General features: G+C 63.2%; 115 protein-coding genes and 1 tRNA gene (1 of these 116 only partly in view). 78 read left to right on the top strand and 38 right to left on the bottom strand.

The genetic code is table 11. The features are described from left to right. Positions 1-431 precede the first annotated feature (431 nt). Positions 432-896, bottom strand: a complete 465-nt coding sequence (locus tag RIN79_RS08205; protein WP_309084159.1) for a hypothetical protein — start codon at positions 894-896, stop codon at positions 432-434. 24 nt (positions 897-920) lie between these two features. Continuing rightward, positions 921-1,304 (bottom strand): DUF6152 family protein, encoded by a 384-nt coding sequence (locus RIN79_RS08210; RefSeq protein ID WP_309084160.1) that lies wholly within the window; start codon positions 1,302-1,304, stop codon positions 921-923. A gap of 376 nt (positions 1,305-1,680) precedes the next feature. On the opposite strand from RIN79_RS08210, the gene RIN79_RS08215 reads away from it, so the two are divergent. Next, positions 1,681-2,715 carry an aspartate-semialdehyde dehydrogenase gene (locus RIN79_RS08215; protein ID WP_309084161.1) on the top strand — a complete coding sequence of 345 codons (1,035 nt, stop codon included), beginning with the start codon at positions 1,681-1,683 and terminating at the stop codon, positions 2,713-2,715. A 26-nt stretch (positions 2,716-2,741) separates the two neighbouring features. On the opposite strand, the gene RIN79_RS08220 is transcribed toward RIN79_RS08215, so the two are convergent. Beyond that, positions 2,742-3,137: a VOC family protein gene (locus tag RIN79_RS08220; protein ID WP_309084162.1), complete on the bottom strand. Its 396-nt coding sequence runs from the start codon at positions 3,135-3,137 to the stop codon at positions 2,742-2,744. A gap of 140 nt (positions 3,138-3,277) precedes the next feature. Between RIN79_RS08220 and pncA the strand changes: the two genes are divergently transcribed. Further along, entirely contained in the window at positions 3,278-3,877 is a 600-nt protein-coding gene (gene pncA / locus RIN79_RS08225) for a bifunctional nicotinamidase/pyrazinamidase (RefSeq protein ID WP_309084163.1), read from the top strand. On the opposite strand, the gene RIN79_RS08230 is transcribed toward pncA, so the two are convergent. Continuing rightward, positions 3,878-4,555, bottom strand: a complete 678-nt coding sequence (locus RIN79_RS08230) for a YggS family pyridoxal phosphate-dependent enzyme (protein WP_309084164.1) — start codon at positions 4,553-4,555, stop codon at positions 3,878-3,880. Between the two features lie 125 nt (positions 4,556-4,680). Here RIN79_RS08230 and leuS point away from each other — a divergent pair, with 125 nt between their 5' ends. The 4 genes from leuS (at position 4,681) to RIN79_RS08250 (ending at position 10,112) form a co-directional block, all read left to right on the top strand. Next, positions 4,681-7,296, top strand: coding sequence for a leucine--tRNA ligase (gene leuS / locus RIN79_RS08235; RefSeq protein ID WP_309084165.1), 2,616 nt, complete (start codon positions 4,681-4,683; stop codon positions 7,294-7,296). Positions 7,297-7,309: 13 nt separating this feature from the next. Continuing rightward, on the top strand, positions 7,310-7,849 hold the full coding sequence (lptE, locus tag RIN79_RS08240) for an LPS assembly lipoprotein LptE (protein WP_309084166.1): 540 nt from the start codon (positions 7,310-7,312) through the stop codon (positions 7,847-7,849). 123 nt (positions 7,850-7,972) lie between these two features. Then, positions 7,973-8,896 (top strand): 1-acyl-sn-glycerol-3-phosphate acyltransferase, encoded by a 924-nt coding sequence (locus RIN79_RS08245; RefSeq protein WP_309084167.1) that lies wholly within the window; start codon positions 7,973-7,975, stop codon positions 8,894-8,896. A gap of 85 nt (positions 8,897-8,981) precedes the next feature. Next, positions 8,982-10,112, top strand: coding sequence for an AAA family ATPase (locus RIN79_RS08250; RefSeq protein ID WP_309084168.1), 1,131 nt, complete (start codon positions 8,982-8,984; stop codon positions 10,110-10,112). Here the strand turns inward: RIN79_RS08250 and fsa are convergent, their stop codons facing one another. Continuing rightward, positions 10,113-10,766 (bottom strand): fructose-6-phosphate aldolase, encoded by a 654-nt coding sequence (fsa, locus tag RIN79_RS08255; RefSeq protein WP_309084169.1) that lies wholly within the window; start codon positions 10,764-10,766, stop codon positions 10,113-10,115. An 84-nt stretch (positions 10,767-10,850) separates the two neighbouring features. Between fsa and RIN79_RS08260 the strand changes: the two genes are divergently transcribed. From RIN79_RS08260 to RIN79_RS08290, 7 genes are all read left to right on the top strand, one after another. Continuing rightward, entirely contained in the window at positions 10,851-13,043 is a 2,193-nt protein-coding gene (locus tag RIN79_RS08260; protein WP_309084170.1) for a primosomal protein N', read from the top strand. 100 nt (positions 13,044-13,143) lie between these two features. Then, positions 13,144-13,503, top strand: coding sequence for a DUF4345 domain-containing protein (locus RIN79_RS08265; protein ID WP_309084171.1), 360 nt, complete (start codon positions 13,144-13,146; stop codon positions 13,501-13,503). A gap of 267 nt (positions 13,504-13,770) precedes the next feature. After that, entirely contained in the window at positions 13,771-14,313 is a 543-nt protein-coding gene (locus RIN79_RS08270) for a F0F1 ATP synthase subunit delta (RefSeq protein ID WP_375165896.1), read from the top strand. Next, a complete protein-coding gene (atpA, locus tag RIN79_RS08275) occupies positions 14,313-15,842 on the top strand; it encodes a F0F1 ATP synthase subunit alpha (RefSeq protein ID WP_309084173.1) in 1,530 nt (509 codons plus the stop codon). Before RIN79_RS08270 ends, atpA begins: the two co-directional genes overlap by 1 nt. A gap of 13 nt (positions 15,843-15,855) precedes the next feature. Continuing rightward, positions 15,856-16,731 (top strand): F0F1 ATP synthase subunit gamma, encoded by an 876-nt coding sequence (locus RIN79_RS08280; RefSeq protein WP_309084174.1) that lies wholly within the window; start codon positions 15,856-15,858, stop codon positions 16,729-16,731. 20 nt (positions 16,732-16,751) lie between these two features. After that, the gene (gene atpD / locus RIN79_RS08285) at positions 16,752-18,311 is read left to right on the top strand and encodes a F0F1 ATP synthase subunit beta (protein ID WP_309084175.1); all 1,560 of its coding nucleotides are present in this window, start codon (positions 16,752-16,754) and stop codon (positions 18,309-18,311) included. 96 nt (positions 18,312-18,407) lie between these two features. Next, positions 18,408-18,815: a F0F1 ATP synthase subunit epsilon gene (locus RIN79_RS08290; protein WP_309084176.1), complete on the top strand. Its 408-nt coding sequence runs from the start codon at positions 18,408-18,410 to the stop codon at positions 18,813-18,815. Between the two features lie 197 nt (positions 18,816-19,012). Here the strand turns inward: RIN79_RS08290 and RIN79_RS08295 are convergent, their stop codons facing one another. From RIN79_RS08295 to RIN79_RS08310, 4 genes are all read right to left on the bottom strand, one after another. Continuing rightward, the gene (locus RIN79_RS08295) at positions 19,013-19,318 is read right to left on the bottom strand and encodes a hypothetical protein (protein ID WP_309084177.1); all 306 of its coding nucleotides are present in this window, start codon (positions 19,316-19,318) and stop codon (positions 19,013-19,015) included. Between the two features lie 75 nt (positions 19,319-19,393). Continuing rightward, positions 19,394-20,227, bottom strand: coding sequence for a hypothetical protein (locus RIN79_RS08300; protein ID WP_309084178.1), 834 nt, complete (start codon positions 20,225-20,227; stop codon positions 19,394-19,396). Beyond that, positions 20,224-21,546 (bottom strand): hypothetical protein, encoded by a 1,323-nt coding sequence (locus RIN79_RS08305; RefSeq protein ID WP_309084179.1) that lies wholly within the window; start codon positions 21,544-21,546, stop codon positions 20,224-20,226. The genes RIN79_RS08300 and RIN79_RS08305 overlap by 4 nt, the downstream gene beginning before the upstream one ends. A 48-nt stretch (positions 21,547-21,594) precedes the next feature. Next, positions 21,595-21,885, bottom strand: a complete 291-nt coding sequence (locus RIN79_RS08310) for a hypothetical protein (RefSeq protein ID WP_309084310.1) — start codon at positions 21,883-21,885, stop codon at positions 21,595-21,597. Positions 21,886-22,088: 203 nt separating this feature from the next. Here RIN79_RS08310 and RIN79_RS08315 point away from each other — a divergent pair, with 203 nt between their 5' ends. The 5 genes from RIN79_RS08315 (at position 22,089) to msrA (ending at position 26,800) form a co-directional block, all read left to right on the top strand. Next, on the top strand, positions 22,089-22,550 hold the full coding sequence (locus RIN79_RS08315) for a GNAT family N-acetyltransferase (protein WP_309084180.1): 462 nt from the start codon (positions 22,089-22,091) through the stop codon (positions 22,548-22,550). A gap of 328 nt (positions 22,551-22,878) precedes the next feature. Continuing rightward, positions 22,879-23,286: a succinate dehydrogenase, cytochrome b556 subunit gene (gene sdhC / locus RIN79_RS08320; RefSeq protein WP_309084181.1), complete on the top strand. Its 408-nt coding sequence runs from the start codon at positions 22,879-22,881 to the stop codon at positions 23,284-23,286. Positions 23,287-23,392: 106 nt separating this feature from the next. Continuing rightward, a complete protein-coding gene (gene sdhA / locus RIN79_RS08325) occupies positions 23,393-25,228 on the top strand; it encodes a succinate dehydrogenase flavoprotein subunit (protein WP_309084182.1) in 1,836 nt (611 codons plus the stop codon). A 59-nt stretch (positions 25,229-25,287) separates the two neighbouring features. Further along, positions 25,288-26,070: a succinate dehydrogenase iron-sulfur subunit gene (locus tag RIN79_RS08330; protein ID WP_309084183.1), complete on the top strand. Its 783-nt coding sequence runs from the start codon at positions 25,288-25,290 to the stop codon at positions 26,068-26,070. A gap of 91 nt (positions 26,071-26,161) precedes the next feature. Beyond that, positions 26,162-26,800 (top strand): peptide-methionine (S)-S-oxide reductase MsrA, encoded by a 639-nt coding sequence (msrA, locus tag RIN79_RS08335; RefSeq protein ID WP_309084184.1) that lies wholly within the window; start codon positions 26,162-26,164, stop codon positions 26,798-26,800. Between the two features lie 3 nt (positions 26,801-26,803). Here msrA and RIN79_RS08340 read toward each other — a convergent pair whose 3' ends face one another. The 3 genes from RIN79_RS08340 to RIN79_RS08350 all read right to left on the bottom strand — a co-directional run bounded on the left by RIN79_RS08340 (position 26,804) and on the right by RIN79_RS08350 (position 29,785). Next, a complete protein-coding gene (locus tag RIN79_RS08340; RefSeq protein ID WP_309084185.1) occupies positions 26,804-27,928 on the bottom strand; it encodes a Glu/Leu/Phe/Val dehydrogenase dimerization domain-containing protein in 1,125 nt (374 codons plus the stop codon). Between the two features lie 138 nt (positions 27,929-28,066). Further along, positions 28,067-28,507 (bottom strand): OsmC family protein, encoded by a 441-nt coding sequence (locus tag RIN79_RS08345; protein WP_309084186.1) that lies wholly within the window; start codon positions 28,505-28,507, stop codon positions 28,067-28,069. Positions 28,508-28,537: 30 nt separating this feature from the next. Next, a complete protein-coding gene (locus RIN79_RS08350; protein ID WP_309084187.1) occupies positions 28,538-29,785 on the bottom strand; it encodes a ubiquinone biosynthesis hydroxylase in 1,248 nt (415 codons plus the stop codon). A gap of 88 nt (positions 29,786-29,873) precedes the next feature. Here RIN79_RS08350 and tesB point away from each other — a divergent pair, with 88 nt between their 5' ends. From tesB to RIN79_RS08410, 12 genes are all read left to right on the top strand, one after another. Then, the gene (tesB, locus tag RIN79_RS08355; RefSeq protein ID WP_309084188.1) at positions 29,874-30,740 is read left to right on the top strand and encodes an acyl-CoA thioesterase II; all 867 of its coding nucleotides are present in this window, start codon (positions 29,874-29,876) and stop codon (positions 30,738-30,740) included. 221 nt (positions 30,741-30,961) lie between these two features. Next, complete coding sequence (locus RIN79_RS08360; protein WP_309084189.1) at positions 30,962-31,300, top strand: P-II family nitrogen regulator; 339 nt, start codon at positions 30,962-30,964, stop codon at positions 31,298-31,300. 31 nt (positions 31,301-31,331) lie between these two features. After that, positions 31,332-32,705, top strand: coding sequence for an ammonium transporter (locus tag RIN79_RS08365; protein ID WP_309084190.1), 1,374 nt, complete (start codon positions 31,332-31,334; stop codon positions 32,703-32,705). 250 nt (positions 32,706-32,955) lie between these two features. Beyond that, complete coding sequence (locus RIN79_RS08370; protein WP_309084191.1) at positions 32,956-35,520, top strand: DNA translocase FtsK; 2,565 nt, start codon at positions 32,956-32,958, stop codon at positions 35,518-35,520. 173 nt (positions 35,521-35,693) lie between these two features. Further along, positions 35,694-36,659, top strand: coding sequence for a DUF72 domain-containing protein (locus tag RIN79_RS08375; RefSeq protein ID WP_309084192.1), 966 nt, complete (start codon positions 35,694-35,696; stop codon positions 36,657-36,659). A 95-nt stretch (positions 36,660-36,754) separates the two neighbouring features. Beyond that, on the top strand, positions 36,755-36,994 hold the full coding sequence (locus RIN79_RS08380; RefSeq protein WP_309084193.1) for a hypothetical protein: 240 nt from the start codon (positions 36,755-36,757) through the stop codon (positions 36,992-36,994). Between the two features lie 186 nt (positions 36,995-37,180). After that, positions 37,181-38,500 (top strand): hypothetical protein, encoded by a 1,320-nt coding sequence (locus RIN79_RS08385; RefSeq protein WP_309084194.1) that lies wholly within the window; start codon positions 37,181-37,183, stop codon positions 38,498-38,500. Positions 38,501-38,606: 106 nt separating this feature from the next. Further along, positions 38,607-39,911 (top strand): ABC transporter substrate-binding protein, encoded by a 1,305-nt coding sequence (locus RIN79_RS08390; RefSeq protein ID WP_309084195.1) that lies wholly within the window; start codon positions 38,607-38,609, stop codon positions 39,909-39,911. Positions 39,912-39,954: 43 nt separating this feature from the next. Continuing rightward, positions 39,955-40,836, top strand: a complete 882-nt coding sequence (locus RIN79_RS08395; protein WP_309084196.1) for a branched-chain amino acid ABC transporter permease — start codon at positions 39,955-39,957, stop codon at positions 40,834-40,836. Further along, positions 40,833-41,789, top strand: coding sequence for a branched-chain amino acid ABC transporter permease (locus tag RIN79_RS08400; RefSeq protein ID WP_375165894.1), 957 nt, complete (start codon positions 40,833-40,835; stop codon positions 41,787-41,789). The genes RIN79_RS08395 and RIN79_RS08400 overlap by 4 nt, the downstream gene beginning before the upstream one ends. After that, the gene (locus RIN79_RS08405) at positions 41,777-42,520 is read left to right on the top strand and encodes an ABC transporter ATP-binding protein (RefSeq protein ID WP_309084197.1); all 744 of its coding nucleotides are present in this window, start codon (positions 41,777-41,779) and stop codon (positions 42,518-42,520) included. The genes RIN79_RS08400 and RIN79_RS08405 overlap by 13 nt, the downstream gene beginning before the upstream one ends. Positions 42,521-42,523: 3 nt before the next feature. After that, entirely contained in the window at positions 42,524-43,231 is a 708-nt protein-coding gene (locus tag RIN79_RS08410; RefSeq protein ID WP_309084198.1) for an ABC transporter ATP-binding protein, read from the top strand. Positions 43,232-43,249: 18 nt separating this feature from the next. Here the strand turns inward: RIN79_RS08410 and soxR are convergent, their stop codons facing one another. After that, on the bottom strand, positions 43,250-43,708 hold the full coding sequence (gene soxR / locus RIN79_RS08415) for a redox-sensitive transcriptional activator SoxR (protein WP_309084199.1): 459 nt from the start codon (positions 43,706-43,708) through the stop codon (positions 43,250-43,252). Positions 43,709-44,097: 389 nt separating this feature from the next. Between soxR and RIN79_RS08420 the strand changes: the two genes are divergently transcribed. From RIN79_RS08420 to RIN79_RS08435, 4 genes are all read left to right on the top strand, one after another. Next, positions 44,098-44,925, top strand: coding sequence for a ferredoxin--NADP reductase (locus RIN79_RS08420; RefSeq protein ID WP_309084200.1), 828 nt, complete (start codon positions 44,098-44,100; stop codon positions 44,923-44,925). Positions 44,926-45,143: 218 nt separating this feature from the next. After that, complete coding sequence (locus tag RIN79_RS08425) at positions 45,144-45,302, top strand: YqaE/Pmp3 family membrane protein (protein ID WP_309084201.1); 159 nt, start codon at positions 45,144-45,146, stop codon at positions 45,300-45,302. Next, on the top strand, positions 45,302-45,700 hold the full coding sequence (locus RIN79_RS08430) for a DUF4112 domain-containing protein (protein WP_309084202.1): 399 nt from the start codon (positions 45,302-45,304) through the stop codon (positions 45,698-45,700). Before RIN79_RS08425 ends, RIN79_RS08430 begins: the two co-directional genes overlap by 1 nt. Positions 45,701-45,775: 75 nt before the next feature. Continuing rightward, complete coding sequence (locus RIN79_RS08435) at positions 45,776-46,942, top strand: diphosphate--fructose-6-phosphate 1-phosphotransferase (protein ID WP_309084203.1); 1,167 nt, start codon at positions 45,776-45,778, stop codon at positions 46,940-46,942. Positions 46,943-46,988: 46 nt separating this feature from the next. On the opposite strand, the gene RIN79_RS08440 is transcribed toward RIN79_RS08435, so the two are convergent. The 8 genes from RIN79_RS08440 to hemE all read right to left on the bottom strand — a co-directional run bounded on the left by RIN79_RS08440 (position 46,989) and on the right by hemE (position 55,979). Continuing rightward, positions 46,989-47,858 carry a ParB/RepB/Spo0J family partition protein gene (locus RIN79_RS08440; RefSeq protein ID WP_309084204.1) on the bottom strand — a complete coding sequence of 290 codons (870 nt, stop codon included), beginning with the start codon at positions 47,856-47,858 and terminating at the stop codon, positions 46,989-46,991. A 22-nt stretch (positions 47,859-47,880) separates the two neighbouring features. After that, positions 47,881-48,675, bottom strand: coding sequence for a ParA family protein (locus RIN79_RS08445; RefSeq protein WP_309084205.1), 795 nt, complete (start codon positions 48,673-48,675; stop codon positions 47,881-47,883). Between the two features lie 30 nt (positions 48,676-48,705). Next, positions 48,706-49,338 (bottom strand): 16S rRNA (guanine(527)-N(7))-methyltransferase RsmG, encoded by a 633-nt coding sequence (rsmG, locus tag RIN79_RS08450; RefSeq protein ID WP_309084206.1) that lies wholly within the window; start codon positions 49,336-49,338, stop codon positions 48,706-48,708. Then, positions 49,335-51,203 (bottom strand): tRNA uridine-5-carboxymethylaminomethyl(34) synthesis enzyme MnmG, encoded by a 1,869-nt coding sequence (gene mnmG, locus RIN79_RS08455; protein ID WP_309084207.1) that lies wholly within the window; start codon positions 51,201-51,203, stop codon positions 49,335-49,337. Before mnmG ends, rsmG begins: the two co-directional genes overlap by 4 nt. Before the next feature lie 133 nt (positions 51,204-51,336). After that, positions 51,337-52,656 (bottom strand): tRNA uridine-5-carboxymethylaminomethyl(34) synthesis GTPase MnmE, encoded by a 1,320-nt coding sequence (mnmE, locus tag RIN79_RS08460; RefSeq protein ID WP_309084208.1) that lies wholly within the window; start codon positions 52,654-52,656, stop codon positions 51,337-51,339. A 283-nt stretch (positions 52,657-52,939) separates the two neighbouring features. Beyond that, complete coding sequence (gene rho / locus RIN79_RS08465; RefSeq protein ID WP_309084209.1) at positions 52,940-54,205, bottom strand: transcription termination factor Rho; 1,266 nt, start codon at positions 54,203-54,205, stop codon at positions 52,940-52,942. Between the two features lie 215 nt (positions 54,206-54,420). Further along, positions 54,421-54,954 (bottom strand): protoporphyrinogen oxidase HemJ, encoded by a 534-nt coding sequence (hemJ, locus tag RIN79_RS08470; RefSeq protein WP_309084210.1) that lies wholly within the window; start codon positions 54,952-54,954, stop codon positions 54,421-54,423. Next, the gene (gene hemE / locus RIN79_RS08475) at positions 54,951-55,979 is read right to left on the bottom strand and encodes a uroporphyrinogen decarboxylase (protein ID WP_309084211.1); all 1,029 of its coding nucleotides are present in this window, start codon (positions 55,977-55,979) and stop codon (positions 54,951-54,953) included. The genes hemJ and hemE overlap by 4 nt, the downstream gene beginning before the upstream one ends. Before the next feature lie 384 nt (positions 55,980-56,363). Between hemE and RIN79_RS08480 the strand changes: the two genes are divergently transcribed. The 5 genes from RIN79_RS08480 (at position 56,364) to dnaQ (ending at position 60,020) form a co-directional block, all read left to right on the top strand. Continuing rightward, a complete protein-coding gene (locus tag RIN79_RS08480) occupies positions 56,364-57,182 on the top strand; it encodes a pyruvate, water dikinase regulatory protein (protein ID WP_309084212.1) in 819 nt (272 codons plus the stop codon). Between the two features lie 5 nt (positions 57,183-57,187). Beyond that, positions 57,188-57,802 carry a Maf-like protein gene (locus RIN79_RS08485; RefSeq protein ID WP_375165895.1) on the top strand — a complete coding sequence of 205 codons (615 nt, stop codon included), beginning with the start codon at positions 57,188-57,190 and terminating at the stop codon, positions 57,800-57,802. Continuing rightward, positions 57,795-58,634: a shikimate dehydrogenase gene (locus RIN79_RS08490; protein ID WP_309084313.1), complete on the top strand. Its 840-nt coding sequence runs from the start codon at positions 57,795-57,797 to the stop codon at positions 58,632-58,634. Before RIN79_RS08485 ends, RIN79_RS08490 begins: the two co-directional genes overlap by 8 nt. Next, on the top strand, positions 58,631-59,215 hold the full coding sequence (coaE, locus tag RIN79_RS08495; protein ID WP_309084213.1) for a dephospho-CoA kinase: 585 nt from the start codon (positions 58,631-58,633) through the stop codon (positions 59,213-59,215). Before RIN79_RS08490 ends, coaE begins: the two co-directional genes overlap by 4 nt. 73 nt (positions 59,216-59,288) lie before the next feature. Beyond that, on the top strand, positions 59,289-60,020 hold the full coding sequence (gene dnaQ, locus RIN79_RS08500; protein ID WP_309084214.1) for a DNA polymerase III subunit epsilon: 732 nt from the start codon (positions 59,289-59,291) through the stop codon (positions 60,018-60,020). A gap of 70 nt (positions 60,021-60,090) precedes the next feature. On the opposite strand, the gene secB is transcribed toward dnaQ, so the two are convergent. Together secB and RIN79_RS08510 are read right to left on the bottom strand one after the other, a co-directional pair. Then, positions 60,091-60,600 (bottom strand): protein-export chaperone SecB, encoded by a 510-nt coding sequence (gene secB, locus RIN79_RS08505; protein ID WP_309084215.1) that lies wholly within the window; start codon positions 60,598-60,600, stop codon positions 60,091-60,093. Between the two features lie 98 nt (positions 60,601-60,698). Further along, positions 60,699-61,184 (bottom strand): FxsA family protein, encoded by a 486-nt coding sequence (locus RIN79_RS08510; protein ID WP_309084216.1) that lies wholly within the window; start codon positions 61,182-61,184, stop codon positions 60,699-60,701. 176 nt (positions 61,185-61,360) lie between these two features. Between RIN79_RS08510 and RIN79_RS08515 the strand changes: the two genes are divergently transcribed. Genes RIN79_RS08515 through RIN79_RS08530 form a run of 4 tightly spaced genes read left to right on the top strand, consistent with a single transcriptional unit; the run spans position 61,361 to position 64,127 of the window. Then, on the top strand, positions 61,361-62,074 hold the full coding sequence (locus RIN79_RS08515) for a Tim44/TimA family putative adaptor protein (RefSeq protein ID WP_309084217.1): 714 nt from the start codon (positions 61,361-61,363) through the stop codon (positions 62,072-62,074). Positions 62,075-62,122: 48 nt separating this feature from the next. Next, positions 62,123-63,232 carry a murein transglycosylase A gene (locus tag RIN79_RS08520; RefSeq protein ID WP_309084218.1) on the top strand — a complete coding sequence of 370 codons (1,110 nt, stop codon included), beginning with the start codon at positions 62,123-62,125 and terminating at the stop codon, positions 63,230-63,232. Further along, positions 63,199-63,768: a Smr/MutS family protein gene (locus RIN79_RS08525; RefSeq protein ID WP_375165897.1), complete on the top strand. Its 570-nt coding sequence runs from the start codon at positions 63,199-63,201 to the stop codon at positions 63,766-63,768. The genes RIN79_RS08520 and RIN79_RS08525 overlap by 34 nt, the downstream gene beginning before the upstream one ends. Further along, a complete protein-coding gene (locus RIN79_RS08530; protein ID WP_309084220.1) occupies positions 63,765-64,127 on the top strand; it encodes a helix-turn-helix domain-containing protein in 363 nt (120 codons plus the stop codon). Before RIN79_RS08525 ends, RIN79_RS08530 begins: the two co-directional genes overlap by 4 nt. A 46-nt stretch (positions 64,128-64,173) precedes the next feature. Here RIN79_RS08530 and RIN79_RS08535 read toward each other — a convergent pair whose 3' ends face one another. From RIN79_RS08535 to hslV, 4 genes are all read right to left on the bottom strand, one after another. Further along, positions 64,174-65,142 (bottom strand): DUF1402 family protein, encoded by a 969-nt coding sequence (locus RIN79_RS08535; RefSeq protein WP_375165898.1) that lies wholly within the window; start codon positions 65,140-65,142, stop codon positions 64,174-64,176. A gap of 110 nt (positions 65,143-65,252) precedes the next feature. Then, positions 65,253-66,563, bottom strand: coding sequence for an ATP-dependent protease ATPase subunit HslU (gene hslU, locus RIN79_RS08540; protein ID WP_309084222.1), 1,311 nt, complete (start codon positions 66,561-66,563; stop codon positions 65,253-65,255). Beyond that, the gene (locus RIN79_RS08545) at positions 66,560-67,099 is read right to left on the bottom strand and encodes a GNAT family N-acetyltransferase (RefSeq protein ID WP_309084223.1); all 540 of its coding nucleotides are present in this window, start codon (positions 67,097-67,099) and stop codon (positions 66,560-66,562) included. Before RIN79_RS08545 ends, hslU begins: the two co-directional genes overlap by 4 nt. Beyond that, positions 67,089-67,637: an ATP-dependent protease subunit HslV gene (gene hslV / locus RIN79_RS08550; protein ID WP_309084224.1), complete on the bottom strand. Its 549-nt coding sequence runs from the start codon at positions 67,635-67,637 to the stop codon at positions 67,089-67,091. The genes RIN79_RS08545 and hslV overlap by 11 nt, the downstream gene beginning before the upstream one ends. A gap of 163 nt (positions 67,638-67,800) precedes the next feature. Here hslV and hisB point away from each other — a divergent pair, with 163 nt between their 5' ends. Genes hisB through coaA form a run of 8 tightly spaced genes read left to right on the top strand, consistent with a single transcriptional unit; the run spans position 67,801 to position 72,719 of the window. Continuing rightward, the gene (gene hisB / locus RIN79_RS08555; RefSeq protein ID WP_309084225.1) at positions 67,801-68,409 is read left to right on the top strand and encodes an imidazoleglycerol-phosphate dehydratase HisB; all 609 of its coding nucleotides are present in this window, start codon (positions 67,801-67,803) and stop codon (positions 68,407-68,409) included. A 4-nt stretch (positions 68,410-68,413) separates the two neighbouring features. After that, positions 68,414-68,899: a DUF2628 domain-containing protein gene (locus tag RIN79_RS08560; RefSeq protein WP_309084226.1), complete on the top strand. Its 486-nt coding sequence runs from the start codon at positions 68,414-68,416 to the stop codon at positions 68,897-68,899. Positions 68,900-68,901: 2 nt separating this feature from the next. After that, complete coding sequence (hisH, locus tag RIN79_RS08565) at positions 68,902-69,552, top strand: imidazole glycerol phosphate synthase subunit HisH (protein ID WP_309084314.1); 651 nt, start codon at positions 68,902-68,904, stop codon at positions 69,550-69,552. Beyond that, on the top strand, positions 69,549-70,280 hold the full coding sequence (gene hisA / locus RIN79_RS08570; protein WP_309084227.1) for a 1-(5-phosphoribosyl)-5-[(5-phosphoribosylamino)methylideneamino]imidazole-4-carboxamide isomerase: 732 nt from the start codon (positions 69,549-69,551) through the stop codon (positions 70,278-70,280). Before hisH ends, hisA begins: the two co-directional genes overlap by 4 nt. Before the next feature lie 32 nt (positions 70,281-70,312). After that, positions 70,313-70,597 carry a hypothetical protein gene (locus RIN79_RS08575; protein ID WP_309084228.1) on the top strand — a complete coding sequence of 95 codons (285 nt, stop codon included), beginning with the start codon at positions 70,313-70,315 and terminating at the stop codon, positions 70,595-70,597. Further along, on the top strand, positions 70,594-71,421 hold the full coding sequence (gene hisF, locus RIN79_RS08580; protein WP_309084229.1) for an imidazole glycerol phosphate synthase subunit HisF: 828 nt from the start codon (positions 70,594-70,596) through the stop codon (positions 71,419-71,421). The genes RIN79_RS08575 and hisF overlap by 4 nt, the downstream gene beginning before the upstream one ends. Then, entirely contained in the window at positions 71,393-71,731 is a 339-nt protein-coding gene (locus RIN79_RS08585) for a phosphoribosyl-ATP diphosphatase (RefSeq protein WP_309084230.1), read from the top strand. Before hisF ends, RIN79_RS08585 begins: the two co-directional genes overlap by 29 nt. A 28-nt stretch (positions 71,732-71,759) precedes the next feature. Next, a complete protein-coding gene (gene coaA / locus RIN79_RS08590) occupies positions 71,760-72,719 on the top strand; it encodes a type I pantothenate kinase (RefSeq protein WP_309084231.1) in 960 nt (319 codons plus the stop codon). Here the strand turns inward: coaA and RIN79_RS08595 are convergent. The 9 genes from RIN79_RS08595 to RIN79_RS08635 form a co-directional block, all read right to left on the bottom strand. Next, positions 72,706-73,329, bottom strand: a complete 624-nt coding sequence (locus RIN79_RS08595) for an alpha-ketoglutarate-dependent dioxygenase AlkB (protein ID WP_309084232.1) — start codon at positions 73,327-73,329, stop codon at positions 72,706-72,708. The genes coaA and RIN79_RS08595 overlap by 14 nt on opposite strands. Positions 73,330-73,414: 85 nt before the next feature. After that, positions 73,415-73,846, bottom strand: coding sequence for an alternative ribosome rescue aminoacyl-tRNA hydrolase ArfB (arfB, locus tag RIN79_RS08600; RefSeq protein ID WP_309084233.1), 432 nt, complete (start codon positions 73,844-73,846; stop codon positions 73,415-73,417). A gap of 80 nt (positions 73,847-73,926) precedes the next feature. Next, positions 73,927-75,537, bottom strand: a complete 1,611-nt coding sequence (locus RIN79_RS08605; protein ID WP_309084234.1) for a phosphoenolpyruvate carboxykinase — start codon at positions 75,535-75,537, stop codon at positions 73,927-73,929. Between the two features lie 220 nt (positions 75,538-75,757). Next, positions 75,758-76,768 (bottom strand): LLM class flavin-dependent oxidoreductase, encoded by a 1,011-nt coding sequence (locus RIN79_RS08610; RefSeq protein ID WP_309084235.1) that lies wholly within the window; start codon positions 76,766-76,768, stop codon positions 75,758-75,760. Between the two features lie 162 nt (positions 76,769-76,930). Next, positions 76,931-78,100 (bottom strand): acetyl-CoA acetyltransferase, encoded by a 1,170-nt coding sequence (locus tag RIN79_RS08615; RefSeq protein ID WP_309084236.1) that lies wholly within the window; start codon positions 78,098-78,100, stop codon positions 76,931-76,933. Between the two features lie 54 nt (positions 78,101-78,154). Then, the gene (locus tag RIN79_RS08620; protein ID WP_309084237.1) at positions 78,155-78,628 is read right to left on the bottom strand and encodes a DUF2269 family protein; all 474 of its coding nucleotides are present in this window, start codon (positions 78,626-78,628) and stop codon (positions 78,155-78,157) included. Continuing rightward, the gene (locus RIN79_RS08625) at positions 78,628-79,917 is read right to left on the bottom strand and encodes an SDR family oxidoreductase (protein ID WP_309084238.1); all 1,290 of its coding nucleotides are present in this window, start codon (positions 79,915-79,917) and stop codon (positions 78,628-78,630) included. Before RIN79_RS08625 ends, RIN79_RS08620 begins: the two co-directional genes overlap by 1 nt. Continuing rightward, positions 79,914-81,440, bottom strand: coding sequence for an FAD-dependent oxidoreductase (locus RIN79_RS08630; RefSeq protein WP_309084239.1), 1,527 nt, complete (start codon positions 81,438-81,440; stop codon positions 79,914-79,916). Before RIN79_RS08630 ends, RIN79_RS08625 begins: the two co-directional genes overlap by 4 nt. Next, positions 81,437-81,931: a hypothetical protein gene (locus RIN79_RS08635; RefSeq protein ID WP_309084240.1), complete on the bottom strand. Its 495-nt coding sequence runs from the start codon at positions 81,929-81,931 to the stop codon at positions 81,437-81,439. The genes RIN79_RS08630 and RIN79_RS08635 overlap by 4 nt, the downstream gene beginning before the upstream one ends. A gap of 327 nt (positions 81,932-82,258) precedes the next feature. Here RIN79_RS08635 and RIN79_RS08640 point away from each other — a divergent pair, with 327 nt between their 5' ends. The 5 genes from RIN79_RS08640 to RIN79_RS08660 are packed head-to-tail and all read left to right on the top strand — an operon-like array spanning position 82,259 to position 87,560. Then, entirely contained in the window at positions 82,259-83,131 is an 873-nt protein-coding gene (locus tag RIN79_RS08640) for a tripartite tricarboxylate transporter substrate-binding protein (protein ID WP_309084241.1), read from the top strand. Then, positions 83,121-83,636, top strand: a complete 516-nt coding sequence (locus tag RIN79_RS08645) for a tripartite tricarboxylate transporter TctB family protein (RefSeq protein ID WP_309084242.1) — start codon at positions 83,121-83,123, stop codon at positions 83,634-83,636. Before RIN79_RS08640 ends, RIN79_RS08645 begins: the two co-directional genes overlap by 11 nt. Continuing rightward, positions 83,637-85,124: a tripartite tricarboxylate transporter permease gene (locus RIN79_RS08650; protein ID WP_309084243.1), complete on the top strand. Its 1,488-nt coding sequence runs from the start codon at positions 83,637-83,639 to the stop codon at positions 85,122-85,124. Positions 85,125-85,144: 20 nt separating this feature from the next. Next, positions 85,145-86,668: an MmgE/PrpD family protein gene (locus RIN79_RS08655; RefSeq protein ID WP_309084244.1), complete on the top strand. Its 1,524-nt coding sequence runs from the start codon at positions 85,145-85,147 to the stop codon at positions 86,666-86,668. A 4-nt stretch (positions 86,669-86,672) separates the two neighbouring features. Next, positions 86,673-87,560, top strand: coding sequence for an isocitrate lyase/phosphoenolpyruvate mutase family protein (locus RIN79_RS08660; protein WP_309084245.1), 888 nt, complete (start codon positions 86,673-86,675; stop codon positions 87,558-87,560). Positions 87,561-87,651: 91 nt separating this feature from the next. Here the strand turns inward: RIN79_RS08660 and RIN79_RS08665 are convergent. Further along, positions 87,652-87,728, bottom strand: a tRNA-Arg gene (locus tag RIN79_RS08665). A 193-nt stretch (positions 87,729-87,921) separates the two neighbouring features. Between RIN79_RS08665 and RIN79_RS08670 the strand changes: the two genes are divergently transcribed. The 15 genes from RIN79_RS08670 (at position 87,922) to RIN79_RS08740 (ending at position 103,292) form a co-directional block, all read left to right on the top strand. Continuing rightward, positions 87,922-88,296 carry a hypothetical protein gene (locus RIN79_RS08670; RefSeq protein WP_309084246.1) on the top strand — a complete coding sequence of 125 codons (375 nt, stop codon included), beginning with the start codon at positions 87,922-87,924 and terminating at the stop codon, positions 88,294-88,296. A gap of 248 nt (positions 88,297-88,544) precedes the next feature. Continuing rightward, positions 88,545-88,931, top strand: coding sequence for a hypothetical protein (locus RIN79_RS08675; RefSeq protein WP_309084247.1), 387 nt, complete (start codon positions 88,545-88,547; stop codon positions 88,929-88,931). 192 nt (positions 88,932-89,123) lie between these two features. Further along, a complete protein-coding gene (locus RIN79_RS08680) occupies positions 89,124-91,130 on the top strand; it encodes a hydantoinase/oxoprolinase family protein (RefSeq protein ID WP_309084248.1) in 2,007 nt (668 codons plus the stop codon). A gap of 64 nt (positions 91,131-91,194) precedes the next feature. After that, positions 91,195-93,387, top strand: a complete 2,193-nt coding sequence (locus RIN79_RS08685; RefSeq protein WP_309084249.1) for a malate synthase G — start codon at positions 91,195-91,197, stop codon at positions 93,385-93,387. Between the two features lie 73 nt (positions 93,388-93,460). Then, positions 93,461-93,826, top strand: coding sequence for a GNAT family N-acetyltransferase (locus RIN79_RS08690; protein WP_309084250.1), 366 nt, complete (start codon positions 93,461-93,463; stop codon positions 93,824-93,826). 9 nt (positions 93,827-93,835) lie between these two features. Further along, entirely contained in the window at positions 93,836-94,522 is a 687-nt protein-coding gene (tsaB, locus tag RIN79_RS08695; RefSeq protein ID WP_309084251.1) for a tRNA (adenosine(37)-N6)-threonylcarbamoyltransferase complex dimerization subunit type 1 TsaB, read from the top strand. Further along, positions 94,522-95,016 carry a ribosomal protein S18-alanine N-acetyltransferase gene (gene rimI, locus RIN79_RS08700; RefSeq protein WP_309084315.1) on the top strand — a complete coding sequence of 165 codons (495 nt, stop codon included), beginning with the start codon at positions 94,522-94,524 and terminating at the stop codon, positions 95,014-95,016. The genes tsaB and rimI overlap by 1 nt, the downstream gene beginning before the upstream one ends. Before the next feature lie 20 nt (positions 95,017-95,036). Continuing rightward, positions 95,037-95,831, top strand: a complete 795-nt coding sequence (locus RIN79_RS08705) for a lysophospholipid acyltransferase family protein (protein ID WP_309084252.1) — start codon at positions 95,037-95,039, stop codon at positions 95,829-95,831. Between the two features lie 50 nt (positions 95,832-95,881). Then, positions 95,882-97,333, top strand: coding sequence for a tRNA (N6-isopentenyl adenosine(37)-C2)-methylthiotransferase MiaB (miaB, locus tag RIN79_RS08710; RefSeq protein WP_309084253.1), 1,452 nt, complete (start codon positions 95,882-95,884; stop codon positions 97,331-97,333). Between the two features lie 23 nt (positions 97,334-97,356). Beyond that, the gene (locus tag RIN79_RS08715) at positions 97,357-98,376 is read left to right on the top strand and encodes a PhoH family protein (RefSeq protein ID WP_375165899.1); all 1,020 of its coding nucleotides are present in this window, start codon (positions 97,357-97,359) and stop codon (positions 98,374-98,376) included. Further along, complete coding sequence (gene ybeY, locus RIN79_RS08720; RefSeq protein WP_309084254.1) at positions 98,369-98,857, top strand: rRNA maturation RNase YbeY; 489 nt, start codon at positions 98,369-98,371, stop codon at positions 98,855-98,857. Before RIN79_RS08715 ends, ybeY begins: the two co-directional genes overlap by 8 nt. A 25-nt stretch (positions 98,858-98,882) precedes the next feature. Continuing rightward, a complete protein-coding gene (locus RIN79_RS08725) occupies positions 98,883-99,947 on the top strand; it encodes a hemolysin family protein (protein ID WP_309084255.1) in 1,065 nt (354 codons plus the stop codon). A gap of 847 nt (positions 99,948-100,794) precedes the next feature. Then, positions 100,795-101,214: a helix-turn-helix domain-containing protein gene (locus RIN79_RS08730; RefSeq protein WP_309084256.1), complete on the top strand. Its 420-nt coding sequence runs from the start codon at positions 100,795-100,797 to the stop codon at positions 101,212-101,214. 91 nt (positions 101,215-101,305) lie between these two features. Next, positions 101,306-102,583: a methionine adenosyltransferase gene (gene metK / locus RIN79_RS08735; RefSeq protein ID WP_309084257.1), complete on the top strand. Its 1,278-nt coding sequence runs from the start codon at positions 101,306-101,308 to the stop codon at positions 102,581-102,583. 7 nt (positions 102,584-102,590) lie between these two features. Next, a complete protein-coding gene (locus RIN79_RS08740; protein ID WP_309084258.1) occupies positions 102,591-103,292 on the top strand; it encodes a tRNA (guanosine(46)-N(7))-methyltransferase TrmB in 702 nt (233 codons plus the stop codon). 7 nt (positions 103,293-103,299) lie between these two features. Here the strand turns inward: RIN79_RS08740 and RIN79_RS08745 are convergent, their stop codons facing one another. Then, on the bottom strand, positions 103,300-103,464 hold the full coding sequence (locus RIN79_RS08745; RefSeq protein ID WP_309084259.1) for a hypothetical protein: 165 nt from the start codon (positions 103,462-103,464) through the stop codon (positions 103,300-103,302). A gap of 242 nt (positions 103,465-103,706) precedes the next feature. On the opposite strand from RIN79_RS08745, the gene rimP reads away from it, so the two are divergent. The 7 genes from rimP to RIN79_RS08780 all read left to right on the top strand — a co-directional run. Continuing rightward, the gene (gene rimP / locus RIN79_RS08750; protein WP_309084260.1) at positions 103,707-104,318 is read left to right on the top strand and encodes a ribosome maturation factor RimP; all 612 of its coding nucleotides are present in this window, start codon (positions 103,707-103,709) and stop codon (positions 104,316-104,318) included. Positions 104,319-104,372: 54 nt separating this feature from the next. Continuing rightward, the gene (nusA, locus tag RIN79_RS08755) at positions 104,373-105,971 is read left to right on the top strand and encodes a transcription termination factor NusA (protein WP_309084261.1); all 1,599 of its coding nucleotides are present in this window, start codon (positions 104,373-104,375) and stop codon (positions 105,969-105,971) included. A gap of 42 nt (positions 105,972-106,013) precedes the next feature. After that, the gene (locus RIN79_RS08760; protein ID WP_309084262.1) at positions 106,014-106,649 is read left to right on the top strand and encodes an RNA-binding protein; all 636 of its coding nucleotides are present in this window, start codon (positions 106,014-106,016) and stop codon (positions 106,647-106,649) included. Continuing rightward, the gene (gene infB, locus RIN79_RS08765) at positions 106,646-109,213 is read left to right on the top strand and encodes a translation initiation factor IF-2 (protein WP_309084263.1); all 2,568 of its coding nucleotides are present in this window, start codon (positions 106,646-106,648) and stop codon (positions 109,211-109,213) included. Before RIN79_RS08760 ends, infB begins: the two co-directional genes overlap by 4 nt. Before the next feature lie 134 nt (positions 109,214-109,347). Beyond that, on the top strand, positions 109,348-109,755 hold the full coding sequence (rbfA, locus tag RIN79_RS08770; protein ID WP_309084264.1) for a 30S ribosome-binding factor RbfA: 408 nt from the start codon (positions 109,348-109,350) through the stop codon (positions 109,753-109,755). A gap of 43 nt (positions 109,756-109,798) precedes the next feature. Further along, positions 109,799-110,737, top strand: coding sequence for a tRNA pseudouridine(55) synthase TruB (truB, locus tag RIN79_RS08775; RefSeq protein ID WP_309084265.1), 939 nt, complete (start codon positions 109,799-109,801; stop codon positions 110,735-110,737). A gap of 93 nt (positions 110,738-110,830) precedes the next feature. Next, positions 110,831-111,891 carry the 5' portion of an HWE histidine kinase domain-containing protein gene (locus tag RIN79_RS08780; protein ID WP_309084266.1) on the top strand. Its footprint extends 664 nt past the window's final position, so 1,061 of the gene's 1,725 nt are visible here — the first part of the coding sequence; the start codon lies at positions 110,831-110,833; its stop codon lies off the right edge, out of view.

Genomic DNA, 111,891 nt, shown 5'->3' on the forward strand with positions numbered 1-111,891 from the left:
TCCCATCGCTCTTGCGGGAACCGGATGCGCACCGGGTGTTCGGGAGAGCGGCGGCAACCTCCCCCTCCAGGGATCGGTACCTGGAGGCATGCTGAGGGCCCGCGACAGGCCGGCGGTGCCGGGGCGCTGGGTGACAGACGGCGCTTCGGAAAAACGGATGCTGGGTGAGAGCCGGCATCGCGGAAACCGCGGAGAAGCCGCTAGGGCTTTTCCTTCGGCCCGGCAAAGACCACCCCCTTCATTGGGTGCAGCCGGGACGGAGAAGAAGCCCGAGTGACCGGCCAATGTCGGGACAGCGGCCGGCGGGGCGCGTGAGACGCGCCACGATTAACTAACAGAGAGGCACGGATCACGCGCCCCGCTTCCCACCTTCTTCAATGGCCAGACGGCAAAAGCCGGGCGTGGCGACGATGACGCGCGCCTAACGTGACCTAGAGGAAACCGATGAACCGCCCGCAGACGAGCACGCCGAGCCAGAGGACCAGCGAAACCATGGCAAAAGCCCGCGCGCCGACCGTTTCCGAAGGCGTCCCGTCGGGTGGGGAGGCGAAGAGCCGCAAGGCCAGCATGTTGAGGCCGGCGAAAAGGATCAACAGCATCTTCAGGCGGAAGGCCGGATTGACGAAATACTCGCTCGCCCGGATCGAAAACAGGAGCAGGCCCGTGGCAAGCGCGCCACCGAAGGCTGCAAGCGCCAACCGCCGCATGAGTTTCAAGAACGGCTGGCGCTCCTGCGCGGCGAGGAAGCCGAGGATCCTCAGATCCATCAGGATCACGCCCGTGAGCAGCGCGCCGATGGAAAGCACATGCGCAGCATTCACGAGCGGATAGGCGTAGAACGAGGCCCTCAGCGCGCGGGCGGGCGCCAACTGCTCGATGGCTTCGAGGAATTCCAATCAGGCCACCTTGGAAGTCACCGCCTAGTTGCCCGGAACGCGGCCCGGATAGACGTCATAGGTGTTCCCGTTGACGATGATGCGCACCGCCTTCATGCGCCGCTCGGTCTCGTCGCGCGAGCGGTTGCCGATGGCCGTCACCTCGTCACCGGCCCATGCCGTCTCCTCAGTGAAGCCGGCCCTGACGGTCTGCGAAGGGGGCGCGAGCTCGACGCGCCAGACCTCGCCGTCCACATCCACGTCGAGCGTGGCATGCGGGTTTCCTACATAGACCTCGGTGATGGTCCCTTCGAGCTCGAAAAATCCGTCCTCGGTCCAGGACCAGCCGTGATGGGCGAGCGCGGGACCGGCTGTTCCAAGTCCGAGCAACAGCGGCAATGCGAGCAGGCGGATCGGCATTCTTTCCATGGGATGCTCCTCGATGGCCGTCGAATTAAGGTAAGGTGCCCTTGCCGGGGGTCAATTCACGTTCGGGAGAGCGGCGCGCCCGCCGGCCTGGCCGGCAGATTGACTTCGCACCGATTCGGCGTAAAAGCGGCGCGGAGACGGAGACTGCCTGGTCATGCGCGCTTCCCCTGCGCAGAATATTGCCAGCCTGATCGTCGCTGCCGGAACCGGCGGCGCGGTCTTCCGCTTCATCAAGACGACGGCCAAAACGACCGCCAAAACGGTCTGACCTTCCTTGGCCCGCTCGCTCTCTCCCCGAGACAGGCCGGGGAGGAGAAGCCCGCAGGGCCGGCGGGCTTGATCCAAAGCCAGGCGGAGAGGACAGGAGCTGTTTCACATGGGTTTCAAGATCGCTGTCGTGGGCGCAACCGGCAATGTCGGCCGGGAGATGCTGAATATCCTGGAGGAGCGAGGCTTCCCCGCCGACGAGGTGGTGCCGCTCGCCTCGCGCCGCTCGGTCGGCACCGAAGTATCCTACGGCGACAGGACGCTGAAGGTGAAGGCGCTCGACAATTACGACTTCTCCGACACCGATATCTGCCTGATGTCGGCCGGCGGCGCGGTATCGAAGGAGCATTCGCCGCGCATCGGCCGGGAGGGCTGCGTCGTCATCGACAACTCCTCGGCCTGGCGCTACGACCAGGACGTGCCGCTGATCGTGCCGGAGGTGAACCCGGACGCGATCGACGGCTTCACCAGGAAGAACATCATCGCCAACCCCAACTGCTCGACGGCGCAGCTCGTCGTGGCCCTGAAGCCGCTGCATGACGTGGCGCGGATCAGGCGCGTGGTCGTCGCCACCTATCAGTCGGTCTCCGGCGCGGGGAAGGAGGGCATGGACGAGCTTTTCGAGCAGACCCGCGCCGTCTTCGTCGCCGATCCGATCTCGACCAAGAAATTCACCAAGCGCATCGCCTTCAACTGCATTCCGCATATCGACGTCTTCATGGAGGACGGCTTCACCAAGGAAGAGTGGAAGATGATGGCGGAGACGAAGAAGATCCTCGATCCGAAGATCAAGCTCACCGCCACCTGCGTGCGGGTGCCCGTTTTCATCGGCCATTCGGAGGCGGTCAATATCGAGTTCGAGACGCCGATGACGGCTGAACAGGCGCGCGACATCCTGCGCGAGGCGCCGGGCTGCCTCGTGGTCGATAAGCACGAAGACGGCGGCTACGTCACGCCCTATGAGAGTGCCGGCGAAGATGCCACCTATATCAGCCGCATTCGCGAGGATGCGACCGTCGAAAACGGGCTTTCCATGTGGGTCGTCTCGGACAATCTGCGCAAGGGTGCCGCATTGAACGCGGTGCAGATTGCCGAGCTTCTGCTCGCCCGCGAGCTCATCCAGCCGAAGAAGCAGGCTGCCTGAGGACGGTGAACCGGGCCAGCGTCCGCTCACCAGGTGACGCGGACGCTCTCCGTCGAACGGCTATGCGGCCCGTGATGGACGGCCTCGACATTGTTCCCGTCGGGATCGAAGGCAAAGGCCGCGTAGTAGCCCGGATGGTAATGCCGCTCGCCCGGCCCGCCATTGTCGCGCCCGCCGGCGGCAAGCACCGCGGCATGGAACCGGTCCACGGTCTCGCGATCCTTGGCCTGAAAGGCGACGTGCACCCGGCTCGGTGCCCCGCCGACATCCACCCACAGTTCGTCGGCGAAGAAATAGCCGTCGCCCTCGACGAGAGGAATTCCGATAGCCCCCAGGGCGGCCTTGTAGAAACGTTTGGACGCCTCGAGGTCGCGTACGCGCAGATGCAGGTGATCGATCAGCCGGCCGCGATGGATTTCCATTGCCATGCTCCCTTGCACAATTCCGGCGGATTTAAGCGCGAGCAATGGCCGGCGTCTACCCGGCGGATGTGAGGCGATGCGGCCTTGCCAAACCGCCGCCTTCGGGTGAAGCTCCTGCCGCAAAGGAGATGGAGGAGGCCATGGTCGAAGGAGCGCTCATCGTCGTCGACGTCCAGAACGATTTCTGCCCGGGCGGCGCGCTGGCCGTGGATCAGGGCGACGAGGTCGTGCCCCTCATCAACGGCCTCATCAAGCGCTTCGAGCACGTGATCCTGACCCAGGACTGGCATCCGGCCGGCCATTCGAGCTTCGCCTCCTCGCATCCCGGCAAGCAGCCCTTCGAGACGATCATGATGCCCTATGGCAAGCAGAAGCTCTGGCCGGACCACTGCGTGCAGGGCACGCGCGGGGCCGAGTTTCATCCTGAGCTTGAATGGACAAAGGCCGAGCTCGTCATTCGCAAGGGCTTTCGCAAGGCGATCGACAGCTATTCGGCCTTTTTCGAGAACGATCACGAAACGCCCACCGGCCTTTCCGGCTATCTGCGCGAACGCGGCATTAGCAAGGTGAGCTTCGCGGGCCTTGCGACGGACTTCTGCGTGGCTTTCTCGGCCCTCGATGCGCGCCGGCAGGGCTTTGAAGCATCGGTGATCCTGCAGGCCTGTCGCGGCATCGATATCGCCGGCTCCATGGCGGCGATGACGGAGAGGATGAACGACGCGGGCGTGGCGCTGGTCTGATCAGCGGGGCGGATAGGGCCTTTCGCCGAAGATGGCGGAGCCGACGCGCACGCTGGTCGCCCCGAAGGCGATGGCGGTCTCGAAATCTCCGGACATCCCCATGGAGAGCTTCTCGACCCCTGCCTCGCGCGCGAGCTTTTCCAACAGCGCGAAATGGGGGCCGGGATTCTCGTCGACAGGCGGAATGCACATCAGCCCCTCGACCTCGATCCCATGCACCTCCCGGCAGCGGGTCACGAAGTCCACCGTCTCGCGCGGGTCGATGCCCGCCTTCTGCGGCTCCAGTCCGGTGTTCACCTGGACGTAGAGGCGCGGGTGGCGGCCCTGCTTCGCCATTTCCGCTGAAAGCGCTGCGGCGATCTTTTCCCGGTCCACCGTCTCGATGACGTCGAACAGCTTAACCGCCTCTTTCGCCTTGTTTGACTGCAGCGGCCCGATCAGATGCAGCTCTATGTCGGGGAATGCCTCCTTCAGCGCGGGCCATTTGCCCTGCGCTTCCTGCACGCGGTTCTCGCCGAAAACGCGCTGGCCCGCCTCGATCACAGGCCGGATTTCCTCGGCAACAAAAGTTTTAGAGACGGCGACCAGCGCCACATCCTGCTCCGGGCGGCCCGCCTCTCGCGCAGCCTGGGCGATCCTGTCCTTGACCAGGCGAAGGTTCTCGGCGGCGTCGGTCATGGCTTCTGCGCAATCCTCCGGCACGCTTTCATCGCGGCGAATCAGGGCCCACGGAGTTGACGGTCGTCACAAACCATGGTGAAGGTCCGCCGAAAATTCCCGTCCTTTTAGGCGAAAATCCGGGCATGGCAACCGAACGCTACAATCCCCGCGCATCAGAGCCCCGCTGGCAGAAGGCGTGGGAGGAGGCACGCCTTTTCGAAACCAGGAATGACGACGGGCGGCCGACCTACTATGTGCTCGAGATGTTCCCCTATCCGTCGGGGCGCATTCATATCGGCCACACGCGGAACTACACGATGGGCGACGTGGTCGCCCGCTACAAGCGCGCCAAGGGCTTCAGCGTGCTTCATCCGATGGGATGGGACGCCTTCGGCCTGCCCGCCGAGAACGCGGCGATACAGAACAAGGTCCACCCGAAGGCCTGGACCTACGAGAACATCGCCACCATGCGGTCGCAGCTCAAGATGATGGGCCTCTCGATCGACTGGGCCCGCGAGTTCGCCACCTGCGACGTGGATTATTACCACCGCCAGCAGATGCTCTTCATCGACTTCTATGAGAAGGGGCTGGTGACGCGGAAGACCTCCAAGGTCAACTGGGATCCGGTGGATCAGACCGTGCTCGCCAACGAGCAGGTGATCGACGGGCGCGGCTGGCGCTCCGGTGCGCTGGTCGAGCAGCGCGAGCTGGCGCAGTGGTTCTTCAAAATCACGGACTATGCCGAGGACCTCCTGCAGGCCATAGACAGCCTGGAGAATTGGCCCGACAAGGTGCGCACCATGCAGCGCAACTGGATCGGCCGCTCCGAGGGCCTGTCGATCCGTTGGGCGTTGGTTGAAAGCACTGCGCCGGCGGGTGAAAGTCGTCTGGAGGTCTATACAACTCGACCTGACACGATCTTTGGCGCCTCCTTCATGGCCGTCGCGCCCGACCATCCGCTGGCCAGGAAGGCAGCGGAAGGAAATGCCAAGCTCGCCGCCTTCATCGAGGAATGCCGGCGCATCGGCACATCTGCCGCAGTGCTGGAGACTGCCGAGAAGAAGGGCTTCGATACGGGGATTCGAGTAAAGCACCCGTTCGATCCTTCGTGGACGCTGCCCGTCTATGTGGCAAACTTCGTGCTGATGGAATACGGCACGGGCGCGATCTTCGGCTGCCCCTCGGGCGATCAGCGCGACCTCGACTTCGCCAACAAATACGGCCTGCCGGTGATCCCCGTCGTGATGCCGGAAGGGGCTGACGCGGCCACCTTCCAGATCACCGAGGAATCCTATTCGGATGACGGCGTGATGATCAATTCGCGCTTCCTGGACGGCCTGACCAACAAGCAGGCGTTCGAGGAAGTGGCGAACCGGCTGGAGCAGGAGATGCTGGACGGCCGCCCGGTAGCTGAGCGCAAGGTGAATTTCCGCCTGCGTGACTGGGGCGTCTCGCGCCAGCGCTACTGGGGCTGTCCCATCCCGATGATCCATTGCGATGCATGCGGGATCGTGCCGGTGCCGAAGCAGGACCTGCCGGTGGTCCTGCCCGAGGACGTGGATTTCGACAAGCCGGGGAACCCGCTCGACCGGCACCCGACCTGGCGCAATGTGAAGTGCCCGAAATGCGGCGCCGACGCGCGGCGCGAGACGGACACCATGGACACGTTCGTGGATTCGTCCTGGTATTTCGCGCGCTTCACCTCGCCGCATTCCGACGATCCGGTCGAGCGCGGTGCGGCCAATCGCTGGCTGCCGGTGGATCAGTATATCGGCGGCGTCGAGCATGCGATCCTGCACCTGCTCTATTCGCGCTTCTTCATCCGCGGCATGCGCGACACCGGTCATCTGGATCTGGCCGAGCCGTTCAAGGGCCTGTTCACCCAGGGCATGGTCGTGCACGAGACCTATCGCTCGGAGGACGGCCGCTGGCTCCAGCCGAGCGAAGTCAGGATCGAGAGCGCCGGCGGCGAGCGCAGAGCCTATGAGATCGCGACCGGCAAGGAGGTCGCGATCGGTCCGCTGGAAAAGATGTCGAAGTCGAAGAAGAACACGGTGAGTCCGGAAGAGATCACCGAATCCTTCGGCGCCGACACGGCGCGCTGGTTCATGCTGTCCGATTCGCCGCCCGAGCGCGATGTCGAGTGGACCGACGACGGTGCGGCCGGAGCACACCGATTCGTGCAGCGGGTATGGCGGCTGGTGACGGAAGTCGCGCCCGCGATCGAGGGCGTGGCTCCGAAAGCTTCCGGCGAGGGAAATGCGGCCGCTATCTCAAAACCTGCGCATAAGGCGCTGAAAGCCGTAGGTGAGGACATCGAGCGGCTTGCCTTCAACCGCGCCATTGCCCGCATCCACGAGCTGGTCAACGAGCTGCAGGGACCTTTCGCCGCACTGGCTTCTGCCGATGCGGCTACCCGCGCGGCAGCCCGCGAAGCGACCGAGATCCTCATCCACCTGATCGCGCCCTACATGCCGCACCTGGCCGAGGAATGCTGGGCGCGCATTGGCGGCAACGGCCTCGTGGCCGCGAGCCGGTGGCCGGATTACGATCCGGAGCTGGTGGTGGATAACCTGATCGTGCTGCCGGTGCAGATCAACGGCAAGAAGCGCGGGGATTTGACAATTGCCCGCGAGGCGGATCAAGCTGCAGTGGAAAAGGCGGTTCTTGAACTCGACTTCGTGCAGAAGGCGCTGAACGGCGCCCTCCCGCGCAAGGTGATCGTGGTCCCGCAGAGAATCGTCAATGTGGTCGCCTGATAGAGGAGGTATCATGGCTTTGATGGTGCGTGCCTCCACGGCGATTGCAGCCGCCTTGATGTTGGCGGGCGTCTCAGGCTGCACCGTGCAGCCGCTGCTCGCGACCCATGTGGAAACCTTCGGCCGGGCAAGCACCCCCTCTCTCTCCTCGATCTTCGTGAACCCCGTCGCGACGCGGTATGCGCAGGAGGTCCGCAACGAGCTCATCTTTCTCCTGAACGGCGGTGCCGGACAGCCGGCGGCCCCCCGTTACAAGCTCGACCTTTCCGTAGCGCTCAGCGTCACCTCCGCCGCCGAGATCCAGATAGCCCGGGAGAACGAGCCCACCGCCGGCACGGTGACGCTCACCGGCATCTACCGTCTGACGGATGCGGCGACCGGCCAGCCCGTCGCCCAGGGGCGGCGGCAGGTCATGTCGGCTTTCGACCGGCCGCTGCAGGAATTCGCCGTGCTGCGCGCCCAGCGTGATGCGGAGGACCGGGCGGCGCGCGAACTTGCAGAACAGCTGCGGCTGGCCGTCGCCCAGGACATGGCGCGCCTCAATCTTCGATAGGAGTTCTGAGATGACGTGCTGCAACCGGCAAGAGGAACAAAGCTCGGCGCAGGATATTGAGTAGGCCTGTCATTGCGCCGTCACAGATTTTCGGTGAAACAGCTCCAACGGAGTGCTTCGTCCATGGCCTTTCATACGACGCTGATGTCGGTCGCCGGAGTGGTCGGAAGCCGCATTCTCAAGCGCCCGGCCGTGGCAACGGAGGCTCCCTCCCATATCGTCGACCAGCTGATCGCCGAGCGCACCGTCCATCTCTCGCAGCATCCGCTCTGGCCCATAGCCCGTCCGCTGCTCTACCGCTATTTCCATTACCATCAGGCAGTCGCCATGGCCGACGAGATCGCCCAGCTTTCAGGCTGGGACTCGATGGCCTATATCAGTGCGCTGCTGTCCCTCAACATCACGGCAAGGGGTAAGGAGCGTATCCCGCAGAAGGGCGCTTTCATCCTGGCGCCAACCCACCCGACGGGTATTGCCGACGGAGTCGCCATCTTCGATCTGATGAAGGATGTCCGTCCGGACATGGCGATCTTCGCCAATCTGGACGCGCTGCGGGTCAATCCCCGCTTCCGCGACATCGTCATCCCCGTCGAGTGGCGGGCGAACGAGAAGTCCCATGCCAAAAGCCGCGACACGCTGGAGATGACGGCGAAGGCGTTCGCCGGGGAAAAGGCGATCATCCTCTTCCCGTCTGGCCGCATCGCCTATTGGAATGAGGACAGGCTGACCGAGCGGCCGTGGCAGCCTTCGGTCGTGGCGCTCGCGCGGCGCTACGAGGTGCCGGTCATCCCGGTGAACATGACGGCGCGCAATTCTGGCCTGTTCTACCTCTTGTCGAAATACTCGACGGAGCTGCGCGACATGACGCTATTCCACGAGCTTTTGAACAAGAAGGGCCGCAGCTTCCATATGACCATCGGGAAGCCGATCGCGCCGGAAAAGCTGAGCCGCGGCGAACCGGCGGAGGTCGCCACCTTGCTCCAGCATCATACGGTGACAACCCTTGCCGCCGATCCGGACGCGGAATTTCCGGAGGCCTCTCAGTAGGCGGGGATCGGCAGGCCGCCGCTCCTCTCGGCAAGTGGAGGAGCCCTCGACGGTTCAGTTCCTCGCTTCCGATTTGGCGACTGGCATGCGTCTCGTTTCCTTCTCCGCCCAGGGCTACCGTTCGCTCCGCTCCGCGTTTCTCGATGTCGGGCAGATCGGGCTTTTCGTCGGGGAAAACGGGGTCGGCAAGTCCAATCTCTACCGCGTCCTGCAACTCCTGAAGGCGGCCGCCGACGGATCGCTCGCGATCGAAATCGCGCGGGAAGGGGGGATGCAGGCAGCTCTCTGGGCCGGCAGCAGACGTAGCGGCAGCCCGGTGCGCATCATCTTCGAGGCGCTGCTCGAGGACGAGGATACGGCGATGCGCGCAAGCTACCGCGTGGAAGCCGGTCTGCCGCCTCCCGCATCCGCCGGCTTTTCCTTCGAGCCGCATGTCAAGGAGGAGATAGTGGCGATCGAGACCGGCCGCAGGAGCATCGACATGATGCAGCGGAAGGGTCCTGCGGTATTCGCCCGCGAGGGCGATGGGCGGAGGATGGAGCACCCGGTCCGTATGCTGAATTCCGAAACGGCGCTCGCAGCGCTTGGCGCCTCCGGGCGCTATCCGGAAGTCGGCAGCATCCGCGCCGCATTGCTCTCCTGGCGCTTCTATCACGGATTCCGCGCCGACAGGGACTCGCCCGTCCGCAAGCCCGCGCTGGCCGTCACGTCGCCGCTGCTCGACGAGGACGGCAGCAATCTCGCCGCCGTCTTCGCCACGTTGAAGCACATCCGAGGCGATACGCGCGAGCTCGACCGTTGCGTTGCGGCCGCTCTCGGCGGCGCGCGCCTGGAGACACCAGCCCCTGGAGAGGCGGCGAGCTTTGCTCTCGTGCTGCCGGAGTTGCCGCAGCGCCCGATGCGGCCGGAGGAATTGTCCGACGGGCAGATCCGCTTCCTGGCGCTCGCGGGCGCGCTGCTCTCGTATCACCTCCCTCGGCTCGTGGCGCTGAATGAGCCGGAGACGAGCCTTCATCCCTCCATGCTGCCGGCGCTAGCCGACATGATCGCCGATGCCGCCGAAAGGACGCAGGTCTGGGTCGTCACTCACTCCCGCGAGCTGGCGGACCTCATCTGCGACCGCACCGGCGCCCGCGCCATCACGATTGCCAAGAAGGATGGGGCGACCCTCGTTGGGGCACCGGGTTCCGACGAGGAAGAGGACCACGACGCCTAGTCAGCCGATCTTCTGCCCCGTCTTCGCCCAATCGGCGAGGAAGGATTCGAGACCCTTGTCCGTGAGCGGATGCTTTACGAGCGCCTTAAGAACCGAGGGCGGGACCGTGGCCACGTCGGCGCCGATCATGGCCGCCTGCTTGACGTGGTTGATGGTGCGGATTGAGGCGGCGAGGACCTCCGTCTCGAAATCGTAATTGTCGTAGATGGTGCGGATCTCGGCGATCAGCTCCATCCCGTCGATGCCCATGTCGTCCAGCCGCCCGATGAAGGGGGAGATGAAGGTGGCACCGGCCTTCGCCGCCAGCAATGCCTGGTTGGCGGAAAAGCACAGGGTCACGTTGACCATCCGGCCGCTCCCGGTGAGCGCCTTGCAGGCCTTGAGGCCATCCATCGTCAGCGGCACTTTTATGGCGATATTGTCGGCGATCTTCGAGAGGATGTCGGCTTCCCGCATCATCTCCTTGAACTCGATCGCGGTGACTTCCGCCGAAACCGGGCCATCGACGATCTCGCAAATTTCCTTGGTGACTTCGAGGATCGGCCGGCCCGCTTTCGCGATGAGCGACGGGTTGGTCGTCACCCCGTCCAGAAGCCCCGTCTCGCTCAGCTCGCGGATCTCGTTCACATCGGCGGTATCGACGAAAAACTTCATGGCTCTCTCCTTGTCCTTTCGGCGTTCCCAGCGCTCCCATGCTCGGCCTTGCTCTAATCCAAGAAACCGGCAAGGTCACGCGTGATGAACAGAGAATCGACCTCAAGGCGCGTGATTCCCGTCATGGTTCCCATGCCGGTGGAACGGCCCTATTCCTATGCGGTGCCCGAGGGCGTGCGCGTGGAGCCGGGGGCGATCCTGCGCGTACCTCTCGGGCCCCGGGAGGTGGCCGGCGTCGCCTGGGACGGTGACGGCGAGCCGGTGGAGCCGGCGAAGCTCAGGGAAATCTCGCAGGTCTTCGAATGCCCGCCGCTGCCGGCGGAAATGCGCCGCTTCATCGAATGGGTGGCGGCATATACGCTCTCTCCCCCCGGCATCGTGGCGCGCATGGCGCTGCGGGCGCCTGCAGCCTTCGATCCCGAGCCGCCGGTGGAGGGATTGCGGCTCACGGCGAACCGTCCGGACCGCGTGACGGCAGCGCGCGAGCGCGTGCTGCGCTATGCTGCCGATGGCCAAGCCTGGACCCGGTCCGGCCTAGCTCACGCGGCGGGCGTATCCTCGACCGTCATCGACGGGCTGGTGGCGCAGGGCGTGTTTGAGCGGGTGGACATTCCTCCGCCGCCGATCGTGGCGGCTCCCGATACGAGCTTCGGCCGCCCGGAACTGACGCCGGACCAGCAGCTCGCCGCCGAGCGGCTGCGCGAGAAGGCGGGCGCGGAGACCTTCAGCGTGACGCTGATCGACGGCGTCACCGGCTCCGGCAAGACGGAGGTTTATTTCGAGGCCGTCGCCGCCGCTCTCGACATGGGTAAGCAGGTGCTGATCCTGTTGCCCGAGATCGCACTCACCCAGGCATTTCTCGAACGCTTTCACGACCGCTTCGGCGCCAAGCCTGCCGAATGGCACTCGGACCTCGCGCCCCGGAAGCGCGAGCGCGTCTGGCGGCAGGTGGCGGAGGGTCAGGTGCGCGTCGTCGCCGGCGCGCGCTCTGCGCTCTTCCTGCCCTTTTGCGAGCTCGGCCTCGTGGTCGTCGACGAGGAGCATGACCCGGCCTACAAGCAGGAGGACCGCGTCTTCTACAATGCGCGCGACATGAGCGTGGTGCGCGGCCGTCTGGGCAATTTCCCGGTCGTGCTTGCCTCGGCGACGCCCTCGCTCGAGAGCCGCGTGAATGCCGACCAGGGCCGCTACGAGCGCATCTTGCTTCCAGCCCGCTTCGCCGACGCGGCGCTCCCCGAACTCAGTGCTATCGACATGCGCAGGTCCCCTCCCGCCCGGGGCGGCTTTCTTTCGCCCGTGCTGATCGAAGCAATCGGTCGAACGATCGGGCGCAAAGAGCAGGCGCTGCTCTTCCTCAACCGGCGCGGCTATGCACCGCTCACCCTTTGCCGGGTGTGCGGCCATCGCTTCCAATGCCCGAACTGCTCCAGCTGGCTGGTGGAGCACCGCTTCCGCCGGCAGCTCGTCTGCCACCATTGCGGTCACAGCGAAGGACGGCCGGAGGCGTGTCCGGAATGCGGAGCGCTCGATCATCTCGTGCCCTGTGGCCCCGGGGTTGAGCGCATCGCGGAGGAGCTCACCCGGCATTTTCCGGACGCGCGTACGATCGTGCTGTCGTCCGATCTCCTTGGCGGGGTGAAGCGGCTGAGGCTCGAGCTTGAAGCGATTGCCAATGGCGAAGCCGATATCGTGGTGGGCACGCAGCTCGTGGCCAAGGGCCACAACTTCCCCTCCATGACGCTGGTCGGTGTCGTGGACGCCGATCTGGGCCTCGCCAATGGCGATCCGCGCGCCGCCGAGCGCACCTTCCAGCTCCTTTCCCAGGTCACCGGCCGGGCCGGGCGGTCGGGCAAGAAAAGCACGGGGCTATTGCAAACCTATCAGCCGGAGCACCTGGTGATGCGCGCGCTCATCTCGGGCGATGCCGAGACCTTTTACGAGCGCGAGATAGAGGAACGCCTGCGCGCCGCGCTGCCGCCCTTCGGCCGGCTCGCCGCGCTCATCGTCAGCGCCGCAACCCGCCAGGAAGCCGAGGCGCATGCGCGGGCGCTACGTCGCGCCGCCCCCGCCGCGCCCGCCGCGGGAAACATTGAGATTCTCGGCCCCGCCGAGGCGCCGCTCGCGATGGTGGCGGGAAGGCACCGGTTCCGCCTGCTCGTGCAAGGCTCGCGCCGAGCCGATCTGCAGGCGTATATCCGCCGCCTGTTGGAAGCTGCCGAAAGGCCGCGCGGCTCGGTGCGCGTGCAGGTCGACATCGACCCGCAGAGCTTTTTGTGAAGAAAGCTTTGCGGGCGCAGCCGTCACTATGGAACTGAGCTCCACTCCCGAATCGGCTATAGGAGCGGTCTGTGCCGCGCCGGAGCAGGAGGGGTGCAACATGGAAATCGCGTTTCCCTGGCCTTATAGTCCGGGCGAATGGTTGGCCTGGATCGGCGCCGCGCTCACGGCGCTCTTCGGGCTCGTCAACCTCCTCGCGCCCCGGCTGGGCGGGATCGAAGGCGCCGGCTCCCGCGCGCTGTCCGGCGGCTTCCATGTCGGAATAGGCCTCTCGGCCATTCTGTTCGCTCAGCCCCTGATCTATCTGGCCTTGGGGATCGCCTGGGCACTCGCGGCGGTGGGGCAGATGCTTTCAGTCCTGTTCGACCGGGGCGGGACGGTCACCAAGTTGCTCGGCTTTGCGGCCGCGCTCCTGATGGCCGCGCTGCCGCTCTCCTTTGCTTTCGGCTTTGTTCCCTGACGCGTGGAGCGACTGGAATCCTCTGAGACCACATTCTGCGGGCATGCGACAAAAGGGGCGCAAAAGCTTGGCGCCCCGCGTGTTGCGAGTCCGGAAAGCCTGTGGTAGACGGCAATCGGCTTTCTGCCCGGGGGGACGGCGCCGCATGTCCGCCCGGATCGAAAATTCAACAAGGTCTGAGATTTAACCCGAGTCATCGGCCCTTCGCCAAATCTCGCGACCCAAGCGCATGAGAAGAGACCTGATCCCGTGGCACAATCTGGCTCGATGATCTCCGGTGTGGCAGGACGTTATGCGGGCTCGTTGTTCGAACTCGCTCGGGAACAGGGCGCGGTTTCGGCGGTTGAGGAAGACCTTGGCCGGTTCGAGGAACTGCTTCGGGAAAGCGGGGATCTGCAGCGCCTGATCAGAAGTCCGGTTTTTTCCGCCGACGAGCAGCTGAAAGCCATTTCGGCCGTGCTCGAGCGTGCAGAAATCGGCGGCCTGGTCGGAAACTTCCTGCGCGTGGTCGCCAATAACCGGCGGCTGTTCGCGGTGCCGCAGATGATCCGCGCCTACCGCCAGATCGCCGCCGAAGCGCGCGGCGAGACGGCGGCGGAAGTCACTTCGGCGCACGCGCTTTCGCCGGAACAGGAGCGCGAGCTGAAGGCCACGCTGAAAGAGGTCATGGGCAAGGATGTCGCAATCCGGGTCGTCGTCGATCCCTCTCTCCTCGGCGGCATGATCGTCAAGGTCGGCTCGCGCCAGATCGACACGTCGCTCAAGACTAAACTCAATTCGCTCAAGCTTGCACTGAAAGAGGTCGGCTGATGGATATCCGGGCAGCGGAAATTTCCGCAATTCTCAAGGAGCAGATCAAGAATTTCGGCAGGGAAGCCGAAGTCTCCGAGGTCGGCCAGGTTCTTTCGGTCGGCGACGGCATCGCTCGCGTCTACGGTCTGGACAATGTCCAGGCCGGTGAGATGGTCGAGTTTCCCGGCGGCATCCGCGGCATGGCGCTGAATCTCGAGGTCGACAATGTCGGCATCGTGATCTTCGGCAACGACCGCGACATCAAGGAAGGCGACACGGTCAAGCGCACCGGCGCCATCGTGGACGTGCCGGTCGGTCCGGGCCTGCTCGGACGCGTGGTGGACGCGCTCGGCAATCCGATTGACGGCAAGGGCCCGATTGCTGCTGCCGAGCGCCGCCGCGTCGACGTCAAGGCGCCCGGCATCATCCCGCGCAAATCCGTGCACGAGCCGATGTCCACGGGCCTCAAGGCCATCGATGCACTGATCCCGATCGGCCGCGGCCAGCGCGAGCTCATCATCGGCGACCGCCAGACCGGCAAGACCGCCATCATCCTCGACACCTTCCTCAACCAGAAGCCGCTCAATGCGGGCGACGACGAGAGCCAGAAGCTCTATTGCGTCTATGTGGCCGTGGGCCAGAAGCGGTCCACCGTAGCGCAGTTCGTGAAGGCGCTGGAGGAGCGCGGCGCACTCGAATACTCCATCATCGTTGCCGCCACCGCCTCGGACCCCGCGCCGATGCAGTTCCTGGCGCCCTTCGCCGGCTGCGCGATGGGCGAGTATTTCCGCGACAACGGCAAGCACGCCGTGATCGCGTATGACGACCTGTCGAAGCAGGCCGTCGCCTACCGCCAGATGTCGCTGCTGCTGCGCCGCCCGCCCGGCCGCGAGGCCTATCCTGGCGACGTGTTCTATCTCCACTCGCGCCTCTTGGAGCGCGCGGCGAAGATGAACGATGAGAATGGCGCCGGCTCGCTCACCGCACTCCCCGTCATCGAGACGCAGGCCAACGACGTGTCGGCCTACATCCCGACCAACGTGATCTCGATCACCGATGGGCAGATCTTCCTGGAGACGAACCTGTTCTTCCAGGGCATCCGCCCGGCGGTGAATGTGGGCCTGTCCGTGTCGCGAGTGGGTTCGGCCGCGCAGATCAAGGCGATGAAGCAGGTCGCGGGCTCCATTAAGGGCGAGCTGGCGCAATATCGCGAGATGGCCGCCTTCGCCCAGTTCGGCTCGGACCTCGACGCTGCCACGCAGCGCTTGCTCAACCGCGGCGCGCGCCTGACGGAGCTCCTGAAGCAGCCTCAGTTCTCGCCGCTCAAGACGGAAGAGCAGGTGGTCGTGATCTTCGCCGGCGTGAACGGCTATCTTGACCGGCTGGCCCTCAGGGATGTGAGCCGGTTCGAGCAGGCGCTGCTCACGCATATGCGCACGGACGGCAAAGAGATCCTCGACACCATCCGCAGGGAAAGGGCACTGTCGGACGATCTTCGCGCCAGGCTCAAGGCCGAGATCGACAGCTTCGCCAAGAACTTTTCCTGAGGCTTAGGCGCCCATGCCCTCGCTGAAAGACCTTCGCAACCGGATCGCCTCGGTCAAGGCGACGCAGAAGATCACCAAGGCGATGCAGATGGTCGCCGCGGCCAAGCTGCGCCGCGCCCAGGAGGCGGCCGAGGCCGCGCGTCCCTATGCCGAGCGCATGGGCGCGGTGCTTGCCAATGTGGCAGGCCCCATCTCCGGCAGCGACGCGCCGGCCCTGATGGCGGGCACCGGGAAGGACGACGTCCATCTGATCGTCGTCTGCACCGCGGACCGAGGCCTTGCCGGCGGGTTCAACAGCCAGATCGCCAGGCTCGCGCGCGAGCACATCCGCAGGCTTCAGGCCGACGGCAAGCAGGTGAAGATCCTGACCGTCGGCAAGAAGGGTTACGACATGCTGCGCCGGGATTTCGGCCAGCTTGTCATCGACCGTATCGAACTGCGCGACGTGAAGCAGATCGGCTTCTCGAATGCCGATACCATCGCACGCAAGGTGATCGGGCTATTCGAGGATGGCCAGTTCGACGTCTGCACCCTCATCTTCTCCCAGTTCAGGTCGGTGATCAGCCAAGTGCCGACGGCACAGCAGATCATTCCCGCCGCGGTTCCGCAAGCGCAGCAGGGCGATAGCGCTGCCGCCGTTTATGAATACGAGCCGGACCCGGCCTCCATCCTTGCCGACCTCATCCCGCGCAATATCGCCGTGCAGATCTTCCGGGCACTGCTCGAAAACGCCGCCGGCGAGATGGGCGCCAAGATGACCGCCATGGACAATGCGACACGCAATGCGGGGGAGATGATCAACAAGCTGTCGATCACCTATAACCGGCAGCGGCAAGCGCAGATCACCAAGGAACTGATCGAAATCATTTCGGGCGCGGAAGCGCTCTGACGGACCAAGAGGTAAGAACAATGGCTAAAGCAGCGACCCCCAGAAGGGCCCCCGCCATGGCGGCCGAAAGCGCGGCAGAAATAGCGCCTGTCGTGAAGCCGGCGCGGCGTGCTTCCACCCGGGCAGCCGCGGGCCAGGCGCCGACTGCCGCCGCGTTCGCCACCGGGGCGGTCGGCAGCGTGCGTCAGGTGATCGGCGCCGTCGTCGACGTGCAGTTCCAAGACCATCTGCCGGCGATCCTCAATGCGCTCGAGACGGACAATCAGGGCAACCGGCTGGTGCTCGAAGTGGCGCAGCACTTGGGGGAAAACACTGTCCGCTGCATAGCCATGGACTCCACCGAAGGTCTGGTGCGCGGCCAGCAGGTACGCGATACCGGCGCGCCCATTTCCGTGCCCGTCGGCCCGCAGATGCTCGGCCGCATCATCAACGTCATCGGCGAGCCGGTGGACGAGGCGGGGCCGGTCGAGGGGGTCGAGCTTCGCTCGATTCACCAGCCCGCGCCTGCCTATGTCGAACAGTCTACGGAGGCCGAAATCCTCGTCACGGGCATCAAGGTGCTCGACCTGCTGGCCCCCTATGCCAAGGGCGGCAAGATCGGCCTCTTCGGCGGCGCCGGCGTGGGCAAGACCGTGCTCATCCAGGAACTGATCAACAACGTGGCCAAGGCCCATGGCGGCTACTCGGTGTTCGCCGGCGTCGGCGAGCGCACGCGCGAGGGCAATGACCTCTATCACGAGTTCATCGAATCGGGCGTCAACAAGAAGGGCGGCGGTGAGGGATCCAAGGCCGCACTCGTCTACGGCCAGATGAACGAGCCGCCCGGCGCGCGCGCCCGCGTCGGCCTGACGGGCCTCACCGTCGCGGAATATTTCCGCGACCAGGGCCAGGACGTGCTCTTCTTTGTCGATAACATCTTCCGCTTCACCCAGGCGGGTTCCGAGGTGTCGGCGCTTCTCGGCCGCATTCCCTCGGCCGTGGGCTACCAGCCGACGCTCGCCACCGACATGGGCGCCCTGCAGGAGCGCATCACCACGACCACCACGGGCTCGATCACCTCGGTGCAGGCCATCTATGTGCCCGCCGACGACCTGACCGACCCGGCGCCGGCCACGTCCTTCGCCCACCTCGACGCCACGACCGTGCTGTCGCGCGCCATCTCGGAAAAGGGCATCTACCCTGCGGTCGACCCCCTCGACTCGACCTCGCGCATGCTCGACCCGATGATCGTCGGCGAGGAGCACTACCAGGTTGCGCGCGACGTGCAGCAGACGCTGCAGCGCTACAAGTCGCTGCAGGACATCATCGCCATCCTGGGCATGGACGAGCTTTCCGAAGAGGATAAGCTGACGGTGGCGCGCGCCCGCAAGATCGAGCGCTTCCTGTCGCAGCCCTTCTTCGTGGCGGAGGTCTTCACCGGCTCGCCGGGCAAGCTTGTCGATCTCGCCGACACGATCAAGGGCTTCAAGGGGCTCGTGGCCGGCGACTACGATCACCTTCCGGAAGCAGCGTTCTACATGGTCGGCACCATCGAAGACGCGGTGGAGAAGGCCGAGCGGCTGGCGGCGGAAGCGGCCTGAAGCGAACAGCGAATAGGGAGTAGCGAATAGAGGATGAGCGGAACGGCGGAGCGACTACTTTTTCGCTGTTCGCCATCCGCTATTCGCTGACAATCCATGGCAAAAACCTTCACGTTCGAACTTGTCTCCCCTGAGCGGCTTCTCGTCTCGGAAGAGGTCGAGCAGGTCGTCATCCCCGGCACGGAAGGCGAGATGACCGTCATGGCCGACCACGCTCCGGTGATGACGAGCGTCAAACCCGGCGTCATTACGGTGGTGCGGGCCGGCGGCGCCAGCGAGCGGTTTGTCGTCTTCGGCGGCTTTGCCGACATCACTCCCGAGGGCTGCAGGCTGCTTGCCGAATCGGCAACACGGGTTGCCGACCTTAGCCGGGAGGAACTCACGCGCCGCATCGAGCACGCGCGCAGGGAACTTGAGGGCATCCGGGACGAGGCGGCGCGCACCAAGGCCGAGGAGTTTCTCGGCCAGCTCACCACGCTGGAAGGCGCCATCCTGCCGGCCTGACATCCGGCGGGACGGATGAAAAGAGCCGGCGGCGACGCCGGCTTTTTGTGTGCGAATGCGCGTCGATTTCCGCTGCAGCCAACCCTCAGAAATGCCGGTGACCGTTTGCCCGCCGCGCGTCAGATGGAGGCTGCCTTTCTGGCCGCCATCATCAAGTTGCCGGGCCATGTCGATGCCGGCAGCCTCTGGCGCATGGTTCAAGCCCTTCGCACGAGCTCGTGGAACTGCTCGCGCCGCCCGGGCACATCCTCGCTGACCACCAGTGCGAGCTGCCGTTCATCGAAGATGCGGAACCATTCATCCCAGTCGATGATCTGAATGCCGCCCACCGGATCCGCCCCTGTGTCTGTGTCCTGATAAGCCTGCTGACCGAAAGCCAAGCAGAGCACCGGTTCGGTGTGCGCCATACCAAGCACCGGGTCGCTGATTGCCGGCTGCCCCGTGCGGGCGGCGGCCCAGTCGCGGATTTCGTCGTGATCGGTCAGCATCTTTGTATCGGCCATAGGGGAAGCTCCTTGAAACGCCTTCCCCAACGCGTGGCGCAAGACCCGGTTCCGGGCCGCGCTTCCGGTCGTGCGCTACTGGCTGGCGACGTTCTCTGCCGCGGTCACGAGCTTGTAGCGTTTCATTTCCTCGGCCGTGAGATAATAGAGCGCGCGCGGAGGCGTATCGAGCGCGTGCAGCCACATGGCCGGGTCGACGCCCATCTCCTCGAGATGGCGGGAGATGCGTGCCGTCGTCATCTGCGCGTCCGCCATGGCTTGCGCCGGCTGCGTCAGCGCATCGGCGGCGGTGTAGAACTGGTGCAGGCCGACGGCCGCCTGCTCGCCGACCAGGCGCACGGCGCCGCCGGCCATCATCAACGGGCAGGAGGACGCGCAGATCGCGCCATCCTCCACCATAGTGGCGATCCCGCGCTCCCTGAGCATGCGCGCCATGAGAATGGCGTCGTCCAGCGCGCCGCCGGGCGAGTTCAGGCTGACGCGCTTCACATATTCGCCGCGCGCTTCAAGCTCCGCCTTGAGCCGGCCTGCTGAACCGAGACCGATGCTGCCGGTCGCTCGCAACAAGCCGCCGGGCTCGAGCGTGAAGGAGATCGGCTGTCGCAGCATCGCCTCGTCGGACGTGACGAATCGGCGCGGATCGTTGGACTGCCTCCGATCGCCGCCGGCTTCCACCGCAGGCGGCAGGATACGCAGCGTGTGCTGCAGCGTCTCGGGTTGGAGGGCAGGCAAGAACCCACCATTGGCTTCCGACAGCTGGCGGAGGTCAAATGCCACCAGACCGGCCGCGCCGATCAGAACTCCGATGAAGGCAGCGCGCATCAGCGCGCCGTCATCAAACCGCGCGAGATAGCGGGTCCAGCTTCCTTTTGGGGACCGGGATGGAGTGGGGCCGCTGGTTTCGTTCATGGCTCGTGCCGCTTGCGATCGGCAAGGGGAGTGACATTTTCCGCCCGCTCCACCGCCGCCGACATTCCTTCGTCCGCGGGCAGGTGCGGCCCTTCGACCGAGGGTGACGGCGCCGCCTCCTCGCGCGGGGCACGCCGGGCAAGTTCCTCGCGCAGATCGATGGCGCGCAGCAGCTCGGACGCTGTCATGCGGTCCGCATCGGTCATCGCCTCCTCATTCCGCCGGATCGAGCCATGGACCACCGAAAGAACTCCCACGAACACGGCCGGGAGCAGATCGATCGAGATGGCGCCGGCCCAGCTCGGCAGGAAATCTGCCGCGTAGCGCAGCACCGCCTCGGCCGAGGAGAGGGGCACGAAGCGCCGCTCCGGCACCTTTGGCTGCGCAAGGATTTCTGCTGCGGCATCCGATAGGGCTTTCGACTGTGCGGCAACCGATTCCCGCACCGTCGCCATCACTTGGTCCTGTCGGCCGGCAAGATCAGGCGAAGCGCCGTCCGCCACCGGCGCGATGAAGCCAGCCGTGAGATCCGCGGCGGCCCGGGCCACCGAAGGTGCGATCGACGTCTGCTCCAGGGCTGCGACTACGCCGGCAAGTGCCACCGACTCCCGGGCAAAGGCATCCGAGCGCGGCTCGATGGCGCCGCGCGCCGAAACCAGCGCACGCATCGCAGCAAGCCTCTCCTGCCCCTGCGTGAACAGTCCCGAGACGGTCTCGCGGGACCCCTGGATCGTCTGCTCCAGTTCGCGCATCTGTGCCGACATCTGCGTCAGGAGCTGCACCACGCTGCCCGAACCGGACGTGCCGGTGAGCGCGCCGGAACTGCGCTCGTCATCGGCAAGCCGCGCGAAGCGCTCCGCCGCGCGCTGGATGTCCGGCAGCAGCGAGAGAGCGCCGAGCGCGTTGGAATGGGCCTGGTCGAGATCCGCCGTATAATCCTCCAACGATTCAGCCAGGTGCTGCTCTACGGCTGCGGAACCGGCGAGGGCGGCGGCATTTAACCAGGAGGACATGGCGATGATCATCACCGAGCCGATGCCCATGATGCCCAGCAATGCCAGTCTCGAGCCGCTATCCCGCATCTCCGGCACGAAACGCATGAGATAGGTCCAAAAGCCATAGATGCCGACGGACACCGCGGCCGAGTAGATGATCGCAGCGAAGAAGACGAGCGTAGTCGAGCCGTCGAGCAGGTCGCGCACGCCGAGATAGGTATAAACGCCGCTCGCCAGCGCCAATGTGGCGAGCACGAAGCGCGACATCGTCTCCAGCGCCGTCACCTGTTCGCGCAGCTGTTTTGCGGCCCGTGCCTCGCTCATTGGAATATTACCCCCGCGCTCTGGTTTCACCCGCCCGACCGGAGCGCGTCACCGGCAGGTTGCGGTCGGCACCGGCACGACATTGTCCGGCAGCCCATACATATGGCTGCGTCCGCGCAGCAAAGCGCCGTAGCGGCACGTACCGCCTTCGCGCAGATAAAGCCGCCCACCATCCTGCTCCAGGTACATCACTTTCGGCCTGGCACCGCCCCCGGCCAGCTGGCCCATGCCGACGAGGATGCGCTTCAAGCCCGCGGAGCTATGGACCACCAAATTGCCGAAGCTGTCGCCATGGACGCGCTCACAAGCCGCCGCCGGCACCGCCCCTGCCAGAAGCATCGCGGTCAATACCGGGAAACCTTGTCGGCGGGAAAAATGTCTGCAAAAAGGCATGCGGGAGGCTCCTTCCTTGCCGCGGGCTCCTCACGCGCCACATTATCGGTTTCCCAACCTTTGTCACGCCGCTCGCCACGGCCGCTCCAGCGATTGACAGGACAGGTTGAATTCGCCGATTTCTGTGCGCGACAGGAGGATGGAACGCCATGAGCGAAAATCACGTCATCGACATCGCGCCGCTGCGGCTCAAGGACGCGCATGTGCTGGCGCCGCTTTTGGCCGATTATACGCAGTCGCTGAAACGTGGCGCGCCTCGCCGCCCCGATGATTTCTATGCCGAAACGCTGCTGCAGGACCGGGTGGTCGAGGTGGTAGGAGCCCGAGTCGACGGCGCACTGGTGGGGTTTGCCATCTTCTATGACCTGCCGGACCCGATCTCCGGCTTGCGGTACGGCCTCGTCGAGCATGTCTATGTGCATCACGACCATCGCGGCAAAGGCATAGCCCGCGCTCTGATCGATGTGATCGGCGATCAGGCGGAGGAGCGCGGCTGGACACGCCTCGTGCTCCATGCGCCACGCCATCCGGCGGAGGGGAGGAAGCTCTACGAACAGCTTGCCGTGCCCGCAGATTGGACCATCCATGTGATCCCCTTCGACCGCCGGTAAGCCCAAGCGCCTGGTCCGTCTCATGAGGAAGATCAGCGGAATTCGACTCCCTCGTCATTCACTCCCTCGCCGCAAGATCGTTAGCCGCGCGCATGCACAGGGCAGCAGGTTGGCGCTTCGAAAGGGCTCGTTGGTCGCACTAGAGCCTGTACAGAACTCCAGCCCTCCAGCCGAGGGGCGGCGCGAAGCTTCAATCGATTCAGACACCTGCAGTCGTTCGGCGGGCTTTGACGCACCGCAAAAAGCGCATTAGAAAGCGACCAGCCGACGGCTTGAGGCATGGGGGTCTTCCGCCCTGCTGCATCCGCCGGCAGCAAATGGGGAAGCCATGAGCAAGTCCGCAGCCACCCGACCAAGGCCCCTCTCGCCGCATCTGCAGATCTACCGCTTCACGCCCACCATGGCGATGTCGATCCTGCACCGCATCACCGGGATCGCGCTCTTTTTCGGCACGCTCCTTTTCGTGCTCTGGCTTCTCGCCGCGGCTGGATCCAAGACGCAGTTCGACTTCATCAACGGGCTGTTCGGGTCGATTCTGGGCCGGCTGATCCTCTTCGGCTATTCCTGGGCGCTCATCCATCATGCGCTGGGCGGCATCCGCCATCTCCTCTGGGATACCGGCCACGGCTTGGAGAAGCATACGTCCAGAACCATGGCGATCATGACCCTGATCGGCTCCGTCGTCCTCACCATCGCGTTGTGGGGTGCGGCTTGGGCGCTACGCGGGGGCTTCTGAGATATGCGCAAAGCGCTGCACGACATCGGCCATTTTAGCACGGCTCGCAACCACGCGATCGCGGCTCCATGCCAGGTCCAGAGTTGCCTACGGAGAGTGAACCGGAATGGCTGATGCTTCCCAGACAATCGCCGGGCGGGCCTACTCCTATGTCGACCACGCCTTCGATGTGGTGGTGGTCGGAGCCGGCGGCGCCGGATTGCGCGCCACGCTCGGCATGGCGGAACAGGGGTTGAGGACGGCCTGCATTACGAAAGTTTTCCCGACGCGCTCGCACACGGTGGCGGCGCAGGGCGGCATTGCCGCTTCGCTCCAGAATATGGGCCCCGACAACTGGCAGTGGCACCTCTATGACACAGTCAAAGGGTCCGATTGGCTGGGTGACGTCGACGCGATGGAGTATCTGGCGCGCGAAGCCCCGGCAGCCGTCTATGAGCTGGAGCACTATGGCGTGCCCTTCTCGCGCACGGAAGAAGGCAAGATCTATCAGCGCCCCTTCGGCGGCCATATGCAGAATTTCGGCGCCGGGCCGCCCGTGCAGCGGACCTGTGCCGCCGCCGACCGCACGGGCCACGCTATCCTGCATACTCTTTACGGCCAGTCCGTGAAGCACAACGCTCAGTTCTTCGTCGAGTATTTCGCGCTCGACCTCATCATGTCGGATGACGGCGTGTGCACCGGCGTCGTCGCCTGGAACCTAGAGGACGGCACGATCCACCGTTTCGCCGCCAAGATGGTGGTGCTGGCGACCGGCGGCTATGGCCGCGCCTATTTCTCATGCACCTCCGCGCATACATGCACGGGCGACGGCAACGGCATGATCGCACGGGCCGGCTTGCCGCTTCAGGATATGGAATTCGTGCAGTTCCACCCGACCGGCATCTACGGTGCGGGCTGCCTGATCACCGAGGGCGTACGTGGCGAGGGCGGATATCTGGTCAACTCCGAAGGCGAGCGCTTCATGGAGCGCTATGCCCCTTCGGCGAAGGACCTTGCCTCGCGCGACGTGGTCTCCCGCTGCATGATGCTGGAAATCCGCGAGGGGCGCGGGGTCGGCAAAAACAAGGACCACATTTATCTTCACCTTGACCATCTCGACCCGGCGGTGATCCACGAGCGCCTGCCCGGCATCGCCGAATCGGCGCGGATCTTCGCCGGCGTCGACGTCACACGCGAGCCGATCCCGGTTCTGCCGACGGTCCACTACAATATGGGCGGCATTCCCACCAATTACTGGGGCGAGGTGCTGAATCCGACGCCAGGCGATCCGGACGCCGTGGCGCCGGGCCTCATGGCCGTGGGCGAGGCGGCATGCGCGTCAGTGCACGGAGCGAACCGGCTGGGCTCGAACTCTCTGATCGACCTCGTGGTGTTCGGCCGCGCCGCGGCGATCCGCGCCGGGCAGGTGGTCGACCGCAGCTCCAAGGTGCCGGCGGTCAATGAAGCTGCGTGCGAAAAGATCATGGACCGCTTCGACCGCCTGCGCCACGCCAATGGCGGCACACCGACAGCGGTGCTGCGCGAAAAGATGCAGCGCGCCATGCAGGAAGACGCCGCGGTGTTCCGCACCCAGGAATCGCTGGAACAAGGTTGCCGCCGGATTTCGCAGGTCTGGGCCGAACTACGGGACATCAAAGTCACCGACCGTTCGGTGATCTGGAACTCGGACCTGATGGAAACGCTTGAGCTTGAGAATCTCATGGCGAACGCGGTGGTCACGGTTTATTCGGCCGAGGCGCGCAAGGAGAGCCGCGGCGCCCATGCGCGCGAGGACTTCACCGAGCGCGACGACGTCAATTGGCGCAAGCACACGCTTTCATGGGTGGACCCTGCCGGAAATGTGCGGCTTGGCTACCGTCCGGTGCATACGGAGCCCATGCTCAGACCCGAGGATGGGGGCATCGACCCGGCGAAGATCGCGCCCAAGGCGCGGGTGTATTAGGCGGTGGAATCCGTCATGTCGGAGCTGAGGCTGGTTGTCCGAAAAGGATCGGCGGAACAATGGTTGAATTTACCCTTCCCAAAAACTCCAAGGTCAAACCTGGCAAGGTCTGGCCGAAGCCGGAGGGCGCCACCAATCTGCGCGAATACCGCGTTTATCGCTGGTCGCCGGACGATACCGAGAATCCCCGCGTCGACACTTATTACGTCAACCTCGACGATTGCGGGCCGATGGTGCTGGACGGGCTGATCTGGATCAAGAACAAGATCGATCCGACGCTCACCTTCCGCCGCTCCTGCCGCGAGGGTATCTGCGGCTCCTGCGCCATGAATATCGACGGCGCGAACACGCTCGCCTGCACGAAGGGCATGGCCGACGTTCGGGGCGATGCGGTTAGGATCTATCCCCTCCCGCATATGCCCGTCATAAAGGACCTGGTGCCGGACCTCTCGATCCCCTACGCTCAGCTCTCCTCGATCGAGCCATGGCTGCAGACCGTCACGCCGGAGCCGGCAACCGAGTGGCGGCAGAGCCACGAAGATCGGGCAAAGCTTGATGGCCTCTACGAATGCATCCTCTGCTTCTGCTGCCAGACCTCCTGCCCCAGCTACTGGTGGAACGGCGAGCGCTACCTGGGCCCGGCCGTGCTGCTGCAGGCCTATCGTTGGCTGATCGATTCGCGCGACGAGGCCACCGGCGAGCGGCTGGACATGCTGGAGGATCCGTTCCGGCTTTACCGCTGCCACACGATCATGAACTGCACCCAGACCTGCCCTAAGGGGCTCAACCCGGCCAAGGCGATCGCCGAAATCAAGAAGATGATGGTCGAACGTCGGGCCTGAGGGGCCGGCAGGCGCCTTCACACAAGTGTGTTCGCACCGGAATTGTAATACCCGCGGCGCATGTTAGGCTTTCCCGATGCGGAGGTCCAATATGCTGCGCCGTCTCGCTGCCATTGCTGGCCTTCTTGCAGCAGGCCTCACGGCGCCGCCGTCTCTTGCCGCGACGAAAACGGCGATCTTCGCCGGCGGCTGCTTCTGGTGCGTCGAAGCGGATTTTGACAAGGTCCCGGGCGTCATCTCGACCACCTCCGGCTATACGGGGGGCGATACTCCGAACCCGACCTATGATGACTATTCCTCAGGTGGCCACCGCGAAGCGGTGAAGATCGATTACGACGACAGCCGCGTCACCTACGAGCACCTCCTCGATGTCTTCTTCCATTCCGTTGACCCGACGGATGCGGGGGGCCAGTTCTGCGACCGCGGCGAAAGCTACTCGACGGCCATCTATGTGTTGAGCGAGGCTCAACTCCAAACAGCGAAGAAGGCGAAAAAGGCGGCCGAGGAGGAGCTCGGCAGGCCCGTGGTGACGCCGGTCCTGCGCGCCTCGACCTTCTGGCCCGCCGAGGACTATCACCAGAACTACTACCAGAGCGAGGAGCGAACCTTCACGCGGTTCGGCTACGTGACCAGGGCCGAGGCGTACAAGGGCTACCGCGAGGGCTGCGGGAGGGACGCCCGCCTGAGGGAGGTCTGGGGCGAGGCCGCCCTTCGCGGCATCGCCAAATAAGGTCTATATCTTCGCCGCCTCCTGGATACGCTCCATCGCGATCTCCGCGGCGATGTCGTTCGTCGGCCGACCCTCTGCCTGCGAGCGCATGAAGATGTCGCTCAGGGTCTCCGGAATCTTCCCGATTTTTTCCAACACTGCCTCGCGCCAGTAGCCGTCGGGGGAGAGTTCCGCAGCCACATTGATGAGGCCTCCAGCGTTAATGACGTAATCAGGCGCGTAAAGGATTCCGCGCTCCATGAGCAGCTGCGCGTCTTCATGGCTGGCGAGCTGGTTGTTGGCGGAGCCCGCGACAATGCGGGCCTTCAGCGATGGAATGGTCTGCCGCGAAATCACGCTGCCCAAAGCACACGGGGCGAAAACATCAGCCTCCGCGGCGATGATTTCCTCGGGTTTGATGGCGACCGCCGCAAACGTTTGGCTTGCCTTTTCCACCCGGGCGGCATCGATGTCGGAGACCAGGAGTGCAGCCCCTTCCCCATGCAGCTTCTCGCAGAGCGACCAGCCGACGGAGCCGAGGCCCTGAACCGCCACCCGGACGCCTGCGAGGCTCTCCTTACCGTGCCGATGTCTCAGCGCGGCCTTGATACCAAGAAAGACGCCTTCGGCGGTGAACGGCGAGGGGTTGCCGCTGCCGCCCTTGGTCGTGCCGACCACGTTCGGCGTGCGGGCGCGCAGGAAGTCCGCGTCGGCGAGCCTCATTCCCACATCCTCGGCGGTGATGTACTGGCCTTCCAGACTGGCCAGCATCTCGGCATAGGCTGTCAGCAGGGCCGGAGACTTTTCCGTCTTGGGGTCGGCGATGATCACCGCCTTTCCGCCGCCCAGAGGCAGGCCGGCCACGGCGGATTTGTAGGTCATCCCGCGCGACAGCCGGAGCGCGTCCGTCAGCGCCGCCTCGAAACTTTCATGCGGCCATATCCGCGTGCCGCCCAGAGCCGGACCAAGCGTCGTATTGTGGATGGCGACGATTGCGGTCAGGCCGCGCTTCTCGTCTCGGCCGCACCAGACCCATTCGTGATTGGCGAAGGCCGGAAGGGCGGCGGCTTCGGCGGTGATATCGGAGATCGCCAGACTGCCCGCGCCTGCCGTTCTCCTGAGAGTCCTCGGTTCCTGAACCTGCAGCATGGCATTCCTCCCGAATGTCTCATCTGCATGGAATCTAGGCCCGCCAGCGAGTTTTTGATTGCTAAGTGAAGCTGTTCCGCGAACGCACGTTGCGTTCGCGGAGCGTTGTCTGTTCAAAAAGTGCGGCCGTAGCCCCCGCTAGGCGAATCGGGCGTCAAGCGTTATGGCGATCGCACTAAGCGCTCTGGAAACAGGGCAGTTTTCCTTCGCCTTGTTTGCGAATTCCCTGAACTTCTCCTCATCCAGGCCCGGCACCTTGCCGACGACGGAGAGCGCGCTGCCGCGGATCTCAAAGCCGCCGCCCTGCTTCGGCTGCAAGTCGATCTCGGCCTTCACGTCGAGGGATTCGGCCGGTGTGCCGCTTTCCGCCAGCGCGTGCGCGAGCGCCATGGAAAAGCAGGACGCGTGTGCGGCCGCAATCAGCTCCTCCGGATTGGTGCCGGCCCGGCCGGTCTCATCCTCAAAGCGCGCCTTGAAGGAGAGCGGAAGGTCTCCGAGAGCTCCGCTCTGCGTGCCCGTGAGCCTGCCCGAGCCGCTGGTGAGAGAACCTTTCCAGGTTACATTGGCGTGGCGCTTCATCCCTGTCTCCTTCGTTGCCGATCAACCAATTCAGATTGCCTCGCCTTGCAGCAGGCGCGGTGTGCCCCCCGTCAGGCCCGAGGCTTGCCTGACGAAAAAGTCCTTGATGCCAGGCACCCGGTCCACGAGGCCAAGGCCTATGTCCCGGATCGCCCTCACCGGCGCGAAGTCATTTGAGAAGAGGCGGTTGAGGGCGTCCGTCGTCACGCCCATTTGCACCGTGTCAAAGCGGCGCCAGCGCTCATAGCGCTGCAGCACATCGAGCGCGCCGATATCCTCCCCCAGCCGGTCCGCTTCCACCAGGACCTGGGCGAGCGCCGCTGCGTCCTTGAAGCCAAGATTGAGCCCCTGGCCGGCGATCGGATGAATCCCGTGAGCGGCATCGCCCGCAAGCGCGAAGCGCGGGCGCACGAAGTCGCGCGCCAGCGTCAGGCCCAGTGGCCAGGCGCGGCGCGGGCCCTCGACGCGGATGTCACCGAGCTTTAAGCCAAACCTCTGCTCCAACTCCAGCTCGAAGACGAAATCGTCCTCCGCCACAAGTCGCTCGGCATCCTCCGTGCGCTCGGTCCAGACGATGGAGGAGCGATTGCCCTTGAGCGGCAGCGTGGCGAAAGGTCCGGCCGGCAGGAAATGCTCTTCCGCCCGGCCGTTATGCGGACGCTCATGCGCCACGGTGCAGACAATGCCCGACTGGCCGTATTCCCAGCGCACCGTGCGGATGCCGGCCATGTCGCGCAGGCGCGACTTGACTCCGTCGGCGGCGATCAGCACGCGCGTGCGGCAGGAAGTTCCGTTCGCCAGCCGAACCGTGACCGCCGCCGGCTCCACCTCGAAACCCTCGACGGCCAAACCTTGCATGATATCGATGCCGAGTTCCCCGGCGCGACGGCGCAGCGCGCCGGTCAGTTCGCGGTTCATGACCATGTGTGCGAAGGGCTCGCCCGGCGCCGCCTCGCCGCCGAAGGTGAGGAAGACCGGGCGCACGGGATCGGAGGTGCGCGAATCGGTGATCACCATTTCCGTAATGGGCTGCGCTTCCGCGGCGATCTCGTCCCAGCAACCGAGCTGGCGCAACATGCGGGCAGCCGCGGCCGCAATCGCCGAGGCGCGGCCGTCGCGCTGCCACACGCCTTCGGGTGCCGCATCCACGACCAGCACCTTCAGGCCCGGCCGGGCATGGCGAATCGAGACGGCGATGGCCAGGCCCACATAGCCGGCGCCGGCAATCATCACGTCGAAGGGTCCGCTTAAACGTGCATCCGCCGTCGTCGCGCTCATATTTGCGTTCTCCGCCTTTTCCCGCCGCCTTGACTTCCCGCGCCGCCTTCGGTTTGTCAGCCCTACCGCAATTCTGCCGGAGAGCGACATGTCGTCGGCGATGCAGGAGCTTCTCGACATACTTAACCTTGAGGAGCTCGAACTCAACCTCTATCGCGGCCGGAGCCCGAAGGTGGGCTGGCAGCGTGTCTTCGGCGGGCAGGTCATCGGCCAGGCGCTCGTCGCCGCCCAGCGTACGGTTTCCAGCGAAAGGCATGTGCATTCCCTGCACTGCTACTTCATGCGCCCGGGGGACCCTGCCATTCCGATCGTATATGAGGTGGATCGCATCCGCGACGGCGGCAGCTTTACGACTAGACGCGTCGTCGCCATCCAGCACGGCCACGCCATTTTCGCCCTTTCTGCTTCCTTCCAGGTGGATGAGGACGGGCTTGAGCACGAGCTGCCGATCCCGGACGGTATTCCCGCCCCGGAAAGCTTGCGAAGCCAGGCGGACTACATAGCATTGCTGAGTTCGGATGTGCCGGAAAACATCCGCCGCTATTGGCAACGTGAGCGGCCGGTCGAAATCCGTCCCGTCAATATCGAGCACTATACGACGAACAACAAGCTGCCGCCCTTCCAGCAGGTCTGGATGCGCACCACCGGCCCCGTTCCGGATGACAAGGCGCTGCAGGCGGCAGTGCTTGCCTATCTCTCCGACATGACGCTGATCGACACGGCCACTTTTCCTCACGGAAGATCCCTGTTCGATCCCGGCCTGCAGATGGCAAGCCTCGACCACGCCATGTGGTTCCACCGGCCGGACCCGCTCGACGACTGGCTGCTTTATACCCAGGACAGCCCCTTCTCCGGCGGTTCGAGGGGGCTGGCGCGTGGCAGTATCTATGCACGGAACGGCAAGCTTATCGCCTCGGTAGCGCAGGAAGGCTTGCTGCGCCTGCGCGAAAAGTAAGCAGATCGGGCTAGTTGCACAATTATTGTGCATCTCCTCGCCGGCCGGCTGAAACTGCAGCCAAAGCGGCCGCAGCATTTTCCAAACTTTCCAAATAGTTAACGCTGCTGTCCGGCAAGTGGCACGGCGCTTGATTCGCCCTTGGCGTCGCTGGCGCCCTCGGGCGGGGACCCCAGTGACATCCAACGCGGCTGGTTCCGCAAGAGCAGGGGTGAGGCCTGATGAAATTTGTGATGGCAATCATAAAGCCGTTCAAGCTTGAGGCGGTGCGCGAAGCGCTCACCGAACTCGGCATTCAGGGGCTGACCGTCACCGAGGTGAAAGGCTACGGGCGGCAGAAGGGGCACACGGAAATCTATCGCGGCGCCGAATATGCGGTGAGCTTCCTGCCCAAGGTCAAGATCGAGGTGGCCGTCGATTCCGAGTTGGCCGACAAGGTCGTCGAAGCGATCGCCAATGCCGCCAAGACCGGCCAGATCGGGGACGGCAAAATCTTCGTCTACAGCATCGAAAAGGCCGTGCGTATCCGCACCGGCGAAACAGACGCCGATGCGCTTTAGGCGCAATCCGGATATGCCAGGGGAGAATAGAATGAGATTTCCGAGTATCGATTTGGCGAAGCGCGTATCCGGGGCGGGCGCGCTCGCATTGGCTGCTTTCGCGACTCTGCCTGCCCTGGCGCAGGAAGCGGCCGAGGGGGCGGCGGATGCGGCAGCCGCGGCCGCGCCCGTCATGGACAAGGGCGATGTGGCCTGGATGATGACGGCGAGCCTCCTGGTGCTGTTCATGACCATGCCGGGCCTGGCGCTCTTCTACGGCGGGCTCGTGCGCGCCAAGAACGCGCTTTCCGTCCTCATGCAGTGCACCATGATCGCCGCCGTGGTTATGGTTGTGTGGGTGCTCTGGGGCTATTCCATAGCTTTCGGCGGCGGCACGAGCCCGTTCTGGGGCGGCTTTGGCAAGCTCTTCCTGTCCGGCGTGACGCCCGACTCGACGGCCGCGACCTTCACCGACGGGGTCGTGATCCCCGAATATGTCTTTATCGTCTTCCAGATGACATTTGCCGTCATCACGCCGGCCCTCATCGTCGGCGCCTTCGCCGAGCGGATCAAATTCTCGGCGGTGGTGCTCTTCACCATACTGTGGGTGACTTTCGTCTATTTCCCGATCGCACATATGGTGTGGGACGCCAGCGGCTACCTCTTCAATCTCGGCGCGCTGGATTTCGCGGGCGGCACGGTCGTCCATATCAATGCCGGCATCGCCGCGCTGGTAGGCTGCATCCTGGTCGGCCGGCGCAACGGCCTTGGCAAGGAACTGCTCGCCCCTCATTCCATGACGTTGACGATGGTTGGCGGGTCGATCCTGTGGGTCGGCTGGTTCGGCTTCAATGCGGGGTCGAACCTTGAAGCCACCGGCGGAGCCGCCCTCGCCATGATCAACACCTTCACCGCGACCGCCGGCGCGATCATCGGCTGGAGCGTGGTCGAGGCATTCCATCGCGGCAAGGCGTCAATGCTGGGCGCGGTCTCCGGCCTGGTGGCGGGCCTGGTGGCGGTGACCCCCGCCTGCGGCTATATCGGCCCGGTGGGCGCGATCGTCCTCGGCTTCATCGCCAGCGTGATCTGCTATTTCTTCGTCGCGGTCGTGAAGAACAGGTTCGGCTATGACGACACGCTCGACGTGTTCGGCATTCATGGGATCGGCGGCATCGTCGGCGCGCTCGGCACCGCCATCTTCGCCGCGCCGTGGCTTGGCGGCATCCAGGGCGAGGACTTTTCCATCGCTTCCCAGCTCTGGATCCAGTTCGTCGCCGTCGCCATCACGATCGTCTGGTGCGGCATCGTCTCTGCCATCCTCTATAAACTTGTCGACGTCATCGTCGGCCTGCGTCCGACCGCTGAGGCGGAGACGCAGGGCCTCGACCTCGCGTCGCATGGCGAGGCAGCCTACCACTACTCCTGATCCGCGGCACCTCTCCCGAGATGCCCATTGGGCCCGGCGCAAGCTGGGCCCTTTTTTGCGTAGGGACTAGCGGAAGGAGCGACAGGAAGCGCTGTCCGACAATGCGCTCTTGTTCCTCTTGGCCTACTCTCCCTGCTACCCTTCTGCCCTTCCTCCATGGTTAATGCAGCCTTTACCATCCCTCGGCTAGGTTGAAGCTGGCGTCGGGCATTGCCCGGCATCGGTGGTATGAGTGCACGGGGACATGCGTATGGGTTCGGGTTCTTCGGCGGCATTTGCCATTTATGATGATGGCTTCAGCCTGCGAAATTTCCTGCGGCGGCAGGCCCGGCGCGGCGTGGGAGTCGCCGTCCTGGCATTCGTCGCTTTCGGATTGGCAAGCCTTGCCACCTGGAACGTAGCCGACCCGAGCTTCAGCTACGCGACCGACAATCCCGTTACCAATGCCATGGGTTATCCGGGCGCCGTCTATTCCGACATCGCGATGCAGTTCTTCGGGCTTGCTTCCGTCGCAGGCCTGGTGCCCGCCGTCTTCTGGGGCCTTTTTCTCGCCGCCGGCCGCGGCATCGAGCATCCCGGACGCCGCGTAGCCGCCTGGTTCGCCGGGGCGATTCTCTCGGCCGGGGTTGCGGGCTGCCTCACGCCGCCCGACACCTGGCCGCTCCCCATGGGACTCGGCGGCGTCTTCGGCGACATGGTCCTCTCCATTCCCGGCTTCTTCACCGGCGGCTACCCCACGGGGTTGTTCGGGATCGCCGTCGCAGCAGTCCTGATCCTGCCGGCCACCTGGCTAACGCTCTATGGAGCAGGCGCTCTCGGCCGGACCGGCACGTCCTCGGCCGTGGTCGAGAAGGAGGAGGAAGTAGATACTCCCTTCGAGGTTTCCTATGCGGAGAGTGACGAGGAGGAAGGCGGCCTGGTCGCCTTCGGCGTCATCGCCCATTGGTGGCTTTATCTGAAGGCTTTTTTCCGCCGGCGCTTCGCCCTGCATGGTACTGATCTGCCGGAGGAGTTTGATGCGCCGGGCCCCGCGCCCGTGCTGGTTGCTGCCCGCGCGGCTGAGCAGAATATGCGGATCGAGCCTGGCTTCGGCGGGGACGGGCTTGAGTTTACGTCGTTCGAGGAGGTACCCGCCCCGCGCCTTCGCCCCGCATACCCCGCCCAGGCGGCTGCGCAGCAGCAAGGGGCAGCGCAGTTGGGTGCGCGCGTGGAAAATCCTGCCGCACGGCCAGTTCCCGGAGCGCGTGTGCGCCGGGAAGCTCAGCCGTCGCTGATCGAAACCAACGAGTTCAAGCTGCCTGCCCTGCATCTCCTCGCCGAGCCGAAGGCGACGAGCAAGGATCCTAGCCTTTCCAAGGACGCGCTGGAGCAGAATGCGCGGCTGCTGGAGGGCGTGCTCGACGATTTCGGCGTCAAGGGCGAGATCATTCATGTGCGACCCGGCCCTGTTGTCACGCTGTACGAACTGGAGCCGGCGCCCGGCATCAAATCCTCGCGCGTCATCAGCCTGGCCGACGATATCGCCCGCTCGATGAGCGCCATTGCCGCGCGCGTGGCGGTGGTGCCCGGGCGCAATGCGATCGGCATCGAGCTGCCCAATGCCAAGCGCGAGACGGTCTACCTGCGAGAGCTCCTGGCGAGCCGCGAATTCGAGACGACGAAGACGCGGCTGGCGCTCGCGCTCGGCAAGACGATCAATGGCGAGGCGGTGATCGCCGATCTTGCCAAGATGCCGCATCTTCTCGTCGCCGGCACTACGGGCTCGGGCAAGTCGGTGGCCATCAACACGATGATCCTCTCGCTGCTTTACCGCATGACGCCGGAGGAATGCCGCCTGATCATGATCGACCCGAAAATGCTTGAGCTTTCCATCTATGACGGCATCCCGCATCTGCTCACGCCCGTGGTGACCGATCCGAAGAAGGCCGTAGTCGCGCTCAAATGGACCGTGCGCGAGATGGAAGAGCGCTACCGAAAGATGTCGAAGGTCGGCGTGCGCAACATCGAGGGCTTCAACCAGCGCGTAAAGGCCGCCAAGGAAAAGGGCGAGACGATCACCCGCACGGTGCAGACGGGCTTTGACCGCGAGACCGGCGAAGCCATCTACGAGACGGAGGCTCTCGATCTGGAGCCGATGCCTTGCATCGTCGTGATAATCGACGAGATGGCCGACCTAATGATGGTTGCCGGCAAGGATATCGAGGGGGCGGTGCAGCGGTTGGCGCAAATGGCCCGTGCGGCGGGCATCCATGTGATCATGGCCACGCAGCGCCCCTCGGTCGACGTCATCACCGGAACGATCAAGGCGAACTTCCCAACGCGTATTTCCTTCCAGGTCACGTCCAAGATCGACAGCCGGACCATTCTGGGCGAGCAGGGCGCCGAACAGCTGCTCGGAATGGGTGACATGCTCTACATGGCCGGTGGTGGGCGAATCCAGCGCGTGCACGGACCCTTCGTCTCCGATTCGGAAGTGGAGCACATCGTCTCCCACCTGAAGTCGCAGGGCACGCCCGACTATCTCGAAGCCGTCACCGAGGATGACGATGAGGAGGAGGAGTCCTCGTCGGGCGGCTCGGGGAGCGGCGGCTCGGCAGGCAATTTCGACGATTCGGACGATCCGTACGACCAGGCGGTGGCGGTCGTCCTGCGCGACGGCAAGGCCTCGACCAGCTACATCCAGCGGCGCCTCGGCATCGGCTACAACCGTGCCGCATCGATCATCGAGCGGATGGAAAAGGAAGGTATCGTCGGCCCCGCAAACCATGCCGGCAAGCGCGAGATCCTGGTCCCTACCGAGCAGGAGGATGTCTAGGCCAGCTAGTAGCGCCTGATCGGAACGGCCGCGCGGCGATGTGTCCGAGCGTTGCCCTCTCCCGGGTGAGCAGCCGCGTCGCAACGCCCCGGAACAATGCGGCCGCGCTTCCGTTCCTCCGACTTGAGGCAAAGGACGGACAGCTCTCCTGAGTTGTCCGCTATGGCAAACAGATGTCGAGCGCAGGAACGATCCGCATCGGCATATCGGGTTGGACCTATAAGCCCTGGCGCGGCGTGTTCTATCCTGGCGGCCTGCCGCACAAGCGCGAACTCGCCTATGCGGCGGAGCACTTCCGATCCGTGGAGATCAATGGGACGTTTTACGGCCTCCAGCGGCCGGAATGTTTTGCCCGCTGGCGCGAGGAGACTCCCGAAGGATTCGTCTTCGCCATCAAGGGCTCGCGCTACATAACGCACATGAAGAAGCTCGTCGATGTTAGGACGCCGCTCGCCAATTTCCTGGCGTCGGGGCCGCTGCGGCTCGGTCCGAAACTCGGGCCGATCCTGTGGCAGTTTCCCCCGCAAATGAAGTTCGATGCAGCCCGGTTCGAGGCATTCTTCAAGCTGCTTCCGCGCAATACGCAGGAAGGGGCGGCGCTGGCGCGGCAGCATGATGAGCGGCTGGACGGCCGCGACTGGACCGAAGCGGACGCGCGCCGTCCGATGCGCCATGCCGTCGAGATCCGGCACGAAAGTTTCTGCACGGCCGAATTCATCGAGCTCTTGCGGCGCTACGAGATCGCTCTCGTTTGCGCCGACACCCCAGAATGGCCGCTTCTCATGGATTTGACAGCCGATTTCGTCTATTGCCGCCTGCACGGGTCCGAGCAGCTCTATTCGAGCGGCTACGACGACGCCGCGCTCGACCGCTGGGCGGAGCGCGTGCGAACCTGGGCCAACGGCGGCGAGCCTGACGACGCGCAGCGCGTGCTGGAGCCCACGAAACCGCGCGCAGCCGGCCGCGACGTCTATGTCTATTTCGACAATGACGCGAAGGTCCACGCACCCTTCAATGCAGCTTCGCTTGCCCTGCGGCTGGGCATCGGTGAGGCGCTGCATCGGGAAGACCAAGAAAGGGCGCCAACGCGCCGCCGCGTTCGGCAGCCCCCGCACCCGGAGAAGCTCGCGCAAACGTGAGCCCGTCTCGCCTTCACAGGTTTTTCGCGCGGGAATATGGTCTTCGGCGTCGGTACTACACGCGGTGGTCGCGTCCCGACATGGAGGACACTTCAATGTTCCGTTCGATGATCGTGGCATTTGCGCTGCTCGCCCTTCCGGCGGCGGCATTGGCCAATCAGTGCCCCCAGATGATGGCGGAGATTGATGCCGCCCTGCCAAGTGCAAACCTCTCCGAAGCCGACCGCGCGAAGGTCGTGGAACTTCGGGCCAAGGGCGAGCAGGAGCACCAGGCCGGCAATCACGACGCCTCCGAAGCAGCGTTGGAGGAAGCGAAGTCCCTGCTCGGCATCTAAGCCTTCGGGGCGCGCCATCTCCGCTCGGCATGGAGGCGGCGCGCCTTTTCAAGAGCTAGCTTCTCGGCCAGATTGGCGCCCATGCGCCCTTCTGCCTCTCGACTGGTTTTTTTCCTCGTTGCCGGTTCTTTTTCTGTCGCCGCCCTCTGTAGGCCGGCCTTTGCGCATGCTTCGGAGCGTGGGCATGTGCTTCTCCTGCCCACTCAATATTACGCCCTTGGCGGTGCGCTTGCGGTCGCGGCCACTTTCCTGATCCTGACCTTCCTGCCCCCAGAGCCGCTTGCGCGCGCCGGGCGGCGCCGATTGTCCGTCGGCAGCTTGCCGGGCGACGGGCGGGCGGCGGTAAGCTTCCTCTCCTTCCTGTTCTTCGCCGCGCTTCTTTACGCCGGCATCGAGGGGAGCCGCGATCCGCTCGGCAACCCGCTTCCGCTCACCATATGGACGCTTCTCTGGGTGGGTTTGACACTCCTCCAGGGCATCATTGGCAATCTCTGGGCCTGGCTCAATCCATGGTATGGGCCATGGCGGATCTTCGCGTGGCTGAGCGGCCGCAGGAGTGGGTGGCTGCACCTGCCGCCTACGCTGGGCTATCGCGCGGCTCTGCCGCTCTTCGCAGCATTCGCTTGGTTCGAGCTCGTCTACATCGCGCCGGATGATCCGCAACGATTGGCTGCGGCGGCGTTCGCCTATTGGCTCTTCACTTTCGGTGGCATCTGCCTGTTCGGCTACAGGGCATGGACAGGGCGCATCGAGTTTCTCTCGGTCTTCTTTCGAATGCTTTCGCAGCTGTCGGTCTTCCGGGCGTGGCGGTCGCCTCAAGGTTTGCGACTTTCCCTCGGCTTTCCGGGAGGAAAATTAGCTCATATCCAGCCGCTGCCCTTGAGCGGCGTCGCCCTTCTTCTCCTCGCGCTCAGCTCCGTCTCGTTCGACGGGCTGATGCGCAGCTTTTTCTGGCTCGGCGTCATCGGCATCAACCCCCTTGAGTTTCCGGGCCGCTCTGTCGTGATCGCCGAAAATACGGTCGGCCTGCTTCTCGTCTTCCTCCTCTTCTGCGCTCTGTTTCTACTCGCTGTAGTTATAGGCGAGCGGCTTGCGGGAGGGCGCGACTGGCGGCAGGCGGCAGGGCTGCTTGTCTGGTCAATCACCCCTATCGCGCTCGCCTATCACTTCTCGCATTATCTGACGGCGCTTCTAGTAAACGGACAATATGCCCTGGTCAGTCTCTCCGACCCTTTTTTCAACGGTTGGAACCTGTTCGGCACAGGAACAATGCATGCCCATACAGGCGTGGCGCTCGGTGCGGAGCGGGCCTGGCTCATCTGGAATGCGCAGGCCGCCGCAATTATCGGCGGGCATGTCTTGGCCGTGACTATTGCCCATATCACCGCCTTCCATCTGCACGGCTCGGGCCGGCGCGCGGCACTCAGCCAGATCCCAATGGCGGCGCTAATGATCGGATACACCGTGTTCGGCCTGTGGCTGCTTTCCGCACCCACGGCTGGCTAGCCCCGCGGGTCGCTTGTTGCAACTGCGAAGGTTTGATGGTTTGCTCTCCCCCACGCTAGGCGCGCCGCCGGGCGCCTCGCCAGAGCATCCTATGGAAAGGAACGGCATGACTGAATTTGGCAACGTCCAGATTGCCTCGAAGCGCGGCATCACCCGCCGAGCAGCCCTTCAAGGCCTCGGCGTGGTGGCGGGTGCAGCGGCCGCACCCGGTTTCGTACGCTACGCGCAGGCACAGTCTTCCGAGCCGATCCGCATCGGATTTCAGTGCCACCGCACCGGCATCGGCGCCGCCTATGGCCGCTGGTATGAGCGCGTGACCAGTGCCACGGCGAAGCTCATCAATGAAGCCGGCGGCATCAACGGCCGACCCCTGGAGATCATCATCGAGGATGACGGAACCGACCCGGCGCGCGGCGCAGAGGTGGTTCAGAAATTCGCCAATCAGCACAGAGTGGACCTGATCTACGGCACCTTGTTCTCCCATGTGGTCGTCGGTTCGGCCCCCGCCGCCGGGGAGCTGAAGATCCCCTATTATGTGGTGAGCGAAGGCTACCACGTGGCTTCCGGCAAAATGAACCGCTATTGCGTGCAGCCCGGCATCACCGATGTGAAGGCACAGGTGCGCTCCGTCGCTCCTTGGATTGCGCAGAATCTCGGCAAAAAGGTCACGCTTGTTTTCCCCGACTACGCGTTCGGCCACGATCACCGCGACTTCTTCGGTCCGGCACTGCAGGCACAGGGCGGCGAAGTGGTCGCCCTGGTTCCGATCCCGCCAACCGAGACCTCCTTCACCCGCTATCTCCCGCAGATCCCACGCGACACGGATGTGATCTACCACGTCATGGTCGGACCAGCCGTGCTCACCTTCGTGAAGGAGCTCGGCGAGTTCTTCGGCTCGGGCGGGCCGCAGCTCTTCGGCTTCATCGACTCGCTCGAGGCCGTAGACATCAACAGCCCTGGGCTGGAATTCTTGGAGGGCAGCCACTTCTGGGAGGGCATGTCGCGTTACGCTCAGCCCAACATGCCCGAATATGAGGCCGTGTACCGCCGGACCGTCGGCATTGACGAGAACGGCGCGAGCGTGAACGACCCCAACGACGTTTCCACGGCTGCTCACATGTTCGGCTGCTGGGAGACGCTCTATGTCATCAAGGCCGCAATGGAAGCCGTCGACTATCGAGGTCCGCAGGACCGCGCCAAGATGATCGAGGCGACCGAGGCGATGACCGAGATTGACGCCGGCCCCGAACACCCGCAGGGGCGAAAGACTTTCAACGGCAAGATCCACCAAGTATTCGGCGAGCAGAACATCAGCCAGGTGAAGGACGGGAAGCTGCAGGTTGTGCACCGTACTTCCCTCGAGGACGGGCTCTACGAGCCGGAAGCCGACTACACCACGATGCCCTTCTGAGGCTCCGCGCCGCGTTTCCAGTTCCTGTGCAGAACGGTACGACATGGCTTTCGGTCCCTACCTCCTGCTTGCCACCCTTGAAGGCCTGGTGACCGCAGCCGTTCTGGCGCTGATGGCGCTAGGTCTATCGCTAGTCTTCGGCGTTATGCGTGTCGTGAATGTCGCCCACGGCGAATTCTACATGCTAGGCGCTGTACTTGCCTGGTGGGTTGCAAGCTTCTTCGGTGGTCATCCGGCATTGGGTTTTCTGGCCGCGCTGGTCCTGAGCCCGATCATGGTAGCGACAATAGCGTTCCTGGCCGAGCGTCTCGTCCTGCGGCGGCTCAACTACGAGCCCGAAGCCACGATCGTGGCGACGATCGGCCTCCTCTATATCATCCAGCAGCTGGCCCTTACTTTCTATGGGCCCGACGCACGGCCGGTGCAGGCGCCCTTCGACATGCGCATTGCGCTGCCCTGGTTCGGCTATTCGGGCTATAAGCTTGCCGTCATCGCCGCGTCGATCCTCCTTATTCTCGTAGCGTGGATCCTGCTGACGCGAACAAGGCTCGGCCTCATCATGCGCGCAACCCAGTATGACCGGGAGACGGCGCAAACCTTCGCCATTCCAATCGACCGTGTCCATGCAGGCGTCTTTGCGCTGGGTGCAGGTCTAGCCGCTCTGGCGGCCGTGCTCATCGTGCCCATCCAGCAGGCGCACTACCTTATGGGACACGATCCCCTGCTTCTGTCCTTCATCGTGGTCATCATAGGCGGATTGGGCTCGCTGCGGGGGACGGTGGTGGCGGCTCTCCTTATCGGCCTTTCCGATGGCATCATATCCATGTTCTTCTCGCCGACGCTCGCCAAGATGCTTGCCACGCTTCTCGTCGCTCTGGTTCTCGTATTTCGCCCGCAGGGGCTGTTCGGGGTAGCCGCCCGATGATGGCGGGCGCGAAAAGCTTTTGGCTGCATGTGGCAGTCGTCCTCGTCCTTTTCGCTCTTAATTTCCTGCTGCCGGAGTATCACCGGGGCGTTTTTTCCAGGGCCATGGTGCTCGCCGTCTTCGCAATGGGTTACAACCTGGCGTTCGGCTATACCGGGCTCCTGAGCCTCGGGCACGCCATGTTCTTTGCCGCCGGCCTTTATGGTGCCGGGCTGCCCATTTATCACCTGGAATGGAGCGCATGGCCGGCTTTGGGCACAGCGCTTCTTGCCGGCGCGGCGCTGGCGCTGGCGGTGGGTTTCCTGGCGCTCAGGACCGCCGGCGTCGCTTTCATGATCGTCACCCTGATGTTTGCGCAGGTCTTCTACCTCGCCACCCTTTACTTCGGCGCCTATACGCGCGGCGAGGAGGGCCTGGTTTTGCCACAGGCTGCCCGCGCGCTCCCCTTGCTCGGCTGGAACTTAGTGCTCACGGACCCTCCGACGCGGTACATGATCGCGCTGACGCTCCTCGCATCCGTACTCGCTATCACTTTCCTGCTCGTGCGCTCGCCCTATGGCCGCTCGCTGATCGCGATTCGAGAGAACGAGGAGCGCATGCGCATGTTGGGCTATAACGTCTTTGCCAACAAACTCGGAGCCGTCGTGGTGTCGGGCGTGATTTGCGCGACGGCCGGCGCGGCCTACGGCCTGCTCTTCGGCTATATCGGATCCGGCTTCGCCTCGATCCAGTACTCCATACTCCCGCTTCTATGGGTGCTTTTGGGCGGGGCCGCCACCACACTCGGTCCGATCATCGGCACGCTCTTCATGTTCTATGCCGTGGACCTCGCCTCCTCCTATACCAGCGCCTACATGCTGGTTGTCGGGCTCGCCCTCATCCTGCTCATCCTTTTCTTCCCCAAGGGCATCGTCGGCACCATACGCGAAAGGTGGCTGCCATGGCTGCCGTGACGCCGCCCCTCCTCGTGACACGAAACTTGAGCCGTTTCTTCGGCGGGCTCAAGGCCGTCGATAGGGTGGACTTCGCCCTTCCTGAGGGTCAGGTCCGCGCCATTATCGGCCCCAACGGAGCCGGCAAGACCACATTTGTCAGCCTCGTCTGCGGGCGTATCCTGCCAAGCTCGGGCAGCATCCTCTTCGATGGTCGCGAGATTTCGCACGAGCCGGCGCACCGCCGCGTGCGCGCCGGCATAGCCTATACCTTCCAGATCACCAGCATCTTTCCCAATCTTACGGTCTTCGACAATGTCGCGCTTGCGGCCCAGCGTCATCTGCTCGATCAGAAGCGTGTCCGCCCCACGGAAAAGACTCTGCAGGACGCCTGCACGAAGGCGCTCGATCAGGTGGGGCTCGCTCAACGGGCAAGTCATCGCGCCGGAAACCTCGCTTACGGCCACCAGCGGCTCGTGGAAATCGCCATGGGACTGGCGCTAAGGCCCCGGCTGCTGATCCTCGACGAACCGACGCAGGGGCTTTCGGACGAAGAGATTGAAGCCTTCATCCGCCTCGTGCGCGAAATCAGACGCGAGGCCACGATTCTCCTGATCGAGCACAATATGGACGTGGTGATGGCGCTTGCCGAATGCATTACCGTCATGGACCAGGGCCGAATCCTGGCCGAAGGGCCTCCGGCGGCGATCCGCGCTGACGCCGCCGTCCAGCAGGCATATCTGGGGGGCTGAAGCATGGGAGCGGTGCTGACGCTCGACGGGATCGACAGCTTCTATGGTGCCGTCCAGGTACTGCATGGACTCTCGCTGGACTTGCGAGAAGGCGAGGTCCATTGCCTCCTCGGGCGGAACGGGGCCGGCAAGACCACGGCGCTGAAGGCAATCATGGGCTTAGTGCCCGTCCGTTCGGGTACCATAGTCAAGAACGGTACGGAGTTGACCAGACTGCCGCCGCACCAAGTGCCTAAAACGGGCATTGCCTACGTTCCCCAGGGCCGCCGCCTTTTCGCTGAGCTGACCGTTGCAGAAAACTTGGAGATCGGGCTTATGGCCCGGGGCAAGGGCGTGGCGGCGCGCGAGCGGGTGCTCGAGCTGTTCCCGACGCTTCGGGAACGACTGAGGCAGCGCTCCGGCACACTTTCCGGCGGCGAACAACAGATGCTCGCCATGGCGCGCGCGCTCTGCCTCGAGCCTGACGTGCTGCTGCTCGACGAGCCGACGGAGGGACTGATGCCTTCCATGGTTGCCCGCATCCGCGGGGCCGTGGCGGCTCTTCGTGCGGAAGGCGTTTCCACCCTGTTGGTGGAGCAGCGGGTTGACGCGGTTCTTCCCGTGGCGGATCGCGTCTCCTTTATAGAAAATGGCCGCAACGTGGATACGGTCAGCGTCGAGGATCTGCGCGAGAATCCGGAGATGATCCGTCGCTATGTGGGTGTGAGCTGAAATGGGGCGGTATCTGCCTTAGCCCGGGTCGAGCAGGCGAGCCCCGGGCCCCTGTTCTCCCAGCTTGTCGTAGGGGTTCCGCAGTGGACAGGTCTCGACCGAAAGACATCCGCAGCCGATACACTCGTCAAGGTGATCTCGCAGTTGCACCAGCTTCTGGATGCGCGCGTCGAGATCCGCCCGCCAATACTCGGACAATTTGCGCCAGTCCGCCGCGTTTGGCGTCCGTCCCTCCGGCAGGGTAGCCAGCGCCTCCCGGATTGTCGCCAGCGGGATGCCGAGCCGCTGCGCCACCTTTATGACAGCCACGCGCCGCAAGGCGTCCCGGGAGTAGCGCCTCTGGTTCCCGCCCGTTCTGTTGGAGGAGATCAGGCCTTTCGCCTCGTAAAAATGCAGCGCCGAAACGGCAACGCCGCTGCGCCGGGCCAGCTCTCCGACGCTGAGTTCTCGCGCCAGGGGTCGAGCTTTGTCCTGCATACAATTCCCTCGAATCTGAAGCTTGATCGAGATTGAGCATCGCGCGAAAGATGCTCGAGAGGAAGAGAAATGAGGGGTATGGCTTCGGCAGCAGCGATGGGCAGTGCCCACCGCCCTTGCGCAGGGCTGGCAACCTGATTATCTCCGGTGCGGCGAAGGCCTGTGCTCGTAACGACGACGAAGGTACCGGACGCTGTTGCCGCAATGTCCTACAACGGGAGGCGAAACCGCGCGGCTATTCTCACCTTCTCGCCGATTACGGAATGCGAAAGCTTTTTCTTAGCGGCATTTTGAAATAGGTCTGAGCGATCAAACCTGCCGCATCCGTAGTATGGTGATTTGGCCGGAAACCCCAGCACAAGCAAGGCCGCTAATAAGGAAGAGACAGAATGAACAGCGCTGCCGTGGGCAAGATCGAGGCCGCCGAGAAACTGGAGTTCCCTATTCCCGCCGGCGTTCATGCCGAGCGCGTGGTTTCGGTGAAGCACTATACGGACCGGCTCTTTTCCTTCCGCCTCACACGGCCGCAGACATTTCGGTTCCGCTCGGGCGAGTTCGTCATGATCGGCCTTCCCAATGCCGAGAAGCCGGTCTTCCGCGCCTATTCCATTGCAAGCCCCGCATGGGACGAGGAACTGGAGTTCTTCTCGATCAAGGTTCCCGACGGCCCGCTCACACAACACCTGCAGAAGATCAAGCCGGGCGATATCGTGCTGATGCGACAGAAATCTACCGGTACTCTGGTCAACGACGCGCTGACGCCGGCGAAGCGGCTTTACATGATCTCTACCGGGACAGGCATTGCGCCATTTGCCAGCCTCATCCGCGATCCCGAAACCTACGACAAGTTCGAGCAGATTATCCTCACGCATACATGCCGTGACGTCGCCGAGCTCGCCTATGGCGAGGAACTTGTGGCGGCCACCCGCGAGGACCCGCTGATCGGCGAATTGACCGAGGGCCGGCTTTTCCATCTCACCTCCACGACGCGTGAGCCCTCGCCGCGGATGGGGCGCATTACAGCACTCATTGAGAACGGCACGCTCTTCAAGTGGCTTGGCACGGAGCCGTTTAGTCCGGCGGAAGACCGCGTCATGATCTGTGGCTCCATGGCTATGCTGAAGGATGTCAAAGCGCTGGTGGAGAAGGCTGGGCTCAGGGAAGGCTCGAATGCCGAGCCCGCGGATTTCGTTGTGGAGCGTGCTTTCGTAGGCTAGGAGGCGGCGTCTCCCGTAAAGCTGCAGCGTGCCACGGGTCGCTTCTGGGGGAGCCTGGAGCCTGCCGCGTTTGCTCAAAGCATTTATAGCAGCATAGCGCATCGCAGTACGGGTCCTGTAGTCCGTCCGTACTTGACCAATCTGGCCTGGTCTTTGCCTTAATAGGTGGAGCAAACCCGCGAGCAATGCGTTTGGAGTCCGGAACCCGGAGAAGTTCAATGGACGTCATTCGCATCCTGCTCGCCATCCTCATCCCCCCGCTCGGCGTGTTCCTGCAAGTGGGCATCGGCCTGCAGTTCTGGATAAACCTCCTGCTGACCTTCCTGGGCTACATTCCGGGGATAATTCACGCCATTTGGGTGATAACGAGGCGCTAATGGCGACTGTAACCAGCGCAGCGCCAGTGGATGAGAGCCATTGGCTGACGGAGCAGCAGATCGCCGAGCTTGACCAGCTCGCGCGGCTCCTCGATTCGCGGTGGCGCATTCCCGGCACGTCGATCCGCTTTGGCGCAGATGCCCTAGCCGGTCTGATCCCCGGTGTGGGCGACGTGGCGAGCGGCGCAGTCTCGGCCTATCTTTTATACCGCGCCTCGCGTTTTGGGGTGCCGCGCTCCGTCATGGCGGTCATGATCGGCAACATTCTCCTTGATACGGCCGTGGGGTCTATACCCCTAGCCGGGTCGATCTTCGACGTCTTCTTCAAGGCGAACAATCGCAACATCGGCCATCTACGGCGCCATCTGGAACGCAAGTCGCGACGCCGTCCGGCCTGAACTCGTCTGCTAGCTTCTCTGTTGTCACCGAGCCAGATGTGCAATGAATAGGTCAGAACGGACAGGACATGCATCATGGCCGAGACATTTGTGATCGCACAGGGCGGCGGGCCGACAGCCGTGATCAACCAGACGCTTGCCGGCGCCGCCCTGGAGGTGAGGCGCCGGTTTCCAGCCGCAAAGGTGCTCGGCGCCCTCCACGGAGTTCGCGGCGTGCGTGAAGGGCGCTTCGTCACTCTCTCTGAGCTTTCGGACGAGCAAATCCGCGCGATCGCCGCCACGCCCAGTGCTGCTCTGGGAAGCACGCGCGATAAACCCGACGAGGCCTATTGCGAGGCGATTCTGAAAGGACTCGACGCGGTTCACGCGGATGCGTTCATCTATATCGGCGGAAACGACACGGCCGGTACGCAAAGCATTCTCGCCGAAGCTTCGGGAGGGCGCATCGCCTGCGTACATGCTCCGAAGACGATCGACAACGATCTGATGGAGAATGACCATACGCCAGGGTTCATATCAGCGGCCGAGTTCGTAGCGGGGGCCTTCCTGAGCATCGACCTGGATTTCCGGGCCCTGCCCGGCATCTATGTGGGGATCGTTATGGGTCGGCATGCGGGGTTCTTGACTGCGGCCGCGGCGGCTTGGTCTCTTGACGAGGAGAGCGGGCCGCACCTGGTCTATGTGCCGGAACGATACTTTGAGCGGACGCGGTTTGTTGAGGAGGTGCGCTCAACTCTCGACCGCCATGGACGCTGCATCGTCGCCATGTCCGAGGGGGTGGCCGGGCCCGACGGGCGGTCGCTTGTTGAAAGCCTCGTTCCGCCGGAGCTTCAGGAGCGCGACCAGCATGGCAATATCCGTCTATCGGGAACGGATCTCGGCCAGGCGGTGGAGCGTATGCTGGCAGCTGATCTGCCGGGGAAACGTGCACGGGTGGATACGTTCGGTTACCTGCCGCGCGGCAACATCGCCACCATCAGCGAAACGGATGCTCGCGAGGCCTTCGAGGCCGGCGCCTTTGCCATTGAGGCTGCGGAGCAGGGAGGCGGCTCCGTGGCGCTGCAATTCGACGGCGAGAAAACGGTCTGCAAGCTGGTTCCGCTGTCTGCGGTGGCGGGCAGGACCCGTCACATGCCTGAAAACTTCCTGCTCCCGGACAACAACCGGGTGTCAGTCACCGGTCTTGATTATCTGGCGCGGCTTCTGCCGCGCAAATATTCGGCTGCCAAGCCCTTCGTGTGAATAACAAAGCCGTGGAATAGGTGGGTCTTCGAGCGGCGGCGCAGGATCAGCGCTGAAGCAGCCTGCATAGTTCGTCCAGCTGCTCTAGCGAACGGTAGGCGATCCGCACTTCCCCGCCCTTTTGCTTGTGGTTGATCGCCACTTTGAGGCCGATACGGTCGCTCAGGAGCTTTTCCAGAGAGAGCGTATCCGCGTCCTTCTCTTTTCGCTCCCGCACACTCGCATCCGGTTCGGCCTCCGGCGCGCTCGCAAGCGCTTCGGCTTGGCGCACCGAAAGACCATGTTCGATGATGCGCTGGGCGAGCGCCGCCGGATCGGCAGCGGTCACCAGCGTCCGTGCGTGCCCCGCCGTCAATGAGCCGTCTACGATCAAGTCGGTGACGGCCGGCGGGAGTTTTAGAAGGCGCAGTGTGTTTGCCACATGACTGCGGCTTTTGCCGATAACCTGGGCCAGATCGGCCTGGGTGTAGTTGTGTTCATCCATCAGTTGCTGATAGCCGCGCGCCTCCTCCACCGGGTTGAGATCCGCGCGCTGCACATTCTCGATGATTGCGAGCTCCAGCGCGGCCTTATCGTCGACACTGCGGACAATGACCGGGATCTGCGTCAGGCCGGCCCGCTGCGCCGCCCGCCAGCGGCGTTCGCCGGCGATGATCTCGTATCGCCCTGCAGCCCCTGCCGGGCGCACGACAACCGGCTGCACAACCCCATGCTCACGGATGGAATGGGTCAGCTCCGCAAGGTCAGTTTCGGCGAAATTACGCCGTGGGTTGCGCGGGTTTGGTGAAACAAACTCTATAGGAACGACGCTGTCCGCCCGCACAGCCTCCTGTTCGCGTATGGCAGGCTTGTCGATTTCGCCGATCAGGGCGGCCAGTCCGCGGCCAAGGCGCTTACGGGACAGGTCTTCGTTCATTGTGCCACCAGCTCGTTGATTTCTATGCGGCTCGCAGCCGCCGCTCCCTTCGAATCACCTCCGACGCCAACTGCAGATAGGCTTGGCTGCCGGAGCATTTGAGGTCATAGAGGATGGCCGGCTTGCCATAGGACGGCGCTTCGGAGATCCGCACATTACGCGGGATCACCGTTTCGTAGACCGTATCACCCATATGTGCCCGGACATCCTCGACAACCTGGTTCGCCAGGTTGTTGCGACGATCGAACATGGTGAGGACGATACCTTGTATGGTTAGCGCAGGGTTAATCGACCCGCGGATCTGGTCAACGGTAGCTAGAAGCTGGCTCAAGCCTTCCAGGGCGAAGAACTCGCATTGCAGGGGGACTAGCACAGAATCGGCGGCGGCCATCGCATTCAGCGTCAGGAGATTGAGCGACGGCGGACAGTCGATCAGGACATAGGAGAACGCTTTTAGGGAAGGCGCTTCGCGTAGAGCCCGGCGAAGTTTAAGCACTCGGTCAGCTTCGCCCGAAATCTCCATTTCGATGCCCAGCAAATCGAGCGTGGACGGCACGATTGACAGGCCGGGCACTGCCGTTTCCATAGCCGCACCGTCAATATCAGATCGGCCCGTGAGCACGTCATAGGAAGAAACTTGCCGGGCGCGCCGGTCGATCCCAAGCCCGGTACTGGCATTACCCTGTGGGTCCAGATCAATGACCAGTACGCGCTCCCCAATCGCGGCGAGGGCGGTGGCCAAGTTAATCGCGGTCGTAGTCTTTCCGACACCACCTTTTTGATTTGCAACGGTAATGATGCGTGAAGGCTTGTTCATAGCCCTGCTCAACCCAACGCCGGGACGAAATTAGCGGCGATGGAGATTGCTGATTTCGAGAATCACGCCCTCGCCGCCGACGCTATCCTTATGTTCTAACAGATCGAATCGCCAAGCGGCACCACTTTCTTCCACTTCCCGCAGGTAACCCCTGCCTTTGTGCAGCAGAGCCCTTGTTCCTCCGCTCATCCATGGCGCGATGAGCTTCAAGAGCTTCGGCAAAGGAGCCAGCGCTCGGGCAGTGATCACTTCGGGAGCCGCGATCCGGCCGTAACACGCCTCAATCCGTTTTACATGGACGGTAGCCGGAGCCGCCGAGGAGGCCAGGACGTTCTGCAGGAAGGCGGCCTTCTTATGGCTGCTCTCGACCAGATCGACATGGGCTTTCTCTCTATCGATGAGAAGGATTGCTACCACCGCTCCCGGAAATCCTCCGCCCGAGCCCAGGTCCAGCCACCGTTCCGCCGCCGGGGCCAGGGGAAGCAGCTGAGCGCTGTCCAGAATGTGGCGCTCCCAAAGATGAGGCAATGTGGACGGCGCCGCCAGGTTGATGCGAGCATTCCACCGCTTGAAGGTTTCTTCGAAAGTCAGCAGATGCCGGAATGTTTCACGTGAAACCGGCCCTGCGGCAGCGCGCAGCGCGGAAAGCTTGTCGGAGCTCAAGCAGCGCTCCGGGAGGCTTCCCCGTGACGGATGGCAACCAGTACCAAGGCCAAGGCGGCTGGAGTCATTCCATCTATCCGCTGCGCCTCCGCAAGGGTGCGCGGCTTGCGACGGCACAGTTTGTCCTTGAGTTCATTGGAAAGCCCCGCAATCCGATCAAACTCGATCGATTCAGGAATTGCCCTGCTTTCGTCCTTCCGGATACGCTCGGCATCGGACGTTTGACGCTCCAGATAAACGGCATACCGGGCCTCCGTTTCCAGCCGCTCGGCAGTCTTGCGATCGACTCCGCCGAGCTCCGGCCAGATGGCCGCTAGCCGCTCCACGGTGACCTCTGGATAGGAGAGAAGATCATAGGCACTGCGCCGGACACCATCCTGATTAAGATTGATGCCGTGGCGCTCGGCCTCTTTAGGCGAGAGGCTGCGTGCCATTGCCAGTTCCCGCACCGCGTCAAGCTTTCGCTCATTCTCCAAAAACCTGGCTTCGCGATTCGCCGATGCAATGCCCCACTGGATCGCGAGTGGCGTCAGGCGGGCGTCTGCGTTATCCGCACGGAGAGAAAGACGGAACTCCGCTCGCGAGGTAAACATGCGGTACGGCTCCGTCACCCCGCGCGTGACAAGATCATCGATCATCACACCAATATAGGCTTGCGTCCTGCTGAGACTGAGGCGGTCCGCTCCTGATGCGGCGCGCGCTGCGTTTATCCCCGCCACGACACCTTGCGCGGCAGCCTCCTCATAGCCTGTCGTGCCATTGATTTGCCCGGCGAGAAAAAGCCCCGTCACGCGACGGGTTTCCAGCGACGGGTGCAGCTCGCGCGGGTCAATATGGTCATATTCGATGGCGTAACCTGGTTGCAGCACCCGCGCCTTCTCCAGCCCCGGGACAGTTTTCAGGAAAGCATGCTGCACCTCTTCCGGCAAAGAGGTGGAGATGCCGTTCGGATAGACCGTGTCATCCTCAAGCCCCTCGGGCTCAAGGAAGATCTGATGGCCCTCGCGCTCACCGAATTTGACGATCTTATCCTCTATGGAAGGACAGTAACGCGGTCCAACGCCCTCGATCTGCCCGGAATACATGGCGGACCGGCCGAGGTTTTCCTGGATGATCCGATGTGTCTCCGGCGTGGTGCGTGTGATCCCGCATGAGATCTGCGGATTCCGGATTCTCTCCGTAAGCAAGGAGAACGGCACCGGATCCTCGTCCGCCCCCTGCCGTGCGAGACCGTTCCAATCGATCGTGCGCCCGTCAAGGCGCGGCGGCGTTCCTGTCTTCAGGCGACCGAGCGTAAAGCCGACCGATTCCATGGAGCCGGAGAGACGCCTCGCCGCTGATTCGTTCATGCGCCCGGCTGGAATCTTCTTGTCGCCGATATGGATTAGTCCCCGCAGGAACGTGCCGGTAGTCAAGACCACGGCGCCGCAGTCGATACGCCGCTCACCGGAGATGATCACATGGGTTAACCGCCCCGCCTCGATCCCCAGCTCATGCGCCTCCGCTTCGATCACGTGGAGATTTTCCTGGCTCGCGATCGCCGCCTGCATGGCTTCGCGGTAGAGGCGGCGGTCCGCCTGCGTTCGCGGCCCGCGCACCGCCGGACCCTTGCGGCGGTTGAGCAAGCGAAACTGAATGCCGGCTGCATCGGCAACCCGGCCCATTAGTCCATCCAGCGCGTCGACCTCGCGCACCAGCTGGCCTTTGCCGATGCCGCCGATCGCCGGGTTGCAAGACATGACCCCGATCGTGTCGCGACGCAGCGTCACGAGCGCGGTGACGGCACCGGCCCGGGCAGAAGCGGAGGCAGCTTCACACCCGGCGTGCCCGCCCCCAACAACGACTACATCAAACCTTTCGCGCATCGCCACATCTCGCATTTGCTAAGCTCATCACATGCGCACGTCCTCTATCCCAGTCAAGGTTTCGGTTCGCGTGAAACGGAACGGGACGTGGTGTTTCACGTGAATCACCCGGACGCGGATTGTTTCACGTGAGTCATTTTCCGATGCAGAAGGACGAGAAGATCGCATCGAGAAGGTGTTCGACATCCACCTCCCCAGATATGCACCCTAGGGCCACGCCCGCCGCCCGCAAGCCTTCAGCTCGGATCTCCAACCCGGCGCCTTCTAGAGACAAGGCTGCGTGGAGGGCGTCGCTAGCTTCCTGGAGAAGCGCGACATGCCGGGCGCGAAAGGGCAGGATGCTTCCGGCAGTGTTCGTGTAAGCCTCACAGGCTAGTTGAATTCGGCGGATCAGTTCATCAAGTCCTTCGCCTGTCCGCGCCGAAACCAGGACGTCATAGCGGATTGGGAGTTGATCCCGAGCTATCAAGTCGCATTTGTTTCCCACCTTTATGACGGACTTGTCTGGTGGTGCCCGAACCAGCACCGGAGCGGAAGCATCTTCCAGCACCATCACCAGATCGGCTTCTCGTGCCCGCTGCAGGGAACGTTCGATTCCAATCGCCTCCACCTTGCCAGCAGCCCGCCTGACCCCGGCGGTGTCAGCCAGCACAACCTTCATGCCGGCAATATCCAGATTGACCTCGAGAACGTCACGTGTAGTTCCAGGCTCGTCCGTCACAATGGCCACATCACGCCGTGCTAAGGCATTCAGGAGGCTGGATTTACCGGAGTTGGGCGCACCTAGTATCACGACCCGGAAGCCCTCGCGGATGATCTCTGCGTGCCGGTATCCCGCTGCATGCTCCGCGATCTCCCTTTGCAGGGTTCGTACGTCATCCCAGACTGCTGCCGCTACTGAACCAGGCACGTCTGCTTCGTCGGAAAAATCGAGTTCCGCCTCGATCATTGCACGCGCATGGATCAGCCGCGCCCGCCAGGATCCGTAGAGCTGCCTGTGCGACTCGGTGGAGTTGTCAATCGCAAAGCGCCTTTGGGCTTCCGTCTCGGCGGCTATGAGGTCCGACAGCGCCTCCGCCGCGGTAAGATCTATCTTGCCGTTGAGGAAAGCGCGTTTGGTGAATTCGCCGGCTTCGGCCAGCTTAAGTCCTCGCACGGAAAGCGCGTCGATCACGGCCGCGACAACGGCCCTGCCTCCGTGCAAATGCAACTCGGCGCAATCCTCTCCCGTAAAGCTGGTCGGGGCAGGGAAAAAGAGGCACAAGCCTCGGTCGAGGACCATTTCATCTGAGGCGCGGAACGTTGCCAACTTGGCGTGGCGTGCCTCCGGGACCTCGCCCATCATGGCCATTAGCACGTCCCTTGTAGCGGGGCCAGAGATACGGACCACGGCAATACCCGACGGAAGCGCTCCGCTCGACAAGGCAAAAATGGTATCGGAGGCGATCGTCATTCGTCAGTACGTGCGTTGGAGCATCCTACTGCCTGGGTTCAGGCCTTCCAAGCTCATGGCCGGTATAGCTCAGCGCCACCATGCCGACGGCGAGGGAGACGCACAGCTGCAGAGACCAGCCCCTGCTGTAAGAATATTCCGGAGGCGAATCGAGCGCAGAGCCGGCTGCATGTCGACAGAGGCACCTCTGAGCTGAAGGGCAGCGATTTGACATCTCCTTCAACTAGCGCATGCAGCACCGTGACGCATTATAAATGCAGGTGGAGCGGTCGTCCGCAACTCCTCAGGTATTCATCGAATCAAAAAATTCGGCGTTGCCCTTGGTCTGCTTAAGCTTGTCGATGAGAAATTCGATGGCGTCGGTTGTACCCATCGGAGCAAGGATCCGGCGCAGCACGAAAATCTTCTGAAGATCTTGCCGCGGGACCAGCAGGTCTTCCTTGCGGGTGCCTGATTTCAGGATATCCATCGCAGGATAGATGCGCTTATCCGCGACTTTCCGGTCGAGCACGATTTCCGAATTGCCCGTTCCCTTGAACTCCTCGAAAATCACCTCGTCCATGCGGCTGCCAGTGTCGATAAGCGCGGTCGCTATAATGGTCAGCGATCCGCCCTCCTCAATGTTGCGCGCCGCACCGAAGAAGCGCTTCGGGCGCTGCAACGCATTTGCGTCGACGCCACCGGTCAGCACCTTACCCGATGAAGGAACTACGGTGTTGTAGGCGCGGCCGAGGCGGGTGATGGAATCAAGCAGGATGACCACGTCGCGCCCATGCTCCACCAGGCGCTTCGCCTTTTCGATCACCATCTCTGCGACCTGCACGTGCCGCGATGCAGGCTCGTCGAAGGTCGAGGAGACGACCTCGCCCTTGACCGACCGCTGCATGTCCGTAACTTCCTCCGGCCGCTCGTCGATCAGCAGCACGATCAGGTAGCATTCGGGGTGGTTGGAGGTGATGGAGTGCGCGATGTTCTGCAGTAGGACGGTCTTGCCTGTGCGTGGAGGCGCTACGATGAGGCCGCGCTGGCCTTTCCCGAGCGGCGCAACAAGGTCGATCACACGGGCCGAGAGATCCTTCGTCGTGGGATTCTCGATCTCCATCTTCAGCCGCTCGTCAGGATAAAGCGGCGTCAGATTGTCAAAATGGATCTTGTGTCGGATCTTCTCCGGATCTTCGAAATTGATTGTATTGACCTTGAGCAGAGCAAAATACCGCTCGCCCTCCTTCGGGCTGCGAATGGGCCCCTCGACCGTATCTCCGGTCTTCAGAGAAAAACGCCGGATCTGCGAAGGTGAAATATAGATGTCGTCGGGGCCCGGCAAGTAATTCGCCGTCGCCGAGCGGAGAAACCCGAAGCCATCTTGAAGTACCTCGACGACACCATCGCCAATAATCTCGATATCCTGCATCGAGAGCTTCTTGAGGATTGCAAACATCAGCTCCTGTTTGCGCATGATGCTTGCATTCTCGACTTCGAGCGACTCGGCAAATGCGATAAGATCAGTCGGCGTTTTGCTCTTGAGTTCTTGAAGTTTCATTTCCTGCATAGGAGCGGACTCTAGGTGTAGCATGGGAATACCAAGGGAAAAGGCTGGGGCTCGTGAGGCACCGCAGCATCCGGAACTTCCGAGAGACTTGGGCCGGATGTGGAGGGAAGGAAGACCCTTTTATCGCTCCACCGGAGAAAGAGCAAGAAGGGTTTTTCTGCTCCCTCTCCTGCACGCATCCGCAGCTGCGTAACGTACCGCACCAGTCCTCGGGCTTAAAAGGGTTTCACGACCACCAGGATGACGATGATGATCATCAGCAGCGTCGGCACTTCGTTGACGATGCGCCAGTGACGTGCCGGCTTCGTATTGCGGTCGCTCGCAAACAGTCGTTGCGCACCGGATAGGTAGCCGTGAAGAGCCGACAGCAGAATGACAAGGGCAATCTTGGCATGGAGCCAGCCGCCGGCGAAAGCAAAGCCTTTCCAGGCCAACCAAAGGCCGAGCACCCAGGTGGCCATCATAGCGGGATTGATGATGAGGCGCAGAAGCCGCGCCTCCATCACCTTGAAGGTTTCGCTTTGCACCGAACCCGACTCAGCCTCCGAATGATAGACGAACAGTCGAGGCAGGTAGAGCATGCCCGCCATCCAGGAGATCACCGCCACTACGTGGAAGGCTTTGATCCAGAGATAGAGCCAGTCGGGAGCCGCGAGAAAGAGCAGCGCCGTCAGCCCAGCAAATATGATGAGGGCGAGAATTGCGCGTCGTGCAGCGGCCCCCCCGCTGGTCGGCGCTTCCGCGGTCATAGGGTTGCCTCCCGCACCTGTTTTACCATTGCTTCCACGTGCTCGATCGGCACGTTCGGTGTGATTCCATGCCCGAGATTGAAGATGAGCGGGCCGTGCCCCAAGCTGGACAGGATTTTATCCACGCCTTGCGAAAGTGCTCGCCCCCCGGCGAGAAGCCGCATGGGGTCGAGATTTCCCTGTAGCGGGCCGTCTTGCTGCAGCCTGCGAGCCTCCTCCATCGGCACGGTCCAGTCGAGGCCAAGCGCGGTGACGCCGGTGTTCCGCCGATATTTTTGGTACATCAGTCCGGCGCCTTTTGGAAAACCGATGATCGGCACACTTGGATGCCTTTCACGCACACGACGAACCATCTCGCGGACCGGTCTCATGCACCAATCCTCAAAGCCGGCCTCATCGAGGACGCCCGACCAGGAGTCGAAAATCTGCAAGGCGTCGGCACCGGCGTCGACCTGACGGATGAGGTATTCGGCGGATGAAGCAGCAACCGCGTCCAGAAGACGAGCAAAGGCCTTTGGGTTCTTGTACCCAAACAATCGGGCCGGAGCTTGGTCCGGCGTTCCCCGTCCGGCGATCATATAAGTGGCAACAGTCCAAGGCGCACCACAGAACCCAATGAGCGCCGTGTCTTGGGGCAGCTCGCGCCTGAGACGCCGCACCGTCTCGTAGACCGGCTCCAAATGCGCGTGCAGGCGACTAGCATCAAGGTTGTCGATCCCATTCTCGTCTATCGGTGTCATCATGGGACCCGCGCCTTCCTCGAACCGCAGATCCCGGCCAAGCGCATGCGGTATGACGAGGATATCGGAGAAGAGAATGGCGGCGTCGAAAGCGAAGCGGCGCATCGGCTGCAACGTGACCTCAACCGCGAGTTCCGGATTGTAGCAGAGGTCGAGGAAACTCCCCGCCTTCTTCCGCACCTCTTTGTACTCCGGCAGATAGCGCCCTGCCTGGCGCATCATCCAAATGGGTGGGGGAAAGACTGTCTGGCCTCCCAGCACCTTCAGGAGTTTTCGCTCCGCCACCTCAGGCTCCGATTCAAAAAAAGAGATTCTAAAGAGAATTCTGATTCTATGACTCTGTTTGGAGTGTGGATTAAATTCTGTCCACGACCCGCCGTTCCTTCAGGCTGGCCATTTTGCCACGGGCCCACTCTCTACAATGGGGAAAACAGCGCGAGAAAACGTAAAAGTTGCTTTAACCTCAATGCCTTGGGCGGGTTAAATCGTGAGGTCGACCGGCGGATGCGTGTGGAAAGGTTCAGGCATCAACATTGTTCTGCACATCCAGCCGATGTCTTCCAGCGCCCAGGCCGATGTGGATGACAGCCCCTGTTTTCCCGAGCTGAAACCTCGCCAAGGGAAAATGGCCGCGCTATCAACACTTCTCCACAGAGGCGGGGTCTTGTTGTGCATAAGCCGCAGAGCTTTTTCCATCTGCATCTGGTTTCCGACGCGACGGGCGAAACGCTGCTCGCCGCCGGCAGGGCTGCTGCTGCGCAATACAAGAACGCGCGCGCCATCGAGCACATCTACCCGCTGGTGCGGACGGAAAAGCAACTAGACAAGGTCTTCGCCGATATCGAAGCGGAACCAGGTATCGTTCTCTATACGATCGTGGATCAAAAGCTTGCGCGGAAGATTGATGAGCGTTGCACGGCAATGGGCCTTCCCAGCGTTTCGGTTCTGGAACCGGTGCTGACCGTGTTCCAATCCTATCTGGGCACGCCGGCAGGGCGAAGGGTCGGCGCGCAGCATGTGCTGGACGCAGATTATTTTCGCCGTATCGACGCACTCAACTTCACGATGGAGCACGACGATGGTCAGCTCCCCCAGGATATCGAACAGGCAGAGATAATCCTGGTTGGAATCTCACGAACCTCAAAGACGCCAACCAGCATCTACCTCGCCAATCGCGGAGTTAAAACCGCCAATGTGCCGATCGTCCTTGACGTATCTCTGCCCGAAGCTTTGTTGCGCGCAAAGGCTCCGCTGATTGTGGGCCTCATCGCTTCGGCTGAACGAATTTCGCAGGTCCGGCAGAACCGGATGCTGGGCACTTCTCCCGGTGATTTCGACGCCTATGTCGACCGCGCTACGATCGCTCGGGAACTCGCATATGCCCGCCAGCTATGCGCGAGGCACAATTGGCCGATCATCGACGTAACACGACGTTCGATCGAAGAAACGGCCGCTGCCATATTGGCGTTGCGGCAAAAACCTTGGTGATGGAAATGAGGACCACCATGCCGGCGGAAACAATCGTGCTTGCTTCCACCAGTTCTTTCCGCCGGCAGCTTCTCGAAAATGCCGGTGTCGCGGTGAAGGCTGTAGCGCCGGAGATCGACGAACGCGCCGTAGAGGCGCCGCTGGAGGACACGGGCGTGACCCCAGAAGAGGTGGCGCTTATCCTGGCTGAAGCGAAGGCCGCAGAGGTCTCTGAGCGGTTTCCGAATTTCTGGGTGATCGGAGGAGACCAGACGCTTTCTCTCGATGACCGAATTTTTCACAAACCTGAGGATATGGAAGGCGCGCGGCACCACCTCCTGGCGCTGTCAGGGAAGACGCATCTTCTGAATAGCGCGGTCGTGCTGGCCAAGGGCGGCAGGGTCGTCTGGCAGCACCTTGCTGCCGCGCGGATGACAATGCGGCCGCTCGATCCGGCATTTATCGGCCGGCACCTCTCGCGGGTGGGAGATAGGGCGCTGGCCAGCGTTGGCGCCTATCAGATCGAAGGCGAGGGTGTTCAGCTTTTCGAAAAGATCGAGGGCGACTATTTCACCATTGTCGGCCTGCCGCTATTGCCGCTTCTGGCGAAGCTGCGTGAGCTTGGGGCAATCGATGGCTGATCCTCGCCCGCGTGCCTTCGTTTGCGGCCATCCGATCAGCCATTCCCGATCGCCACTCATCCACAATTTCTGGCTGCGCGAGTATGGGATCCAGGGCGGCTACGAGCGATGCGATGTGCCGCCGGAGGACTTCGCGAGATTCCTGCAGGAGTTCCCAACAATCTATGTTGGCGGCAACGTCACGATCCCGCACAAGGAAAGCGCCTGGCGCTTGGTCGAGCACCGGGACGATACGGCAGGAATTATCGGCGCCGTGAATACGCTTTGGGTCGAGGATGGCCGTCTTCATGGCAGCAATACCGATGCCTATGGTTTTGCGGCCAATCTCGACGCGGTGGTGCCTGGGTGGGAGAGGAGTGCCGTGGCCACCCTTATTGGTGCCGGCGGCGCGGCACTGGCAGTGGTTCACGCACTGCAAAGCCGCGGCGTGCGCGACATCCGCATTGTCAACCGAACGCTCTCGCGCGCGCAATCCTTGGCTCATCGTTTTCGCGGCGGCACCAGCGCGCATGGCTTGGAGGCGCTGCCGGAAATTCTCTCGGATACCTCCCTTCTCATCAACACCACGCCTCTTGGAATGCACGGAGCTGCCGAGGCTGCGATCGACCTTGGACCGTTACCTGCGTCTGCCATCGTGAATGATATCGTCTATGTTCCACTGCAGACCGCGCTCTTGGCGGACGCCGCAAAGCGGGAGCTTCGTACGGTGGACGGGCTCGGCATGCTGCTGCACCAGGCCGTCCCTGGCTTCGAGCGCTGGTTCGGCGTGCGGCCCGAGGTGACACCCCGTCTGCGAGAAATCCTGGTTGCCGATATCGAGGGCCGGAGATGATAGTGATCGGCCTCACAGGCTCGATCGGAATGGGCAAGTCGACGACCGCCCGCATGTTCGTGGAAGAAGGCGTACCGGTGCACGATTCGGATGCCACGGTGCACAAGCTCTATGCCGGCGAGGCCGCGCCCATGGTGGAAGCCCTCTTCCCCGGCACCACAATCAATGGAAGGGTGGATCGCGAGCAGCTCGCAAAGGCGGTTGTCGCGAATGCGGAAGCGCTGAGAAAGCTAGAAAATCTGATACACCCGCTGGTCCGCAGGGACGCGGACCGATTTGTGGAGGAACACAGGCGGAAGGGAACGCCGCTAGTTGTTCTTGATGTCCCGCTGCTCTTTGAGACGGGCGGCACCGACCGCGTCGACAAGGTTGTGGTTGTGTCCGCCCCGGCGGAGGTGCAGCGCCGGCGCGTGCTTGCCCGGCCGGGCATGACCGAGGAGAAATTCGAACAGATTCTTGCCCGACAGGTGCCGGATGTGGAAAAGCGCAAGCAGGCGGATTTCGTGATCGACTCCAGCAAGGGCATGGATGCCGCACGACGGGCAGTCCGCGTGATAATCGATCAGCTGACACAAGGCTGACAGCTTTTCCGCGGCCTCGCCTTGCCTTGGCCACGTCGTTTGGCTCATCTTCGTGAGCCTGGGAGTTGATTCGGTGCGTGAGATCATTTTCGACACGGAGACGACAGGTCTTGACCCGCGCGAGGATCGGGTCATAGAGCTTGGCTGCGTCGAATTGCTGAACCGTTTTCCCACGGGGCGCGCAATCCATTATTTCATCAACCCGCAGGGCCGCTCGGTGCATCCGGACGCACAGGCCGTGCACGGCATTTCTGACGCGGATTTGGCCGACAAGCCGGTCTTCGGTGACATACTCAAGGGATTCCTCGACTTCATCGAAGGCGCCAAGCTGGTCGCCCACAACGCCAACTTCGACGTCGGCTTTATCAATGCCGAGTTGCAGAGGCTGGGGCAGCCCTATGTTGACCCGACGCGCGTCGTTGACACGCTTGCCATTGCCCGGCGGAAACACCCTATGGGGCCGAATTCCCTCGACGCGCTTTGCCGCCGCTACGGCATCGACAATTCGCACCGCACCAAGCACGGCGCGCTGCTCGATGCCGAGCTCTTGGCCGAGGTGTATATCGAGCTGGTCGGCGGCAGGCAGGCTACCTTCGGGCTGGAGGCCACCGTCCAGGACGCCCGCGAGACAGTCCGCGACAACACCGCGATACTAGTCCTGCCGCCCCGTCCGCGCGCGCTCCCAACGCGCCTTTGCGATTCAGAGCTGAAGGCTCACGAAACCATGGTCGCAAGTCTCGGCGAAAACGCGCTATGGCGCAAGCTTTCCGGCGCTGCGTCCGCCGGGAAGGCGGAGATCGCCTGAATCCTAGGGTTCAGCAAGAAAAAGCCGGACGCAAGGCCCGGCCAGTTCTCATGCGGCAATTGCACCCTTCTCAGGAGACCTGAATCTTTCGCCGGGTCTCTTCCTCGGCGAGGCGCTGCTGGAACATGCGCGCAAAATCGATCGGATCGATCATCAGCGGTGGGAATCCGCCGTTGCGGGTGGCGTCCGCGACGATCTGCCGTGCGAAGGGGAAGAGAAGACGCGGGCACTCAATGAACAGCAGGGGAAGCATGTGCTCCTGCGCAAAGCCCTGAATGCGGAACACGCCGCCATAGACGAGCTCCACGTTGAAGAGGACACCGCCATCCGCTTCTGCCCGCGCGTTAAGCGTAAGAAGCACATCGTAATCAGTGCCACCCAGAGGGTTTGCGTTCACATTCACATTGATGTTGATGGCCGGCGCCTTGTCACGCGGGCGCAGCGACTGAGGCGCCCCGGGGCTCTCGAAAGAGAGGTCCTTTATATACTGGGTCAGTACGTTGAGGCTCGCCGGCACCGAATTGCCGTTTTTTGTTTCGGCAGGTTTCGCGTCGTCTTTTTCTCTGGGCTTTTCGGCCATACGCCTATCCTCAAGGGCGCCTGAAGGCGCGGGGAAAATTGAGCGGCTTGGCTACCACGGTGACTGCGGCCTGACAAGGTTTCCAGGCCGGGTTAGCTTCAATCCTGCCGCCGGATGGGCGCTCGCCACGGCGAGCCCTTCTCATCCTCGGTTGAATAGTCGCCTATGTCGAGGTCTATCGTCTTTCCCTGCGGGCTCGCGCGATCGCGCCTTTGCATCCTCCCTAGAACGATGATTCGGCTGCGGACAAATCGCCAGAGGGCATCGCGTAGGGGAGGGATGAATAGCAACAGCCCAAGCGCATCGGTCACGAAGCCCGGCGTAAGCAGCAGCAGGCCGGCAACGAGGATCATGACGCCATGCACCAGTTCGCGGCCAGGCAGTCGGTGTGCCTCAAGGTCGCGCCGCATGCGGGAGAGAACTGCAAATCCCTGGATGCGCAGCAGGATGGAGCCTGCCACCGCGGTTGCAAGCACCAGCCCAAGCGTCGCAAAAGGTCCGATATACCCGCCTACCCAGATGAACACGACGATTTCGAGCAGCGGGATGGCGAGCAAAAGAAACGGGATGATGGTGAAACGCACGGCTCTGGACTAACCTCTTGCCTTCAAACTTCTGTAAGAGACACATAGGGTCGTGCGTCAGCGATTTGAATGATTGCCTCGCGCGTTCTATATGCATTGTTTGCGGCGCCGCCATGCTTTCATTCCGGGGGCGGCTTGCTCGGCAGGCACAAGAAGCGGCTTCTCTGGCGGACGATATGGAATTTTTCGATTTCGGCACGATTTTCTTTCTGGTCGCAGCGGTTGTGATCTTCTTCCAGCTGCGCAACGTGCTCGGCCGGCGGACCGGCAATGAACGGCCGCCCTTCGATCCATATACGGCGAGCCGCACACGCCCCGCGGAACCGGGCAAAACAGCGAAGAATGATACGGTCGTATCGCTGCCCCGGCGCAAAACGCCGGCCGAGTCTCTGGAGGAACGTTACAAGGTCATCGACAGCGTCGCCCAGCCGGGAACGGAACTCAACAGAGGGCTGCGCGCCATCAAGGACGCGGATCCGTCATTTGACCCGAAGAGCTTTGTCGACGGCGCGAAGCTCGCCTATGAAATGATCGTCATGGCCTATGCCGATGGCGACCGTCGCACTTTGAAGAATCTGCTTTCCCGCGAGGTGTATGAAGGGTTTGTCTCGGCTATCGATGAGCGCGAGAAACGGTCCGAAAAGATCGAATCGTCCTTTGTAGGCATCGACAAGGCGGCGATCGTCGGGGCCGAGATGAAGGGCCATGAGGCCCATGTCACCTTGCGTATCGTCAGCGAGCTGATCTCGGCCACCCGTGATAGCGCCGGCAGTGTCATAGATGGCGATCCGGAAACTGTGGCCGAGGTGAAGGACGTGTGGACCTTTGCCCGCGATACGCGTTCCCGGGATCCCAACTGGAAATTGGTGGCAACCGAAGCTGAAGAATAGCTCAGCCGTGGAACGGCGGGTGCCGCAGATAGAGACGGAGGGGCTCCGGTGAGCCTTTCTAAGGTTTTTCTGCTCACCCGTTTCGAGGATATGCCGGGTTGGACAGAAGATGCCGGCCTCCCCGAAGCGCTTTTAGCCTTTGCGCGCTGTGGAGCGCATGCCGAGCAGAGGACGTATAGAACCGGCGGCCTTGGAGTGGCCTTCGATTCCTTCGCCGCGGCGTATGCGGAAGCGCGGCGCCTTGAGCACCCCGTCGGGTTGCAAACCGCGCAGGATTTTTTCCTACGTCATTTTTCTCCTTTCTACGTGCAGGCGGATGCTGGCGAGCGCGGTTTTGTGACCGCCTATTATGAGCCGGAAGCGGAGGCTTCACCCGTGCGCACAGAGCAATTCACGGTGCCACTCTACCGCCGCCCGGATGATCTCATCGACATTGATGACCACAACCGCCCGGAGGGTTTCGATCCGTACTTCGCCTTCGCACGGCGTGAGGGTGGAACTTTGCGTCCCTATCATGACCGGCAGGCAATCGACAGCGGTGCGCTCGAGGGTGAAGGCCTGGAGCTCTGCTGGCTGACAGACCGCGTCGATGCCTTCTTCATCCATGTGCAGGGCGCGGCACGGTTCACTATGACCGACGGGAGCCGAATGCGGCTCACCTATGCAGCGAAAACTGGGCATCGCTTCACCGGTATCGGTCGGTACTTGGCGGATATGGGCGAAATTCCCCCCGAAGGAGTTACGATGCAGTCGATCCGCGCCTGGCTGGCGGCCAATCCACACCGTCAGGACGAGATCCTCTGGAAGGACCGCTCTTACATATTCTTTCGCGAGACTCCGCTCGGCGATCCTGAGCTAGGGCCAATCGCGGCCGCCAAAGTGCAGCTCCAGCCGGGCCGGTCGATCGCGGTCGACCGTCTTCTCCACACCTTCGGCACCCCCTTTTTCATCCACGCTCCGGAGATCCAGCATGTGGACGGACGGCCGTTTAGCAGGCTCATGATTGCGCAGGACACCGGCTCAGCGATCACCGGTTCCGCGCGCGCGGATCTCTTCATCGGCACTGGGGCGCAGGCGGGTGAAATTGCCGGCACGATCCGGCATTCCGCAGATTTCTATGCTCTATTGCCCCGAAGCCTGGTAGGGGCCGAGCCGTGAAACCCGGCGGCCCGAAGCGGCTGACCGATGAGGACCGCATACTTTGGGGCCGCGTCGCGCGCTCTGCGATTCCACTCCCCGGCAAAAAACATCCGGAGGAAGCCCTCCCCCTGCCGGAAGAAAAGGAGCATCAGCCCCCCACCTCAGCCGAGCCGGCGCCGCAGGTTCCCGGCCATCCAATACCCCCGCGGCAGCGGCATCCCCGCCGTCTCGATGCGCCCACCACCGAAAAGCTGGCACGCGGCCGCCTCGACATTGCCGGCCGAGTGGATCTTCATGGCCTCACGCAGACGGAAGCTCATGCGCTTCTCCTCTCGTTCCTGCGCCAAGCCCTTGCTGAGAAGCGCCGATATGTTTTGGTGATCACAGGAAAGGGAACGTCGCGCGGCGAAGGGGTGCTGCGCCGCGTGGTGCCGCAATGGTTCTCCACGCCACCTTTTTCCGAGATCGTCGGCGGCTACGAGGAGGCCGCGCGCCATCATGGTGGGGGCGGCGCGCTCTATATCCGCCTGCGCAAGAGCGAGGGCCAGCGGTGACGCCTTTCGCGACGAAAGTGCGCGCCCTTCGCCGGGCCCGAGGCGTGAGCCAAAAGGAGATGGCCGCTGCGCTCGGCGTCACTCCTGCCTACCTGTCGGCACTGGAACATGGCCGGCGGAGCCCGCCGAACTGGGCGCTCGTGCAGAAGATCATCGGCTATTTCAACGTGATCTGGGACGAGGCGGAGGAATTGCAGCGCCTGGCCGAGCTGTCCCATCCGCGCGTGGTTGTCGACACGGCAGGACTGCCGGAAAAGGCTACGGCAATTGCCAACCTTCTAGCGCAAAACATTGCCCACCTAGATGAGCAACAGCTCGATCGGCTTTATGAGGACCTGCAGAAACTCCTGACGAAGTGAAAAACGCCCGAACAGGAGTAAACCGGGTCCCGGTCTCGAGAAGGCGTCAAGACTCCACCGCGAGTGCCTCGAGTTCGTCGAGCTTCTCGTTGACGTGCCAGCCGTAGTAGTTCTCCTCCGGAAGCCTAGGCTCCAGCCCCTTCTTGCGCCGCAACGCATTCTCGGCCGCAAGCTTCGCCGCCCGGGCGACCGGATTACCGAGATTGTAGAGCGTCGCCGTGAGCCCCGGGTTTCCGCTGATGTCGAAACCGGCAATCTCCGCATAGACATCGATAGACTTTCTGATGGTGGCCGCTACGTAGTCGAGAGTGATGTCCGGATCCATTATCGCGCGATAGACCCTCTGCGGATCGCGATGGTCGATCTTCGGAAGGCCCGAGATCTGGTGCACCAAATCACTCATCTGCAGTGCGGTGAGCGGATTGAGCTGTCCGATGCCGAAGGTCTGGCCGGCGAAGAAGGGCTGCAGGAAGACGGCGCTGAAACGATCATCCGGGAAGGAAGTGCCGTCCACAGTAAGGCCGCGGAAGCTCCGTTCCCACACAGCCTCGCGGCAGCTCCAGAGGGCGTAGCTGTCCGCCATGTCTGCGCATGTCGCAAATTCCGGCCGTTTGATGAAATCGTCCAGGCTTTCTCCCTGGTAGGAGAAAGTAAGGCTGCTCTTCAGATAAGAGACCGCCTTGACATAATAAGTCTGCAGATGGTCGTAGGCGTCCACATTATAGGTGTGCTCGCCAACGATCGCGCCAATCATGTGAATGGGATCGAGATCATAGCGCTCGGCGACCCGGCGGATTTTGGCCCTGAGTGTGCCGTCGCTACGCAGAAGCTGAACGATTTTCGCGTACTTCGCCTCGAACGTGGTTCTGCCGGCCCCGGTGCGCCGCGCGGAGGCGCCTGGAATGGGCGGCTGCTCCAGGTTGCGGTTGCCCGGAGGCACCAGGGTCTCAGCATCCGCCGGCGACGCCGACACGCACGCGAGCAAAGCCAGAAGGATGCCGAGCCGCAAGATAATCGCCTCAGGACTGATTTTTGGGGATCGGCCGGAATCTAGGGGAGCGGCGAGCCGGAGTCGAGTGGTTTTGCTAGCCGGTTTCAGGCCCTGCCGTTGCCGTGTCGTCTATGTCACAGGATAAAGCGGGACAGATCCGTGTTCTTGGCCAGGTCGCCCACATATTGATCCACATAGGCGGCGTCGATTGTAACCTTGGCTCCTGCGCGGTCCGGGGCGTGGAAGGAAATGTCATCCAGAACGCGCTCCATAACGGTTTGCAGCCGGCGCGCTCCGATATTTTCGACATTGGCGTTGAGATCGACGGCGATTGCCGCCAGACGGTCGATTGCGTCGTCGGTGAACTCGAGCTCCACCCCTTCGGTCCTCATGAGCGCGATATACTGTTTGATCAGGCTCGCCTCCGTCTCGGTAAGAATGCGGCGGAAGTCTTCCTTCTCCAGCGCGCGCAGTTCGACCCGTATCGGTAACCGCCCCTGCAGTTCCGGCAGAAGGTCGGAAGGCTTCGACACGTGGAAAGCTCCGGAGGCTATGAAGAGGATATGGTCCGTCTTCACTGGTCCGTATTTAGTGGCCACGGTTGTGCCCTCGACGAGTGGCAGCAGATCGCGCTGCACGCCTTCCCGGGAGACGCCCGCCCCGATGCCGCCCTCGCGGGCCGCGATCTTGTCGATTTCGTCTATAAAGACGATGCCGTCATTCTCGGCGGAGGAGAGGGCCCGCCGAGTCACCTCGTCCTGGTCGAGCAGCTTGTCGGATTCGTCGTTGATCAGAAGCTTGTAGGAGTCCTTGACGGTCGTCTTCACGGTTTTGGTGCGGCCGCCGCCCATCGCCTTCTGCAGCATGTCGTTTATATTGAGGACGCCGATATTGGCGCCGGGCATCCCGGGAATTTCGAAACCGCCAAAACCGCCGCCGGTGTCCGCCACCTGGACTTCGATCTCCTTGTCGTCGAGGTCGCCGCTCCTGAGCTTCTGGCGAAAGCTGTCGCGGGTGGCTGGACTTGCGGTTCTGCCGACCAGTGCTTCGAGTACGCGTTCCTCTGCATTGAGATGCGCGCGCGCTTTGACGCTCTCGCGCATCTTCTCCCGCGTCAGCCCGATCGCCACCTCGACGAGGTCGCGCACGATCTGCTCCACGTCGCGGCCCACATAGCCCACCTCGGTGAACTTCGTCGCTTCCACCTTGATGAAGGGCGCGCCTGCGAGCTTCGCGAGCCGCCGCGATATCTCTGTCTTGCCGACGCCGGTGGGGCCGATCATCAGGATGTTTTTCGGCATTACCTCTTCGCGCAGACCGGGCTCGAGCTGCTGGCGGCGCCAGCGGTTCCTGAGCGCGATAGCGACTGCACGCTTCGCATCCTTCTGGCCGATAATGTAGCGGTCGAGCTCAGAAACGATCTCTCGGGGTGAAAAATTGGTCATATCGTCGTCTCGTTTATAGTCGCATCGTACTGCATGATCAGGGCGTCGCCGGTTCGCCCTTCAAGATGCGGAATGGGTCGGAACCCCGCCTTAGTGTAAGCGCGAATCGCGCGGGCGTTGTCGCGGTCCGGGTCGATGATGATGGTGCGGAAACCTTCTTCGATGAGCTTGCGCGCGAAGGCGGCGAGCGCCCTGGAGCCGATCCCCTGCGAAAGTTTTGCACCGTCGCCGAGCGAAAGGTCCACGCCCACCGTCTCGGACGGCAGCTCCAGGAGCCAGGGGTGGTCGTTCGTCCATTCCTCGTTCTGGTGATGGCCTATGAACCAATACTGGATGTAGCCCACCGGCTCGCCATCCATCATGATGATGAAGGGCCGCGTGGTGTCCTGCCCTTCCACCATCGCGCGGATGAACCCGATCTCCTCCTCTGGATCGCCCCACCATTCCCGCATATGCGGCTCTTCCAGCCAGTGCTGAAGCATCGGCAGATCCGCCGCGGTGACGGGTTCGAAGCGGATGCCCCGATCAGCCTGCATCAAGCGATTCCAGGACAATATTGTCGTTGGTGTAGATGCAGATGCTTGCAGCGATCTCCATCGCCCTCCGGGCGATCTCTTCCGCGCTCTTGTCCGTATCAAGCAACGCGCGCGCCGCGGCGAGCGCGAAATTGCCGCCAGAGCCGATCGCCATAACTCCTTCTTCCGGCTCCAGCACATCGCCATTGCCGGTCAGCGCCAACGTCACGTTCTTGTCCGCCACCAGCATCATGGCTTCCAGCCGGCGCAGATACCGGTCGGTCCGCCAATCCTTGGCAAGTTCCACGCAGGCTCGCGTCAGCTGATCCGGATACTGCTCGAGCTTCTTTTCCAGCCGCTCGAGCAGCGTAAAGGCATCGGCTGTGGCGCCGGCAAAGCCAGCGATCACATTGCCTTTGCCGATGCGGCGCACCTTTCTCGCATTGCCCTTCATGACCGTCTGGCCAAGGCTCACCTGCCCGTCGCCGGCGATGACCACCTTGCCGCCCTTGCGGACGGTGACGATGGTCGTGGCATGCATGGATTGATTTTCATTCATGAAGCTACTCCTGGACGCCTTTCGGGGGCGCCAAATCGAGCGCTTATGTAAGTGCGCGCAATGGGAATGCAAATGCGCGCGCGTCGCGCGTGCCCGGCGTGCGCTGCTGGCATTCCCCGGCGGCATGCTCTAAAAGGCGGGCCTTCATGATGAAAGGAAAGCCATGGCCGCCACCAATCCGCGCCAGGCCGAACTGAGCCGCAAGACGAACGAGACCGACATTTCTGTCACCGTCGATCTCGACGGGGAAGGCCGGTCGGATATCTCGACGGGCGTCGGCTTCTTCGACCACATGCTTGAGCAGCTTTCCCGCCACTCGCTGATTGACATGAAGATTGCGGCCAGAGGTGACCTGCATATCGACGACCACCACACGGTCGAGGACTGCGGCATCGCTCTGGGCCAGGCGATCGCAAAGGCGCTGGGCGATCGCCGCGGCATTGTCCGGTACGCATCGCTCGACCTCGCGATGGACGAGGCGCTGACGCGCGCCGCGGTGGATGTGTCGGGCCGACCCTTCCTCGTTTGGCAAGTGGCATTCCCCTCGCCTAAGATCGGCACATTCGATACAGAACTTGTGCGCGAGTTCTTTCAGGCGCTCGCGCAGCATGCCGGCCTTACGTTGCATGTGGCCAATCTCTATGGCGCGAACGCGCATCACATCGCCGAGACTTGTTTCAAGGCTGTTGCGCGGGTGTTGCGTGCCGCGCTGGCGCCCGATCCGCGCCAGCCGAACGCCATCCCCTCCACCAAGGGCACGCTGAACGGTTGAACTGATGGCAAGCTACATCGTTCTGCAACCGGCAAAGGCTGCCGCCGACAAGCTGGAAGAGGCCGTCATGGTTCGGGACGGCTTTTCCCTCCCTGCCCTGGTGATGCCGCTTCTCTGGTTCCTCTGGCACCGCATGTGGCTTGAAGCGCTGGCATTCGTGCTTGTTGGCGCGGTGCTCGGCGGCCTGGGGGCGTTGCCGAGCTTTTCGGTAGTGGCGCCGCTCCTGTCGCTGTTTCTCTACATCCTCGTTGGTCTGGAGGCGCAGACGCTGAGAGTCGCATCCCTCCGCCGCCGCGGCTGGAATGTCTGGGGCGTCATTGAAGCGGCCAATCGCGACGAGGCGGAGCTTCGCTATGCGGCCGAGGTCGACTGGCCGCCCGCCCAGGGCGCCGTTGCCGCGCCAGGCGCTCCCTTGTCCTCGCCCCGATCCGGCGTGTCGAGATCGCCGAGCGGCAGCTTCGGCCTCATCGACTATCCGCGAAAGGCATGACCATGCGCGTCGCCATCATCGATTACGGTTCAGGCAATCTGCGGTCCGCCATAAAGGCCTTCGAGCGCGCCGCGCGGGAAGCCGGTATCGCGGCTGAAATCGACCTCACCGATGACGCCGGGCGGGTCCGCACGGCCGATCGGATTGTCCTGCCGGGCGTCGGCGCTTATGCCGATTGCCGCGCCGGTCTCGACGCCGTTCCGGGCATGGTTGAGGCGCTCGAGGAGGCGGTGGTCAGGAAAGCACGACCCTTCTTTGGCATATGCGTAGGCATGCAGCTGATGTCGGAGCGGGGCCTTGAGAAGACCGTCACCAGCGGCCTTGGCTGGATCGAAGGCGACGTGAAAGAGATGAGGCCGGACGACCCCTCCCTTAAGATTCCGCAGATCGGGTGGAATACGATTCACGTGAAACATTCTCACCCGCTGTTCGACGGAATCCCCACCGGACCCGACGGGCTGCACGCCTATTTTGTGCACTCCTACCACCTCGCCGCAAAGCGGAAGGAGGATGTGCTCGCCGTAACCGACTATGGCGGGGAGATCACTGCCGTGGTGGCGCGCGACAATCTCGCGGGCACCCAGTTCCATCCGGAAAAGAGCCAGACGCTCGGCTTGGCTCTCATCGCCAATTTCCTGAGGTGGAGGCCATGATCCTCTTCCCGGCCATCGACTTGAAGGACGGCCAGTGTGTGCGCCTTAAACTCGGCGAGATGAGCGAGGCGACCGTCTACAATCCTGATCCAGCCGCCCAGGCGAAAACCTTCGAGGACCAGGGTTTCAAGTGGCTGCACGTCGTGGACTTGAACGGCGCCTTTGCCGGGACGAGCGTCAATGGCGCGGCGGTTGAAGCCATTCTCCGTGTCACAAAAACTCCGGTGCAGCTCGGCGGCGGCATCCGCTCGCTGGCGCAGATCGAAGCGTGGCTCGCGAAAGGCCTGGCGCGGGTGATCCTCGGCACGATCGCCGTGCGCGACGCGGCGCTGGTGCGCGAGGCCTGCAGGAATTTTCCAGGCAAGATCGCCGTCGGCATCGATGCACGCGGCGGCCGGGTGGCTGTCGAAGGCTGGGCCGAAACGTCCGACCTGACGGCGCTGGAGCTGGCGCAACGTTTCGAGGGGGCGGGCGTCGCCGCCATCATCTACACTGATATCGACCGCGACGGCGTGCTGACCGGCATAAATTGGGATGCGACCATCGCGATGGCGGATGCCGTTTCGATTCCCGTCATCGCCTCGGGCGGCCTTGCCTCCATGGCCGACATCGAACGCATGACGAGACCCGACGCGGCGAAGCTTGAAGGCGCAATTTCCGGCCGGGCGCTCTATGATGGCCGCATCGATCCGAAGGAGGCGCTGGCGCTGCTGGCGAAGGCTGCGTGAACACCGCGCCGCAGCCGCGGGTCCGGCGCCGTATGTTCATGATCCTTGCGATCATCATCTTTCTGGCGGTCTTTCCGGTCGCCGCCGCACTCGGCGCCTACACGATAGCAGACGCCGCCGGTTGCCGGCTCAACGAGGCGGAGGTCAATCCCTGCATTGTCCTCAGGGCTGATGTGGGGGAGTGGCTGATGGTCTTCGGCCTGATGGGGTGGCTGGGAATAGCGAGCCTGCCTCTGGGCGCGATGGGTGTCGCGATCTGGCTCATAGCCGCCCTTTTCCTCTATCTTCGCGGTCGCCGGAACAGGAGCCCCGCATGAGTTTGAAAGCTCGCGTCATTCCCTGCCTGGACGTAAAGGACGGACGCGTCGTCAAAGGCGTGAACTTCGTCGATCTGATTGACGCCGGCGATCCTGTGGAGGCGGCGAAGGCCTATGACGCCGCCGGCGCCGACGAGCTATGCTTCCTGGATATCTCTGCCAGCCACGAGAACCGCGACACGATTTTCGACGTCGTCGCCCACACGGCCGAGCAGTGCTTCATGCCGCTGACAGTCGGCGGCGGCGTGCGCGAGGTCGCCGACATTCGCAAGCTGCTTCTGGCTGGGGCAGACAAGGTCTCCATCAATACCGCGGCCGTGAGGGACCCTGAATTCGTGGCCCGGGCAGCCGACAAGTTCGGAAACCAGTGCATCGTCGTGGCCATCGACGCGAAAAAGGTCTCGGCAGTGGGCGAACCGGACCGCTGGGAAATCTTCACCCATGGCGGGCGCAACGCGACCGGCATTGATGCGGTGGAGTTTGCGATACGCGTCGTGGGACTCGGCGCAGGAGAGATCCTGCTCACCTCCATGGATCGCGACGGCACGAAGGCGGGGTACGATCTTGCACTGACCCGTGCCGTGGCTGATGCTGTCCGGGCACCGGTCATCGCCTCGGGCGGCGTGGGCAATCTGGACCACCTGGTTGAAGGTATTCGCGATGGCCATGCGGGCGCCGTCCTTGCGGCCTCGATCTTCCACTTCGGAACCTATACGATAGCCGAAGCCAAGCAGCACATGGCCAAAGCGGGAATCGCCATGCGTCTCGATCAATCGCAGCCCGCGCAGAACGCGTATGAGCCAATTCGATCTTTCCAAGCTTGAAGCGATCATCGCTGAGCGCGCTCGCTCCGGGGACCCGCAGTCGTGGACTGCTCAACTGCTTTCCGCAGGCATGGAGAAGGCTGCTAAAAAGCTGGGCGAGGAGGCGGTGGAGACGGTCATCGCGGCGATTTCGCAGGACCGGAAGGCACTGATCTCGGAAAGCGCCGACTTGCTCTACCACTGGCTCGTCGTTCTCGCGATCGGCCGCGTCAGCCTGGATGACGTCATGACGGAACTTCAGGCCCGTACCGCGCGCTCGGGCGTTGAGGAGAAGGCGTCGCGTGCACCCGCCGCCGGACGAAAAGGCTAGGCTGAAAGGCAGCACGAAAGAGACACTGATGGACCAGCTCGTCGCCGGCGAACGTTATTCTCCATACCGTTTCTTTTCAGCGGAGCAATGGGCGAAGTTTCGGGCCGACACGCCCCTCACGCTGACCGAAGACGAAGTGAGGCGCCTCCGCTCCCTCAACGACCCGATCGATCTCAGTGAGGTGCGGCGCATATATCTTTCGCTGTCGCGGCTCCTTTCCGCCCATGTGGAAGCCAGCCAGCTTCTCTTTCGCCAACGCCAGGTGTTTTTCGACGCTAATCATGCGGTGAAGACGCCATTCATCATCGGTATTGCCGGCTCCGTAGCCGTGGGAAAGTCCACCACGGCGCGCGTTTTGAAGGAACTGCTGGCGCGCTGGCCCTCGAGCCCTACCGTCGATCTGGTCACGACCGACGGCTTTCTCTATCCGAACGAGGTGCTGCGGGCGGAAAACCTGATGGACCGCAAGGGCTTTCCAGAGAGCTATGACGTGGGAGCGATCCTGCGTTTCCTGTCGGGCATCAAGGCAGGTCTGCCCAACATGCGCGCGCCGCTATACTCCCATCTCACCTACGACGTGCTGCCGAACGAATACCTCACCATCGATCGCCCGGACATTCTCATATTCGAGGGCATCAATGTCCTGCAGACGCGCGAATTGCCCAAAGACGGCAAGGCAGTGCCTTTCGTCTCCGATTTCTTCGACTTCTCGATCTACATCGACGCGGCGGAGGAGCATATCCACGACTGGTATGTGCGCCGCTTCATGCGGCTGCGCGAAACCGCGTTCAAGGACCCCAATTCCTTCTTCCATCGCTATTCCAAGCTCTCGAAAGATGCCGCCCAGGCTATCGCCGAGCAGCTCTGGGAAAACATCAACTTGAAGAATCTGCGCGAAAACATCCTTCCGACCCGTCCGCGCGCAGACCTCATCCTGCGCAAGGGCGCCGACCATCTCGTGGAAGAAGTGGCGCTTAGAAAGCTCTAGGCGGGCTCACGCGCCGCAAGGTGAGGTTGATCCTCCCGCCGTTCCTGAGCAGCGTGGATGTGTTCGGGTAGACGCGGTCTACGCCGTGGAAAGCGAGCCGCCCCTGCCTGCCAAGAACGACCACATCGCCGCTGGAGAGCCGGAATGACACTGTCCGTTTCGAGCGGCTGGTGCCGCCGACGCGGAAAAGGCAGTCATCGCCCAGCGAGACGGATACCACTGGCGCCTCAAGGTCCTTCTCGTCGCGATCCTGGTGCAGACCCATCTTGGCGTCCTGCGCGTAGAAATTCACGAGACAGGCCTCGGGCGGGTGTGGGTAGTCTGAAACTTCGTCCCACAAGGCAAGCAGACGTTGCGGGATAGGCGGCCACGGCTTGCCCGTGATCGGATGCATTTCCTGATACCGGTAGCCGCGCTCCTTGTCCGTCACCCAGCCGAGCGCGCCGCAATTGGTCATGCGGACGCTCATGGGTTTACCTGTGCGCGGCATTGTGGGCAGATAGAGCGGCGCCTCAAGCACCACTGCGCGTATCTCGGCGAGCAGCTCCTCCTGCTCCGCCGGCTTCAGAAGCCCTGGAATGTGGCGGATTCCGCTGGGGAGCACGAGCATGACGAAGTCCGGAACCAAGACAGCTATTTGCCGTATCGATCATCAGGGTACGGCGATTTCAGTCTGCCGCAAGCGCTCCGCCATCTCAATCTGGCGCGACCCTCCCACGCATCTTCTTGATACCGGAGCGCCCGGCCTTCTCCTTCAGTCTGCGTTCGACAGCGCCCCTCGACGGCTTCGTCTTCTTGCGCGGCTTGGGCGGCGGCTCGGACGCCCTATGTAAGAGTTCCACCAGCCTCGCGCGGGCGTCTGCCCGGTTCTGCTCCTGGGTGCGATACCGCCCGGCCTCGATAAGGATGTGACCTTCTTTTGTCGCCCGGCTTCCTGCGAGCTTGATCGCCTGGCCGCGGACGCGGTCGGGGAGATGGCGTGCATTGGTGACGTCGAAACGAAGCTGGACGGCCGTCGCCACCTTGTTCACATTCTGCCCGCCCGGACCTGAAGAGCGGATGAATTGCTCCTCCAGCTCGTCCTCATCGACGAAAACACCCGGTCGGATCTGGAGCTTCTCGCCCATGCCGCCTCCACGAGCCGTGCTGCAAAACGGCTGTCCCAACCACAGATCAAGATGGGCGGGAATATGCGTTCGAGCAACCCTTATTCAGCGGCTTGCCTCATCTGCGGAGAGGCATCCATCACATCGGGTTCGACATAAGCCTGGAAACGCTCGAAATTCTGGATGAACATGCCGACCAGCCGCTCCGCTTGTGCATCATACGCCTTCTTGTCGGCCCAGGTGGAGCGCGGATTGAGGATGGCCGCGTCCACTCCAGCCACGGCCACGGGCACTTCGAAGCCGAAATTCCGGTCTACGCGGAACTCGGCCTGGCTGAGCGAACCGTCGAGCGCCGCCGAAAGCAATGTGCGCGTCACAGCGATGGGCATGCGGCGGCCGGTGCCGTAAGCGCCGCCGGTCCAGCCCGTATTCACCAGCCAGCAGTCGACATTGTGCTTCGCGATGAGGTCACGCAGCAGGTTGCCATAGACGGATGGGTGCCGCGGCATGAAAGGCGCGCCGAAACAGGTTGAGAAGGTGGCTTCCGGCTCGACGACGCCGCGCTCCGTTCCTGCCACCTTGGCCGTATAGCCGGAGAGGAAGTGGTACATGGCCTGGGCCGGCGTCAGCCGTGCGATCGGCGGCATAACGCCGAAAGCGTCCGCCGTCAGCATGATGATGTTCTTCGGCTGGCCGGCCCGGCCAGTCTCGCTGGCATTGGGAATAAAGTGGAGAGGATAGGCGCATCGCGTATTTTCGGTGAGGCTGCCGTCGTTGAAATCAGGCACGCCATTCTCGTCCAGCACGACATTTTCAAGCACCGTGCCGAAGCGTCGCGTCGTGGAGAAGATTTCCGGTTCCGCCTCCTCCGAGAGCCGGATCGTCTTGGCATAGCATCCCCCCTCGAAGTTGAAGATGCCGTGCGGCCCCCAGCCATGCTCGTCATCGCCGATGAGCGTGCGCCGGGGATCCGCCGACAGCGTCGTCTTTCCCGTGCCGGAAAGGCCGAAGAAGACCGCCACGTCGCCGTTCGATCCGGCATTGGCCGAGCCGTGCATGGGCATCACGCCGCGCGCGGGCAGGATGTGGTTGAGCGCCGTGAACACGGATTTCTTCATCTCGCCGGCATAGGCGGTGCCGCCGATGAGCACGGCCATGCGCGAAAAATCTATGGCGATGACAGTCTCGCTCCGACAGCCATGCCGTGCAGGGTCGGCGCGGAAGGAGGGCAGATCGATGATCGTCATCTTCGGCGCGAAGCTCTGCAGGTCCGCCCGCGCCGGACGGATAAGCAGGTTGCGGATGAAAAGGGAATGCCAGGCATATTCAGTGATGACGCGGACCGGCAACGCGTTGTCGGGATCTGCGCCGCCGATCAAATCCTGCACAAAAAGATCGAGCCGTTCGGCATGCTTCTGGAAGTCGTGATAGAGAGAGTCGAATTGCTCACGGCCCATCGGCTTGTTGTTTTCCCACCAGATCGCCTGCTCCGTCTCCGCATCGCGGACGATGAACTTGTCCTTGGGCGAGCGGCCGGTGTGCGGGCCGGTTTCGGCCACCAAGGCACCGTGTGCAGTGAGCCTTGCTTCCCTCCTGCGGATCGCTTCTTCGTAGAGCTGCGCCTCGTTCAAATTGAAATAGACGGTACCGGCCGTCCTGAGACCGCCCGTTTCGCTGCCTTTGGCGGGGTTGCGCGAGCCGGTCTCTTTCATTTTGTTCCTCCAGGAAAACAGGTGGTGAAAAACCGGCTAACAAAACCGGGCGGGTCAGCTATATAGGCGAGCCATTCTTCTCGACCAGAAAAGTCAAATGATATCAAGTAATTAATCGATTTAAAAAATTCCGACATTTCCTTAAATCGTTTAGAGCGCTGCTCTGCCGGGACGTAAGGGCGCGCCGGCGACGCTTCTGGGCCTAAGCGGTGCCATACTGCTAGTTCGCCGCCGGCTCTCCCGCGTCGAGCGACCGGAGCACGTCCGCGGCAATTTCGAACGACCTCATTCGCGCTGCGTGATCGTGGATTTGACCCGTGATGATCAGCTCGTTCGGCATGTAGCGTTCAATGAAGCCCGCCAATGTCTTTCGTACGGTGTCGGGAGAGCCGGCCGCCGTGCATGCCAGTGCTTGGTCGACCGACGGCTTCATTTCCGGGTCGATGTGCTCACTTATATCCCTCACGGGCCGCGGTAGCGGGCCAGGTCTGCCGCTGCGCAGATTGGCGAAAGCAAGCTGCATCGAGCTTTTAAGGAAGAGCCCCTCCTCGTCCGTTTCGGCCGCAAAGACGTTGACCGCCAGCATGAAGCGCGAGTGCTGCAGATGTCGCGAGGGTCGGAAGGTGGTTCTATAGACAGTGATCGCCTCTTCCAGGGCGGCCGGAGCGAAATGCGACGCGAAGGCGTAGGGCAAGCCGAGATGGGCCGCAAGTTGCGCGCCATACAGGCTCGATCCGAGGATCCATACCGGCACGCGCGTTCCCGCGCCTGGTATGGCCCGGACAATCTGCCCTGGCTGCGGATCGTCGAGATATGAGATCAGTTCCAGCACGTCATTAGGAAATCCCTCCCCGTGATCAAGCCCGCGCCTTAGCGCTCTCGCGGTTGCCATATCCGTGCCCGGTGCGCGCCCAAGCCCGAGATCGATGCGGTCCGGATGAAGCGTGGCTAGGGTGCCGAACTGTTCCGCCACCACGAGGGGTGCATGATTGGGCAGCATGATGCCGCCCGCTCCAACGCGGATGGTGGCCGTCTGCGCCGCGACATGCGCGATCAGCACCGTCGTGGCAGCGCTCGCGATCCCCGGCATGTTATGGTGCTCGGCGAGCCAGAACCGGTGATAGCCCCAGCGCTCCGCATGGCGCGCAAGATCGACCGTGTTCTGCAGTGCTTCGGCAGCCGAGGCGCCTTCGGCAATAGGTGCTAGGTCGAGAACGGAAAAGGGAATCATTGAGGAGGCTCCGGATTTTGAGCCTGTTCATATGGGGTCGGACGCAGCGATCCCCAACGCCGCTCCTCATCGAGCGGCGGCGTGAGGGGAAACGTCTCCAAAAACGGCGGCAGCCGCGGCGCAAAGGCTTGTCACGCGTGGAGCGGGCGCTACGTCGTGCAGCTATTTTGCTCGCTCGAGCAGCGAAACATAATTGGCGACAGCCGCGCCGCCCATGTTGAACACCCCGGCGAGTGTAGCTCCAGGTACCTGCATGTCGCCGGCCTCGCCCATGAGCTGCATTGCGGCCATGACATGCATCGACACGCCGGTGGCGCCGATCGGATGACCTTTGGCCTTCAACCCGCCCGAAGGGTTCACCGGCAGCTTGCCGTCCTTGCGCGCAACGCCCTCCCGCACCACCCGATGGCCTTCTCCAGGTTTGGCGAGTCCCATCGCCTCGTATTCGATCAGTTCGGCGATGGTGAAGCAATCATGGGTTTCGACGAGCGAGAGATCGTCGAGGGAGATGCTGGCTTCCTCAAACGCCGCTGCCCAGGCCCGCCGCGCCCCCTCGAAGGCGAGCACGTCCCGGCGACTCATCGCGATGATATCGTTGACCTGCTTGCGCGCGCGGAAGGCGATTGCCCTTTGCAAGACAGCGGCCGTTTCGGAGTCGGCCAGAACCAAGGCTGCCGCGCCGTCAGAAATCAGTGAGCAGTCGGTTCGCCGCAGCGGCGGCGCCACATAAGGGTTCTTTTCCGAAACCGTGTTGCAGAAGTCGAAGCCGAAATCCTTCCGCATGTGGGCGTACGGATTGGCCATACCGTTCGCATGGTTCTTCGCAGCAATCAGCGCGAGCTCTTCGGAGCGGTCGCCGTAGCGCTGGAAGTAGTTCTGCGCGATGCGCGCAAACAGACCGGCAAAGCCGCCATCGACATCGGCCTCCTCCTTGCGGTAGCTCGCGCCGAGCAGGATATCGCCCACCTCCGCCGTGGGGGTGGAGGTCATCTTCTCGGCGCCGAGGACAAGTGCAATGCGCCCGCGGCCCGCTTCAATAAAATCCATGGCCGTGTAGATGGCGGCCGACCCGGTGGCGCAGGCATTTTCGAGCCGCACCGCCGGTACATGCGCCAGCGCTTCATTGGTCATCGCCACGAGCGCACCCTGAAAATCCTGTTTGGAAAAGCCGTTGTTCATCACCCCGACAAATATGCCATCCACGTCGCCGGGCTCGACGCCGGCATGAGCAAGTGCAGGCGCCGCTACGGAGGCCATCAGCGCCTCGGTGTCTGCGAGCTCCGATTTCCCGAAGGGCGTGTGCGCCCATCCGACGATCTGTGCCTTGCTCATGTTTCATATCTCCCTGCCCAACAAGATGACTTCACAAAGGGCACAGGTCCAAGCCTACCAGATTTCAGGCGGTCGGGTGATCATGAGCCAGAATATTGTAATGACGGCGCCGAACGCCGGGAACCCGAACGCGAACCACAGCCGGAAGATCTTGTGATAGCGCTCGGGGAGCGGTGTACCCTGCGCCGCTGCCGCTGCAGCCAGTTCCCGCAGCTCCATCTGCATCCACACGACGGGCAGCCAGAAGGCGCCAGTAAGGACATACAGCAGGATGGACGCGACGATCCAGTCATCGCCGAGGGAATAGCCGGCGTTCCAGACCAGCAGAACGCCGGTGATGGGCTGCGCGACCACGGCGGTGGCGGTGAAGAGGAAGTCGGCAATGACGACAATGCGGGCGGTGGCGGCAATCGTTGCCGCGTCGCCCGTGCGGTGGGCAAGCAGCATGAAGAAGGCGATCCCGGCGCCGGTACCCAGAAGTACGGCAGCGCCGATCACATGCAGGAATTTCAGAAAAAAATAGAGCATCAGCGCTCCTTGCGGATAGCGAGCGCCACGAAATGCAGTACCAGTATCGGCCAGATCTTCATCAAAGGCCCAAGTGGCTCCCGCCACAGCGAGGGTAACAGAACAGTGCCCGAGATTATATAGAAGGCTGAAAGTGCGATGGCTCCATAAAGCCCCTGGCGCGTCGTTGGTCGATAAGCGATAGCCATCCCCACGAGGATGTCGGCGATTGCGCCAGCTATCACTCCGGGTCCCGACAGGGCACCCGCACCTGTGCGAAGCATCAGTTCCACGCCCTCGCGGTAACCGACGGTCAGGGAGATGATGCCGGTGCCGATCCAGAAGGCAGAAAGCACGATGAAGATCACCGGCTTCAGGAAGTAGAGATTTGCGAACCATCGATCCTGCACGCCGGCCGGCTCCCGCGCCAGCGCAGCGGAAAGGGACTCGGGAACGATACCGGTCATGGCCCGCCACGGACGCGGATTGCCGATGGCGCCGCGCTCTATCTCCTTTCGTGCGGTACTGCGCATCGGCGGCCGCCAGCCGAGCATCCCGACGAGGTCGCCAGTGCTATAGAGCAGTCTCGCCGCCCAGTCCGGAAGGGTGATGCTCCGTGCAGGACGCCAGCCGTACCACCGGCGATATTGCGCCACCACCTCGTCCATGGTGAGGCGGTCCGGCCCGGCAAGCTCAAGAACCACCTGCGAGGGGGCGGTGGGCTTTATGAAAAAGGCGACCGTCGCCGCCACATCGTCGAGTTGCACCACCTGCAGGGGAGCGGTGCGCCCCATGCGGGGTGCAATGGGCAGAGCGGCCAGTCCGCGCATCAGCGCGCTCGCGCCGAAGACCGACCGGCCCAGGACCACGGAGGGTCTGAGAATCACCCAATCAAGATCCCGTTCCATCAGCAGCCGGTCCCCCTCCAGTTTGGTCGTGGAGAAAGCCGAGGGTTGCGCGCGGTCGACGCCGATCGCGGAAAAATGGATGACGCGGCGGACACTGAGCTTTTCGCAGGCGCGAAACAGCGCGGCGGCGCCGGTCACATGCACGCCTTCGATATCCTCCCGAACGCTGTCCTGCAGCGCACCGACACAATTCACGACCGCGTCAATCCCGCGCAGGTGCTCCGCCCAGACCTGCGTCCCTGCGGCCCGCGCCATGTCCACCTCGACGACCCGGGCGGCGGCCATCGCGAGAGGGCGGCTGCCGGGGCGCACCACCGCGGTGACCTGGTGACCTTCTGCCGAAAGCCGTGCGCAAACCGCGCAGCCGATGAGTCCGGTCGCCCCTGTGACGAGAACCTTCATGCGCCTTCTTCTTCAATTTTCGTGACATCACGCGGTTTGAGCGGCGAAACCGCCGGCCCGGCGATCACCTCGCCCCGCTCGTCAAAGCGAGACCCGTGGCAGGGGCAATCCCAAGTCTGGTCAGTCTCGTTCCAGCCGACTATGCACCCCATATGGGTGCAGCTGGCCGAAAGCGCCGTCAGCGAGCCGTCAATGTGGCGGCGCACGGCTAGCTGTTCGCCTTTGTAGGCTATGACGCCTCCCTGCCCGGGCGCGATCTGTCCGATCCGCACTGTCCCGCGCTTCAGCACGCGGTCCCCGATCAGGTGACCGGCCGCTTTGAGATTCTCTTTGGTGAACTCGGTGGCGCTCGCCAAAGGTTTTATGCGGGTCGCATCGAAGAGTTCGGCCGCCGGATGCGTTCGCCCCAGGATTCGATCGGCCAGAATAGCGCCGGCGACGACGCCTTGCGTAATTCCCCAGGCCTCAAAGCCGGTGGCGACAAGCAGATTCTCGCGGCCGCGGCCTGCCGGCCCGATAAAGGCTGCGCCATCCATCGGGCGGAAATCCTCGTTGGTCCAGAAGTGCGTGATGGACCTTATGCCGAAAACGTCAGCTAGGAAGGTGCGCAACTCCTCCACTACCTGCCGTTCCTGTTCCGTCTCTCCATTCTTGAACTCGCCGCCGGCCGCGATCAGATAGGTCTGGCCATTCCTGACGGCTGTTCGCAGGGAATGAGAGGGGCTACCGGCGCTGATAAACATGCCGTCGATCATCTTATCGTCCGGCAAAGGCGCGGCGGCGACGGGATGAGCAAAGGGGAAAGCCTTCGCAAAGAACATGCCGTCGTTGATTACAGGCATTTGCGTGGCGACCACGACATGGCGCGCAGTGACCGTGCGTCCGTTGACACTGAGCCGGGTGGGGCCGTCCTTCGAAATGTCGGTGACGCGGCTTTGCTCGTAGATTGGCATGTATCGGGCAACACGCTCGGCAAGGCCAAGCAGGTAAAGGTAAGGGTCGAACTGATACTGGCGGGAATATCTGAGCAAGGCGGTCGTCGCGACGGGCAGCTCCGCGCTCTGTACGATCTCGGCGGGCAATCCCAACGAGCGGGCAGTATCGGCCTCCTTCTCCAGCTGCTGCGCCTGCTTTTCATCGGTGGCGTAGATGAAGGCGGAACGAGGCTCCAGACCGGCTTGGTTTTCCATCGTCTGTGCGAGAGCGACGATCTCGCTGATCGCATCCTGGTTCGCTTGCGCATAGATGCGCGCGGCATCTTGGCCGAATTTCTTGACGAACGTCGAATATTTTTGTCCGTGCTGCGAGGTGACCTTCGCGGTCGAGCGGCCGGTGGCCTGGCGACCGACGCGGCGTGCTTCCAGCACCACTGATCTCAGCCCCGAGCCTTCCAGTCGATGCGCGCAGTGCAGTCCGACGATCCCGCCGCCGACGATAGCCACGTCTACGTTCAGATCTTCATCCAGCGGCGGGTAGTTCCGACTGACTACATCGTCGAACCAGAATGGAACTCCGGTGCTCATCCAAACCTCCTGCTCAAGTGCGGTTTCGTTGCATCCTTCGCGGGCCCGCCCGCGAAGATTTCACCGCCGGCACGCTCAAGTTCGCGAAGATTGGCGGCCAGCATCGCGCCCCAGACCATGTGGACGGCCAGCATCAGGAGGTTGCGTTCCAGCGGGTGCCTCGTCGCGGGTTTCAGGAGGCCGACGGCCGGAATCCAGCCCAGATAGCTTACCGTCCAGACAGAAAGGCCGTACAAAATTCCGCTCGGCAGGCTGCGCGGTAAAAGCGCGAAGCCGGCGCCGGCGAGCGCGCCGAAACCGAAATGGGCAAGGAGCGTGTTGATGCGCCTCCCATCCTCTCCCGCCGGCAGATTCACCCGCTCGACCAATTCGCGCGGCGGCAGGGGGTAGCGGTTCCGTGGCTGCAGCCGCAGCCAGAGATGGCGCATGGCGGCGGTCATCGTCGTCGTTGCCGACAGACCAGCAAGCAAGCCTAGTATCAGCCTCTGCAATGCGACCTCCGTCCCTGAACGCGAAGTCCAAACCGGAGGAAAAAAGGAAAGTTCCGCGATGGGCTTAGAGCTTTCCGGGCGGGGACGGCCCGGGGCCGATAACATGCATTTCCCTTGCGGAAGGACGGCAAAGTTGCTCTAGAGTCCGCGGCACCCGACCGTGATCTAGATCGGATCGCCGGTCTATGTCGGTCATCCTATCGAGCCTGTGTCCATGGGCTGATTGCAATTTTAAGGGAGGAACAGATGAATTTGAAAAAGGCTCTCCTGCCGATTGCGTTGTTTGCCGCTCTCGCGGCGGGGAGCGCCGAAGCGCAGGTCAATGTCATGCTGCCCGCCAATCCCGGCGGCGGCTGGGATGCGACGGGACGCCAGGCGTTTCAAGCGATGAATGAGGCCGGCATATATACCGACGGAGTAAACTTCACCAACAAGGGCGGCGCCGGTGGGACGATCGGACTTGCAGAGTTCCAGGGCGGCCAGCGCGGCAAGCCCGATGCCCTCGCGGTCTTCGGCGCGATCACGGTCGGCTCCATCATTCTCAACCAGTCGCCGATTAATCTGACCGACTTCCGCCCTGTCGCCCGCCTGACAGCGGAATATTTGGTGATCGCCGTATCAGCGGACTCGCCCCACCAGTCTCTGCAGGACCTTGTCGCCGCACTGAAGGCGGATCCTGGCGCGACCGCCGTCGGCGGCGGCTCGGCGGGCGGCGTTGACCACATCGCGCTGGCCCTGCTTGCCCAGGCAGCGGATATCCCGGTGGCCGATGTTAACTACATCCCGCAGGCGAGCGGCGCCGAGACTGTAACGGGTATTGTCAACGGTACGCTGGCGGCGGGCATTTCCGGGATTTCGGAATTCGCCCAGTTCGCCGAGCAAGGCCGCATCCGCATCCTCGGCATCACCTCGGCCGACCGCAAGGAAGGGCTCGATGTGCCAACCTTCAAGGAGGCGGGTTACGACATCGAGATCGCTAACTGGCGCGGCATTCTCGGCGCTCCGGGCATGCCCGACGACAACTACCAGCTCTGGGTTGACCGCTTCACCCAGCTGAACGAGAGCGATGCGTGGAAAAAGGTGCTGGAGACGCAAGGCTGGGACCAGTTCTTTCTTGCTGGCGAGGAGTTTGGCGCCTTCATCGCCGAGGAAAACGAACGTATAGCGACGGTCCTCAAAGAGGCGGGCCTTGCCCAATAGCATACCGGAGGCACCGGCAGGCGGCGGGAGCGACACCGCGCGTCCCTGGTGGCTGGGCGGCCTCGTCGTAGCGCTGGGCTGCCTTTGCCTCTACGGCGCGTTCAGCCTGCCGCAGGCCGCACGATACGCCGGCATCGGACCCGGGCTATTCGTGACGTTGGTGGGCGGCGGCCTCGTGCTCCTTGGGCTGATATTGCTCTTGCAGATTGCGCGCGACGAGCAGTTCATTCCCCAGGACACAGAAGACGCATCGGGCGGTGAAAGCGCGCACTGGCCGGCCTTCTTCACCGCGCTGGCGGCAGCCCTCGCCCCAATCTTCACCATCGAGCGGCTGGGCATGCCGATCACCGCCATGCTGTCCTTCGCCTTGGTCGCCCATGCTTTCGGGTCGCGCAAGACCGTTGTGAACGTGCTGGTGGGAGCCGTCCTCGGAGCGCTTTCATGGCTCCTATTCACGCGTCTTGGCCTGCAGCTTGGCGGCTTTCTGCCCATGGCGGGGATCTGAATGGAGACCTTCTCGCTCCTGCTGCAGGGCTTCGGGGTCGCCTTGCAGCCCATAAACCTGTTTTACGCGCTGCTCGGTTCGGTCCTGGGAACTGCCATCGGCGTGTTGCCTGGAATCGGCCCCGCGCTCACTATCGCTCTGCTCTTGCCCGTCACCATCAGCGTGGCGCCGACCTCCGCCTTCATCATGTTCGCCGGCGTGCTCTATGGCGCGATGTATGGTGGATCTACCACCTCGATTCTCATCAATACGCCGGGCGAGGCGGGCTCCATGATGACCGCGCTCGAAGGAAACAGGATGGCGCGGGCCGGACGCGGCGCAAGCGCGCTCGCCACGGCCGCGCTCGGCTCCTTCGTAGCCGGCACCATCGCCACGCTGCTGCTGACATTCGCGGCGCCGGCTATCGCGGAGATCGCCTTTTACTTCCGCCCCGCCGACTACTTCGCGCTCACCGTGCTCGCTTTCACCTCTGTCGCGGTGGTGATGGGGAGCTCGCGCGTGCGTGGTTTCGTCTCCCTCTTCATCGGCCTTGCCCTGGGTCTCGTCGGCATTGACCAGATGACCGGGCAGGCACGGCTGACTTTCGGGGTTCCCGCCCTGTTCGACGGGATGGAATTGGCTGTGGTGCTCGTCTCGCTTTTTGCGGTGGGCGAGATTCTCTATGTGGCCAGCCGCTACCGCAAGAACGCCTCCGAGATCGTGCCGATGCGTGGCTGGGCATGGATGTCATGGGAGGATTTGCGGCGTTCATGGAAGCCATGGCTGCGGGGCACCGCTCTCGGTTTCCCCATAGGCGCGCTTCCCGGCGGCGGCTCCGAGATCCCGACCATGCTCTCCTACACACTGGAGCGGCGGCTCTCGAAGCATCCGGAGGAGTTCGGGCACGGCGCCATCGAGGGCGTGGCGGGGCCCGAGGCCGCCAACAATGCGGCGGCCGCTGGCATCCTCATCCCGCTGCTCACGCTGGGTCTTCCTACCTCCGCCACCGCAGCGGTGCTGCTTGCGGCCTTCCAGAATTACGGGCTGCAGCCCGGCCCCTTCCTCTTCACCAACAACCCTGAGCTTGTCTGGGGCCTTATCGCCTCGCTCTACGTGGGCAACGTGATGCTTCTGGTGCTGAACCTGCCGCTGGTGGGCCTCTGGGTGCGGCTCCTGTCCATCCCGGCGCCGCAGCTTTACGCGGGGATACTCGTCTTCGCGACGATCGGCATCTGGGGCGTGTCGAACTCCGTCGTCGATCTCATCGCTATGGTCATCATCGGCATCATGGGCTATGTGATGCGCGTCTATGATTTCCCCATTGCGCCGGTGCTGATCGGCCTCATCCTTGGACCGATGGCGGAGCAGCAGTTGCGTACCGCGCTCGCGGCCGGGCAAGGCAATCCGGTGGTCCTGGTTTCGACGCCGCTTTCAGTCGCGTTCCTGGTCCTCGCCGGCCTTTTCCTGCTCGCCCCGGTCGTGCTGCGACGCCTTCGGGCCGGCGCGTGATCTTCGGAGTACTTTCGGGAATGCAAAAGCACATCGTCAAGGTTCATTCGTCGGCGGCAAGATTGCCGCGCGAAGAGCAACTCGCCTGGCATATTGCCGATTTCGCCGCCCATTGCGGACCGCTGGACGACGATGTCATTGACATGATCTCCTGCCGGATCGTCGACAATGCTGCCGTGGCGCTGGCGGCAATCAATCGGAAGCCTGTGGCAGCCGCGCGCGCCATGGCGCTTGCCCATCCCCGAAAGGGCGGCGCGACGCTGTTCGGCCTGGCGGCACAGACGCGCGTAGATGCGGAATGGGCGGCCTGGGCCAATGCCACGGCGGTGCGCGAGCTCGATTTCCACGACACGTTTCTCGCGGCCGACTATTCGCACCCCGGCGACTCCATCTCGCCGCTCGTAGCGGTCGCGCAGCAGATGGGATCGGACGGGGCGGCGCTCGCCCGCGGCATTGCCGTGGCCTATGAGGTTCATGTGGCGCTGGTCAAAGCAATCTCGCTGCACAAATACAAGAAGGACCATGTGGCCCATCTTGCCCCTGCCACCACGGCCGGCATCGGCGCCATGCTCGGGCTTCCGACGGAGATCATCTTCCAGGCCGTGAACCAGGCCGTGCATCTCGCCTTTTCCACGCGCCAATCCCGTAAGGGCGAGATCAGTTCATGGAAAGCCTATGTGCCCGGCTTCTCCGGCAAGCTCGCGATCGAATGCATCGACAGGGCTATGCGGGGAGAGGCCGCCCCCTCCCCGATCTATGAAGGCGAGGATTCGGTGATCGCCTGGATGCTTGGCGGACCGGAGAGCCGCTACGAGGTGTTCCTGCCGGCCCCGGGCGGGAGCCCCCGCGCAATCTTGGAAACCTATACCAAGGCGCATTCTGCCGAGTACCAGGCCCAGGCCCTCATTGATCTTGCTATCGAGCTTTCCGGACGGGTCGACGATCTTTCCCAAATCCGCGACATTTTGCTCGAGACCAGCCACCACACACATTATGTGATCGGCACCGGCGCCAACGACCCGCAAAAGATGGATCCGGAGGCGAGCCGGGAAACCCTCGACCATTCGATCATGTATATTCTCGCGGTCGCGCTGGAGGATCGCAGGTGGCATCACGTCGACTCCTATACGCGCGAGCGCGCCCGGCGAGCCTCGACGGTGGAGCTCTGGCACAAGATTAGGACGGTGGAGGACCAGGTCTGGACGGAGCGCTACCACGATCCGGACCCCGCCAGACGGGCTTTCGGCGGGCGCCTGATCATCACCATGAAGGACGGTCGGGTCATTTCCGGCGAACGTTCCGTAGCCGACGCGCATCCGAATGGCGCTCGACCCTGGACCTGGCCGGACTACGCAGGCAAGTTCGAGACGCTGACGCGGGAGCTTTTGGGGGAAGCCGAACGGGATGTTTTCCTTGACGCAGCCAAGGGCTTTGACCGCCTCCCGGCGGGCGGCCTCGACCCTCTCGTGCCTGCATTGCCGGCCGGGGCGGTAAGTCCCTCCCGGCCCACGGGCGAGGGCATTTTCGATCGAGGCCTGGAGTAGGCTCATGCTCAATCACGAGATCAACAAGGCTTTCAGGTCGCGTCTTGCCAGCGGCGGCGCCGTCCTCTTGCCCGGCGCCGCGAACGCCCTTGCGGCACGGATCATCGCCGACCTGGGCTTCGAGGCGATTTATCTGTCAGGCGCCGGGCTTACGAACACCTACCTTGGCCTGCCCGACCTCGGCTTCATCAGCCTGCCCGAGATAGCGCAGCATACCGCCTCGATCCGAGACGCCACGGACCTGCCGATCGTCGTCGACGCGGATACCGGCTTCGGCAATGCGCTGAACGTGAGGCACACCATCCGCACGCTCGAACGCGCAGGAGCCAGCGCCGTCCAGATCGAGGATCAGGTGAGCCCTAAGCGCTGCGGTCATTTTTCGGGCAAGGACGTGGTTGACCTTTCGGAGGCGCGCAGCCGGATCAAGGCAGCGGTGGATGCGCGTCAGGACAGGAATCTGATGATCGTCGCCCGCACCGACGCGCGCGCGACACTCGGCTTGTCAGCGGCGATCGAGCGGGCGCAGGCTTTCATTGAAGATGGCGCCGATATCACTTTCGTGGAAGCGCCCGAGAGCCTTGAGGAGATCAGGGAAATCCCGGCACGCCTGAAGGGCACGCCGCAACTGGTCAATCTCGTGGTAGGTGGACGCACGCCGATTCCACCCTTCGCCGAACTCGACGAAACGGGGTTTGCCTTGGTTCTTTACGCCAATGTTGCCCTGCAAGGCGCCATCCATGGAATGCAGGCAGCGCTCGGCCGCCTCATGACGGATGGGCGCCTGGATGAAGGTGGCCCGGTGGCAAGTTTCAAGGAGCGCCAGCGGCTGGTCCAGAAACCCTTGTTCGACGAGTTGGAAGAACGCTATTCGACCGACGAGGCAGGGGCCTAGCGGCCCGCGGGGCTTCCGCATCGCCGACGGCCGCTCACAGGCCGGCCGAAGTGCGTTTGCAACAACCTCTGCTTCTGAAGCGACGGAAGGTTGGCGCACCCGACAGGATTCGAACCTGTGACCTCTGCCTTCGGAGGGCAGCACTCTATCCAGCTGAGCTACGGGTGCTCGGCGCCGATCCAGCGTCGCCGCTTTCATAGCCGAAGGCAGCCCTCGCTTCAATCAACAATCTCTAGGGCTCATTTCAGCCCCCTTCCGACCGGCTCCTTCACATTTTTGTGATTGTGCCTAGAAATTTGGATTGGAATGTCCATTTAAGTTGGGCAGCGAGGAAAACTCCTCGCGTTTTTGGAGAACTACAATGCGTAAGACTCTTCTCATTGCCTCTGCTTTTGCAATCCTCAGCGCGGGCAGCGCGTTCGCGCAAAGCTCCGCTCCTCGCCCGCTCCAGGCGGTCGACACCATCCGTCTCAGCAGCCAAAACGCGGCGCCTGAGAGCCTGGCACCGCAATCGGTCCAGACGCCGGTCGAGTCCCCCCGGGTTACGCAGCGTCATCCCGGCTACTCGGCGGCCGATGAGTTCGGCCCGAGCGAGGAAAATGCGCCGCCCAAGGCCTACGCAGCCGGACAGGCTGCCGGTCAGGTGGATACCACCGCGGTCACGTCGGGCGTCAATGTGGTGAACAGGCGTGCCGGCTATTCCGCCGCAGGTGATATTCAGCTCAGCGACAACTAAGCCTCGCCCCATTGTGAGGTAGCATGACCTGTGTGTCTCCGGGATCGAGCTTCTGGGCATCGCCAGCCCATGTAGGTGGGCGAGAGCCCGAGCGCCAGAGGCCGGTCCCGGACACACCCTCCAATCTCCCGCATCCGTTCACGCCGCCACACATCTTTGTGAGCCGTGCGGAACCCAGATTCTCCTCCATCGTTAGGACCGCAGGGGCAAGAGCCCTTTATTCCGAAAAATGCTACAAGGAGAAGCAAATGCGTAGGATCCTTATGGCGACTTCGGCTCTGGTGTTGTTCGGTGCGAGCGCCGGCTTTGCCCAGGAGCTCCAGTCGCCTGATATGAGCGACGAATCGGCATCCCCCGTAATGGGCGAACAGGGCGTCGACACGAGCGTCACCACCGGCAGCGTCGCCCCGCTGCGGTTCCTGAATCAGGGGTTCCAGGCGACGGACGACTTCAAGCCGAGCGACGACGATGACCTGCCGGATGGGATGGCCGCGGACGATCTCTTCGACAACGAGATCGACCCCGGTGCTGACGTTGCGGCGGCGCCCTTCCTGCGTCCGATCCCCGGCTCCGACCAGGCCGAAATGGCTGGCCCGCAGGAGGAGAACGACTTCCCCGAGGCCGTGCCCCAATAGTGGGCGATAACGACAACCGCGCTTCTTCGGAAGCGCGGCGCTGAGGCCCTTTCCCTCCCGGGGCAACAGCAGGCCGTTCCGGTACGCGCGCCGGAACGGCCTTTCCTCGTCAGAGGAAGCGAGCGAGTCGGAATTCCCCTCCGGGGATAAATGCACTAAACGGCTCGACGGCAAAGGCCATCGAGACCACCCATGCATCAAAAGCGGCGCGATCCTCTTCTTCTCGGCATCGATACGGGCGGCACCTATACCGACGCCGTCCTCTATAGTGAGCCTGCCGGCTTGGTGGCCAAGGCGAAGGCGCTGACCACTCGCCATGACCTGGCGGAAGGGATCGCCGCCGCGGTCGAGGCCGTGCTTTCGCGGGCGGAAGTGGAGCCTGCAGAGATCGGCCTTGTCTCCATGTCCACCACCCTTGCAACCAACGCGCTGGTCGAAGGCCATGGCGGCCGGGCCGGGCTCGTGATGATCGGCTTTTCCGAGGCCGATTTAAAGCGGGATGGCCTAGGTGCTGCGCTCGGCCGGGATCCGGTGATCTTCCTGAAAGGAGGGCACGACGTCCACGGCAATGAAAGGCCGCTTGACCTCGAACCGCTCGCCGCATGGCTCGACCGTGTCGCGCCCACGGTGGGAGCGATTGCGGTTTGTGCGTACTTCGCCGTGCGCAACCCGACGCACGAGATTGTCGTTGGCGGGGCGATCCGTGCGAGCACAGGCCTTCCCGTGACGTCAAGCCATGAGCTTTCCTCCAGGCTCGGCGGTCCGCGACGGGCGCTCACCACATTGCTAAATGCTCGTCTGATATTTCTGATCGACCGGCTGATCGCCGCCACGAAGGGCTTCCTTGATGATCGTGGCATAACAGCGCCTCTGATGGTGGTTAGAGGCGACGGCGCGCTGATTTCCGCCGCCATGGCGCGAGCAAGGCCGATCGAAACTATCCTCTCCGGCCCTGCCGCAAGTCTTGTCGGCGCCTCACATCTGACGGGTCTCGATCACGCCATCGTATCGGACATCGGCGGCACCACGACGGATATAGCGCTTCTCTCCGATGGCCGCCCGCGGCTCGATCCGGAAGGAGCGGTGGTGGGCGGGTGGCGCACCATGGTGGAGGCGGTCGCGATGCGCACCTACGGCCTCGGCGGCGATTCCGAAGTATCCCTAGAGGAGGGCGCGCTCGATGCACGCCTTCGCCTCGGGCCGCGCCGGCTCGTCCCGCTTTCGCTCGCCGAAACCCTGTTTCCGGGCAGGATCGTCCCGGAACTGGAGAGGCAGTTGCGCCAGCCGCAGGCTGGGCGGCTCGATGGCCGCTTCGTGTGGTCGACAGGCTTGCCCGAGCGCTTTTCGGCCGGGCTTGCCGAGGCCGAGCGCCGGCTCTTCGAGCGGCTCTCCCCCACGCCGCAGCCCCTCGACCGCTTCCTTGGCTCGAATGTGGAGCTCGCCACCCTGCAGCGGCTCGTCTCGCACGGCCTCGCGCAGGTCTGTGGCTTTACGCCGTCTGATGCCGCCCATGTGGCGGGCCGTCAGTTCACCTGGAATCTGGAAGCCGCCCGCCTCGGCGCAGCGCTCTTTGCGCGCCGTCGCGACGGTCGCGGTGAGCCTCTGGCGGGCAATGCCGAAACAATAAGCGAGCGCGTTCTCACATCTCTGACCCGCCGTTCCGCCGAAGCCGTTCTCGAGACCGCCTTTGCCGAGGATGGGCTGGACATCTCGCCCGGCCATCCGCTCGTCCAAAAGGCGCTCGACGGACAACCGGGCATCGCCCGCCTGTCGTTGTCGGTCGACCGTCCGGTCATAGGGCTCGGCGCATCCGCCAGGCTTCATTATGCCGGCCTTACAAACCTGCTTGCGGGCGAATGCATTCTGCCTGACCATCTCGATGTGGCGAACGCGATCGGTGCGGTCGCCGGCCAGGTACGCATGGTGGTCGAAGCCAAGGTCACGCAGCCGCGCGCAGGCCTTTTTCGGGTAAGCGCGGGCGCTGAAATACGCGATTTCCCGGAAGAGGATGACGCGCTCGCCTTCGCCGAGGAGCGGGCCAGAGCTCTTGTGGCAAGCCGCGCAGCCGAGGCGGGAGCGGAAGGTGCGGAAATCAGCGTGTCCTGGGTGCTGGAAACGGCTGACGTCGATGGTATGCGTCTTTTCGTCGAGGGAACTGTCTCGGCCATTGCCGCCGGGCGTCCGCGCGTGGCCGGATGAGGCGATTGACCCCCACTCCCCGACATGATCAAACCGCAGCGGGAGTTTTGCCGGAGGTATCTGTGTGAGCGATCGGATCGAGATCAATGGATTGAAAATCGCCCGCGAGCTTCATGATTTCGCGATAGAGCAGGCCTTGCCGGGGACGGGCGTCGATGCGGAGACTTTTTGGCATGCTCTGTCAGAGATTGTGCATGCGCTCTCACCGCGCAATCGTGCGCTGCTTGCCAAGCGCGACGAGATGCAGACGAAGATCGACGCCTGGCACCGGGCGCACGGTGCGCCCCACGATCTCAGCGCCTATGAAGGCTTCCTGCGCGAAATCGGTTATCTTCTGCCAGAGGGGCCGGACTTCGCAGTTACCACCTCGGATGTGGACCCTGAGATCGCAGAGACAGCGGGGCCACAGCTGGTCGTTCCAGTCACCAATGCCCGCTACGCGCTCAATGCGGCGAATGCCCGGTGGGGTTCTCTCTACGACGCCCTCTACGGGACCGACGCCGTCCCAGAGTCTGATGGGGCCGAGCGCGAGGGGGGCTATAATCCCAGGCGGGGCGAAAAGGTCATCGCCTGGGCGCGCGCGTTTCTTGACGAGAGCGCGCCCCTCGACGGTGTAAGCTGGAGCGATGTCGTCGCCCTTGCGGTGGAGAACGGGACCCTTGCCGTGACCACGGAGACCGGCAGCACGGGTTTGAAGCATCCCGCGCAACTCGTTGGCTACATTGGGGCGGCAGACCGCCCACGGGAAATTGCTTTAGTAAGGAACGGGCTGCACGCGCGGATCGTCATCAACCGCGATCACGCGATCGGCGGGACGGACAAGGCGGGCATATCCGACGTGATCCTTGAGGCGGCACTGACCACGATCATGGATTGCGAGGACTCGGTCGCTGCGGTCGACGCCGAGGATAAGGTGCTTGCCTACCGCAACTGGCTCGGCCTGATGAGGGGCGACCTGGAAGAAAGCTTCCAGAAGGGCGGGAGGACCATCAAGCGCGTCTTGAACCAGGACATCCTCCTCACCGGGTCAGACGGGGCGAGGGTCACTCTTCCTGGCCGGTCACTGATGCTGGTGCGCAATGTCGGTCATCTGATGACCAATCCCGCTATCTTGGACCGCGAAGGCAAGGAAGTGCCGGAAGGCATCATGGACGCGATGTTCACGTCCATGATCGCGCTGCACGATATCGGCCCGAACGGCCGCCGCATGAACAGCCGCGGCGGCTCGGTATATATTGTAAAGCCGAAGATGCACGGCCCTGAGGAGGTGGCGTTCGCCGTCGATCTTTTCGGCCGGGTGGAGGACGCGCTGGGCATGAAGCCCAACACGATCAAGATGGGCATCATGGACGAGGAGCGGCGCACCACCGTCAACCTGAAAGAATGCATCCGTGCCGCTTCCGAACGCGTGGTCTTCATCAATACCGGCTTCCTCGACCGCACCGGGGACGAGATCCACACCTCGATGGAAGCGGGGCCCATGATCCGCAAGGGCGACATGAAGCAGTCGACCTGGATCCAGGCCTATGAAAACTGGAACGTCGATATCGGGCTCGCCTGCGGGCTCTCCGGCCGAGCTCAGATCGGCAAGGGCATGTGGGCCATGCCGGATCTGATGGCCGCGATGTTGGAGCAGAAGATCGCCCATCCCAAGGCGGGCGCCAACACTGCCTGGGTGCCCTCGCCCACGGCGGCGACGCTGCACGCGACCCACTATCACAAGGTGGATGTGAAGGCGGTACAGGAGGGCCTGAAATCGCGGCCGCGCGCCAAACTTGCCGACATTCTCTCTATTCCCGTCGCGGTACGGCCGAACTGGTCCCCGGGGGAAATAAAGCAGGAGCTAGACAACAATGCGCAGGGCATTTTGGGGTATGTCGTGCGATGGATCGACCAGGGCGTCGGCTGCTCCAAGGTGCCGGACATCTCCAATATCGGCCTGATGGAGGATCGCGCCACGCTCCGCATCTCCTCGCAGCACATCGCCAACTGGCTGCATCATGGGGTGGTCACCCGCGAGCAGGTGATGGACACAATGAAGCGAATGGCGGAAGTGGTCGACCGGCAGAATGCGGGCGATCCGGATTATCAGCCGATGGCGCCCAGTTTCGAATCGTCCATCGCATTCCAGGCCGCCTGCGATCTTGTATTCAAAGGCCGCGAGCAGCCCAACGGCTATACCGAGCCTGTGCTGCATGCGCGGCGGCTCGAGAGGAAGGCGCGCACTGCTGCCAATGCTTCGGCTCAGATCTCCTAGTCCGGACGAAGGGCCGGCGTTGACGGAACTATGCCTGCGTTCGAAGGCGTCGCATGGCTATGATGCAGCCTTTATGGCCGCTTGTCGGGAGGAACTGACCGTCAATCCTGGCGAGTCCCATATCGCGGTGGCAGAGCTCGATGGCTTTTGCGCAGGGATAGCGGAAATATCCGTCGATGGGGAGCATGCCGAGCTCAAGAAGCTTTTTGTCGATCCGGCCCTGCAGGGTCGGGGGATCGGCAAAGTACTTTTCGAATGGGCCAAAACGGAGGCTCTGAGGAAAGGGGCGCGGGTGCTCGCGCTGGACGCCGATCCGGGTGCTTTGGCCTTTTACGAGAGGATGGGCGGGCAGATCGTCGGTCGATCTCCCTCCGGCTCCATTCCCGGGCGAATCCTGCCGCGCCTGGAGTTGCGGCTCTGCGGGACTGTTGAAGCCTGAGCGCGGCGCATGTCCGAGATGAACATCCTTGCCATCGATACCTCCGCCTCGCTGTGCTCCGCCTGCGTCTTCGATGCGGGCACAGGGGTGGAGAAGGGCCGTGCGGTGATGGACCTCGGCAAAGGTCACGCAGAGCATGTCATGGCCGTGATCGAGGAAGCTCTACAAACGGCAAGCCTTTTGTTCGGAGCGGTCCACACGATCGCGATAGCGGTCGGTCCGGGTTCCTTCACCGGAGTTCGTGTCGGAGTATCCGCCGCGCGCGGCCTTGCTTTGGCGCTCAAAATTCCAGCAGTCGGCGTAACCACTCCGGAAGCGATCGCAGAAGAGGCGCGCGGGCGCTTCCCATACCGGCCGGTATTGTGTGTGCTCGGCCATTCCGAGCCCGTTTGCCTGGCACACTTCGACACAGATGGAAGTGTCCTCGATGGCCCGCGCCTTGCCGCCTCGGAGGAGGCGATAGCTATAGCCCGGGCCGATCGCCCCGTGCTTGCCGGCGATGCGGCCGAACGCATTGCGCACGCGGCGGGGGGGAGCCTCGACATGGGCCCGTTGGGAGCTACCGCGGACATTCTCGCCTACGCCCGGGTGGCCGCCCGCCGGCCGAAGGCGGGGGAAAAGCCCAGGCCCCTCTATCTGCGCGCACCGGACGCAAGGCCGCAGACCGGCTTCGCCCTGCCGCTGAAGGGACCATGATGGCGCTTTCACTGGCCCGTTTTTTGCGACGAAGTTTTTCCGTGCGCCGGCTTCAGCTGACCGACTGCCGCGCGTTAGCCGAGTTGCATCGCGACGATTTCGCACGTCCATGGACGGACGGCGAGTTCGAGTCGCTGCTTGGTGATGATACCGTCTTCGGATTTGCAGCGATCGAAGAGGGACATCCCGCATCAAAACCCTGCGGCTTCGTGCTCGCCCGACTCGCAGCGGGCGAGGCGGAGATCCTCACAATCGCAGTTGCCCGCCAGGTGCGCCGCCGCGGCATCGGCAGGATGCTTATGGATGCGGTCCTGCGCACGCTCCACGCCGAACGCGCTGAAGCGCTGTTCCTCGAGGTCGACGAGAACAACGCTCCCGCGCTTGCACTTTACCGGCGGCTCGGCTTCCGGCAGGTGGGGCACAGGCCCGACTACTACCGGGATGCGAACGCTCGACGGTCCCACGCGATCGTCATGCGCCGCGACCTGCGTTGAGCCAGAGTCGCATCCGGTGCATGTTCGAAATTGCCCGCATCGGCGGCAAGATCCTGCTCATCGCTCTATACACGCCACCATTGATGCTCGTTCAAGAGCTCGCGCTACGCACCGGATGGTGGAGCGACCGCACGGTTCCGCGGCTTTGGCATCGGCTCACCTTGAAGGCGCTGGGAGTGCGGGTTCACCGGGCGGGCGGGCCAGCGGAGGGCAGGCCGCTCCTCATCATGTCGAACCATGTGTCCTGGACCGACATCCTCGTTCTCGGCTCGATTGCCGATGTTCATTTCATCGCCAAATCGGAAGTGCAGCATTGGCCGGTGTTGGGCACCTTCGCGCGCCTCCAGCGCTCCGTCTTCGTGGAGCGAGACCGCAGGCGCGCGGCGCCTAATCAGACTCGCGAGATCGCTGGCCGGCTCTCTGACGGAGATCCCATGGTGCTCTTCGCGGAGGGCACGACCGGGGACGGCAACCGCGTCATGCCGTTCAAGAGCACGCTGTTGGATGCCGCGCGGCTCGCCCTGCAACGACAGGAGACCAGGCGGGTTCTTGTGCAGCCGGTGGCGATCGCCTATCTGCGGCGGAACGGGCTTTTGCTTAGCTGGCGCGAGCGCGGCTCGATGGCCTGGATCGGCGATATGGATTTTGTGCCGCACCTCATGATGATGCTCCGTCAGGGTGCGGTCGACGTGGAAGTACGGTTTGGCGACCCAATCCCCTTTTCGGCCGACGGCAACCGGAAGACCGTTGCCCGCGCGGCGGAGGCGGAGGTCCGCCGAATGCTCGGCGCGGCGCTACGCCGCCGCGACCCCTGAACCGGAAGATTCGTCTGTTTTTTGCCCCCGATTGGCGCTAGTTAGCCCCTATGGAACAGAGTGTGACGACGGAACGTTCAGCCAGCCTCGCCTCCGAGACAGCGGAGGCCGCGTCGCCGAGGGACAAAAAAGTCTTCGTGAAGACCTATGGCTGCCAGATGAACGTCTACGATTCTCAGCGCATGGCTGACGCGCTGGCGGCGGATGGCTATAGGCCCACCGAGATGATCGAAGACGCCGATCTCGTGCTCCTCAATACCTGTCATATCCGCGAGAAAGCCGCCGAGAAGGTCTATTCGGAACTCGGCCGCATCCGCGTTCTCAAGGAGGAGCGGGCACGGCACGGCCGCGAGACGGTGATTGGCGTGGCAGGTTGTGTCGCCCAGGCGGAAGGACGTGAAATCCTGCGCCGGGCACCGATGGTTGATCTCGTCATCGGACCGCAGACCTATCATCGCCTGCCAGCTGTCGTTCAGCGGGTCAGGACTGGAGAGAAGATCGTCGAGACCGACTACGCGATCGAAGACAAGTTCGAGCATCTGCCCGCACCAGAGCGAACATCCGTCAGAAGCCGCGGCGTCACGGCCTTCCTGACGGTGCAGGAAGGCTGCGACAAGTTCTGCACCTTCTGCGTGGTCCCCTATACGCGCGGAGCCGAGATCTCGCGCCCGGTGGCGCAGATCGTGGCCGAGGCCGAAAGGCTCGCCGAGGCCGGTGTCCGAGAGGTGACGCTGCTCGGTCAGAACGTAAATGCCTGGCACGGCGAAGGTCCGGGGGGCAGCGAGTGGGGGCTTGGCCGCCTGCTGTTCCGGCTTGCCGAAATACCCGGCCTTGATCGCCTGCGCTACACGACCAGCCACCCGCGGGACATGGATGACGAACTTATCGAGGCTCACCGCGATCTGCCCGAGCTCATGCCTTACCTGCATCTGCCGGTGCAGGCCGGTTCCGACCGGATTCTCAAGGCGATGAACCGGCGACACACGGTGGCCGACTATCTGCGCTTGATCCACCGCATCCGTGCAGCTCGACCCGACATTGCAATGTCCGGCGACTTCATTGTGGGCTTTCCCGGCGAGACCGAGGAGGACTTCCAGGAGACGCTGCGCCTGGTGCGCGAGGTGAACTACGCGCAGGCATTCTCGTTCAAATATTCGCCCCGACCCGGTACGCCCGGGGCAGAGATGGAGAACCAGGTGCCTGAGCCGGTGAAGGACGAGCGGCTGCAGCGCTTGCAGGCGCTGCTTGCCGAGCAGCAATCCGGCTTTGCGCAGAGTCTCGTCGGAGCGGAGATCGACCTGCTCCTGGAGAAGCCCGGCCGCGAACCCAACCAGCTTGTCGGCCGTTCCCCATGGCTGCAGCCGGTGATTGTTGATGAAAAGGCCGGCAAAATCGGAGACATTGTCCGCGTAACAATCACGCGGGCCGGCAGTCACAGCCTGTTCGGCGAAACGGTTCGGAACGTGGCCACACTGCAGGCCACAGAGGAGGAAAGCGTTTGACCGGCGGTACGGAGCTGAAGAGTATGCCTGTCGGGGCGTCCGATATGGCGCATATCGTGCTCACCTTCGACAACAACAAGTTCGCCGGAGCGCTTTACGGCCCGTTCGACGAAAATCTGGCCCGCATCGAGCAGAAGCTTGGTGTTGATATCCGCTCCAAGGGCAACCAGCTTGCCATCAAGGGCGAGTCTGGGGCGGCCGAGCAGGCCCGCCGGGCTCTAGATTATCTCTACGGCCTCGTGCAGGGCGGAACCGAGCTTTCCGCCTCGGAGGTGGATGGCGCCGTACGGCTTGCCCTAGCGGCCGACGATCAGCTGAGCCTGCCTACCTTCGAGGGTAAGGGCAAGCTGGCCGCTGCGCAGATTTCCACGCGCAAGCGCACCGTGTATGCGCGTTCCGCCAATCAGGATGCCTATATGCGCGCGCTGGAGCGCTCGGAGCTGGTCTTCGGCACTGGGCCGGCAGGCACCGGCAAGACCTTCCTCGCCGTTGCCTATGCAGCCATGCTTTTGGAGCGCGGGATGGTGGACCGCATCGTGCTCTCGCGGCCCGCCGTCGAGGCAGGCGAACGGCTCGGTTTCCTACCCGGCGACATGAAGGAGAAGGTCGATCCCTATCTGCGGCCGCTATATGACGCACTCTATGACATGATGCCTGCCGACAAGGTGGAGAGGGCGCTTGCCGCGGACGTAATAGAGATCGCCCCGCTCGCCTTCATGCGCGGTCGCACGCTTTCCAATGCCGTGGTGATTCTTGACGAGGCGCAGAACACCACCCCCATGCAGATGAAAATGTTCCTGACTCGCCTCGGTGAGAATGGGCGGATGATCGTAACCGGCGATCCAAGCCAGATAGACCTGCCCCCCAACACCAAGTCAGGTCTGGTCGAGGCGATGAACATTCTCAAGGAAGTGCCGGGCATCGTCACCGTCCGTTTCAATGAGAAGGATGTGGTCCGGCATCCATTGGTGGCAGCTATCGTCGAGGCCTACGACCGCAATGCAGGTGGCGCAAGGGCTCCGGCACGGGAGAGCAATGGCTGAGAACAGCCAACCATCAGCGATCTCCGTCCATTGCGTCGTCGAGGCCGGAGAATGGCCTCCGCAAGAGGTTCTTCAGCACTTCGCGGAACAGGCCGTAGCCGCGACGACAGCTCTGGTGGACGGCGCCCCGGCCGGGCCGCTCACCATCCTCTTTACGGACGATGCCGAGATGCGGGCGATGAATGCTCGTTTTCGCGGCAAGGACAAGCCGACCAATGTGCTGTCTTTTCCCGCCGAAGCTCGTGCTTTCCCGCCCGGCGCCCCGCGTCATCTGGGCGACATCGCGCTAGGCTACGGGATCGTCGCGTCTGAGGCGGAGGCCGAGGAGAAGCCGTTCGAACATCATCTCACACATCTGCTCGTGCACGGCTTCCTGCATATTCTCGGCTACGACCACGAATTGCCCCAGCAGGCCGAGGACATGGAGGCGTTGGAAAGACAAATCCTGCAAAGCCTTGCCATTCCCGATCCCTATGCCTAACTTTGGGTCAAACGAACGAAAGACCATGAGCGACGTTTCCATGATCGCCCCCGGCGGTGCGCCGGCGAGCGAAGCCGCGAGTTCCCCCGGGGAGGGGGATGACGGCTCTAGTAGACCTCCGCAACGGACCGGAGGGCTGCCATCATTCTTCACCCGCATTGCGAGCCGGCTGCGGTTGCGCAACAGCGCCACATTGCAAGACGACCTTGCCGAGGCGCTGGCGGAGCACACCTCCGATTCCGCGCCCCTGTCGCCAACCGAAAGGGCGATGCTCAACAACATCCTGCGGCTGAGGGCACTGCGCGTTGAGGATGTGATGGTGCCCCGCGCGGATATAGAGGCGGTGGAGCTTTCTACCACCCTCGGAGATCTGCTCAACCAGTTCGAGCGTGGCGCTCATTCTCGCATGCCGGTCTATGTCGAGAGCCTCGACGATCCGCGCGGCATGGTGCATATCCGCGACGTGGTTGCACACCTGATCCGCGCCTCCAGGCACAAGAATGGGCGTAGCCGCAAGCCCATAGCTCCCAATCCGCCGCTTGCGCTTGGCAGCGTCGACCTCAACCGTACGATCGGCGAACTCAACATCGTGCGGCCGCTCCTCTTTGTGCCGCCGTCGATGCTCGCGTCGGATCTGATGGCGCGCATGCAGGCCAACCGTATCCAGATGGCGCTTGTGATCGACGAGTATGGCGGCACCGACGGGCTGGTCTCGCTGGAAGATCTTGTCGAGATGGTGATCGGCGACATCGAGGATGAGCACGATGAGGACGAGCCGATGATCGAAAAGACCGGCGACGGCATCTTCCTTGTCGATGCCCGTGCCGAGATCGAGGAAGTCGCGAAAGCTATTGGTGAAGGCTTTCGCCCCGGCGAACATGCCGAGGACGTCGACACCATCGGCGGCATGATCTTCAACACGCTTGGCCGTGTGCCGGTGCGCGGCGAGGTGGTGCAGGCAGTGCCCGGCTTCGAATTCCATGTGCTCGATGCAGATCCGCGCCGCGTCAAGCGCGTGCGCATCGTGCAAGGGCGAACGGCCGAGCGCCGCCGCCGTATCCTGAAGCCGCCGGAGGCTCCGGTCCAATAACCAGCAGGCTCGCGTGGTCGGACGGGCGCGTCAGATGGCCGCACGGCGGTCGCATTCGCGCCCAAAGCGCAAAAATCGGGGGAAAAAATTTCTGCGCCGCGGCCTCGCAGCGGCAGCAGTTTTCGTGCTGTGTATTTGCACCGAATGACAACTTCGCCGCGCGTATGAGTTTGCTGCTGCATCCGCGCAGGCAGGTCCTGGCTGGAGGCGGGCGGCACCGTTCCGAGATACGGCAGCGGCCGGGCGCCAGAGCCAGACGCACACTCTGGCGGCACCTCCTGGGCGCCATCCCGGTCGCAAAGCCCTACTCTCATGGAAATCTTTGCCGCCTCCGCGCCTGAAAGCGCCACCTCCATATCAAAAAATGTCGATTTTCCGCTTGCTGGTCGGGATGATCTATCATCATCGACAGGTCTGCTCGCCGGCACCCAATCCGGGAAAGTTGTCGTCGTCCCAGGCTCGCAAGGTAGCGGGAGCACACAACGACGTCCCACCGCCGCCACGTCGTGTTGCCGCGGCGTGCCCCCGGTGCTGCCCCGCCGATCAGCCGTACACCAACCGGGCGTTGTGGCGCCGTCCTCCTGTTGGACTGTCAATCACGTTTGTGGCCCAGAATCTCGAAAAGTGGCCGCATCCCCTTGCAGGTACTTGCATTTTCGGCAATTTTGGCGCTGTTCGCGTGGTTGTTAAGCATAGGCGCAGGCGTAAGGGGGCGCTGAATTGACATCGCCAGTTTGCCTTCGCATATGCAAAAAGCCGACTCTTCGCGCAGCTGGGGCCACCCGGCATATGGGGGGCGTGACCTCGTCGGTATGTGCTGTCAACTGTCCCGTGCGGCGAGGGATATATGAGTATCAACAAGAAGCGGCCGAACCCCATAGATGTTCATGTCGGTAGCAGGATACGGCTGCGAAGGAACATGCTAGGGGTCAGCCAGGAGAAGCTGGGCGAAAGCCTGGGGATCACATTTCAGCAAATTCAGAAATACGAGAAGGGCACCAACCGAGTGGGGGCGAGCCGACTGCAGGCGATCGCGTCCATTCTCAACGCGCCGGTGTCCTTCTTCTTCGAAGGTGCACCGAGCGAGGACAGACCCGGCACGCCCGGTCTTTCCGAGGAGGGATCCTCCTATGTGGCTGATTTCCTCAACACTCCGGAGGGCGTGCAGCTAAATCGGGCCTTCGCCAAGATCTCCGACCCAAAGATTCGGCGTCGAGTACTCGATTTGGTAAAGGCGCTGGCGGCCGACCCTGCCACGGCCGAATAGAGGGCCCAAGTTCTTGACCAGTCCTCTGGCGGTGGCTAACAAGATGCCGCCAGACGCTGGCCCTTGCCGGCTTTTCTCAGAGGGGTTACCCGTGGCGCGCAGAAACTATCTTTTCACCAGCGAATCCGTCTCCGAAGGGCATCCGGACAAGGTCTGCGACCGCATTTCCGACGAGATAGTCGATCTCGTATACCGCGAAGCGAAAAAGGAAGGCATGGACCTATGGAAGGTCCGGGTAGCCTGCGAAACCCTCGCCACCACGAACCGTGTGGTCATCGCTGGCGAGGTCCGCGTCCCGAAAAGCCTCCTCAAACGGGACAAGGAAGGCAATGTGATTGCCGATAGCCGCGGCAATCCGATCATAAACCCCGTGAAATTCCGGGCCGCTGCGCGCCGAGCCATCCGTTCCATAGGCTACGAGCAGGAGGGCTTTCACTGGAAAAACGTGAAGATTGACGTGCTGTTGCATGGCCAGTCGCCCGATATCGGCCAGGGGGTGGACAATGCCGCCGACCGGCAGGGAGAGGAAGGCGCCGGAGATCAGGGGATCATGTTCGGCTATGCCTGCCGGGAGACGCCGGATCTCATGCCTGCGCCGATCTATTACGCCCACCGAATCCTGCAAACGCTGTCGGAAGCGCGCAGGACAGGCAAGGGAGAGGTCGCCAAGCTCGGTCCCGATGCCAAGAGCCAGGTGACGGTGCGCTATACGGATGGCAAGCCGACTGCCGCCACCGAGATCGTTCTTTCCACGCAGCATCTCGATCCCGATTGGGACAACAAGAAGGTCCGGCAGGTGGTGGAGCCCTATATCCGCCAGGCCCTGGAGAGCGGCGGACTCGCTATTGCCGACGATTGCCGGTGGTACATCAATCCTACGGGAAAATTCGTCATCGGCGGGCCTGACGGCGATGCGGGCCTGACCGGCCGCAAGATTATCGTCGACACCTATGGCGGTGCGGCGCCCCATGGTGGGGGCGCCTTCTCCGGAAAGGACACGACCAAGGTCGACCGTTCGGCTGCCTATGCCGCCCGCTATCTTGCGAAGAACGTAGTGGCGGCCGGGCTGGCCGACCGCTGCACGATCCAGCTTTCCTACGCGATCGGCGTGGCGCAGCCGCTCTCGATCTATGTAGATCTGCACGGCACAGGGCGCGTGTCGGAGGAAGAGGTGGAGCTTGCCATCCGGCAGGTGATGGACTTGTCACCCACCGGCATCCGGCGCCATCTCGATCTCAACAGGCCGGTCTATGCGAAGACCTCGGCCTATGGCCATTTCGGCCGGAAGCCCGGTCGTGACGGCTCCTTCTCCTGGGAGCGCATGGATCTCGTCAAGTCGCTGAAGCAGGCGCTCGCCAGAGCCGCGTGAGCGGCGCATGACGCAAGCCGGCCACCCGGAGCGATCGACGGAAGCATTCTTCGGGCGTAGGCGCGGCAAGCGTCTGCGTCCGCAGCAGCTCGCCGCGCTTGAAGAAGTGTTGCCGCGGCTCAGGGTGAATCTTGCTTCCGCTGCCCCGGAGGATTTGCGCACACTGTTCGCATGTCCGGTGCAGGATGTGCGGCTGGAAATCGGTTTCGGCGGAGGCGAACACCTTCTTGCCGAGCTGCAGCGGCATCCGGCGACAGGGTTTCTGGGTGTCGAGCCCTTTGTCAACGGGATGGCGAAGCTCGCCGCCGCATTGGAAGGGAGGGCGCCGCCGAACCTCCGCCTCTACGACGACGATGCGACGCAACTCCTCGAGTGGCTTCCAGACGCGTCGCTTGTCGGCATAGACCTGTTCTACCCTGACCCCTGGCCGAAAAAGCGGCACTGGAAACGGCGCTTCGTCAGCCCCGTGAATCTTGATCGATTTGCGCGCGTGCTGAGGCCGGGGGCGAAGTTTCGCTTCGCGTCCGACATTCCTTCCTATGTGAACTGGACCTTGTTGGCGTGCCGCATCCACCCAGCTTTCAGCTGGGAGGCCGCAAGCGCGGACGACTGGCGCGTTCCCTTCGTAAACTGGCCGGGAACCCGCTATGAAGAGAAGGCCGTTCGCGAAGGACGCCGCCCGGCCTATCTCACGTTCACTCGCGTGTGAGCGCGATTTAGCGGAAGTTGATTTCGCCGAACCGCTCGGGATCGATGCCGAGCTTGGTAAGATCGGCGGCGTTCGGCCGCCTGCGATTATTGACCGCATTCGACACCTTGATGGCGCTGTCCATCACGTCGAAGAACCGGCCGATCCCATTTACGAAGTTGCGTGCGCGCATCGGACATCTCCATTCTATAGGCCTGGAAATAATGAAGTTCAGGCGTCGGCGGTAGGGGCTTTTGTGCAATGCATCCATGCGAATTGTGCATCGCAGCAACACCAGTGTGCGGATCTTCTTGAAAGTCGGCCGCCGCTCCGCTATATCCAGATCAAATTCTTGGTCACTAAGACGAAGAGTGGGTCCCGCCGGTCCCGCTCTTTTTTGTTACCGAGGTCGGCTTGGAGGACGTTGAGACCTGAATGCAGGATGATCGCATCATTCGCGAAAGCGGCGTTGACGCGCGTGTGGCGGGCATCGTCATGCCCGTGCTCGATGCGCTGGGATACCGGTTGGTCCGAGTGCGGCTCTCCGCGCAGGACGGGCTCACCCTGCAGATCATGGCGGAACGTGCGGACGGCACGATGACGGTAGAGGATTGCGAGGAAGTAAGCCGAGCAGTCTCTCCGGTTCTCGATGTCGAGGATCCCATCGATGGCGCTTACCAACTAGAGATTTCCTCCCCCGGAATAGACCGGCCGCTGGTGCGGCTCGGCGATTTTGAGGCAGCGATCGGCCATCTCGCAAAAATCGAGACCTCTGTGATGGTTGGCGGGCGCAAACGGTTTCGCGGCGAAATCACGGGCTGCACCGCCGAGATGGTGACGATAGCGCGCGACAAGGTGGCCGAAGGCGAGGAGCCGGTGGCGGAAATCCCTCTCGACGCGATCGAAGATGCGAAGCTGGTGCTGACGGATGCGCTCATCCGCGAGGCCCTGAAGAAAGACAAGGAAGAAAGGCGGCAGCGCAAGAAGGCGCGCCGCCGCGGCGAACCAATGCCGGCAGAGGGCGAAGGCGCCGCCACCGAAGAATAGGTTTTTGGACAGCCGGCCGAGCGCCCGTTGATCCAGTGTTTGAGGAGAATGAACATGGCAGTCAGTGCAAACAGGCTGGAGCTCTTGCAGATCGCCGACGCGGTCGCCCGGGAGAAGTCGATTGACAAGGGGATTGTGATCGCGGCGATGGCCGACGCCATCCAGAAGGCGGCCCGGTCCCGCTATGGTCAGGAGACGAATATCCGCGCGGACATCAATCCGCAGACCGGAGAAATGAAGCTGCAGCGGCTCATGGAAGTGGTCGAGGATGTGGAGGAGCCGGCGAGGCAAATCCCGCTGTCGCTCGCCCGCGCGCGCAATCCAGACGCGCAGGTCGGCGACTTCATCGCCGAACAGCTTCCGCCAATGGATTTCGGCCGCATTGCGGCGCAATCGGCCAAGCAGGTCATCGTGCAGAAGGTGCGTGAAGCTGAGCGCGACCGGCAATATGACGAATACAAGGACCGCATCGGCGAGATCGTCAACGGCACGGTGAAGCGCGTGGAATACGGCAATGTGATCGTGGATCTGGGCCGGGGCGAGGGCATTATCCGCCGCGACGAGTTGATCCCGCGCGAGACGTTCAAGTACGGCGACCGCGTCCGCGCCTATGTCTACGACGTGCGGCGCGAGCAGCGCGGCCCGCAGATCTTCCTGTCGCGCACACATCCGCAGTTCATGGCGAAGCTCTTCACCATGGAAGTGCCGGAAATCTATGACGGCATCATCGAGATCAGGTCAGTTGCCCGCGACCCGGGCAGCCGCGCGAAAATCGCGGTGATCAGCCGCGACTCTTCCATCGACCCCGTCGGCGCCTGCGTCGGTATGCGCGGTTCGCGCGTACAGGCTGTGGTGGCCGAGCTTCAGGGCGAGAAGATCGACATCATTCCCTGGAATGAGAATGCGGCGAGCTTCATCGTGAACGCGCTGCAGCCGGCGGAGGTCTCCAAGGTGGTGCTCGACGAGGACGCCGAGCGCATTGAGGTGGTGGTTCCCGACGACCAGCTTTCGCTGGCGATCGGCCGCCGCGGCCAGAATGTGCGCCTCGCCTCGCAGCTGACCGGCTGGGACATCGACATCCTGACCGAGGAGGAAGAGTCGCAGCGCCGCCAGAAGGAGTTCGTCGAGCGCTCCACCCTGTTCATGGACGCACTGAACGTCGACGAGATGGTCGGCCAGGTTCTCGCTTCGGAGGGCTTCACGAGCGTCGAGGAACTCGCCTATGTCGAGTCAGGCGAAATCGCCTCCATCGACGGCTTCGACGACGATACGGCCGAGGAAATCCAGGCCCGGGCCCGCGAATATCTGGAGCGCATCGAGGCGGAGCAGGACGCCAAGCGGAGGGAGTTGGGCGTTTCCGACGAATTGCGCGAGATTCCCGGCCTGACCACCGCCATGATGGTGAAGCTGGGCGAAGACGGCGTGAAGACGATCGAAGACTTCGCCGGCTATGCCGTGGACGACCTCGTTGGCTGGAAGGAGCGCAAGGACGGAGAGAACAAATTCTTCCCTGGGGTGCTTTCCGACTTCGACGTTTCACGCGCGGACGCCGAGCAGATGGTGATGGCCGCACGTCTTAAGGCCGGCTGGATCAGCAGCGACGATCTTGAGACGGAAGCCGAAGCTGAAGAGGCCGAGCCGGTGGAAGGCTGAGGGAAATGCCTGTTCGTGCCGCCAGGGGTCTTGTGAAACCAGATGAACGACCGCACATGTATCGTGACTCGCGAGCCGCTGCAGCCGGATCAGCTGATCCGGTTCGTGGCGGGTCCGGACGGCATGGTGGTTCCCGACCTGAAACGGAAGCTGCCCGGGCGCGGCTGCTGGGTCACTGCTGAAAGAAATCTGGTCGAGAAGGCGGCGGCGAAGAATCTTTTTGCCCGCGCGCTGAAAGCGGCGGTCACTGTGCCGCCGAATCTCGCTGCGATGGTCGATTCTTTGCTTTCCAGCGGCGCCCTTGGCGCTCTTGGCCTTGCGCGCAAGGCCGGAGCCGTGGCATTGGGTGCGGCGAAGGTAGAAGCCGGCATACGCAGCGGCAAGGTTCTTGCGGTGCTGCACGCAACGGAAGCTTCCGACGACGGCGTCCGCAAGATCGCGAGCGCGCGAAGATCGATTGCCCATGTCGGCGGCCCCGCAGTCCCGGCATACAAGCTCTTTTCGGAAGCCGAATTGGGTTTGGCATTAGGGGCCACAAATGTGATACATGCTGCCGTGCTCGACCGGGGGCCGGGCGAGGCAGCGCTGAGGCGCATTGAAGCGCTGGCCCGATATCGAGGAATAGCCCCGGACTGGCAAGCGTCGAGTGCGGCGGACGCCGCAGAGGATATGGAATGACAGACACGAAGACTGGTGACGACAAGACGCTGAGCGTGAACCCGAAAAAGACGCTGACGCTGAAAAGGCCCGGCATGGAGCAGGGCACTGTGCGTCAGAACTTTTCGCATGGGCGCACGAAGGCCGTCGTTGTCGAAACCAAGAAGCGCAAGTTCGCCCGGCCGGACGAGCGTGCCGAGCCGGTTTCGCCCTTGCGTCCGAAGCCCGCTGCTCCTGTGACCGCGGCGCCGGCGGCGGCTGCACCCCAGCAGCGCGAGGCGCCAAGGCCGCAGCCGGCCCCGCCCCGCTCTGGCGTAGTGCTGAACGAGCTTTCCACGCAGGAGATGGAGGCCCGCCGACGCGCGCTGCAGGATTCCAAACTGCGCGAAACGGAAGAGCGCAAGCGCGCCGCCGAGGATGCCGCGCGTCGTGCCGAAGAAGAAGAGCGCCGCCGCCGCGAGCGCGAGGAATCCGCCCGGCGCCAGGCCGAGGAGGAAGCCCGCCTGAAGGCTGAGGCCGAAGCACGCAAGCGTGCCGAGGAAGAGGCACGCCGACGCGCTCCTGCGGTCGAGGCTGTGGCCGGCGTGGAGGTCGAGGAGGAAGAGGAGGGGCGCGGCCGTGGCGGTCCAGCCAAGCGCGGCGTTCCCAAGGTCGAAGCGCCGGCACGTCCGGCAAAGCCTCGCGCGGAGGACGAACGCCGCCGCGGCAAGCTCACGCTCAATACGGCTCTCTCCGACGAAGAGACGCGCGCCCGCTCGCTGTCTTCCATGCGGCGCAGGCAGGAGAAGTTCAAGCGCGCCCTGCACCAAGAGCCACGCGAGAAGGTCGCGCGTGAGGTCGTGCTGCCGGAAACTATCACCATCCAGGAGCTCGCCAGCCGCATGTCCGAGCGGGCGGTCGATGTGGTGAAATATTTTATGAAGCAGGGCCAGATCATGAAGCCCGGCGACGTGATCGATGCCGATACGGCGGAGCTGGTGGCGGTCGAGTTCGGCCACACCGTGAAGCGCGTGGCTGAATCGGATGTCGAAGGAGGTCTGTTCGATATTCAGGACCGCCCGGAGGATCTAAAGCCGCGGCCGCCGGTCGTCACCATCATGGGCCATGTCGACCACGGCAAGACCTCACTGCTAGACGCCCTCCGCAAGGCCAATGTAGCGGCCGGCGAAGCTGGCGGCATCACGCAGCATATCGGCGCCTATCAGGTCGAGCAGAACGGCCACACGATCACCTTCATCGACACTCCCGGCCACGCCGCGTTTACCGCGATGCGTGCCCGCGGCGCACAGGCGACCGATGTTGCCGTGCTGGTCGTGGCGGCCGATGACGGCGTGATGCCGCAGACGATCGAGTCCATCAGCCATGCCAAGGCGGCCGGGGTTCCGATCATCGTCGCGATCAACAAGATCGACAAGCAGGATGCCAATCCTCAGCGGGTTCGCACGGAACTCCTCCAGCACGAGGTATTCGTCGAATCCATGGGCGGCGACGTGCTCGATGTGGAAGTATCCGCTGTCAAGGGCACCAATCTCGACAGACTGCTGGAAGCGATCCTCCTGCAGGCGGAGATTCTCGAGCTCAAGGCAAACCCCGACCGCACGGCCGAGGGTGTCGTGGTAGAGGCCAAGCTCGACCGCGGCCGCGGTTCCGTGGCTACGGTGCTCGTTCAGAAGGGCACGCTCAAGCCGGGCGACATCATCGTCGCCGGCAATGAGTGGGGTCGCGTGCGGGCGCTCGTCAACGAGCGGGGCGAGATGGTGAAGGCCGCTCCGCCCTCCACCCCGGTGGAGGTGCTGGGCCTGCAGGGCACGCCGCAGGCGGGCGACCGCTTCGCCGTCATCGACACCGAGGCCAGAGCACGCGAGATTTCCGAGTACCGCCAGCGCAAGGCGCGCGAGAAGGCCGTTGCCCGCCAGGCCGGCCAGCGCGGCTCGCTCGAGCAGATGATGTCGCAGCTGCAGTCGAGCGGCGTCAAGGAGTTCCCGCTCATCATCAAGGGGGACGTGCAGGGCTCGATCGAGGCTATCGTCAACGCCATCGAGAAGCTCGGCACCGAGGAGGTGCGGGCGCGCATTGTTCATGCGGCTGCCGGCGCGATCACCGAGAGCGACATCTCGCTCGCGGAGACCTCTGGAGCGGCCATCATCGGCTTCAACGTGCGCGCCAACAAGCAGGCCCGCGACGCGGCCGAGCAGGCGGGGATCGAAATCCGCTACTACAACATCATCTACGATCTGGTGGATGACATCAAAGCGGCCATGTCTGGCCTCCTATCCCCCGAGCGGCGCGAGACCTTCCTCGGCAATGCCGAGATCCTCGAGGTCTTCAACATCACCAAGGTCGGCAAGGTGGCTGGCTGCCGCGTGACGGAAGGCAAGGTCGAGCGTGGTGCGGGCGTCCGCCTCATCCGCGACAATGTGGTGATCCACGAGGGCACGCTGAAGACGCTTAAGCGCTTCAAGGACGAGGTTTCGGAGGTGCCGGCCGGCCAGGAATGCGGCATGGCCTTCGCGAACTACGAGGACATCCGCGTCGGCGATGTGATCGAAGCCTATCGCGTCGAGATGGTGACCCGGACGCTATAAGGAGGGCGGTGGCCGCGGCGAAGCGGCCACCACTTTTTCAGCGGCGGTCTTGCCGGTGAGATCGAAATCCTACCTAGAGTCGCAAGCGGCGCCGGAGCACGGCAGCCGCATGCATTTGACGAGCGACTTTGCCCATGCCTAACTCTGCTCCTTCCCAACGCCAGCTTCGCGTCGGCGAACAGACCCGTCACGCGCTGTCCGATGTCCTCCAACGCGAGGATTTGCGCGACCCTGCGCTTGAGGGCGTGGTCATTTCTGTCTCCGAGGTGCGGATGTCGCCGGACCTGAAGATCGCCACGGCTTTCGTCTCGCCGCTCGGGAGCGCGGATAAGGACGCGGTCGTGGCGGCGCTCAACCGCCATGCACGCTACATCAGGGGACGTGTTTCGCCGGCTCTCCGGCAGATGCGCTACATGCCCGAGTTCCGCTTCCGCATCGATACGAGCTACGAAAATTTCGAGAAGATCGACCGCATCCTGAGGTCGCCGGAGGTGGCTAGGGATCTCGAGGACGACGACCCTGACAGTGGCAGCGGCGGCTGACACAGACGCCCGCAAGAAGAGATATTGGAAGGAACCTTGCCGGATGGCGGCTCGCAAAAAAAAGAAGGGCAGGCCCGTTTCGGGCTGGCTGGTGCTCGACAAACCGCCGGGTATGGGCTCGACCGACGCCGTCTCCAAGGTGAAATGGCTTTTCGGCGCCCAGAAGGCGGGCCACGCTGGCACGCTTGATCCCCTCGCCTCGGGCATGCTGCCGATTGCGCTCGGTGAGGCGACCAAGACGGTGCCGTATGTGATGGAAGGTGCCAAGGTCTATCGCTTCACCGTTGCCTGGGGCGCGGAGCGCTCCACCGACGATCTTGAAGGCCCCGTCACGAAGTCCTGCAACAAGACTCCGACCGAAGAGGAGGTTCGCGCGCTTCTGCCGCGATATACGGGCCTCATCATGCAGACGCCGCCGCGGTTCTCGGCCGTAAAGATCGCCGGCGAGCGCGCCTATGATCTCGCGCGCGAGGGCGAGGTGGTGGAGATCGCGCCGCGCGAGGTGGAGATCGGTCGGCTCGAGCTCGTTTCGATGCCCGAGCCGAGCAAGGCCGTGTTGGAAGTCGAGTGTGGCAAGGGCACTTATGTGCGCTCGCTTGCCCGGGATCTGGGGCGCGATCTCGGCTGTTTCGGCCATGTAGCCGATCTGCGACGTGTTGAGGTCTATCCGTTCGATCCCTCCCAACTCGTCCCTCTGAAGGTGCTGGAGGAGGCTGCAGAAAAGGCCCAGACCGAGGAGGAACGATTTGCCGCTCTGGATTCGTTCCTGCTCGACACCACGGCGGCTCTCGATGGATTGCCGGAATTGGTGCTGAGCGACGACGCCGCGAGCCGAATCCGCCTCGGCAACTCCGTCATCCTCCGGGGGCGGGACGCACCGGTCGAGGCGCCGGAAGCCTGGGCCAGCGCGCGCGGCAGGCTCGTTGCCATCGGCGCGGTGGAGGCGGGCATGTTCAAGCCCAAGCGCGTGTTCGGAGGTTGAGAAAAGCCATAGCGCATCCCGACAAAGGTTTGTATTGCAACGCATGTCTGAGTTCCGCATTGAACGGAAGAGCGGGTTGGACAGGCAGTGGCAATGGGCGACGTGGATACCGGCGCTAGCCGCCCCGATGCGGAGATACGCTTCGGTCAGAAGCTGCACGCGCGGCTGACTGGCCCGAAGCCGATCGGCTTCTATCTATTCTTGCTCATCGTGGTGACGATTGTGCCGGCGCTTGCCATCTCGGCGGTGCTTCTCCAGCGCAACGATGAAGCGCAGCGGGAGATCGTCGAAACGCTGGCCGAGGCGATGGCTGGCTCCATTGCCGAAGCGGTGGACCGAGAGCTTGCGGGCATGGAGACCACCCTTCGGGTGCTCTCAACGACTCGCTCGCTCACCAGCGGCAACCTGCAGGATTTTTATGACCGGGGAAAAGCCGCGCTGAGCGGCACCGGATCCTACCTGATCGTGCTCGACGAGAATTTCCGCCAGCTCATCAACACCCGGGTGCCTTTCGGGAGCCCTCTTGGCGTGACGGGAGATCCAGAATCGGCGCAACGGGCGCTGAACACGCGCGCGCCCGCGATTTCCGGCGTTTTTTTCGGCCGCACCTCGCAAAACTGGGTTTTCAATGTTGTCCTGCCGTTTCTGCGCGAAAACCAGCCGCCGCGCCTTCTGGTTTTGACGCGTGACGCCGATTCGATGGCGGACGCGCTGTCGCAGGAGATGCTCCGCGGCGGCTGGAATGCCTCACTCCTCGACCGGAACGGCATCGTCATCGCCTCCTCCTTCATGTCGTCCAGCGTCGGCAAGCCGTTTTTTCTGGATATCAGTGGCAGCGGCGCCCCGCAGACCGCCCGCCTGGCGGAGGATATGAACTCCGAGTCCTATCTGCGGATCATTCGCGAATCGCGATACAGCGGCTGGAAAGTGGTCGTCTGGGCGCCGACGGCGGCGGTGGAAGAGCCGACCCGCCGCGCCCTCCGCTTCCTCTTCGGCGGCAGCCTGGTGATCATCGCGATCGGCACGCTCGCGGCCTGGCTCATCGGCCGGCAGATCGCCGGACCCGTGCGTAGGCTCGCCTATGATGCGCGCCGACTGGGCGCGGGGCAGCCGGTTGATGCCGTGCGCTATCCGATTGCCGAGGTGGCGACGGT

This window comes from Chelativorans sp. (assembly GCF_031180965.1).
Taxonomy (GTDB): domain Bacteria; phylum Pseudomonadota; class Alphaproteobacteria; order Rhizobiales; family Rhizobiaceae; genus Chelativorans.

Excerpts from the sequence above, each read along its gene's own strand:
- RIN79_RS08210 (WP_309084160.1), bottom strand. The coding sequence starts at position 1,304 with ATGGAAAGAATGCCGATCCGCCTGCTCGCATTGCCGCTGTTGCTCGGA.
- RIN79_RS08215 (WP_309084161.1), top strand. The coding sequence starts at position 1,681 with ATGGGTTTCAAGATCGCTGTCGTGGGCGCAACCGGCAATGTCGGCCGG.
- RIN79_RS08220 (WP_309084162.1), bottom strand. The coding sequence starts at position 3,137 with ATGGAAATCCATCGCGGCCGGCTGATCGATCACCTGCATCTGCGCGTA.
- pncA (WP_309084163.1), top strand. The coding sequence starts at position 3,278 with ATGGTCGAAGGAGCGCTCATCGTCGTCGACGTCCAGAACGATTTCTGC.
- RIN79_RS08230 (WP_309084164.1), bottom strand. The coding sequence starts at position 4,555 with ATGACCGACGCCGCCGAGAACCTTCGCCTGGTCAAGGACAGGATCGCC.
- leuS (WP_309084165.1), top strand. The coding sequence starts at position 4,681 with ATGGCAACCGAACGCTACAATCCCCGCGCATCAGAGCCCCGCTGGCAG.
- lptE (WP_309084166.1), top strand. The coding sequence starts at position 7,310 with ATGGCTTTGATGGTGCGTGCCTCCACGGCGATTGCAGCCGCCTTGATG.
- RIN79_RS08245 (WP_309084167.1), top strand. The coding sequence starts at position 7,973 with ATGGCCTTTCATACGACGCTGATGTCGGTCGCCGGAGTGGTCGGAAGC.
- RIN79_RS08250 (WP_309084168.1), top strand. The coding sequence starts at position 8,982 with ATGCGTCTCGTTTCCTTCTCCGCCCAGGGCTACCGTTCGCTCCGCTCC.
- fsa (WP_309084169.1), bottom strand. The coding sequence starts at position 10,766 with ATGAAGTTTTTCGTCGATACCGCCGATGTGAACGAGATCCGCGAGCTG.
- RIN79_RS08260 (WP_309084170.1), top strand. The coding sequence starts at position 10,851 with ATGAACAGAGAATCGACCTCAAGGCGCGTGATTCCCGTCATGGTTCCC.
- RIN79_RS08265 (WP_309084171.1), top strand. The coding sequence starts at position 13,144 with ATGGAAATCGCGTTTCCCTGGCCTTATAGTCCGGGCGAATGGTTGGCC.
- RIN79_RS08270 (WP_375165896.1), top strand. The coding sequence starts at position 13,771 with ATGATCTCCGGTGTGGCAGGACGTTATGCGGGCTCGTTGTTCGAACTC.
- atpA (WP_309084173.1), top strand. The coding sequence starts at position 14,313 with ATGGATATCCGGGCAGCGGAAATTTCCGCAATTCTCAAGGAGCAGATC.
- RIN79_RS08280 (WP_309084174.1), top strand. The coding sequence starts at position 15,856 with ATGCCCTCGCTGAAAGACCTTCGCAACCGGATCGCCTCGGTCAAGGCG.
- atpD (WP_309084175.1), top strand. The coding sequence starts at position 16,752 with ATGGCTAAAGCAGCGACCCCCAGAAGGGCCCCCGCCATGGCGGCCGAA.
- RIN79_RS08290 (WP_309084176.1), top strand. The coding sequence starts at position 18,408 with ATGGCAAAAACCTTCACGTTCGAACTTGTCTCCCCTGAGCGGCTTCTC.
- RIN79_RS08295 (WP_309084177.1), bottom strand. The coding sequence starts at position 19,318 with ATGGCCGATACAAAGATGCTGACCGATCACGACGAAATCCGCGACTGG.
- RIN79_RS08300 (WP_309084178.1), bottom strand. The coding sequence starts at position 20,227 with ATGAACGAAACCAGCGGCCCCACTCCATCCCGGTCCCCAAAAGGAAGC.
- RIN79_RS08305 (WP_309084179.1), bottom strand. The coding sequence starts at position 21,546 with ATGAGCGAGGCACGGGCCGCAAAACAGCTGCGCGAACAGGTGACGGCG.
- RIN79_RS08310 (WP_309084310.1), bottom strand. The coding sequence starts at position 21,885 with ATGCTTCTGGCAGGGGCGGTGCCGGCGGCGGCTTGTGAGCGCGTCCAT.
- RIN79_RS08315 (WP_309084180.1), top strand. The coding sequence starts at position 22,089 with ATGAGCGAAAATCACGTCATCGACATCGCGCCGCTGCGGCTCAAGGAC.
- sdhC (WP_309084181.1), top strand. The coding sequence starts at position 22,879 with ATGAGCAAGTCCGCAGCCACCCGACCAAGGCCCCTCTCGCCGCATCTG.
- sdhA (WP_309084182.1), top strand. The coding sequence starts at position 23,393 with ATGGCTGATGCTTCCCAGACAATCGCCGGGCGGGCCTACTCCTATGTC.
- RIN79_RS08330 (WP_309084183.1), top strand. The coding sequence starts at position 25,288 with ATGGTTGAATTTACCCTTCCCAAAAACTCCAAGGTCAAACCTGGCAAG.
- msrA (WP_309084184.1), top strand. The coding sequence starts at position 26,162 with ATGCTGCGCCGTCTCGCTGCCATTGCTGGCCTTCTTGCAGCAGGCCTC.
- RIN79_RS08340 (WP_309084185.1), bottom strand. The coding sequence starts at position 27,928 with ATGCTGCAGGTTCAGGAACCGAGGACTCTCAGGAGAACGGCAGGCGCG.
- RIN79_RS08345 (WP_309084186.1), bottom strand. The coding sequence starts at position 28,507 with ATGAAGCGCCACGCCAATGTAACCTGGAAAGGTTCTCTCACCAGCGGC.
- RIN79_RS08350 (WP_309084187.1), bottom strand. The coding sequence starts at position 29,785 with ATGAGCGCGACGACGGCGGATGCACGTTTAAGCGGACCCTTCGACGTG.
- tesB (WP_309084188.1), top strand. The coding sequence starts at position 29,874 with ATGTCGTCGGCGATGCAGGAGCTTCTCGACATACTTAACCTTGAGGAG.
- RIN79_RS08360 (WP_309084189.1), top strand. The coding sequence starts at position 30,962 with ATGAAATTTGTGATGGCAATCATAAAGCCGTTCAAGCTTGAGGCGGTG.
- RIN79_RS08365 (WP_309084190.1), top strand. The coding sequence starts at position 31,332 with ATGAGATTTCCGAGTATCGATTTGGCGAAGCGCGTATCCGGGGCGGGC.
- RIN79_RS08370 (WP_309084191.1), top strand. The coding sequence starts at position 32,956 with ATGGGTTCGGGTTCTTCGGCGGCATTTGCCATTTATGATGATGGCTTC.
- RIN79_RS08375 (WP_309084192.1), top strand. The coding sequence starts at position 35,694 with ATGTCGAGCGCAGGAACGATCCGCATCGGCATATCGGGTTGGACCTAT.
- RIN79_RS08380 (WP_309084193.1), top strand. The coding sequence starts at position 36,755 with ATGTTCCGTTCGATGATCGTGGCATTTGCGCTGCTCGCCCTTCCGGCG.
- RIN79_RS08390 (WP_309084195.1), top strand. The coding sequence starts at position 38,607 with ATGACTGAATTTGGCAACGTCCAGATTGCCTCGAAGCGCGGCATCACC.
- RIN79_RS08395 (WP_309084196.1), top strand. The coding sequence starts at position 39,955 with ATGGCTTTCGGTCCCTACCTCCTGCTTGCCACCCTTGAAGGCCTGGTG.
- RIN79_RS08400 (WP_375165894.1), top strand. The coding sequence starts at position 40,833 with ATGATGGCGGGCGCGAAAAGCTTTTGGCTGCATGTGGCAGTCGTCCTC.
- RIN79_RS08405 (WP_309084197.1), top strand. The coding sequence starts at position 41,777 with ATGGCTGCCGTGACGCCGCCCCTCCTCGTGACACGAAACTTGAGCCGT.
- RIN79_RS08410 (WP_309084198.1), top strand. The coding sequence starts at position 42,524 with ATGGGAGCGGTGCTGACGCTCGACGGGATCGACAGCTTCTATGGTGCC.
- soxR (WP_309084199.1), bottom strand. The coding sequence starts at position 43,708 with ATGCAGGACAAAGCTCGACCCCTGGCGCGAGAACTCAGCGTCGGAGAG.
- RIN79_RS08420 (WP_309084200.1), top strand. The coding sequence starts at position 44,098 with ATGAACAGCGCTGCCGTGGGCAAGATCGAGGCCGCCGAGAAACTGGAG.
- RIN79_RS08425 (WP_309084201.1), top strand. The coding sequence starts at position 45,144 with ATGGACGTCATTCGCATCCTGCTCGCCATCCTCATCCCCCCGCTCGGC.
- RIN79_RS08430 (WP_309084202.1), top strand. The coding sequence starts at position 45,302 with ATGGCGACTGTAACCAGCGCAGCGCCAGTGGATGAGAGCCATTGGCTG.
- RIN79_RS08435 (WP_309084203.1), top strand. The coding sequence starts at position 45,776 with ATGGCCGAGACATTTGTGATCGCACAGGGCGGCGGGCCGACAGCCGTG.
- RIN79_RS08440 (WP_309084204.1), bottom strand. The coding sequence starts at position 47,858 with ATGAACGAAGACCTGTCCCGTAAGCGCCTTGGCCGCGGACTGGCCGCC.
- RIN79_RS08445 (WP_309084205.1), bottom strand. The coding sequence starts at position 48,675 with ATGAACAAGCCTTCACGCATCATTACCGTTGCAAATCAAAAAGGTGGT.
- mnmG (WP_309084207.1), bottom strand. The coding sequence starts at position 51,203 with ATGCGCGAAAGGTTTGATGTAGTCGTTGTTGGGGGCGGGCACGCCGGG.
- mnmE (WP_309084208.1), bottom strand. The coding sequence starts at position 52,656 with ATGACGATCGCCTCCGATACCATTTTTGCCTTGTCGAGCGGAGCGCTT.
- rho (WP_309084209.1), bottom strand. The coding sequence starts at position 54,205 with ATGCAGGAAATGAAACTTCAAGAACTCAAGAGCAAAACGCCGACTGAT.
- hemJ (WP_309084210.1), bottom strand. The coding sequence starts at position 54,954 with ATGACCGCGGAAGCGCCGACCAGCGGGGGGGCCGCTGCACGACGCGCA.
- RIN79_RS08485 (WP_375165895.1), top strand. The coding sequence starts at position 57,188 with ATGAGGACCACCATGCCGGCGGAAACAATCGTGCTTGCTTCCACCAGT.
- RIN79_RS08490 (WP_309084313.1), top strand. The coding sequence starts at position 57,795 with ATGGCTGATCCTCGCCCGCGTGCCTTCGTTTGCGGCCATCCGATCAGC.
- coaE (WP_309084213.1), top strand. The coding sequence starts at position 58,631 with ATGATAGTGATCGGCCTCACAGGCTCGATCGGAATGGGCAAGTCGACG.
- secB (WP_309084215.1), bottom strand. The coding sequence starts at position 60,600 with ATGGCCGAAAAGCCCAGAGAAAAAGACGACGCGAAACCTGCCGAAACA.
- RIN79_RS08515 (WP_309084217.1), top strand. The coding sequence starts at position 61,361 with ATGGAATTTTTCGATTTCGGCACGATTTTCTTTCTGGTCGCAGCGGTT.
- hslU (WP_309084222.1), bottom strand. The coding sequence starts at position 66,563 with ATGACCAATTTTTCACCCCGAGAGATCGTTTCTGAGCTCGACCGCTAC.
- RIN79_RS08545 (WP_309084223.1), bottom strand. The coding sequence starts at position 67,099 with ATGCAGGCTGATCGGGGCATCCGCTTCGAACCCGTCACCGCGGCGGAT.
- hslV (WP_309084224.1), bottom strand. The coding sequence starts at position 67,637 with ATGAATGAAAATCAATCCATGCATGCCACGACCATCGTCACCGTCCGC.
- hisB (WP_309084225.1), top strand. The coding sequence starts at position 67,801 with ATGGCCGCCACCAATCCGCGCCAGGCCGAACTGAGCCGCAAGACGAAC.
- RIN79_RS08560 (WP_309084226.1), top strand. The coding sequence starts at position 68,414 with ATGGCAAGCTACATCGTTCTGCAACCGGCAAAGGCTGCCGCCGACAAG.
- hisH (WP_309084314.1), top strand. The coding sequence starts at position 68,902 with ATGCGCGTCGCCATCATCGATTACGGTTCAGGCAATCTGCGGTCCGCC.
- hisA (WP_309084227.1), top strand. The coding sequence starts at position 69,549 with ATGATCCTCTTCCCGGCCATCGACTTGAAGGACGGCCAGTGTGTGCGC.
- RIN79_RS08575 (WP_309084228.1), top strand. The coding sequence starts at position 70,313 with ATGTTCATGATCCTTGCGATCATCATCTTTCTGGCGGTCTTTCCGGTC.
- hisF (WP_309084229.1), top strand. The coding sequence starts at position 70,594 with ATGAGTTTGAAAGCTCGCGTCATTCCCTGCCTGGACGTAAAGGACGGA.
- RIN79_RS08585 (WP_309084230.1), top strand. The coding sequence starts at position 71,393 with ATGAGCCAATTCGATCTTTCCAAGCTTGAAGCGATCATCGCTGAGCGC.
- coaA (WP_309084231.1), top strand. The coding sequence starts at position 71,760 with ATGGACCAGCTCGTCGCCGGCGAACGTTATTCTCCATACCGTTTCTTT.
- RIN79_RS08595 (WP_309084232.1), bottom strand. The coding sequence starts at position 73,329 with ATGCTCGTGCTCCCCAGCGGAATCCGCCACATTCCAGGGCTTCTGAAG.
- arfB (WP_309084233.1), bottom strand. The coding sequence starts at position 73,846 with ATGGGCGAGAAGCTCCAGATCCGACCGGGTGTTTTCGTCGATGAGGAC.
- RIN79_RS08605 (WP_309084234.1), bottom strand. The coding sequence starts at position 75,537 with ATGAAAGAGACCGGCTCGCGCAACCCCGCCAAAGGCAGCGAAACGGGC.
- RIN79_RS08610 (WP_309084235.1), bottom strand. The coding sequence starts at position 76,768 with ATGATTCCCTTTTCCGTTCTCGACCTAGCACCTATTGCCGAAGGCGCC.
- RIN79_RS08615 (WP_309084236.1), bottom strand. The coding sequence starts at position 78,100 with ATGAGCAAGGCACAGATCGTCGGATGGGCGCACACGCCCTTCGGGAAA.
- RIN79_RS08620 (WP_309084237.1), bottom strand. The coding sequence starts at position 78,628 with ATGCTCTATTTTTTTCTGAAATTCCTGCATGTGATCGGCGCTGCCGTA.
- RIN79_RS08625 (WP_309084238.1), bottom strand. The coding sequence starts at position 79,917 with ATGAAGGTTCTCGTCACAGGGGCGACCGGACTCATCGGCTGCGCGGTT.
- RIN79_RS08630 (WP_309084239.1), bottom strand. The coding sequence starts at position 81,440 with ATGAGCACCGGAGTTCCATTCTGGTTCGACGATGTAGTCAGTCGGAAC.
- RIN79_RS08640 (WP_309084241.1), top strand. The coding sequence starts at position 82,259 with ATGCTGCCCGCCAATCCCGGCGGCGGCTGGGATGCGACGGGACGCCAG.
- RIN79_RS08650 (WP_309084243.1), top strand. The coding sequence starts at position 83,637 with ATGGAGACCTTCTCGCTCCTGCTGCAGGGCTTCGGGGTCGCCTTGCAG.
- RIN79_RS08655 (WP_309084244.1), top strand. The coding sequence starts at position 85,145 with ATGCAAAAGCACATCGTCAAGGTTCATTCGTCGGCGGCAAGATTGCCG.
- RIN79_RS08660 (WP_309084245.1), top strand. The coding sequence starts at position 86,673 with ATGCTCAATCACGAGATCAACAAGGCTTTCAGGTCGCGTCTTGCCAGC.
- RIN79_RS08670 (WP_309084246.1), top strand. The coding sequence starts at position 87,922 with ATGCGTAAGACTCTTCTCATTGCCTCTGCTTTTGCAATCCTCAGCGCG.
- RIN79_RS08675 (WP_309084247.1), top strand. The coding sequence starts at position 88,545 with ATGCGTAGGATCCTTATGGCGACTTCGGCTCTGGTGTTGTTCGGTGCG.
- RIN79_RS08680 (WP_309084248.1), top strand. The coding sequence starts at position 89,124 with ATGCATCAAAAGCGGCGCGATCCTCTTCTTCTCGGCATCGATACGGGC.
- RIN79_RS08690 (WP_309084250.1), top strand. The coding sequence starts at position 93,461 with ATGGCCGCTTGTCGGGAGGAACTGACCGTCAATCCTGGCGAGTCCCAT.
- tsaB (WP_309084251.1), top strand. The coding sequence starts at position 93,836 with ATGTCCGAGATGAACATCCTTGCCATCGATACCTCCGCCTCGCTGTGC.
- rimI (WP_309084315.1), top strand. The coding sequence starts at position 94,522 with ATGGCGCTTTCACTGGCCCGTTTTTTGCGACGAAGTTTTTCCGTGCGC.
- RIN79_RS08705 (WP_309084252.1), top strand. The coding sequence starts at position 95,037 with ATGTTCGAAATTGCCCGCATCGGCGGCAAGATCCTGCTCATCGCTCTA.
- miaB (WP_309084253.1), top strand. The coding sequence starts at position 95,882 with ATGGAACAGAGTGTGACGACGGAACGTTCAGCCAGCCTCGCCTCCGAG.
- RIN79_RS08715 (WP_375165899.1), top strand. The coding sequence starts at position 97,357 with ATGCCTGTCGGGGCGTCCGATATGGCGCATATCGTGCTCACCTTCGAC.
- ybeY (WP_309084254.1), top strand. The coding sequence starts at position 98,369 with ATGGCTGAGAACAGCCAACCATCAGCGATCTCCGTCCATTGCGTCGTC.
- RIN79_RS08725 (WP_309084255.1), top strand. The coding sequence starts at position 98,883 with ATGAGCGACGTTTCCATGATCGCCCCCGGCGGTGCGCCGGCGAGCGAA.
- RIN79_RS08730 (WP_309084256.1), top strand. The coding sequence starts at position 100,795 with ATGAGTATCAACAAGAAGCGGCCGAACCCCATAGATGTTCATGTCGGT.
- RIN79_RS08740 (WP_309084258.1), top strand. The coding sequence starts at position 102,591 with ATGACGCAAGCCGGCCACCCGGAGCGATCGACGGAAGCATTCTTCGGG.
- RIN79_RS08745 (WP_309084259.1), bottom strand. The coding sequence starts at position 103,464 with ATGCGCGCACGCAACTTCGTAAATGGGATCGGCCGGTTCTTCGACGTG.
- rimP (WP_309084260.1), top strand. The coding sequence starts at position 103,707 with ATGCAGGATGATCGCATCATTCGCGAAAGCGGCGTTGACGCGCGTGTG.
- nusA (WP_309084261.1), top strand. The coding sequence starts at position 104,373 with ATGGCAGTCAGTGCAAACAGGCTGGAGCTCTTGCAGATCGCCGACGCG.
- RIN79_RS08760 (WP_309084262.1), top strand. The coding sequence starts at position 106,014 with ATGAACGACCGCACATGTATCGTGACTCGCGAGCCGCTGCAGCCGGAT.
- infB (WP_309084263.1), top strand. The coding sequence starts at position 106,646 with ATGACAGACACGAAGACTGGTGACGACAAGACGCTGAGCGTGAACCCG.
- rbfA (WP_309084264.1), top strand. The coding sequence starts at position 109,348 with ATGCCTAACTCTGCTCCTTCCCAACGCCAGCTTCGCGTCGGCGAACAG.
- truB (WP_309084265.1), top strand. The coding sequence starts at position 109,799 with ATGGCGGCTCGCAAAAAAAAGAAGGGCAGGCCCGTTTCGGGCTGGCTG.